103 protein-coding genes, 3 tRNA genes, 3 pseudogenes and 1 riboswitch are annotated in these 115,088 nt (G+C 62.3%); of the genes and pseudogenes, 72 read left to right on the plus strand and 37 right to left on the minus strand.

The features are described from left to right. The first annotated feature begins 303 nt into the window (after window positions 1-303). The 15 genes from QRM57_RS02875 (at window position 304) to hisF (ending at window position 12,197) form a co-directional block, all read left to right on the plus strand. A tRNA-Val gene (locus QRM57_RS02875) sits at window positions 304-378 on the plus strand. A 283-nt stretch (window positions 379-661) separates the two neighbouring features. Then, the gene (locus QRM57_RS02880) at window positions 662-1,543 is read left to right on the plus strand and encodes a cytochrome (protein WP_284985540.1); all 882 of its coding nucleotides are present in this window, start codon (window positions 662-664) and stop codon (window positions 1,541-1,543) included. Between the two features lie 70 nt (window positions 1,544-1,613). Beyond that, window positions 1,614-2,186, plus strand: coding sequence for a peptide deformylase (gene def, locus QRM57_RS02885; protein ID WP_257368343.1), 573 nt, complete (start codon window positions 1,614-1,616; stop codon window positions 2,184-2,186). After that, window positions 2,183-3,103 carry a methionyl-tRNA formyltransferase gene (gene fmt / locus QRM57_RS02890; protein ID WP_284985541.1) on the plus strand — a complete coding sequence of 307 codons (921 nt, stop codon included), beginning with the start codon at window positions 2,183-2,185 and terminating at the stop codon, window positions 3,101-3,103. The genes def and fmt overlap by 4 nt, the downstream gene beginning before the upstream one ends. Further along, window positions 3,100-4,665 (plus strand): RsmB/NOP family class I SAM-dependent RNA methyltransferase, encoded by a 1,566-nt coding sequence (locus QRM57_RS02895; RefSeq protein ID WP_257368340.1) that lies wholly within the window; start codon window positions 3,100-3,102, stop codon window positions 4,663-4,665. Before fmt ends, QRM57_RS02895 begins: the two co-directional genes overlap by 4 nt. A 74-nt stretch (window positions 4,666-4,739) precedes the next feature. Beyond that, window positions 4,740-5,411 carry a ribulose-phosphate 3-epimerase gene (gene rpe / locus QRM57_RS02900; RefSeq protein ID WP_257368339.1) on the plus strand — a complete coding sequence of 224 codons (672 nt, stop codon included), beginning with the start codon at window positions 4,740-4,742 and terminating at the stop codon, window positions 5,409-5,411. 76 nt (window positions 5,412-5,487) lie between these two features. Then, a riboswitch (FMN riboswitch) is annotated at window positions 5,488-5,642 on the plus strand. Between the two features lie 90 nt (window positions 5,643-5,732). Continuing rightward, on the plus strand, window positions 5,733-6,425 hold the full coding sequence (pnuC, locus tag QRM57_RS02905) for a nicotinamide riboside transporter PnuC (protein ID WP_257368338.1): 693 nt from the start codon (window positions 5,733-5,735) through the stop codon (window positions 6,423-6,425). Next, a complete protein-coding gene (gene ribD, locus QRM57_RS02910) occupies window positions 6,422-7,537 on the plus strand; it encodes a bifunctional diaminohydroxyphosphoribosylaminopyrimidine deaminase/5-amino-6-(5-phosphoribosylamino)uracil reductase RibD (RefSeq protein ID WP_284985542.1) in 1,116 nt (371 codons plus the stop codon). The genes pnuC and ribD overlap by 4 nt, the downstream gene beginning before the upstream one ends. After that, complete coding sequence (locus QRM57_RS02915; protein WP_235520529.1) at window positions 7,537-8,166, plus strand: riboflavin synthase; 630 nt, start codon at window positions 7,537-7,539, stop codon at window positions 8,164-8,166. Before ribD ends, QRM57_RS02915 begins: the two co-directional genes overlap by 1 nt. Then, window positions 8,163-8,858, plus strand: a complete 696-nt coding sequence (gene ribB / locus QRM57_RS02920; RefSeq protein ID WP_284985543.1) for a 3,4-dihydroxy-2-butanone-4-phosphate synthase — start codon at window positions 8,163-8,165, stop codon at window positions 8,856-8,858. Before QRM57_RS02915 ends, ribB begins: the two co-directional genes overlap by 4 nt. Then, window positions 8,855-9,559: a GTP cyclohydrolase II gene (gene ribA / locus QRM57_RS02925; protein ID WP_211714119.1), complete on the plus strand. Its 705-nt coding sequence runs from the start codon at window positions 8,855-8,857 to the stop codon at window positions 9,557-9,559. The genes ribB and ribA overlap by 4 nt, the downstream gene beginning before the upstream one ends. 18 nt (window positions 9,560-9,577) lie before the next feature. Further along, window positions 9,578-10,063, plus strand: a complete 486-nt coding sequence (gene ribH, locus QRM57_RS02930; protein WP_257368336.1) for a 6,7-dimethyl-8-ribityllumazine synthase — start codon at window positions 9,578-9,580, stop codon at window positions 10,061-10,063. 104 nt (window positions 10,064-10,167) lie between these two features. Then, window positions 10,168-10,431 (plus strand): phosphoribosyl-ATP diphosphatase, encoded by a 264-nt coding sequence (locus QRM57_RS02935; protein ID WP_018778638.1) that lies wholly within the window; start codon window positions 10,168-10,170, stop codon window positions 10,429-10,431. An 83-nt stretch (window positions 10,432-10,514) separates the two neighbouring features. Then, window positions 10,515-11,375, plus strand: coding sequence for an ATP phosphoribosyltransferase (gene hisG, locus QRM57_RS02940; protein WP_235520531.1), 861 nt, complete (start codon window positions 10,515-10,517; stop codon window positions 11,373-11,375). A 45-nt stretch (window positions 11,376-11,420) separates the two neighbouring features. Continuing rightward, the gene (gene hisF / locus QRM57_RS02945; protein WP_235520532.1) at window positions 11,421-12,197 is read left to right on the plus strand and encodes an imidazole glycerol phosphate synthase subunit HisF; all 777 of its coding nucleotides are present in this window, start codon (window positions 11,421-11,423) and stop codon (window positions 12,195-12,197) included. An 80-nt stretch (window positions 12,198-12,277) separates the two neighbouring features. On the opposite strand, the gene QRM57_RS02950 is transcribed toward hisF, so the two are convergent. Next, window positions 12,278-12,922, minus strand: a complete 645-nt coding sequence (locus QRM57_RS02950) for a TIGR03085 family metal-binding protein (protein WP_235520533.1) — start codon at window positions 12,920-12,922, stop codon at window positions 12,278-12,280. Window positions 12,923-13,011: 89 nt separating this feature from the next. Here QRM57_RS02950 and hisI point away from each other — a divergent pair, with 89 nt between their 5' ends. The 11 genes from hisI to pyk all read left to right on the plus strand — a co-directional run bounded on the left by hisI (window position 13,012) and on the right by pyk (window position 28,251). Further along, complete coding sequence (gene hisI / locus QRM57_RS02955; RefSeq protein WP_284985544.1) at window positions 13,012-13,428, plus strand: phosphoribosyl-AMP cyclohydrolase; 417 nt, start codon at window positions 13,012-13,014, stop codon at window positions 13,426-13,428. Window positions 13,429-13,486: 58 nt separating this feature from the next. Then, the gene (locus tag QRM57_RS02960; RefSeq protein WP_284985545.1) at window positions 13,487-15,070 is read left to right on the plus strand and encodes an anthranilate synthase component I; all 1,584 of its coding nucleotides are present in this window, start codon (window positions 13,487-13,489) and stop codon (window positions 15,068-15,070) included. Beyond that, window positions 15,067-15,672 carry a Trp biosynthesis-associated membrane protein gene (locus QRM57_RS02965; protein ID WP_284985546.1) on the plus strand — a complete coding sequence of 202 codons (606 nt, stop codon included), beginning with the start codon at window positions 15,067-15,069 and terminating at the stop codon, window positions 15,670-15,672. The genes QRM57_RS02960 and QRM57_RS02965 overlap by 4 nt, the downstream gene beginning before the upstream one ends. A gap of 134 nt (window positions 15,673-15,806) precedes the next feature. Beyond that, a complete protein-coding gene (locus tag QRM57_RS02970; RefSeq protein WP_284985547.1) occupies window positions 15,807-16,079 on the plus strand; it encodes an HGxxPAAW family protein in 273 nt (90 codons plus the stop codon). Window positions 16,080-16,081: 2 nt separating this feature from the next. After that, window positions 16,082-16,900 carry an indole-3-glycerol phosphate synthase TrpC gene (trpC, locus tag QRM57_RS02975; protein ID WP_257368330.1) on the plus strand — a complete coding sequence of 273 codons (819 nt, stop codon included), beginning with the start codon at window positions 16,082-16,084 and terminating at the stop codon, window positions 16,898-16,900. A gap of 114 nt (window positions 16,901-17,014) precedes the next feature. Next, complete coding sequence (trpB, locus tag QRM57_RS02980; protein WP_235520538.1) at window positions 17,015-18,391, plus strand: tryptophan synthase subunit beta; 1,377 nt, start codon at window positions 17,015-17,017, stop codon at window positions 18,389-18,391. Further along, window positions 18,391-19,203: a tryptophan synthase subunit alpha gene (trpA, locus tag QRM57_RS02985; protein WP_235520539.1), complete on the plus strand. Its 813-nt coding sequence runs from the start codon at window positions 18,391-18,393 to the stop codon at window positions 19,201-19,203. The genes trpB and trpA overlap by 1 nt, the downstream gene beginning before the upstream one ends. Before the next feature lie 21 nt (window positions 19,204-19,224). Then, window positions 19,225-20,379, plus strand: coding sequence for a prolipoprotein diacylglyceryl transferase (gene lgt / locus QRM57_RS02990; RefSeq protein ID WP_284985548.1), 1,155 nt, complete (start codon window positions 19,225-19,227; stop codon window positions 20,377-20,379). Between the two features lie 259 nt (window positions 20,380-20,638). Continuing rightward, window positions 20,639-25,252 (plus strand): glutamate synthase large subunit, encoded by a 4,614-nt coding sequence (gltB, locus tag QRM57_RS02995; protein ID WP_284985549.1) that lies wholly within the window; start codon window positions 20,639-20,641, stop codon window positions 25,250-25,252. After that, window positions 25,245-26,702, plus strand: coding sequence for a glutamate synthase subunit beta (locus QRM57_RS03000; protein ID WP_257368327.1), 1,458 nt, complete (start codon window positions 25,245-25,247; stop codon window positions 26,700-26,702). The genes gltB and QRM57_RS03000 overlap by 8 nt, the downstream gene beginning before the upstream one ends. Window positions 26,703-26,757: 55 nt before the next feature. Further along, complete coding sequence (gene pyk, locus QRM57_RS03005; RefSeq protein ID WP_284985550.1) at window positions 26,758-28,251, plus strand: pyruvate kinase; 1,494 nt, start codon at window positions 26,758-26,760, stop codon at window positions 28,249-28,251. 133 nt (window positions 28,252-28,384) lie between these two features. On the opposite strand, the gene QRM57_RS03010 is transcribed toward pyk, so the two are convergent. Further along, a complete protein-coding gene (locus tag QRM57_RS03010; protein ID WP_141282080.1) occupies window positions 28,385-28,990 on the minus strand; it encodes an ANTAR domain-containing response regulator in 606 nt (201 codons plus the stop codon). A 198-nt stretch (window positions 28,991-29,188) separates the two neighbouring features. On the opposite strand from QRM57_RS03010, the gene QRM57_RS03015 reads away from it, so the two are divergent. Continuing rightward, window positions 29,189-29,270, plus strand: a tRNA-Leu gene (locus tag QRM57_RS03015). A gap of 427 nt (window positions 29,271-29,697) precedes the next feature. Here QRM57_RS03015 and QRM57_RS03020 read toward each other — a convergent pair. Further along, on the minus strand, window positions 29,698-30,216 hold the full coding sequence (locus tag QRM57_RS03020; protein WP_284985551.1) for a PaaI family thioesterase: 519 nt from the start codon (window positions 30,214-30,216) through the stop codon (window positions 29,698-29,700). Between the two features lie 43 nt (window positions 30,217-30,259). Continuing rightward, on the minus strand, window positions 30,260-30,976 hold the full coding sequence (locus QRM57_RS03025; protein ID WP_284985552.1) for an SDR family oxidoreductase: 717 nt from the start codon (window positions 30,974-30,976) through the stop codon (window positions 30,260-30,262). Window positions 30,977-31,102: 126 nt separating this feature from the next. On the opposite strand from QRM57_RS03025, the gene QRM57_RS03030 reads away from it, so the two are divergent. After that, complete coding sequence (locus QRM57_RS03030; RefSeq protein ID WP_284985553.1) at window positions 31,103-31,585, plus strand: winged helix-turn-helix transcriptional regulator; 483 nt, start codon at window positions 31,103-31,105, stop codon at window positions 31,583-31,585. 1,069 nt (window positions 31,586-32,654) lie between these two features. On the opposite strand, the gene QRM57_RS03035 is transcribed toward QRM57_RS03030, so the two are convergent. From QRM57_RS03035 to QRM57_RS03055, 5 genes are all read right to left on the minus strand, one after another. Next, window positions 32,655-33,332: an SDR family NAD(P)-dependent oxidoreductase gene (locus tag QRM57_RS03035; protein WP_284985554.1), complete on the minus strand. Its 678-nt coding sequence runs from the start codon at window positions 33,330-33,332 to the stop codon at window positions 32,655-32,657. Window positions 33,333-33,445: 113 nt separating this feature from the next. Then, on the minus strand, window positions 33,446-34,258 hold the full coding sequence (locus QRM57_RS03040) for a sugar phosphate isomerase/epimerase family protein (protein WP_284985844.1): 813 nt from the start codon (window positions 34,256-34,258) through the stop codon (window positions 33,446-33,448). Between the two features lie 127 nt (window positions 34,259-34,385). Then, a complete protein-coding gene (locus QRM57_RS03045) occupies window positions 34,386-35,804 on the minus strand; it encodes an MFS transporter (RefSeq protein ID WP_284985555.1) in 1,419 nt (472 codons plus the stop codon). 309 nt (window positions 35,805-36,113) lie between these two features. Further along, complete coding sequence (locus QRM57_RS03050) at window positions 36,114-36,656, minus strand: P-loop nucleotide/nucleoside kinase family protein (RefSeq protein WP_284985556.1); 543 nt, start codon at window positions 36,654-36,656, stop codon at window positions 36,114-36,116. After that, on the minus strand, window positions 36,656-37,303 hold the full coding sequence (locus QRM57_RS03055) for a bifunctional 4-hydroxy-2-oxoglutarate aldolase/2-dehydro-3-deoxy-phosphogluconate aldolase (protein ID WP_018778619.1): 648 nt from the start codon (window positions 37,301-37,303) through the stop codon (window positions 36,656-36,658). The genes QRM57_RS03050 and QRM57_RS03055 overlap by 1 nt, the downstream gene beginning before the upstream one ends. 207 nt (window positions 37,304-37,510) lie before the next feature. On the opposite strand from QRM57_RS03055, the gene QRM57_RS03060 reads away from it, so the two are divergent. The 9 genes from QRM57_RS03060 (at window position 37,511) to QRM57_RS20950 (ending at window position 45,698) form a co-directional block, all read left to right on the plus strand. After that, window positions 37,511-38,431, plus strand: coding sequence for a Gfo/Idh/MocA family protein (locus QRM57_RS03060; RefSeq protein ID WP_284985557.1), 921 nt, complete (start codon window positions 37,511-37,513; stop codon window positions 38,429-38,431). Then, window positions 38,424-39,419 (plus strand): LacI family DNA-binding transcriptional regulator, encoded by a 996-nt coding sequence (locus QRM57_RS03065; RefSeq protein WP_018778617.1) that lies wholly within the window; start codon window positions 38,424-38,426, stop codon window positions 39,417-39,419. Before QRM57_RS03060 ends, QRM57_RS03065 begins: the two co-directional genes overlap by 8 nt. Further along, on the plus strand, window positions 39,416-39,982 hold the full coding sequence (locus QRM57_RS03070; RefSeq protein ID WP_223942463.1) for a VOC family protein: 567 nt from the start codon (window positions 39,416-39,418) through the stop codon (window positions 39,980-39,982). The genes QRM57_RS03065 and QRM57_RS03070 overlap by 4 nt, the downstream gene beginning before the upstream one ends. A gap of 4 nt (window positions 39,983-39,986) precedes the next feature. Beyond that, a complete protein-coding gene (locus tag QRM57_RS03075) occupies window positions 39,987-40,886 on the plus strand; it encodes a sugar phosphate isomerase/epimerase family protein (RefSeq protein ID WP_284985558.1) in 900 nt (299 codons plus the stop codon). Then, window positions 40,886-41,878 carry a Gfo/Idh/MocA family protein gene (locus tag QRM57_RS03080; RefSeq protein WP_223942465.1) on the plus strand — a complete coding sequence of 331 codons (993 nt, stop codon included), beginning with the start codon at window positions 40,886-40,888 and terminating at the stop codon, window positions 41,876-41,878. The genes QRM57_RS03075 and QRM57_RS03080 overlap by 1 nt, the downstream gene beginning before the upstream one ends. A gap of 124 nt (window positions 41,879-42,002) precedes the next feature. Then, on the plus strand, window positions 42,003-43,205 hold the full coding sequence (locus QRM57_RS03085) for an MFS transporter (RefSeq protein ID WP_284985559.1): 1,203 nt from the start codon (window positions 42,003-42,005) through the stop codon (window positions 43,203-43,205). Between the two features lie 74 nt (window positions 43,206-43,279). Further along, complete coding sequence (locus tag QRM57_RS03090) at window positions 43,280-44,314, plus strand: Gfo/Idh/MocA family protein (protein WP_284985560.1); 1,035 nt, start codon at window positions 43,280-43,282, stop codon at window positions 44,312-44,314. A 136-nt stretch (window positions 44,315-44,450) separates the two neighbouring features. Further along, on the plus strand, window positions 44,451-45,200 hold the full coding sequence (locus QRM57_RS03095; RefSeq protein ID WP_284985561.1) for an SDR family NAD(P)-dependent oxidoreductase: 750 nt from the start codon (window positions 44,451-44,453) through the stop codon (window positions 45,198-45,200). Window positions 45,201-45,245: 45 nt separating this feature from the next. After that, window positions 45,246-45,698: a VOC family protein gene (locus tag QRM57_RS20950; RefSeq protein ID WP_350309822.1), complete on the plus strand. Its 453-nt coding sequence runs from the start codon at window positions 45,246-45,248 to the stop codon at window positions 45,696-45,698. A gap of 101 nt (window positions 45,699-45,799) precedes the next feature. Here QRM57_RS20950 and QRM57_RS03100 read toward each other — a convergent pair whose 3' ends face one another. The 3 genes from QRM57_RS03100 to QRM57_RS03110 are packed head-to-tail and all read right to left on the minus strand — an operon-like array spanning window position 45,800 to window position 48,901. Then, complete coding sequence (locus tag QRM57_RS03100; RefSeq protein WP_284985562.1) at window positions 45,800-46,660, minus strand: carbohydrate ABC transporter permease; 861 nt, start codon at window positions 46,658-46,660, stop codon at window positions 45,800-45,802. Further along, window positions 46,657-47,589: a carbohydrate ABC transporter permease gene (locus QRM57_RS03105; RefSeq protein ID WP_284985563.1), complete on the minus strand. Its 933-nt coding sequence runs from the start codon at window positions 47,587-47,589 to the stop codon at window positions 46,657-46,659. Before QRM57_RS03105 ends, QRM57_RS03100 begins: the two co-directional genes overlap by 4 nt. A gap of 55 nt (window positions 47,590-47,644) precedes the next feature. Next, window positions 47,645-48,901, minus strand: coding sequence for an ABC transporter substrate-binding protein (locus tag QRM57_RS03110; protein WP_284985564.1), 1,257 nt, complete (start codon window positions 48,899-48,901; stop codon window positions 47,645-47,647). Window positions 48,902-50,045: 1,144 nt separating this feature from the next. On the opposite strand from QRM57_RS03110, the gene QRM57_RS03115 reads away from it, so the two are divergent. Continuing rightward, entirely contained in the window at window positions 50,046-50,495 is a 450-nt protein-coding gene (locus QRM57_RS03115) for an SdpI family protein (protein WP_284985565.1), read from the plus strand. Window positions 50,496-50,786: 291 nt separating this feature from the next. Beyond that, window positions 50,787-50,834: pseudogene (locus tag QRM57_RS20955) on the plus strand (hypothetical protein); the annotation flags it as partial. A gap of 13 nt (window positions 50,835-50,847) precedes the next feature. Here QRM57_RS20955 and QRM57_RS03120 read toward each other — a convergent pair. After that, window positions 50,848-51,381 carry a putative glycolipid-binding domain-containing protein gene (locus QRM57_RS03120; protein WP_284985566.1) on the minus strand — a complete coding sequence of 178 codons (534 nt, stop codon included), beginning with the start codon at window positions 51,379-51,381 and terminating at the stop codon, window positions 50,848-50,850. A gap of 173 nt (window positions 51,382-51,554) precedes the next feature. On the opposite strand from QRM57_RS03120, the gene QRM57_RS03125 reads away from it, so the two are divergent. Next, a complete protein-coding gene (locus QRM57_RS03125; RefSeq protein ID WP_284985567.1) occupies window positions 51,555-51,947 on the plus strand; it encodes a DUF7793 family protein in 393 nt (130 codons plus the stop codon). Between the two features lie 186 nt (window positions 51,948-52,133). Here QRM57_RS03125 and QRM57_RS03130 read toward each other — a convergent pair whose 3' ends face one another. Continuing rightward, entirely contained in the window at window positions 52,134-53,135 is a 1,002-nt protein-coding gene (locus tag QRM57_RS03130; RefSeq protein ID WP_284985568.1) for a LacI family DNA-binding transcriptional regulator, read from the minus strand. Window positions 53,136-53,246: 111 nt separating this feature from the next. Between QRM57_RS03130 and QRM57_RS03135 the strand changes: the two genes are divergently transcribed. Further along, window positions 53,247-54,446: a Gfo/Idh/MocA family protein gene (locus QRM57_RS03135; protein ID WP_284985569.1), complete on the plus strand. Its 1,200-nt coding sequence runs from the start codon at window positions 53,247-53,249 to the stop codon at window positions 54,444-54,446. A 1-nt stretch (window position 54,447) separates the two neighbouring features. Continuing rightward, window positions 54,448-55,443: a Gfo/Idh/MocA family protein gene (locus tag QRM57_RS03140; RefSeq protein WP_284985570.1), complete on the plus strand. Its 996-nt coding sequence runs from the start codon at window positions 54,448-54,450 to the stop codon at window positions 55,441-55,443. A 57-nt stretch (window positions 55,444-55,500) separates the two neighbouring features. Here the strand turns inward: QRM57_RS03140 and QRM57_RS03145 are convergent, their stop codons facing one another. Continuing rightward, a complete protein-coding gene (locus tag QRM57_RS03145; RefSeq protein ID WP_257368263.1) occupies window positions 55,501-55,620 on the minus strand; it encodes a carbohydrate-binding domain-containing protein in 120 nt (39 codons plus the stop codon). A 343-nt stretch (window positions 55,621-55,963) separates the two neighbouring features. Between QRM57_RS03145 and ppsA the strand changes: the two genes are divergently transcribed. Then, on the plus strand, window positions 55,964-58,363 hold the full coding sequence (gene ppsA, locus QRM57_RS03150) for a phosphoenolpyruvate synthase (protein ID WP_284985571.1): 2,400 nt from the start codon (window positions 55,964-55,966) through the stop codon (window positions 58,361-58,363). Continuing rightward, complete coding sequence (locus tag QRM57_RS03155) at window positions 58,364-59,206, plus strand: pyruvate, water dikinase regulatory protein (RefSeq protein ID WP_284985572.1); 843 nt, start codon at window positions 58,364-58,366, stop codon at window positions 59,204-59,206. A gap of 164 nt (window positions 59,207-59,370) precedes the next feature. Here the strand turns inward: QRM57_RS03155 and QRM57_RS03160 are convergent, their stop codons facing one another. Then, complete coding sequence (locus QRM57_RS03160) at window positions 59,371-59,577, minus strand: DUF4177 domain-containing protein (RefSeq protein WP_257368260.1); 207 nt, start codon at window positions 59,575-59,577, stop codon at window positions 59,371-59,373. A 273-nt stretch (window positions 59,578-59,850) separates the two neighbouring features. Between QRM57_RS03160 and QRM57_RS03165 the strand changes: the two genes are divergently transcribed. Both QRM57_RS03165 and QRM57_RS03170 read left to right on the plus strand, forming a co-directional pair. Continuing rightward, entirely contained in the window at window positions 59,851-59,976 is a 126-nt protein-coding gene (locus tag QRM57_RS03165) for a hypothetical protein (RefSeq protein ID WP_284985573.1), read from the plus strand. After that, a complete protein-coding gene (locus QRM57_RS03170; protein ID WP_257368258.1) occupies window positions 59,973-60,230 on the plus strand; it encodes a hypothetical protein in 258 nt (85 codons plus the stop codon). Before QRM57_RS03165 ends, QRM57_RS03170 begins: the two co-directional genes overlap by 4 nt. 143 nt (window positions 60,231-60,373) lie before the next feature. Here QRM57_RS03170 and QRM57_RS03175 read toward each other — a convergent pair whose 3' ends face one another. The 3 genes from QRM57_RS03175 to QRM57_RS03185 are packed head-to-tail and all read right to left on the minus strand — an operon-like array spanning window position 60,374 to window position 62,999. Further along, complete coding sequence (locus QRM57_RS03175) at window positions 60,374-60,946, minus strand: flavin reductase family protein (protein ID WP_284985574.1); 573 nt, start codon at window positions 60,944-60,946, stop codon at window positions 60,374-60,376. Between the two features lie 2 nt (window positions 60,947-60,948). Then, entirely contained in the window at window positions 60,949-61,986 is a 1,038-nt protein-coding gene (locus QRM57_RS03180; protein WP_284985575.1) for a methionine synthase, read from the minus strand. Between the two features lie 20 nt (window positions 61,987-62,006). Then, window positions 62,007-62,999, minus strand: coding sequence for a DUF1852 domain-containing protein (locus QRM57_RS03185; protein ID WP_284985576.1), 993 nt, complete (start codon window positions 62,997-62,999; stop codon window positions 62,007-62,009). Between the two features lie 120 nt (window positions 63,000-63,119). On the opposite strand from QRM57_RS03185, the gene QRM57_RS03190 reads away from it, so the two are divergent. Both QRM57_RS03190 and QRM57_RS03200 read left to right on the plus strand, forming a co-directional pair. Beyond that, on the plus strand, window positions 63,120-64,061 hold the full coding sequence (locus QRM57_RS03190; protein ID WP_257368254.1) for a LysR family transcriptional regulator: 942 nt from the start codon (window positions 63,120-63,122) through the stop codon (window positions 64,059-64,061). Window positions 64,062-64,226: 165 nt separating this feature from the next. Then, window positions 64,227-65,231, plus strand: a pseudogene (locus QRM57_RS03200) (intradiol ring-cleavage dioxygenase). A 9-nt stretch (window positions 65,232-65,240) separates the two neighbouring features. Here the strand turns inward: QRM57_RS03200 and QRM57_RS03205 are convergent. Then, window positions 65,241-65,840: a DUF1345 domain-containing protein gene (locus QRM57_RS03205; protein WP_284985579.1), complete on the minus strand. Its 600-nt coding sequence runs from the start codon at window positions 65,838-65,840 to the stop codon at window positions 65,241-65,243. 159 nt (window positions 65,841-65,999) lie between these two features. After that, window positions 66,000-67,034 (minus strand): flagellar motor switch protein FliG, encoded by a 1,035-nt coding sequence (fliG, locus tag QRM57_RS03210; protein ID WP_284985580.1) that lies wholly within the window; start codon window positions 67,032-67,034, stop codon window positions 66,000-66,002. A 555-nt stretch (window positions 67,035-67,589) separates the two neighbouring features. On the opposite strand from fliG, the gene QRM57_RS03215 reads away from it, so the two are divergent. The 3 genes from QRM57_RS03215 to QRM57_RS03225 all read left to right on the plus strand — a co-directional run bounded on the left by QRM57_RS03215 (window position 67,590) and on the right by QRM57_RS03225 (window position 70,198). Then, window positions 67,590-68,315 carry an EAL domain-containing protein gene (locus QRM57_RS03215; RefSeq protein ID WP_284985581.1) on the plus strand — a complete coding sequence of 242 codons (726 nt, stop codon included), beginning with the start codon at window positions 67,590-67,592 and terminating at the stop codon, window positions 68,313-68,315. A 532-nt stretch (window positions 68,316-68,847) separates the two neighbouring features. Then, window positions 68,848-69,432: a helix-turn-helix domain-containing protein gene (locus tag QRM57_RS03220; protein WP_284985582.1), complete on the plus strand. Its 585-nt coding sequence runs from the start codon at window positions 68,848-68,850 to the stop codon at window positions 69,430-69,432. A gap of 91 nt (window positions 69,433-69,523) precedes the next feature. Then, window positions 69,524-70,198 (plus strand): DUF1345 domain-containing protein, encoded by a 675-nt coding sequence (locus QRM57_RS03225; RefSeq protein WP_284985583.1) that lies wholly within the window; start codon window positions 69,524-69,526, stop codon window positions 70,196-70,198. Between the two features lie 284 nt (window positions 70,199-70,482). Here QRM57_RS03225 and QRM57_RS03230 read toward each other — a convergent pair whose 3' ends face one another. Continuing rightward, a complete protein-coding gene (locus QRM57_RS03230; protein ID WP_284985584.1) occupies window positions 70,483-71,424 on the minus strand; it encodes a proline dehydrogenase family protein in 942 nt (313 codons plus the stop codon). Window positions 71,425-71,512: 88 nt separating this feature from the next. Between QRM57_RS03230 and QRM57_RS03235 the strand changes: the two genes are divergently transcribed. The 5 genes from QRM57_RS03235 (at window position 71,513) to QRM57_RS03255 (ending at window position 79,573) form a co-directional block, all read left to right on the plus strand. Next, the gene (locus tag QRM57_RS03235; RefSeq protein WP_284985585.1) at window positions 71,513-72,094 is read left to right on the plus strand and encodes a TetR/AcrR family transcriptional regulator; all 582 of its coding nucleotides are present in this window, start codon (window positions 71,513-71,515) and stop codon (window positions 72,092-72,094) included. Between the two features lie 117 nt (window positions 72,095-72,211). Further along, window positions 72,212-72,478, plus strand: a complete 267-nt coding sequence (locus QRM57_RS03240) for a hypothetical protein (protein WP_284985586.1) — start codon at window positions 72,212-72,214, stop codon at window positions 72,476-72,478. 99 nt (window positions 72,479-72,577) lie between these two features. Next, complete coding sequence (locus QRM57_RS03245) at window positions 72,578-75,160, plus strand: bifunctional lysylphosphatidylglycerol flippase/synthetase MprF (protein WP_284985587.1); 2,583 nt, start codon at window positions 72,578-72,580, stop codon at window positions 75,158-75,160. 86 nt (window positions 75,161-75,246) lie between these two features. Next, window positions 75,247-75,996, plus strand: coding sequence for an ABC transporter permease (locus tag QRM57_RS03250; RefSeq protein WP_257368234.1), 750 nt, complete (start codon window positions 75,247-75,249; stop codon window positions 75,994-75,996). A 232-nt stretch (window positions 75,997-76,228) separates the two neighbouring features. Beyond that, window positions 76,229-79,573 carry a galactose oxidase-like domain-containing protein gene (locus tag QRM57_RS03255; RefSeq protein ID WP_284985588.1) on the plus strand — a complete coding sequence of 1,115 codons (3,345 nt, stop codon included), beginning with the start codon at window positions 76,229-76,231 and terminating at the stop codon, window positions 79,571-79,573. A gap of 21 nt (window positions 79,574-79,594) precedes the next feature. Here the strand turns inward: QRM57_RS03255 and QRM57_RS03260 are convergent, their stop codons facing one another. After that, complete coding sequence (locus tag QRM57_RS03260; protein WP_284985589.1) at window positions 79,595-80,047, minus strand: rhodanese-like domain-containing protein; 453 nt, start codon at window positions 80,045-80,047, stop codon at window positions 79,595-79,597. A gap of 127 nt (window positions 80,048-80,174) precedes the next feature. Here QRM57_RS03260 and fdh point away from each other — a divergent pair, with 127 nt between their 5' ends. Genes fdh through nrfD form a run of 3 tightly spaced genes read left to right on the plus strand, consistent with a single transcriptional unit; the run spans window position 80,175 to window position 85,582 of the window. Further along, a complete protein-coding gene (gene fdh, locus QRM57_RS03265) occupies window positions 80,175-83,483 on the plus strand; it encodes a formate dehydrogenase (protein WP_284985590.1) in 3,309 nt (1,102 codons plus the stop codon). Continuing rightward, window positions 83,484-84,494, plus strand: a complete 1,011-nt coding sequence (locus QRM57_RS03270) for a 4Fe-4S dicluster domain-containing protein (protein WP_257368230.1) — start codon at window positions 83,484-83,486, stop codon at window positions 84,492-84,494. It begins immediately after the preceding gene. After that, window positions 84,491-85,582 carry an NrfD/PsrC family molybdoenzyme membrane anchor subunit gene (nrfD, locus tag QRM57_RS03275; protein WP_257368229.1) on the plus strand — a complete coding sequence of 364 codons (1,092 nt, stop codon included), beginning with the start codon at window positions 84,491-84,493 and terminating at the stop codon, window positions 85,580-85,582. The genes QRM57_RS03270 and nrfD overlap by 4 nt, the downstream gene beginning before the upstream one ends. Window positions 85,583-85,597: 15 nt before the next feature. On the opposite strand, the gene selD is transcribed toward nrfD, so the two are convergent. Beyond that, window positions 85,598-86,623, minus strand: coding sequence for a selenide, water dikinase SelD (selD, locus tag QRM57_RS03280; protein ID WP_284985591.1), 1,026 nt, complete (start codon window positions 86,621-86,623; stop codon window positions 85,598-85,600). Window positions 86,624-86,666: 43 nt separating this feature from the next. Between selD and QRM57_RS03285 the strand changes: the two genes are divergently transcribed. The 4 genes from QRM57_RS03285 (at window position 86,667) to QRM57_RS03300 (ending at window position 91,090) form a co-directional block, all read left to right on the plus strand. Next, window positions 86,667-86,761: transfer RNA gene (locus QRM57_RS03285), tRNA-Sec, on the plus strand. Between the two features lie 39 nt (window positions 86,762-86,800). Continuing rightward, the gene (selA, locus tag QRM57_RS03290) at window positions 86,801-88,129 is read left to right on the plus strand and encodes an L-seryl-tRNA(Sec) selenium transferase (protein ID WP_257368227.1); all 1,329 of its coding nucleotides are present in this window, start codon (window positions 86,801-86,803) and stop codon (window positions 88,127-88,129) included. A 3-nt stretch (window positions 88,130-88,132) separates the two neighbouring features. Next, a complete protein-coding gene (gene selB / locus QRM57_RS03295; protein WP_257368226.1) occupies window positions 88,133-89,929 on the plus strand; it encodes a selenocysteine-specific translation elongation factor in 1,797 nt (598 codons plus the stop codon). A 129-nt stretch (window positions 89,930-90,058) separates the two neighbouring features. Next, window positions 90,059-91,090, plus strand: coding sequence for an aldo/keto reductase (locus tag QRM57_RS03300; protein ID WP_257368225.1), 1,032 nt, complete (start codon window positions 90,059-90,061; stop codon window positions 91,088-91,090). Between the two features lie 66 nt (window positions 91,091-91,156). On the opposite strand, the gene QRM57_RS03305 is transcribed toward QRM57_RS03300, so the two are convergent. Both QRM57_RS03305 and QRM57_RS03310 read right to left on the minus strand, forming a co-directional pair. Then, the gene (locus tag QRM57_RS03305; protein ID WP_257368224.1) at window positions 91,157-92,749 is read right to left on the minus strand and encodes a long-chain-fatty-acid--CoA ligase; all 1,593 of its coding nucleotides are present in this window, start codon (window positions 92,747-92,749) and stop codon (window positions 91,157-91,159) included. 105 nt (window positions 92,750-92,854) lie between these two features. Then, window positions 92,855-93,463 carry a TetR/AcrR family transcriptional regulator gene (locus QRM57_RS03310; protein ID WP_257368223.1) on the minus strand — a complete coding sequence of 203 codons (609 nt, stop codon included), beginning with the start codon at window positions 93,461-93,463 and terminating at the stop codon, window positions 92,855-92,857. 193 nt (window positions 93,464-93,656) lie between these two features. On the opposite strand from QRM57_RS03310, the gene QRM57_RS03315 reads away from it, so the two are divergent. The 3 genes from QRM57_RS03315 (at window position 93,657) to QRM57_RS03325 (ending at window position 97,128) form a co-directional block, all read left to right on the plus strand. Continuing rightward, window positions 93,657-94,700 (plus strand): NAD(P)-dependent alcohol dehydrogenase, encoded by a 1,044-nt coding sequence (locus QRM57_RS03315; protein ID WP_257368222.1) that lies wholly within the window; start codon window positions 93,657-93,659, stop codon window positions 94,698-94,700. 189 nt (window positions 94,701-94,889) lie between these two features. Further along, on the plus strand, window positions 94,890-95,954 hold the full coding sequence (locus QRM57_RS03320) for a ferredoxin reductase (RefSeq protein WP_257368221.1): 1,065 nt from the start codon (window positions 94,890-94,892) through the stop codon (window positions 95,952-95,954). Window positions 95,955-95,967: 13 nt separating this feature from the next. Next, complete coding sequence (locus QRM57_RS03325) at window positions 95,968-97,128, plus strand: fatty acid desaturase family protein (RefSeq protein ID WP_257368220.1); 1,161 nt, start codon at window positions 95,968-95,970, stop codon at window positions 97,126-97,128. 184 nt (window positions 97,129-97,312) lie between these two features. Here the strand turns inward: QRM57_RS03325 and QRM57_RS03330 are convergent, their stop codons facing one another. Beyond that, a complete protein-coding gene (locus QRM57_RS03330) occupies window positions 97,313-98,299 on the minus strand; it encodes an aldo/keto reductase (protein ID WP_284985592.1) in 987 nt (328 codons plus the stop codon). A 101-nt stretch (window positions 98,300-98,400) separates the two neighbouring features. After that, window positions 98,401-99,309, minus strand: coding sequence for a helix-turn-helix transcriptional regulator (locus tag QRM57_RS03335; RefSeq protein ID WP_284985593.1), 909 nt, complete (start codon window positions 99,307-99,309; stop codon window positions 98,401-98,403). A gap of 180 nt (window positions 99,310-99,489) precedes the next feature. Here QRM57_RS03335 and QRM57_RS03340 point away from each other — a divergent pair, with 180 nt between their 5' ends. After that, entirely contained in the window at window positions 99,490-99,825 is a 336-nt protein-coding gene (locus QRM57_RS03340; protein WP_235521639.1) for a carboxymuconolactone decarboxylase family protein, read from the plus strand. 163 nt (window positions 99,826-99,988) lie between these two features. Here QRM57_RS03340 and QRM57_RS21025 read toward each other — a convergent pair. Continuing rightward, window positions 99,989-100,450 (minus strand): annotated as a pseudogene (locus QRM57_RS21025) (amino acid permease); the annotation flags it as partial. A gap of 142 nt (window positions 100,451-100,592) precedes the next feature. On the opposite strand from QRM57_RS21025, the gene QRM57_RS03350 reads away from it, so the two are divergent. The 5 genes from QRM57_RS03350 to QRM57_RS03370 all read left to right on the plus strand — a co-directional run bounded on the left by QRM57_RS03350 (window position 100,593) and on the right by QRM57_RS03370 (window position 107,132). Continuing rightward, entirely contained in the window at window positions 100,593-102,824 is a 2,232-nt protein-coding gene (locus QRM57_RS03350) for a catalase (protein WP_284985594.1), read from the plus strand. A gap of 170 nt (window positions 102,825-102,994) precedes the next feature. Continuing rightward, window positions 102,995-103,120 (plus strand): hypothetical protein, encoded by a 126-nt coding sequence (locus QRM57_RS03355; protein ID WP_255774361.1) that lies wholly within the window; start codon window positions 102,995-102,997, stop codon window positions 103,118-103,120. A gap of 42 nt (window positions 103,121-103,162) precedes the next feature. Continuing rightward, on the plus strand, window positions 103,163-103,936 hold the full coding sequence (locus tag QRM57_RS03360; protein ID WP_257368215.1) for a phosphatase PAP2 family protein: 774 nt from the start codon (window positions 103,163-103,165) through the stop codon (window positions 103,934-103,936). Between the two features lie 84 nt (window positions 103,937-104,020). Continuing rightward, a complete protein-coding gene (locus QRM57_RS03365) occupies window positions 104,021-105,055 on the plus strand; it encodes an AAA family ATPase (RefSeq protein WP_284985595.1) in 1,035 nt (344 codons plus the stop codon). Between the two features lie 100 nt (window positions 105,056-105,155). Then, complete coding sequence (locus QRM57_RS03370; protein WP_284985596.1) at window positions 105,156-107,132, plus strand: APC family permease; 1,977 nt, start codon at window positions 105,156-105,158, stop codon at window positions 107,130-107,132. A 7-nt stretch (window positions 107,133-107,139) separates the two neighbouring features. Here the strand turns inward: QRM57_RS03370 and QRM57_RS03375 are convergent, their stop codons facing one another. The 8 genes from QRM57_RS03375 to QRM57_RS03410 all read right to left on the minus strand — a co-directional run bounded on the left by QRM57_RS03375 (window position 107,140) and on the right by QRM57_RS03410 (window position 115,010). Then, window positions 107,140-107,469 carry a putative quinol monooxygenase gene (locus QRM57_RS03375; RefSeq protein WP_257368212.1) on the minus strand — a complete coding sequence of 110 codons (330 nt, stop codon included), beginning with the start codon at window positions 107,467-107,469 and terminating at the stop codon, window positions 107,140-107,142. A 79-nt stretch (window positions 107,470-107,548) separates the two neighbouring features. Beyond that, window positions 107,549-108,721, minus strand: coding sequence for a levoglucosan dehydrogenase (locus QRM57_RS03380; RefSeq protein ID WP_284985597.1), 1,173 nt, complete (start codon window positions 108,719-108,721; stop codon window positions 107,549-107,551). A 70-nt stretch (window positions 108,722-108,791) separates the two neighbouring features. Further along, the gene (locus QRM57_RS03385) at window positions 108,792-109,607 is read right to left on the minus strand and encodes a sugar phosphate isomerase/epimerase family protein (RefSeq protein WP_284985598.1); all 816 of its coding nucleotides are present in this window, start codon (window positions 109,605-109,607) and stop codon (window positions 108,792-108,794) included. Further along, complete coding sequence (locus tag QRM57_RS03390; protein ID WP_284985599.1) at window positions 109,604-110,758, minus strand: Gfo/Idh/MocA family protein; 1,155 nt, start codon at window positions 110,756-110,758, stop codon at window positions 109,604-109,606. Before QRM57_RS03390 ends, QRM57_RS03385 begins: the two co-directional genes overlap by 4 nt. A 7-nt stretch (window positions 110,759-110,765) precedes the next feature. Further along, window positions 110,766-111,752: an ABC transporter permease gene (locus tag QRM57_RS03395; protein ID WP_284985600.1), complete on the minus strand. Its 987-nt coding sequence runs from the start codon at window positions 111,750-111,752 to the stop codon at window positions 110,766-110,768. A gap of 3 nt (window positions 111,753-111,755) precedes the next feature. Continuing rightward, the gene (locus QRM57_RS03400) at window positions 111,756-113,264 is read right to left on the minus strand and encodes a sugar ABC transporter ATP-binding protein (RefSeq protein ID WP_284985601.1); all 1,509 of its coding nucleotides are present in this window, start codon (window positions 113,262-113,264) and stop codon (window positions 111,756-111,758) included. A gap of 58 nt (window positions 113,265-113,322) precedes the next feature. Then, window positions 113,323-114,483 (minus strand): substrate-binding domain-containing protein, encoded by a 1,161-nt coding sequence (locus QRM57_RS03405; protein ID WP_284985602.1) that lies wholly within the window; start codon window positions 114,481-114,483, stop codon window positions 113,323-113,325. 44 nt (window positions 114,484-114,527) lie between these two features. Next, a complete protein-coding gene (locus QRM57_RS03410; RefSeq protein WP_284985603.1) occupies window positions 114,528-115,010 on the minus strand; it encodes a hypothetical protein in 483 nt (160 codons plus the stop codon). Window positions 115,011-115,088 lie beyond the last annotated feature (78 nt).

Consider the following 115,088-nt stretch of genomic DNA (forward strand, 5'->3'; position numbering starts at 1 on the left):
ACTCGCGACATCCACCTTGGCAAGGTGGTGCTCTACCAGCTGAGCTACGTCCGCAGTGTCGTTTCGGCGGGCAGCCCTTCAGGCATTCCGTCGCTTTCCGACGAGTAAAAACTCTATAGGAGGTTCCTGCAAACTCCAAATCGGTTGCTTGCTTTCGGGTTCGGAGGCGGCCGGATCCCTGCAACTACGCGGATCCCGGCGAGTTTCACTGCTGTAATTCCACGGCTGTAGTTAGGGTGGGGCGGCGAATGCCGGACCCGTTTTGCATTCCGGCGCTGGTCCGTTAGTGTTTTCTATGCACCCGGGCGATTGGCGCAGTGGTAGCGCGCTTCGTTCACACCGAAGAGGTCACTGGTTCGAACCCAGTATCGCCCACCAAGAGAAACCCCCTGGACTTTTGTCCGGGGGGTTTCTTTCTGCCTTGGGTCTCTTTGTAGTCCGGACAGCTGCGTCACGAAATACGCGCCGGAAGCACTTCCCCAACGTGCGCATACAAGAAGTACCCGATGAGTCCCACCCAGATCCAGAGTCTTCCCTATGCCTGGGCGACCTGGCCCTGACTGCCCCGATCCTTGCCGCAAAGCTGCGGCGACTGCCGCCGGAGCAGCTCGCCATTCTCTTCCCCTCGGAGAATGTCGGTCCTTTATGACACAGTCTTTATATGACTGCTCCACTGCTTGCCCACGCTACTGACTATGGCCGGATGTACGCCCGCTCAACCACCGCGCAATTCTCCGTGCCATCCATCACGACAGTGATCGGCCAACAGGCCCACACCTTGGACGGATGGTTCAGTTACATGGGCGCAAGCAGCCTGGCTGCCGACCCTGAGCTTCCCGCCATACTCGGAAGTCCGGCCAAAATCCGACAAGCGATCAACAAAGCATCGAAGTCTGCAGAGCTTTACCGCGACCAGGCCGCTGCCCGCGGTGACAGGGTGCATACATACTGCGAGCAGGTGGCGTTGAGGGCGATGGGGCGGCCGCATCGCATGGAGGAATGCCGGGAAGACCTGGCAGCACACGGCGAGCAGGCCTTCGCGGCCCGGTTCGACGAGTGGTGGGATCTCTACCAGGTTGAGCCGCTGGCTCCCGAGATTACGGTATGGAACTCGACCGTGGGCTACGCGGGGACTTTGGACCTTGTTGCCCGGATCAATGGGCGCATTTGCCTCATCGACTACAAGACCAAGGGGACAACCCGTGATGGGACTGTCAAAGCCCTTGACGACAAGGTGGTCATGCAGCTCACGGCCGGAATGAAGGCCGAAGAAAGCCTGGTGGACCCCGTGACCGGACAATGGGAGCCCTGGAAGTATGGTGACAATCCCATGTTGCTCGCTGTCGCAGTGGGCGAAACTGAAGTGCGGCCGCAACGGGCCAACCCTGAGATTCTCAAGCACCACTGGTGGAAGTTCTGCGCTTTGCGCCGGGTGTGGGAGATGTCGGCGGAAGTTGCTGCCGCCGGACAGGCATTGCTGCCCGTCGCCCCGCCTGTGTTCGCGACGGCCGGAGCAGGGCAGGAAACATCAGCGGCACGGTGACCTCAACTAAACTGGCTTAGGCTCCGCATCACCCGGAGCCGGGTTTGACGAACGTGAGGACTGACAGCACATGGCAATTATGAGTATCCGAATCATTGGGGATCCGGTGTTGCGCACCGTAGCTGATCCCGTTACTGAATTCGGTCCGGAGCTCGCCAAGCTGGTAGCAGACATGACCGAAACCATGGAGGATGTTGAGGGCGCAGGCCTGGCCGCACCCCAGGTTGGCGTTAGTCAGCGGGTTTTCACGTACCGCATCGGTGGCGTGGAGGGCCACATCATCAACCCCGTCCTGGAAAACAGCGAGGATTTCCAGCCCGACGAAGTTGAAGGGTGCCTCTCCATCCCCGGTTTGGGCTTCCCGGTGCGTCGGTACCGGACCACCCGGGCAACCGGCGTGGACCTGAATGGCAACCCCGTTTCGGTGGAAGCCGAAGGTATGTTGGCCCGGTGCTTCCAGCATGAAACCGATCACCTGGACGGTATCTTGTACACCGACCGGCTGGAGGGCGAAGACCGGAAAGCGGCCCTCAGGGCCATCCGTAACGCCAACTACCACGCCATCACGGAGCAAACCACGTCCAAGCGTGCCAACTCGGTTGGTTCCAGTTTTGGTGGCGGCAGCTTCGGGGTTTCCGAGTGAGGGTTCTTTTCGCGGGCACGCCCGCTGTAGCCGTCCCGTCATTGGATTCACTTATCAAAGCCGGGTTCGATGTCGTGGCAGTCCTGACGCGACCCGACGCGCCGGTGGGCCGCAAACGCATACTGACTCCATCACCGGTGGCGGCCCGTGCTGCGGAACTGGGACTGGACGTCATCAAGGCGGCGAAGGTAGACGCAGATACAACGGCCCGCATCGCGGAATTTTCTCCCGATGTGGCCGCCATTGTGGCCTACGGGGGAATCGTCCCGCGCGCAGCGTTGGGCGTACCCACCCACGGTTGGATAAACCTGCATTTCTCCTTGCTGCCTGCGTGGCGCGGTGCTGCACCTGTCCAGCGTTCCATCATTGCCGGCGACGACATCACCGGGGCGGCGACATTCCAACTCGAGGAAGGGCTGGATACCGGCCCCGTCTTCGGGACGCTCACTGAAACCGTCCGCCCGGAAGACACCGCCGGCGACCTTTTGGACCGGCTCTCCGTGAACGGTGCCGTATTGCTCAGCCAGACGCTTTCCGCGATTGAAGCCGGGCAGGCCGTGGCCCAACCGCAGTCCGGTGAAGTGTCGTTGGCTCCCAAATTGACATTGGATGATGGGCGTCTGGACTGGAGCCAGCCCGCCCTTGCCCTCAATCGAAGGGCCAGGGGTGTCACACCGGAACCGGGGGCCTGGACCACCTTGGACGGCCAGCGGGTCAAACTTGAACCGGTGCTGCCAAGGCCCGACGTGAAGGACCTTGCGCCGGGAACCATCCGCGTGGAGGCCCAATCCGTACTGGTGGGAACCGGATCCCACGCCGTCCAGCTTGGCCGCATTCAGCCGGCCGGTAAGAAAATGATGTCGCCGGCCGATTGGGCCCGCGGCTTGGCAGCACCTGAGAGAGTGGTATTCGAATGAGCGAGTCCGGCCGGCGAGGCCCCAACAACAGCGGGAGCCGGGACGGTGGCGGACAAAGCGACCGTGGAGGGCAAGGCAACCGGGGTGGGCAGGGGAGTAAGCGCAATGCCCAGGGCAGGGAGCGGAACAGGGGCCCGCAGCGCGGGTTCTCCACCAGTGCTCCTGCGCAGCGCACGCGCCGCGCTGATCCCGCCCGCCTGGTGGCATTCGAAGTCCTTCGAGCTGTTGCTTCCGAGGACGCCTATGCGAATCTTGTCCTCCCTGCCCGTATCCGCGAGCACCGCCTGGATCGGCGTGATGCCGGTTTCGCTACCGAGCTAAGCTACGGGGCGCTACGAGGCCAGGGTACGTATGACGCCATCCTGGCCCGCTGCGTGGACCGGCCACTCGAACAGCTTGATCCGGCCATCCTGGACGCGTTGCGAATTGGCGCGCACCAACTGTTGTCCATGCGGGTGCCTGCCCACGCAGCACTGGACCAGACAGTCGGTTTGGCCCGTGCGGTCATCGGTGCCGGTCCGTCGGCGCTTATCAATGCCGTGCTCCGCAAGGTCACGGCACACACTTGGGATGAGTGGCTGGATACGCTCCTCGACCAGGAAACGGATGAGACGCGGATCGCCGCCCTGCGCCATGCACACCCGGAGTGGATTGTGCGTGCGCTGCGCCAGTCCTTGGTGAACCATGGACGTCCAAAGTCCGAGATTGACGCACTCCTTGAGGCCGACAATGCGGCGCCCGTGGTCAATTTGGTGGCGCTGCCCGGACTGGGAGACCTGGACGAAGCATTTGAAAACGGTGCCACTGCAGGCGAGCTGGTGGAAGGTTCTGCCCTCTCGGCCGGTGGCGACCTGGGCCGCTTCGAGTCTGTCCGCCGCGGCACCACCCGTGTCCAGGACGTCGGCTCGCAGTTGGTTGCCCGCGCCTTGGCCGGCGTAGACCTCGACGGTGCTCCGCAGGGCGGGGAACGGTGGCTGGACTTGTGTGCCGGCCCCGGAGGCAAGGCTGCGCTGCTTGCCGCCTTGGCCCACCGTGACGGCGCCACCCTTCTGGCTAATGAACCCGCACCGCACCGCGCGAAGCTTGTCCAACAAGCGCTCTCAGCCGTCCCCGGTGAGAGCTGGACTGTGCGGACCGGCGATGGGCGGGAGGTCGGTACGGAGCAGCCCGAGGCCTTCGACCGTGTCCTGGTGGACGTTCCCTGCAGTGGATTGGGAGCATTGCGACGGCGGCCGGAATCGCGCTGGCGCCGTTCACCGAAGGACATCGGCGACCTCGGCCCGCTGCAGCGCGACCTCTTAAAGTCGGCAATTGACGCGGTCAGGCCCGGCGGTGTGGTGGCTTATGTGACATGCTCGCCGCACCCGGCGGAAACAACCGCTGTTGTGGGCGATGTGCTGGGCAAGCGGGAGGATCTTGAACTGCTCGACGCCGGACTGGCACTCGACCATGTCAGCCTCACCGGCAGCCTCGGTGCCGGCCACGAGCAGACGGCCCAACTGTGGCCGCATATCCACCAGACGGACGCGATGTTCATGGCGGTTATCCGCAAGAAAGCCTAGTCGCATACATGCAGCCGCGACGGACGATGTCTCCGTTGCGGCAGCCCGTTCACCATCTACCCGAAGGGCCTGCCTTGTCCCAGTGCTGTATCAACCCGAGCATCCTGTCCGCGGACTTCGTCAACCTTGAGTCGGAGCTGAAGCGCATCAGCAACGCCGACGCCGTTCACGTCGACGTCATGGACAACCATTTCGTGCCCAACCTGACTCTGGGTTTGCCCGTGGTTGAGAGGATCCAGGCAGTCAGCCCGGTTCCGCTGGATGCCCACCTCATGATCTCCGACGCCGACCGCTGGGCCCCTGCCTACGCTGATGCAGGCGTCGCCTCAGTGACTTTCCACGCAGAAGCGGCGATGGCACCGGTCAAGCTGGCGCGCGAGCTGCGCGCCCGTGGGGCGAAGGCGGGGATGGCGTTGCGCCCGGCCACCCCGGTGGAGCCTTATCTGGACATGCTCAGTGAGCTGGACATGCTGTTGATCATGACGGTGGAGCCGGGATTTGGGGGTCAGTCGTTCCTCGACATCACGTTGCCCAAGATCCGGCGCGCCCGGGCGGCGATTGAGGGATCGGGCATTGGCGTGGCCATCCAGGTGGATGGCGGAATCACCGAAGAGACCATCGTCCGCGCGGCTGAGGCCGGCGCGAACGTCTTCGTAGCGGGATCCGCCGTCTACGGACACCAGGATCCGGCGGAAGCCATTGACCGTCTCCGGGCTGCCGGCCAGGCCGCTGCAGTGAGCATCTGACACCTGTCACGGATGTTACGAAGATGGCTGGGAATAGCCTGGGCTTCTTCGTAGTTGTGGCAGAATAACAACACACATACGTGCTCCGGGGTCGGTGTAAGTCCGAACCGGCGGTTATAGTCCGCGACCCGCAAGCCGTCACGGCCCAGATTGTTGGGCCTTGGAGGCGAACGGTTGAATCGGTGAAATTCCGGTACCGACAGTTAAAGTCTGGATGGGAGAAGCACGTACAGTCATGCCTTGGGCGTTCCATCAGTGAACGCCCGGCATTGCGCTGTCGTACACCCCCGGAGTCATCGCGGCTTACTGGGAAGGAACGGCATGGACTTACTGCGATGGCTCTTCGAAGCTCAGATCCCCGTTGGAGGATCTGCTCTTGTCTTACGCGAAGTGCTTGGAAACATCTTTGGGCTGCTCAGCGCCCTCGGCGGAATGCGCCGGAAAGTCTGGGCCTGGCCGATCGGCATTATCGGCAACCTTCTTTTGCTGACGGTCTTCCTGGGCAATGTCTTTGGTGCCGCTGCGCCCGCGACCTTGTGGGGACAGGCGGGGCGTCAAATCATGTTCATTGCCGTGGCCATCTACGGCTGGCAGCGGTGGAGGCAGGGTCGGCAGTCCAGCAGCATGGGGCGTGCCGTAGTTCCCGGGTGGGCCAGCAACAAGGTCCGCCTCTCTCTGGTGGCCGCGATGATCGCCGGAACCGCGGCCCTGACACCGCTGTTCGATTCCCTGGGTTCCTACCCGCCGGTGTGGGCCGACGCCTGGACCTTCATGGGCTCGCTGCTGGCTACCTACGGCATGGCCAAGGGGTGGACCGAATTCTGGCTTATCTGGGTGGCCGTGGACATCGTGGGCGTACCGCTTCTGTTTAGTGCCGGTTACTACGCCAGCGCGGTCATGTACCTCTTTTACGGATTCTTCACCCTTACCGGATTCTTCGTGTGGTGGCGTGCCGAGAAGCGCGAACGTACACTCCTTCAACCCGGGGCTGCCCCGGTGGGAGCGGCCCGATGAACCACGCGGACATGCTCAAAAACGCCGCCGGGCAGGAGGCCATGGAGGCCGCACTGGCCGCCGCGCTTCGCGGCCCAAGGGGAGCGAACCCGCTGGTGGGTGCAGTGATCCTCAGCCCGGAAGGCGAGCACCTGGCTACCGGCTACCATCGTGGCGCCGGGACGGCGCATGCCGAAGCCGACGCCATCTCCGAAGCCCGCCGGCAGGGCATCGACACGGCCGGGACCACCATGGTGGTGACCCTCGAGCCGTGCAACCACGAAGGCCGCACCGGCCCCTGCGCGCAGGCCATCATCGCCGCCGGAATCGCCAAGGTGATTTACGCCGTCGACGATCCCCACGACCCCGCCGCGGGCGGCGCCCGGACGTTGCGCGCCGCCGGCGTTGAGGTCCACTCAGGTCTGGCGGCCGAGCGGGCACGGGACCTGAACCGCGAATGGTTCGACGCCGTTGCCGCCAAGCGTCCCTTCGTCACCTTGCATATTGCGCAGACCCTGGACAGCCGGATCGCCGCCGTGGACGGCACCAGCCAATGGATCTCCAGCCCCGAATCACTGGCGGACAACCACGGCCTCCGGGAGTTGATTGACGCGATCCTGGTGGGCACCGGAACGGTGCTGATTGATAACCCGCGGCTCACGGCGCGCACACCGGACGGGGAGTTGTCGCAGCACCAGCCTTTGCGGGCAGTCATGGGACTGAGGGATGTTCCCGAAGACGCCGCAGTACGGGGAAGCGACGGACGATTCGTGCACCTTCCTACCAGGGATCCAGCCGAGGCCCTTGACCGGCTCTTCGCTGAAGGCGCCCGGCACGTGATGGTGGAGGGTGGCTCAAGCATCCTCAGCACCTTCCTGGCTGAAGGCCTGGTGGATGAATTGATCATCTACCTTGCGCCGACACTGCTGGGTTCCGGAACGGCCGCGCTGAATGACCTGGGGATCACCACCTTGGCCGACGCCCAGCAGTGGTCGTGGGACGACGCCGGCGGCGGAGCCGTCCGAACCCTGGGCAATGATCTTCGCCTTCACCTGCGGCCCACCCGGGCCGTCACCACCAAGAATTCAGTTCCGCGCAGGGAAGCTGCGGAATATGTCACAGGAGGACACTGATGTTTACCGGAATCGTTGCCGAACAAGGCACTGTGCTGGGCATTGAGCATGAAGGCGATGCCAGCGCGACCCTTCGCTTGAAGGCACCCACCACCACCGACGGCCTCGCCTTGGGCGGTTCCATTGCCGTCAACGGGGTGTGCCTGACCGCCACCCGGATCGACGGCCAGGATTTCAGCGTCGACGTCATGGGCGAGACCCTCGTCCGCACCACCATTGGTGAGCTGGCACCGGGAGACACGGTCAACCTGGAACGCTGCGTTCCCGCCGGCGGCCGCCTCGACGGCCATGTGGTGCAAGGCCACGTCGATGGGGTGGGCGAGCTCGTCGAACGTGAAGCACTGGGCAACTGGGACCGTCTCCGCTTCGGCGTACCTGCCCCGCTGGCACGGTACATCGCGGAGAAGGGGTCGATCGCCGTCGACGGTGTTTCACTGACGGTGACCGCCGTCAGCGCGGCGGCAGAGACCGCGCCATGGTTCGAGGTGGGACTCATCCCCACCACGTTGGAGGAGACCGGACTGGGGGCCAAGCCCGTGGGTGGCCGCGTCAACCTGGAAGTGGACGTGCTCGCCAAGTACACCGAACGCCTGTTGTCTTTCGCGCCCCAGCAGGGGAGTGCGCGATGAGCGTCCCCACGCACTCCGAAACCCCGGCGAACCGTCGTACCGGCCTCGATCCGGTGGAGGCCGCTGTCGCTGCCATGGCCGCAGGCAAGGCGGTCATTGTGGTGGACAACGAAGACCGCGAGAACGAGGGCGACATCATCTTCGCTGCCCAACACGCCACGCCAGCGCTGATGGGCTGGACCATCAGGTATTCGTCGGGCGTCATTTGCGTCCCCTTGGAAGGCGAACGGGCTGATGCCTTGATCCTGCCGCCCATGGTGGAAATCAACGAAGACGCCAAAGGCACCGCCTACACCGTTTCGTGTGACGCCGCCATCGGTGTCAGCACGGGCATTTCGGCGACCGACCGCGCCCTTACCGCCAGGATCCTGGCTGACCCGGGCAGTTCCCCGGCCTCCATCACCCGGCCCGGGCATATTTTCCCACTGCGGGCCGTTAAGGGAGGAGTGCGTGAACGTCCGGGACATACGGAAGCTGCCGTGGACTTATGTCGTCTCGCCGGGCTTGCCCCGGTGGGTGTGATCGCAGAGTTGGTACATGACGACGGTGAAATGATGCGCTTGGACAGCTTGCGCGACTTCGCCTCCGAACATGGATGCCCCCTCATCTCCATTGAGGACCTGGTGTCATATGTTGGGAAGGCGGAGTCCGGCACGGCACATTATTCACAGGCAGACGAGGAGAAGCGATGACCGCATCGACAACACGCAGCAGCGACCACACGGACCCCGTTCCGCCTTCTGTAAGCGGCGGGCCAATCGTGCAGCTGCCTACGGCTTTCGGCGAGTTCATCGCCCAGGCCTGGACCGATCATGAGACGGGTCATGAACACCTGGCCGTGAGCTCACCGAACCCGCCCAAGGGCGGCAAGGCACCCCTGGTGCGCCTTCATTCCGAGTGCCTCACCGGAGACGTGTTCGGATCCTACCGTTGCGACTGCGGTGAGCAACTCGCCTTCGCTTTGGAGCTCATCCACGCCGAGGGCGGAACCCTGCTGTACCTGCGCGGGCAGGAAGGCCGCGGGATTGGGCTGGCCAACAAGATCAAGGCCTATGCCCTTCAGGAAGCCGGTTTCGATACCGTCGAGGCCAACGAGCAGCTCGGCCTCCCGGTGGATGCACGCTCCTACAGTGCGGCAGGCCAGATCCTGGCCGAGATGGGCCTGCACGAGGTCCGCTTGCTGAGCAACAACCCCGACAAGCAAAACCGCCTTGCCCAGGCCGGAGTGTCAGTTGTGGAGATGGTTCCCACCGAGGTTCCATCCCGCGAACAGAACCTGCGGTACCTGCAGACCAAGAAAGACCGGATGGACCACCTGCTGGCCCTTGATGTAGAGCCCGTCAGCAACGGCAAAACCCCGGCAGCACGCCCCATTGACAAGAACCACGACTGAACGGACCCACAGAACACCATGAGCGGACACGGCGCGCCCACTATCGACCTCACCACCCTCAACCCCGAGGAAACCTCGCAGCTCAGGCTCGCCATTGTCGCGGCCAGCTGGCACACCCAGATCATGGACGGCCTGGTGGATGGTGCCCTCCGCGCCGCCAAGGAAGCCGGCATCGCAGAGCCCACCCTGGTGCGCGTTCCGGGCAGTTTCGAGCTTCCCGTCGCAGCGGCCAGGCTCGCTCCGCACTTTGACGCTGTAGTGGCGCTGGGCGTGGTCATCCGCGGCGGAACCCCGCACTTCGACTACGTCTGCCAGGCAGCGACGTCGGGACTTACCGACGTCAGTGTCCGCACCGGAGTGCCTGTGGGCTTCGGCGTCCTCACCTGTGACACCGAGCAGCAGGGCCTGGACCGGGCCGGCCTGCCGGGTTCGCAGGAGGACAAGGGGCACGAAGCAGTAACTGCTGCCCTCGCAACGGCAGTGACGCTGAAGCAGTTCAGCTAGAACCGCGGACTGGAGGGGATGTGGGTGTGTCTTCACTCACATCCCCTTCGTCATGCAACGCCCCAACAAGCGGTGGCCGCCTCAGAGCAAGTAGTCTGGAGGGCGTGAAGAATTTCGAGACGCTGTTCGCAGAACTGAGTGAGAAAGCAGCGACCCGCCCGGCAGGTTCGCGCACGGTTGCCGAACTGGACTCCGGAATCCACGGAATCGGCAAGAAAGTGGTCGAAGAGGCCGCCGAAGTGTGGATGGCCGCGGAGTACGAATCGGACGAAGCCGCCGCTGAGGAAATCTCCCAGTTGCTGTACCACCTGCAGGTCCTCATGCTCGCCAAGGGCCTCAGCCTGGAAGACGTTTACAAGCATCTCTAGCCACGCCACTCCGCGACCCAGTCGCGGAGTCAGCTGCGTGGCCGATGTGCCTGAAACCTCCATTCCAAAAGAAAGTCTCCCCAATGCTCCGTGTAGCAGTCCCCAACAAGGGATCCCTGTCCGAAGCCGCCTCGGCAATGCTGTCCGAGGCCGGTTACCGCCAGCGCCGCGACTCCCGCGAACTGGTCATGGTGGACCCCGACAATGACATCGAGTTCTTCTTCCTCCGTCCCCGCGACATTGCTGTTTACGTCGGCCAGGGAACCTTGGACGTTGGCATCACCGGCAGGGACCTCCTGCTCGACGCCAAGGTCGAAGCCGAAGAATTGCTTCCCCTGGGCTTCGCACCGTCCACTTTCCGGTTCGCCGGCCCCGTCGGTGACTTCACCGGCGTCGAACAGCTTGAAGGCAAACGCCTGGCCACCAGCTACGACGGCCTCCTGCGCGACTACCTCGCCGAGCGCGGCGTGAACGCCACGGTTGTCCGCCTCGATGGTGCCGTGGAATCGTCGGTGCGCCTCGGCGTCGCCGACGCCATTGCCGACGTCGTTGAAACGGGCAACACCCTCAAAGCTGCCGGCATGGAGATCTTCGGGGACCCTATCCTGAAGTCCGAAGCCGTCCTGATCCGCCGCTCCGGTTCGGGTGGTGCCGCCAACGGGACCGCCAAGGAAATCGACATCCTCATCCGCCGCCTGCAGGGTGTCCTCGTGGCACGCCAGTACGTGCTGATGGACTACGACATCCGCAAGGACCTGGTGGAAGACGCTGCCGCGCTGACCCCGGGGCTTGAATCGCCCACGGTATCGCCGTTGCGTGACTCCGAGTGGGTTGCGGTGCGGTCCATGGTTCCCAAGAAGGAAACCAACCGCATCATGGACGAGCTCTACGACCTCGGGGCCCGCGCCATCCTGGTCAGCAGCATCCACGCCTGCCGGATCTGATCACCGCATTCATCGAGCAGACCCAGCAGAATTGAGGAGCAGCACATGGCTGTAGCCGTACGCGTCATTCCCTGCCTGGACGTCGACGCCGGTCGCGTCGTGAAGGGCGTCAACTTCGAAGGCCTCCGGGATGCCGGTGATCCCGTGGAACTGGCACACCGCTATGACAATGGCGGAGCAGACGAACTCACGTTCCTCGACGTCACGGCCTCATCGGGCAACCGCGAGACCACCTTTGACGTGGTCCGCCGGACCGCCGAGGAAGTCTTCATTCCCCTCACCGTGGGCGGCGGGGTCCGTGGCGTTGCGGAGGTGGACAAGCTCCTGCGCTTTGGTGCGGATAAAGCCTCCATCAACACCGCTGCCGTTGCGCGGCCCGACGTCATCGATGAGATCACCCGGCACTTCGGTTCGCAGGTCCTGGTGCTCTCCGTGGACGCCCGCCGGACCCGGGAAGGCGACGTCCCGACGTCGTCCGGTTTTGAAGTCACCACCCACGGTGGCCGCACGGGGACCGGCATCGACGCGATTGCCTGGGCAAAGGAAGCGGCCGACCGGGGCGTCGGGGAGATCCTGCTCAACTCCATCGATGCTGACGGCACCAAGGACGGATTCGATCTCGAACTGATCCGCTTGGTCCGCTCAGCGGTGAACATTCCGATCATCGCTTCCGGCGGCGCGGGAAAACCTGCACACTTCCCGCCTGCGGTGGAAGCAGGCGCGGACGCTGTCCTGGCGGCTTCGGTCTTCCACTTTGGTCCGGACGACATGATTGCCCAGGTGAAAGCCGCCATCCGCGAGGCCGGTTTCGAGGTCCGCTAGCTTCTCCAGACACGAACGCGGGGTCACTTCCGGCCCATGATCCCCTTGAGGATGGGCCGGAAGTGACCCCGCGTTGTTGATTAAAGGCCGATGTCCGCTGACTGCAAAAGCGCGACGGCGTCCGGCTGGCCCTCGTAGGTGACCAGGGCCTGGCTGGTGCGTCCGTGGGCGTGCATCAGGAGTTCGCCGGGGTCGCCAACAATGGCAACGGAAACAGGCGCGCGCTTGGCCACGTGTCGGGGTCCGGTGGGCCGGACCAGGACGATTCCAAGGTCCACGCCGCGATAAAGGAAGGCGGCGCGTTTGATCAGCTCGTCCCAAAGTGCGTCAGAGTAGGCTTCGTCGAGTGCGCGGGGAGCCCAGCGGTCACCGGCGCGGCGGATGTCCTCGGTGTGGACGAAGTATTCGATGAGGTTTGACGTCTCATCCAGCGCCTTGATCCTCAAAGGGGAGAGGGCCGGCGGACCCGCCCGAAACGTCTTCACAAGTTCCGCGTACGCGTCGGAGTCCTTCAGCTTGGCGGCCAAAGTGGATGTTGCCTTCTCGGAGGCCTTGCCAAGGCTGGGGATCAACAGCCCCAGTCCTACGGCGATCTTCCGCTCGCGCAGATACAAATGCGCAGCAAGATCCCGTGTCTGCCACCCTTCGCAGAGCGTGGGGGAGTCAGGGCCGGCCGCAAGCAGGGTCTCGGCCAGTACTTCTCGGGAAGGATCGACGAAATGCATCACTTGTGAAACTAGCACGATCAGGGCGCTCTTGCGCAGTGGAACCGCCGCAGAATCCGGGTCCCGCCAAAGGCACTAGACTTGATCTGATGTCAGAGCAGTCCGCCCCCAGCCCCTCTCCCGCCGCGGAGCTTTCCAGCGACCCCACGGGCCCCTTGCCCCAGGAGATAGCACGCGCCCTCAAGCGCGATCCCGCTGGCCTGGTAGCCGCCATCATCCAGCAGCACGACACCCACGAGGTCCTCATGCTCGGTTGGATGGATGACGAAGCGCTGCACCGCACCATGACCTCCGGACGCGTCACCTTCTACTCCCGTTCCCGGCAGGAGTACTGGCGCAAGGGCGACACTTCCGGACACGTTCAGTTCGTGAAGTCAGTCGCCCTTGACTGCGACGGCGATGCCCTCCTGATTCGCGTGGACCAGATCGGCGCAGCCTGCCACACCGGTACCCGGACGTGCTTCGACGGCCGCGACCTCAGCGTCGTTACGGGCCACCGCGACTAAGGCACCCACCACTTTCCACTGACGCACTATCTCAGACCAAAAGGCGGAGAAAATAGCCATGCAGGACCTTGGAATCATCAGCCCGGGCCTGGAAGAGTTCCGCGAACTCGCCGTCCACAGCCGTGTCATACCCGTCCGACTCAAAGTCCTGGCCGACGCCGAGACCCCTATTGGTTTGTACCGAAAGCTTGCCAAGGGGCAGCCCGGAACATTCCTTTTGGAATCGGCAGCAGTAGGCGGGGCATGGTCCCGTTACTCCTTTATTGGGTCCAAGTCCCGGGCCACGCTGACCACCAAGGACGGCCAGGCCCACTGGATCGGCGAACCACCCGTCGGCGTGCCGGTCACCGGTAACCCGGTTGAAGCCGTCCGGGACACCATCGCTGCGCTCCAGACGGACCGTTTTGATGGCTTGCCTCCGTTCACGTCCGGCCTGGTTGGTTTCCTGGGCTGGGAGGCCGTGCGCCACTGGGAGCGGCTGACCTCCCCGCCGGAGGACGACCTGCAGCTGCCCGAGATGGCCCTGAACCTCGTTACCGACATGGCAGTCCACGACAACGTGGATGGGACAGTCCTCCTGATCGCCAACGCCATCAACTTTGATGACAGCTCCGAGCGCGTGGACGACGCATGGCACGACGCCGTAGCGCGGGTGAAGGGGCTGCTTGACCAGATCAGCACTCCGGTGGCCCAGCCCGTCTCAGTGCTGGAAAAAGCAGCCTTGGACTTCGGCTCGAGCGTGCAGGAACGGTGGGACGAAGCCCGGTACCTTGAAGCGATTGATCGCGGCAAGGAAGCGATCGTCGACGGTGAAGTTTTCCAGGTGGTGATCTCGCGGCGCTTCGAAATGGAGTGCGCGGCCGACCCCCTGGACGTCTACCGGGTCCTGCGCAATACCAACCCCAGCCCGTACATGTACCTCTTCAGCCTTGAGGATGCCGACGGCCGTGAGTACTCGATTGTGGGTTCTTCGCCCGAGGCCCTGGTGACGGTAACCGGTGAGGAAGTCATCACCCACCCGATCGCCGGCTCACGCCCCCGTGGCAAGACAGTTGAGGCCGACAAGGCCCTGGCTGCTGAACTATTCGCCGACGAGAAGGAACGCTCCGAGCACCTGATGCTGGTCGACCTTTCGCGGAACGACCTCTCGAAGGTGTGCGTCGCAGGCACAGTGGACGTCACGCAGTTCATGGAAGTGGAGCGGTTCAGCCACATCATGCACCTGGTGTCCACGGTGGTGGGTGAGCTTGCTCCGCACGCCAAGGCATACGACGTCCTCAAGGCCACGTTCCCGGCGGGTACGCTCTCCGGCGCCCCCAAGCCGCGTGCATTGCGCCTCCTGGACGAGCTCGAACCACACCGGCGCGGCATCTACGGTGGCGTCGTAGGCTACCTGGACTTTGCCGGTGACATGGATATGGCCATCGCCATCCGTTCCGCCCTGCTGCGCGAAGGACGCGCCTACGTGCAGGCCGGCGGCGGGATCGTGGCGGATTCGCACAAACCCTCAGAAGCGCTGGAAACAGTGAACAAGGCGGCGGCGCCCCTGCGGGCCGTCCACACGGCCGGATCGCTGCAGAACATCTCGGGCGACTCTGTGCGGGACACTGAAAACGCCGACGGCGGGACTCCGGCACCATGAGCACTGAATCGGCAGCGTCGTCCGCGGCGACAACACCCCGCTGGGCGCGTAAATCGACTTTGGTCCTGGCCATGACGGTCCTTGCCCTCCTGGTTTTTGGCGCCACGACGCAGACCTGGATCGAGGTCCAACTGGACCCGAACGGAGCTTCCAACAGCAACCTCCACGTCCAAGGAAACAAGGCGGCTACTGCCGTGACCGCCTTGGCCCTTGTTGCTTTGGCAGGCGGCTTGGCTGCTTCCATCGCCGGGAAGATCGCGCGCTGGGTCATCGCCGCCATTATTGGACTGTCCGCGGTGGGCATTATCCTGGCCGCCATCACCGTGGTGGTGGATCCGCTTGGCGCCGCCCAGGGTTCCATCGCTGCCGCCACGGGCATCTCAGGTGGGCAGGCCAGCGTCACCGCCACGGCATTCCCCATCCTGGCTATCGTGGCGGGCGCGCTCCTGGGGGTCTGCGCTGCGGTATTGCCGGCAGCCGGACGCCACTGGAAGTCCAGGACCAAGTACGATGCCCGAGCTGGCGGTCCGCAGGGCGGCAACGGGCCGGTGGACGAGATCGACAGCTGGGACAGCCTCTCACGGGGTGAAGATCCCACGTAGTCGGCCATCAAACAGTCTTTCGGGCCGGCGCGGCGCAACATAGGCGCCGTGGCCGGTCCTGGCGTCGGACGATGTCCCGGCCGCCGTCAATAAATGGCAGAATGTAAGCAGTATTCATCCTGAGGAGATTTCACATGAGCAAAACCACAGTGTCCGCACACCAAGCTGAATCCAAGATGGCGAGCCACGCTGACGCCATCGGCCACGGTAATAGCCCGGCTGCCTGGACCTGCGTGATTGTGATGCTGGTTGGTGCCCTGGTTTCCTCCATCGCTTTCGTGATTGCCAGCACCCCGATCTTCCTCGGCGGCCTGGTCGTCATGGTCATTGGCCTCATCGTGGGCCTGGTAATGCGCCGCGCGGGCTATGGAGTTGGTGGCAGCAAGCTGCAGAACAACGGCCACTAACCGTGACCGTTCTTGATGACATCATTGTTGGCGTCAAGGAGGACATGGACGGCCGTCGCCGTCACGTATCCCTTGTGGAGCTGAAGGAACGTGCTGCCGACGCAGCTCCGGCACGTGACGCGTGGGCTGCCCTCGGCGGTACCTCATCTGTTCGCAACGACCTCAAAGTCATCGCTGAAATCAAGCGCCGCAGCCCTTCAAAAGGCGATCTTGCGCCCATTGCGGACCCGGCGTCCCTCGCGGTCCAGTATGCCGACGGCGGAGCTTCCGTTATCAGCGTCCTGACCGAACAGCGCCGCTTCGGCGGTTCGCTGGCCGACCTCGATTCCGTGCGTGCCGCCGTCGGGACACCCTTGCTGCGCAAGGACTTTACCGTTGACGAGTACCAGATTTGGGAAGCCCGTGCCCATGGCGCCGACCTCATCCTGCTCATCGTTGCAGCCCTGTCCGACTCCGAACTCGCAGAGTTCAGTGCGTTGAGCCACGAGCTTGGCATGAACGTGCTGGTGGAAACGCACACCGAGGAAGAAATTGAGCGTGCTGTTGCGGCACAGGCCAGGATTATTGGCATCAACGTCCGCAACCTTAAGACGCTCGACGTCGACCGCTCGGTTTTCGGATCGCTGGCCGGTCTGATTCCGGCTGAGTCCGTCATTGTCGCCGAGTCAGGTGTCAGAGGCGCCGATGACGTATCGCACTACGCAGCGGGTGGAGCCAACGCCATCCTGGTGGGGGAGGCGCTGGTCAGCGACTCCACGCCGCGCGAACGCATTACTGAATTCAAGGCAGCGGGAGCTGCCGCCATCGCCGTCAGGAACTGAGGCAGTCACTGAATCACGGCGAACAGTCATAGGGCAGCCCGGGCATGTGCCTGCGGCTGCCTTGTGGCAAGTAGAACTACCCAATGAACTAACTGGAACAGGACGGTGAGACTGATGGTCGACGCGCCAACAGCCGGCTCAGAAGAGAATGTGGCTGACGCATTCCTGCAAGGTGGCCCTTCGCTGCGCAACGCATCGGGGCCCTACTTTGGCAGCTACGGCGGACGCTGGATGCCCGAGTCTCTCATCGCCGCCCTCGATGAAGTCCAGGACACCTTTGAGAAGGCCAAGGCTGATCCCGACTTCATCGCGGAGCTGAAGGACCTCAACAAGAACTACTCCGGCCGCCCGTCGCTGCTGACCGAGGCCAAGCGCTTCTCCGAGCATGCAGGCGGCGCGCGGATCTTCCTGAAGCGCGAGGACCTCAACCACACGGGCTCCCACAAGATCAACAACGTCCTGGGCCAGGCCCTGCTTGCCAAGCGCATGGGCAAGACCCGTGTCATCGCAGAGACGGGTGCCGGACAGCACGGCGTAGCCAGCGCTACAGCCGCGGCCCTGCTGGGACTTGAATGCGTTGTGTACATGGGGGCTGAGGACTGCCGCCGCCAGGCACTCAATGTGGCCCGCATGCAGTTGCTCGGAGCCACTGTGGTGCCCGTGACCAACGGATCCCAGACGCTGAAGGACGCCATCAATGACGCCCTCCGTGACTGGGTTTCGAACGTGGAACACACCCACTACTTGCTGGGTACCGCTGCCGGTGCGCACCCTTTCCCTGCCATGGTCCGCTATTTCCATGAAGTCATCGGTGAAGAGGCCCGCAGCCAGATCCTTGAGCAGACCGGCAAGCTGCCGGATGCCATTGCTGCCTGTATCGGCGGCGGCTCCAATGCGATCGGCTTGTTCCACGCTTTCCTGGATGACTCATCCGTGAAGATCTATGGCTTTGAAGCAGGCGGAGAAGGTGTCGAAACCGGCCGTCACGCGGCTGCCATCTCCCTGGGACGTCCCGGCGTGCTGCACGGTGCCCGGTCCTACCTCATGCAGGACGAGGACGGCCAGACCATCGAGTCCCACTCCATCTCGGCGGGCCTGGATTACCCCAGCGTGGGTCCGGAGCACTCTTACCTTGCTGACATCGGGCGTGTTACCTACGAAGCCATCACCGACACCGAAGCCATGGACGCGTTCAGCCTTCTGTGCCGGACCGAAGGCATCATCCCTGCCATTGAGTCCTCGCATGCCTTGGCTGGCGCCATCAAGATTGGGCACCGGCTCACCGAGGGCAAGGACAACCCGTCCGAGGTGACCGTGATCGTCAACCTTTCCGGCCGTGGTGACAAGGACGTGGAGACCGCCGCTGCCTGGTTCAACATGTTGGACGAGGAAGGGCATGTCAAGGGCACCACCCTGTCCACACGTAAGCCGAAGGGGCCCAGCGAACGGGCCGCCGAAGCTGATGCGGACGGAAACGAGGACCAGAAGTAATGACTGAACAATTCGCCAGCAAATCGGCTGAAGCCATTGACCGCGCCAAAGCTGAGGGCCGTGCGGCCTTGGTAGGCTACCTCCCGGCGGGCTACCCGACCGTGCAGGAGAGCATTGAGGCCGGCATCGCCCTGGCCCGCAACGGCGCCGACCTGATCGAAATCGGCATCCCTTACTCTGATCCCGTGATGGACGGCCCGGTCATCCAGGCCGCCACCACCGAGGCGATTTCCAACGGATTCCGTGTAGCCAACGTCTTCGACGTCGTGGCCGGCATTACCGCTGCCACCGATGCGGCCGTCCTGGTGATGACGTACTGGAACCCCGTCATGCGCATGGGCGTAGATGAATTCTCGCGTCGCCTGGCGGAAGCCGGGGGAGCGGGGCTTATCACGCCGGACCTCGTCCCGGACGAGGCTCATGAGTGGTTCGAAGCCTCCGACAAGTACGGCCTCGACCGGGTGTTCCTTGTGGCACCTTCATCCACGCCGGAACGCCTGGACATGACTGTCAAGGCAAGCCGGGGCTTTGTCTACGCTGTCTCGATCATGGGTGTCACCGGAACGCGCACCTCGGTCAGCAGCAGTGCCGAGGACGTGGTGGCCCGGGCCCACGCCGCCGGAGCCGAGCGGGTCTGCGTTGGTCTCGGAGTCTCCAATCCGGATCACGTACGCGAGATCGCCGCCTACGCGGACGGTGTGATCGTCGGTACCGCGTTGGTGGCGGCACTGCGCGACGGCGGAGTTGACGCCGTCGGGCAACTTACCAAGAACCTCAGCGCCGGCCTGGGCCGCGCGGCTGCAGAAGCCTAGGAAAAGGAAACAGCGAACCGAATGCAGACCGTCCTCCACGCAGCGGCAATGGTCCCCCTGAGTATCCCGAGCCCTTCGTGGTCCGGATTCGACATTCCGCTGCCGTGGGGGACGCTGCGTATCCACGCGTACGCCCTGTGCATCCTTGCGGGCATCATCGTTGGCCTCTGGCTGACGTCGGTGCGCTGGAAGCGGCGGGGTGCTCCGGAGGGAAGCCTGTGGGATATTGCCATCTGGGCGATCCCCTTCGGTATCATCGGTGGCCGCCTCTACCATGTGTTCTCGTCGCCGGATGCGTACTTCGGCCCTGGTTTTGACGGCACGGGCGACCTTTCCTTGATTCCGCAGATCCAACGGGGCGGTTTGGGGATCTGGGGTGCCGTGATTCTCGGTGTTGTGGGTGCTTGGATCGGCTGCCGTCGCGCCGGGGTGAAACTCACGGCCTTCCTGGACGCTGCAGCTCCCGGTCTCCTCCTGGCCCAGGCCATCGGCCGCCTGGGCAACTGGTTTAACCAGGAGCTCTTCGGGGCCCCGACCACGCTCCCGTGGGGTCTCCAGATTGATCCCGCAAACGCCAACTTCCCGGCTGGCATGCCTGCGGACACCCTGTTCCACCCAACATTCCTCTACGAACTGCTGTGGAACCTCGCCGGCGTCGGCATCCTGCTGCTCCTCGACAAGAAGTTCCAATTCCGCTGGGGCCGCCTGTTCTGGCTATACGCCGTCTACTACACCCTCGGCCGGGTGTGGATCGAAGCCCTCCGGATTGACGATGCCGAACAGATCACCCTCTTTGGCATTACCACCAGGCTCAATGTCTGGACCAGTATTTTTGTCTTCATCGCGGCGCTGCTGATCTTCGTCGCCCTCGGACGACGGGGTCGTCCGGTGCCGGACTCGCCGTATTTGAAGGGCCGGGAGCCGGAAAAAAGCGTCGAAAAGGAACCGGCCGCGGTGACGAGCGTCACCAGTCATGATGTGGACGCATCTGTCTCAGATACTGGTTCGCGTGATAATCTCCGTGATAACCAAAGCGATCCGGGCCACGTTGACGAGCCGCAGGATGCTGCAGGGCACGCCGCTAAGGACACCACGTCCGCCGCGGATGCGACACCTGCCGCAACTGCCGTAAGGAAGGCCCCCGGATCCTCGCCGAAGGCAGACGACACCAAGTAGTCGCCGTCGGCACAGGGGCAACAGAGTCACCGCTCGTAGGGCCCAGTCCACAGCGTCGTGGCACCCCGGAAACCGGACCGCAGCATACCGATGTTCGCTGGTCAAGCCGGGGCCAGTGGTCTGCGTAACTGTTCGTTGCGCTGGATCGGCTGGCCTACAATTCCAAGTACTAGCGCTTTGTTATGCCCGTCACAGGGTAGGCAAGGTGGGGCCAACGTTGTCCCTTCCATACGCACGATCTCGAGGAAGGACGTCTCCCATGACCCATCTTCATAACCCCGGTTGGTCCGAAAATATCGAACCTCAGGGTGCCATGTCTCCGTTCAAGCGCTTTGCTGCGCTCCCGGAGGCCCAGGGTCTTTACAACCCTGACAAGGAGAAGGACGCCTGCGGCCTGGCAATTATTGCCACGCTCCGCGGGGAACCGGGATACGACATCGTGGAAGCGGCACTGACCGCCCTCCGCAATCTCGAACACCGCGGCGCTGTTGGCGCCGATGAAGGCACCGGAGACGGCGCCGGACTGCTCATGCAGGTCCCGGACGAGTTCTTCCGGGCAGTTGCAGAATTCGAGCTGCCCGCCTCCGGCCAATACGTGGTGGGCACCGCTTTCCTCCCCGCTGAATCACGCGAAGCCGACAACGCGAAGGCCGGAATCGAAGCACTTGCCGCTGACGAGGGCCTGACGGTTCTCGGCTGGCGCGAGGTTCCCGTGGTCGCCGACCTCGTCGGTGCCATGGCTCGTGCGTGCATGCCGTACTTCTCACAACCGTTCTTCGCCTCTGCCAACGGTGAACAGCTCGATCACAATGAGCTGGACTCCCGTGCCTGGCGTATCCGTAAGCGGGCGCAGAACAAGTTCGGCGTCTACTTCCCCTCGCTGTCCTCGCGCACCATCGTTTACAAGGGCATGCTCACCACCGCGCAACTTGAGCCGTTCTACCCGGACCTTTCGGACAAGCGCTTCAAGACCAAGCTTGCGATCGTGCACTCGCGCTTCTCCACCAACACGTTCCCTTCGTGGCCTTTGGCGCAGCCGTTCCGCACCATCGCCCACAACGGCGAAATCAACACGGTCAAGGGCAACCGCAACTGGATGCGTGCCCGCCAGTCACAGCTGGCCAGCCCCCTGTTGGGCTCCGTGCCTGAAGAGCTGTACCCGATCTGTACCCCGGGCGCCTCGGACTCGGCCTCCTTCGACGAAGTGGCTGAGCTCCTTTGGCTTTCCGGCCGCCCCATCACGCACTCGATCATGATGATGATCCCGGAGGCCTGGGAGAACCACGCCACCATGGATCCGGCCCGCCGTGCTTTCTACGAGTACCACTCCCTGCTCATGGAGCCGTGGGACGGTCCGGCAGCTGTGTCGTTCACCGACGGCAGCCTGGTCGGCGCCACTCTGGACCGCAACGGGCTGCGCCCGGGACGTTACTGGATCACCGAAGATGGCTTGGTCATCTTCGCTTCCGAGGTTGGCGTGATCGAGGTTGAGCCTTCCAACGTGGTCAAGAAGGGCCGCGTTGCTCCCGGCAAGATGTTCCTGGTGGACACCGAGGCCGGCCGCATCATCGACGACGCCGAGGTCAAGGCGGAAGTTGCTGCGGCCAATCCGTGGGCCGAGTGGCTCAAGGACAACTTGATCGACATCAACGAGCTCCCCGAGCGCGAGCACGTGCTCCACACTGCAGCGTCGGTGAACATCCGCCAGCGCACGTTCGGCTACACCACCGAAGAGCTCAAGATCCTGCTTGGTCCGATGGCCCGCACTGGTGCCGAGCCGCTTGGCGCCATGGGTTCGGACACGCCCGTCGCCGTGCTCTCCAAGCGACCGCGGCTGTTGTTCGACTACTTTGTGCAGTCGTTCGCCCAGGTCACCAACCCGCCGCTGGACGCCATCCGCGAGGAACTGGTCACCTCACTGAAGTGTGCCATCGGCCCGAACGGCAACCTGTTGGATGGCAAGCAGGTCCGCCAGCCGCAGATTTCGCTGCCGTTCCCGGTGATCAATAACGATCAGCTCGCCAAGATCGCCAACATTGAAACGCCCGACGGCGACCGCATCGCCATGAAGGTCCGCGGCCTGTACCGCCCCGAGGGCGGGGAAGCGGCCCTGCGTGCCCGCCTGACCGAAATCTGCGAGCAGGTTTCCGGTGCGATCAACCGCGGCGTGCAGTACGTCGTGCTGTCCGACCGTGACTCGAACGCCCAGTGGGCGCCGATTCCGTCGCTGCTCCTTGTCAGCGCTGTCCACCACCACCTGCTTCGCAGCGCCAACCGCACCAAGACCGCCCTGGTGGTCGAGGCCGGCGACGTCCGCGAGACGCACCACGTGGCTGTGCTGATCGGCTACGGCGCGTCGGCTGTGAACCCGTACCTGGCCATGGAATCGGTGGAACAGCTGATCTCCAACGGCGACGTCGTTGGCGTCACGCCTGAAGACGGCGTCTACAACCTCATCAAGGGCCTCGGCAAGGGTGTCCTGAAGATCATGTCCAAGATGGGCATCTCCACCGTGGCGTCCTACACGGGTGCACAAACCTTTGAGGCCCTGGGCTTGTCCCAGGAACTGGTGGATGAGTTCTTCTCCGGCACGCACTCCCAGCTCGGTGGTGTTGGCCTGGACGTTATCGCCGCCGAAGTTTCGGCACGCCACCAGATGGCGTACCCGGAGGGCGGCATCGAGCACCCGCACCAGCCGCTGCTTGGTGGTGGCGAGTACCAGTGGCGCCGCGACGGCGAACCGCACCTCTTCAACCCGGAGACGGTGTTCCGCCTGCAGCACGCAACCCGCGAACGCCGCTACGACATTTTCAAGTCCTACACCAAGGGCATCGATGACCAATCCGAGAACCTGATGACCCTGCGCGGTCTCCTCAAGTTCAAGGACGGTGTCCGCCCGGCTGTTCCGCTCGAGGAAGTCGAGCCCGTCTCCAGCATCGTCAAGCGTTTCTCCACCGGGGCCATGAGCTACGGCTCCATCTCCAAGGAAGCGCACGAGACCCTGGCCATCGCCATGAACCGTCTGGGCGGTAAGTCCAACACGGGTGAAGGCGGCGAGGACGTTGACCGCCTGCTCGATCCGGAACGTCGTTCGGCGATCAAGCAGATCGCATCCGGCCGTTTCGGCGTGACCAGCCTCTACCTGACCAACGCCGAGGACATCCAGATCAAGATGGCCCAAGGCGCCAAGCCCGGCGAAGGTGGCCAGCTGATGGCACAGAAGGTCTACCCCTGGGTAGCCCGGACCCGTCACTCCACGCCCGGCGTGGGGCTCATTTCCCCGCCCCCGCACCACGACATCTACTCGATCGAAGACCTCGCGCAGCTCATCTACGATGCCAAGCGCGCGAATCCTTCGGCCCGTGTACACGTGAAGCTTGTCTCGGAAGTCGGGATCGGCACGGTGGCGTCCGGCGTCACCAAGGCGAAGGCCGACGTCGTGCTTGTTTCAGGTCACGACGGCGGTACGGGCGCCTCACCGCTGAACTCGCTCAAGCACGCGGGTGTGCCGTGGGAACTCGGCCTGGCCGAGACCCAGCAGACCCTCATGCTCAACGGTCTCCGTGATCGCGTAGTGGTCCAGGTCGATGGCCAGCTCAAGACCGGGCGCGACGTCGTCATTGCTGCCCTTCTGGGTGGCGAGGAGTACGGCTTCGCAACCGCTCCGCTGGTGGTTTCGGGCTGCATCATGATGCGCGTCTGCCACCTCGATACCTGCCCGGTGGGCGTTGCCACGCAGAACCCCGAGCTTCGCTCCAGGTTCAACGGCAAGCCCGAGTTCGTAGTCAACTTCTTCGAGTTCCTCGCAGAAGAAGTCCGCGAAATCCTCGCCGAGCTCGGTTTCCGCAGCCTTGAAGAGGCAATCGGCCACGCCGAGGTCCTGGATACCCGGGAAGCGATCAACCACTGGAAGGCCGAAGGACTGGACCTGGATCCGATCCTGCACGGCCTCGAGTTCGACGACGACGTGCCGCTGCGCAACATGACCGGCCAGAACCATGAGCTGGACAAGCACTTTGACCAGCGACTGATCACCATGGCCCAGGAGGCGCTCAGCGACCGCATGCCCGTCAAGATCACCTTGGACGTCATCAACACGGACCGTTCCGTGGGTACGATGCTCGGCCACGTAGTGACCAAGACCTTCGGCGTCGATGTGCTGGCAACGGACACGATCGACATCACGCTCAACGGCACCGCGGGCCAGTCCCTCGGCGCGTTCCTGCCCGCCGGAATCACGCTGCGCATGTTCGGCGATTCCAATGACTACGTTGGCAAGGGCCTTTCGGGTGGACGCATCATCGTCCGTCCGGACCGCACCAACGTGTTCCAGGCTGAGCGCAACGTCATTGCCGGCAACGTCATCGGCTACGGTGCCACCAGCGGCGAAATGTTCCTGCGTGGCCAGGTGGGCGAACGCTTCCTGGTCCGCAACTCCGGCGCGACCGCCGTCGTCGAGGGTATTGGCGACCACGGTTGCGAGTACATGACCGGTGGCCAGACGCTGATCATAGGCCGCACCGGCCGTAACTTCGGTGCCGGCATGTCCGGTGGTACCGCCTACGTGCTGGACCTCCAGCCCGAGCGCGTCAACAAGTTGGCCCTCGACACCGGCGAACTCCAACTCCTGGAGCTCGACGCCGAGGACCGCGACATTGTCCACGGCCTGCTCACCAAGCACGTCGAGGAAACTGAATCCGTCCTGGCCGGCCGTCTGCTCGAGAACTTCGACGACACCGCCGCCCGCATCACCAAAGTACTGCCGCGCGACTACGCCGCAGTCCTGCAGACCCGTCTCGACGCCATTGAAGAGGGCCTTGACCCCGATGGCGAAGAAGTATGGTCCCGAATCCTGGAGGTAACCGGTGGCTGATCCACGCGGATTTCTGAAAGTCCGGCAGCGCGAAACGCAGCCACGCCGTCCCGTTCCCGTCCGCATCATGGACTGGAAAGAAGTGTACGAGGCCCAGGAAAAGGGTGTCCTGAAGAGCCAGGCCGGCCGTTGCATGGATTGCGGCGTTCCGTTCTGCCACCAGGGCTGCCCCTTGGGTAACCTCATTCCCGAGTGGAACGACCTCGTGTGGCGTGACAAGGGTGAAGAAGCGATTGAGCGCCTCCACGCCACGAACAACTTCCCGGAGTTCACGGGCCGCCTGTGTCCGGCGCCCTGCGAGGCCTCGTGCGTGCTGGGGATCAACCAGCCCGCCGTCACCATCAAGCAGGTTGAGGTCTCGATCATCGACCAGGCCTTTGAGAACGACTGGGTCCAGCCGCTTCCGCCGACACGCCTCACCGGCAAGACGGTGGCCGTTGTTGGTTCCGGTCCCGCGGGCCTGGCAGTCGCGCAGCAGCTGACGCGGGTGGGCCACACCGTTGCCGTTTACGAGCGCGATGACAAAATCGGTGGCCTGCTCCGCTACGGAATTCCCGACTTCAAGATGGAGAAGGAACAGGTTGACCGCCGCCTGGAGCAGATGAAGGCAGAGGGAACCCGTTTCCGTACCGGAGTCGCAGTTGGCACCGATGTCACCTGGGAGCAGCTGCGCCGCCGTTACGACGCGGTGGTTGTTGCGACCGGCGCGACCGTTCCTCGGGATCTTCCCATCCCCGGCCGTGACCTTGACGGCGTGCACTTCGCCATGGACTACCTCGTCCCGTCGAACCGTGCGGTTGCGGGGGAGACCCCCGAGAACCACATTGACGCACGCGGCAAGCACGTGGTGATCCTCGGTGGTGGCGACACTGGTGCTGACTGCATCGGTACCGCCCACCGCCACCAGGCGGCATCGGTGACCACGCTCGCGATCGGCAAGCAGCCGCCGTCGGAACGTGCCAGCCACCAGCCTTGGCCAACATTCCCCACCCTTTTCGAGGTCGCCAGCGCCCACGAAGAGGGCGGCGAACGTACTTACCTTGCATCCACCGTTGAATTTGTCGGAGAAAACGGCAAACTCACCGGCGTCAAGGTTGCAGAAACCGAGTTCGTGGACGGCAAACGCCTGCCCAAGGCCGGTACTGAGCGGGTTATTCCTGCTGATCTTGTTTTCTTGAGCCTTGGCTTTACCGGTGCTGAGCCGGCAGGGATCACGGAACAGGTCAGCGCAGAGTTCGACGGTCGGGGCAACGTTGCCCGCGACGGCTACTACATGACGAACACAGAAGGTGTGTTCGTCGCCGGCGATGCCGGACGTGGCCAGTCACTGATTGTGTGGGCCATTGCGGAAGGCCGTGCATGCGCGGCCGCTGTGGACAAGTTCCTGATGGGAAGCACCATTCTCCCGGCACCGGTCGCCCCCACCGACCGGGCGATAGCGGTCTTATAGCGCCGGCAGGAACGTTTCTTTTACTCAATCAGCATGAACTACTTAGGGTAGGTATATGAGACGCGCGAAAATTGTGGCAACTTTCGGCCCGGCTATCTCCAGCTTCGACAACACCCTCGCGGTGCTGGAAGCCGGCGTTGACGTTGCCCGCATGAACATGAGCCACGGCGACTACTCCGTTCACGACAACACCTACGAAAACGTCCGCAAGGCTGCGGCGCAGCTGCACAAGCCCGTGGCCATCATGGCCGACCTCCAGGGACCCAAGATCCGTCTGGGTCGCTTTGTTGATGGCCCCCACGAGCTGGCCGTCGGTGACACCTTCACCATCACCACCGAAGATGTTCCCGGCACCAAGGACATCTGCTCCACCACGCTCAAGAGCCTCACCGAGGACGTCAACGTAGGCGACGCCCTCCTCATCGACGACGGCAAGGTGGCGCTGCGCGCCATCGAGGTTGACGACGTCAAGGTCGTCACCACCGTTACCGTTGGCGGCAAGGTCTCCAACAACAAGGGCATCAACCTTCCCGGTGTTGCGGTCAACGTTCCCGCGCTGAGCGAAAAGGACGAGGATGACCTCCGTTGGGCACTCAAGCGCGGCGCGGACCTGATCGCACTCTCGTTCGTGCGTGATGCTTCGGACATCACCCGCGTCCACGAGATCATGGACGAAGAAGGCCGCCGCGTGCCGGTGATCGCCAAGATCGAAAAGCCGCAGGCCGTGGACCAGCTCCACGAAATCATCGACGCCTTCGATGCCATCATGGTTGCCCGCGGAGACCTCGGCGTCGAGCTGCCGCTCGAAGAGGTGCCGATCGTCCAGAAGCGCGCCATCGAACTGGCACGCCGTTGGGCCAAGCCGGTCATCGTGGCCACCCAGGTCCTCGAATCAATGATCGACAACCCGCGCCCGACGCGCGCCGAGGCTTCCGACTGCGCCAACGCAGTTCTCGACGGCGCCGACGCAGTGATGCTCTCCGGTGAAACTTCCGTGGGCCAGTACCCCATCGAAACCGTCAAGGTCATGGCCCGGATCATCGAGTCCACCGAAGTTCACGGCCTCGAGCGCGTCCCCCCGCTGGGCACCAAGCCCAAGACCCGCGGTGGCGCCATCACCCGTGCCGCCGTCGAAATCGCCGACCAGCTGGACGCAAAGTACATCTGTACTTTCACCCAGTCCGGTGACTCGGCACGCCGCCTCTCGCGCCTTCGCCCGGTCAAGCCGGTCTTCGCGTTCACACCCGTTGAGCACGTCTGGAACCAGCTCGCCCTCACGTGGGGCATCCAGCCGGTGTTGGTCCCGTCCGTGGGGCACACCGACGAGATGACCGCACAGGTGGACAAGAGCCTGCTGGAAATGGAGCTCGTTGACGAAGGCGACCTGGTTGTCATCGCGGCAGGTTCCCCTCCAGGACAGGCCGGTTCCACCAACTCGTTGAAGGTCCACAAGGTAGGCGACCTCGCTGACACGTCCAAGACCGACGAAGGTTCACGCAAGGAACCCGTTGGCCCGTGGCCCGAAAAGAAGTCCAAAGCCAAGGCATAGTTCCTCGGTTGTGAAAGTGGGCCCCGCCGTTTGGCGGGGCCCACTTTTGTTTTGCTTTTGGCGAATACGACGGCGGCCGCCCACCTCGCGTGAGGTGAGCGGCCGACGTCGTTGTTTTGCTGCTGGTGTGGCGCTAGTTGACCTGGTTGATGATGGTTTCGGCAACCTCACGCATGCTGAGGCGACGGTCCATGGAGGTCTTCTGGATCCAACGGAAAGCTTCCGGCTCCGTCAGGCCCATCTTGGTGGTCAAGAGGCTCTTGGCGCGCTCTACAAGCTTGCGCGTGGCGAACTGCTCCTGGAGGTCGGATACCTCGTTCTCAAGCGCCTTGATCTCCTCATGGCGGCTCAAGGCAATCTCGATGGCGGGGATGAGGTCCGCGGGGGAGAACGGCTTCACGACGTACGCCATGGCACCGGCGTCGCGTGCACGCTCCACCAGTTCCTTCTGGCTGAAAGCCGTCAGCAACACCACAGGGGCGATGCGTGCCTTGACGATCTTCTCGGCAGCCGAGATGCCGTCCATCACGGGCATCTTGACGTCCATGAGGACCAAGTCAGGCTTGAGCTCCTCAGCCAACTGCACGGCCTTCTCGCCGTTGTCTGCCTCGCCGACGACGTCGTACCCTTCGCCCTTCAGGATCTCGATAATGTCCAAGCGGATGAGGGTCTCATCCTCGGCTACGACAACGCGGCGGGCCGGCTGGCTTGTGGACGTGGACTCCGTCTGTTCGGTCACGGGATCTCCTTGAAAAGGTTCGGCGGGTTCATGTCCATCTTAGTGTGGACTCTTTGATGGCTGGTTTTTGTTGCATCAGCGCGCCCGGTTCTTTGAATCAGCCTATCTGCATGTATAGTAATTTCGCGTGCTGGGAAAGGATCGCGTTGCTCACAGAGATGGGAGCGGTCAGCGAGATTTAACTTCCCGGTAATCCGCGCCCGAGTGGCGGAATTGGCAGACGCGCTGCACTCAAAATGCAGTATCGAAAGGTGTGTGGGTTCGAGTCCCACCTCGGGCACGGCATACCCCCTCGTCAGAGGGGGTTCTGCTTTAGCGTGTGTACATTCTGGTGGTCAGGTCCAGGGCCGTGGCTGGTTGGCCCTCCGCTTGCTCTGAACTGGAGGTAGGGTCCTCTCTTGGTGCGTTCGGTAGGACGTGGTTGGCCTTACACCTCTTCATGGATGTGAGGGCTGAGTGCGACATGACTTCGAGGAACTGCGCAGATCCCGCCTGGATCCGGCTCTCTTTTGGCGTGAGCAGACCGGGGCTGCATTGTCAGGGTAAAGCGGGTGGGGACAAGGCCCGATAGAGCCCGGCTACGCAGCAGACCTGAAGGTCCCGTCTCAAACCGAAGACACTCGGCGGAAGCACCACATAGCCGAGTGTCTTCGGGCCCCGGCGTCTTGGCCGGCGGGAAAGGCCGGCCCTCTGAGGAGCAGCTGTATCTACTTCCCGCCCGGTTGGTGCGGGAAGACCAGCAGCGTGCTTGTGGCAGTGGCGAGGAGTTTTCCGTCGGCGGTGCTGAGGCGTCCTTCGGTGAAGATTGCCCGCGGGCCTGCTTTGACAACTGACCCCTCCGCGCGCAGCGCACCCTTTTGAAGCGTGATGGGCCGCAGGTACTTGACCGCCAGATCGATAGAGGTGTACCCGATCCCTGCATCCAAGGTGGTGTGTGCCGCGCAGCCGAGCACCGTGTCCAGGAGCGTGCATGCCAGGCCGCCGTGCACCATTCCGAGCGGGTTGTAATGCGCTTCGCCCGGCCAGCACTGGAACTCGACGTGTCCGAAGCTCGCGTCGACGAGATCGAATTTCATGAGTGAAGCGATCGGCGGCGGCGCAATGCTGCCGTCGCGGAGACCGGAAAAGTAGTCCATACCCGACAGCCGTGGCAGCTTTTCGAGCGCGATTGCCGGATCAATCCACGTGAATGTTTCAGAGCGTTGTGCCGAGGCGTCGGTTGTCACAGGTTTCTCCTTTGGGCTCTCATGACTTCCCGTTTTGCTGCGGTCATACTGGGGTGCTGGCTGCCAATGCGGGGTACAGATCCGAGATCGGCCCAGATAGGCCGAGCTTCACCCCTGCGCTGATTTCGTCCACGATGACCTCGTAGTCACCCTGTTCAAGCCCATCGAAGGACTTCCGTGCGGCTTCCTCGGCCGAGGTCTTCGGGGCATTGACGCCCTTGGCCAGGGCTGTGTCCATGTAGCCGACGTGAACACCCGTGACCTGCGTGCCTTGGGGCGCCAATTCCTGGCGGAAGGAGTTAGTCGCGGACCACAGCCCGGCCTTTGACGCACTGTAGGCGCCAGTGAGGGCGATCCAGCTGAGCACCGAGTGAATGTTGAGTACCGCTGAAGTCCCGCTGGCAGCGAGGACCGGTGCGAATGCCCTGGTCAAGGCAACCGGCCCGAAGAAGTTTGTCTCCATGATTTCGCGGAACTTCTCGTCGGAGAGAGTCAGGAACGTGTCCGATTCGACGCTGATGCCGGCGTTGTTGATCAGAACGGTGACGTCCTGGGCCTGAGTGACTGCGGTCCGGATCGAGTCAGGGTTGGTGACATCGAGGGCGAGGGGGACGACTCGGGAGTCGCTCCACTCCTGCGGTCGGCGGGCCGTTGCATAAACCTTCGCGGCACCCCGGGCGAGGGCCTGTTCCACGAGCTCGCGGCCCAAACCTCCATTCGCGCCGGTAACGAGGACGACGGCGCCAGCTAGCAATGACATGGATTCTCCTGAACTCAGATTGGAGGCGACGCGGTCGTCGCGACCTCAGGACATCAGAGTAACGGAGTAAGTTGGATTTTCCAACCTACTTGTATACTTGAGGAAGATAACGAAAGCAGGTGACATGTGAACCGTTCGATCGACAAGGAACTTGATGGGCCCAGGGCGTGTTTTATCGCGGCGGGGCTCGACGTTCTGGGGGAGCGGTGGGCGCTCCTGGCGCTCCGCGAAATGTCCCTGGGCGTACACCGGTTCGATCAGATCGCGCGGAATACCGGGGCGTCCCGTGACATACTTACGGGCCGGCTGCGCACTCTCGAAAGCCGCGGCGTGATTGAGCGCGTCCAGTACTCCGAACACCCCCCGCGCTACGAATACCACCTCACAACTTCCGGGGCCGAAGTAGCCCCCATCCTCATCGCACTCGCAGCATGGAGCAGTGCGTGGATGCGCGACGAGACTCCCCGTGCTTCCTACCAGCACAGTTGCGGTGCCGACCTGCAACCAGTGGTGTCATGTGCGGTGTGCGGTGAGGAATTCGCCCAAGGAAGCCTGATGCTCGGGCCGCTTGTGTCAGCGGCCGGTGCGGAGTCGGCGTCCGAGGACTAAAAACAGACAGGCAAGAGGACGACGGCGGTACCTCCCGCCGTCGTCCTCTTGCCCTTTTGAGCCTGAACCAACTATCTAGCCTGCTGCCTTTGCAGCGCCCGCCCCAGTCGTGCAGCCGCTTCCTCAAGCTTTGCGGCGGGAACGTCACCGTACGCCGGGCTCAGATGCCGATCAGCGTCAGTGCACACATGCAATGAGCGCCTATGCAAGGTCAGCAGCTGGCTGCATGGACAGTGAAAAACTGCGAGTGCAGCCCCCTGTGAAGGGCGGACGCGCAGGCGGTAGGGACCGAAGTCCGGGACAACCCGCTTGGCAGCCCCCGAGCTGTTGGCGCCGCCAAACAACGAAGCTGAATTGATCTAACCGAACAGGGTTTGCTCGAGCTCAGGCTCGAACTCGTCATGGTGTCCGTGACAAGCCGTCAGTGCTCGAGACGGACGACGAAGTGTGGTGATCAATCCTCGGAACCATGCGTACGGCACGCTAAGTGCCTCGTCCTGCTTCTGTAAGGAATTTAAAGGCGCTCCACGGCCTCGAAACCAATCGGCAGTCCTGTCGATGCCGGGCTGCGAACGATGGCTGACGCTGCTGTCCCGCACGGAACACAGCCTGTCCGTCACAAGAAAGGCATGCCAATTCCTGACGGGTTGCTCTCTGCTCTTCCGGAAGTAGCCCGGCAAATTCTGTTGCGGTCCATTCCTTGCCATCCAATATGCTTTTTGCCATATACAAGGTGCCTCCTCGTGTATTGCTGACTGAAGTTCGAACGGCCATCAAGAAGCTCCGCCGCCGGCCACCTTGCGACCGCCGGTATGCAGCGAGCCCGTGTCAGTCACCAGCCTGGGCGGGATAAGTTTCGGTACCTCATTGCGTGCAATCTTTGATATGGAGACGATTCGGCCGTCTGAATGTCAGGGCCGCAGGTAGCCCCTGCGGCCCTGACTGGCCTTCAGGTCTGTTATTTCGAGCTGGGTCGTCCGGGGATATGGCTAAGAATGGACTTGGAGAAGCCGCCATCGACGCAGATATCTTGACCGGTGACATAGCCGGATAGTGGGCTTACGAGAAATTAGATCACGTTGGCGATATCCGTCGGATCTCCTATTCTTGCGAGCGGGATAATTTCCTCCCGTGCCTTCTTGATTTTGGGAACTTCATACATTTTTTCGGTCATCCGGGTATGGGTCATGCCGGGGGAGACCACGTTGACGCGGATGCCGTCGGGTGCCCATTCCAATGCCAGTGTCTGGGCCAACATTGTCAGCGCGGCCTTGCTTGGGCTGTAAGCGCCGGATCCCGCGTGCGGTTGTTGACCGGACATGGACGAGGTGAAGCAGGCGGCGCCGTGGCTGTCCTTCAGGTGCTGGTAGCTTGCTTTGGCGAGAAGCCATGGGCCGCGCAGGTTGACGGAGAACATGGCGTCCCAGTCTTCAAGGGAGACGTCGCATATGGGTCCGGGGTTGGCGATCCCGGCGTTGGCTACCAACGCGTCCAGGCCACCGAATTCTGCAACTGCAGCTTTGACCAGCTGGCTGGGCACATTGGGGTCGCCGAGATCACCTGCCAGTGCGATGGCAGTGCCTCCCATAGCCTGGATTGAACGAACGACCTGCTCTTGGCTGCTGTTTGGTTCGTGTCCGCAGACAGCAATCATTGGCTGCTCACCGCGCGCAAGGGCTGCCTCCGCGAGTCTCATGGATGCTGCTGCGCCGATTCCGCTGCTTCCGCCACTGACCAAAGCCCTCATTACACAAACTCCTCTTTCAAGGTTGTTTCGCATTGAAAATTAGACCTCAACAATGCTGGTTTCTTCCATGCTCGAATAAATTCTTGGTGGGTCCCGGTTGCCGGCGTGAGGGACTAACTCTCCAGTTCCCATCCGTGGTTCTTGAGGTCCTGCATTGCTTTCGCAAATTCGTGGACAGGATTGTCTTCACGGATGATCTCCAGCACGACATTCCCGACGCCGCACGTGTCCTTGACGGCGTCGCCCAGCCCATCCCAGTCGATGACCCCCGTGCCGATGGGGTCGTGACCCCAAGTGTCCACACCGGTGTCGGAAATGTGCACCAGTCCGATGGCCTGGTGATGCTCCCGCAGACTAGCGACGGGATCTTCTCCGATGTAAGCGGCGTTGGCGACGTCGTAGACGATCTTGACAGAATCGTCGTTGATCGTGTTGACGATACCTGCCAAGTCCTGAATCGTGGGAGTGAAGCAGTACGGGGTGTTTTCGAAGAGCAATCGTGTGCCAGCCTGCTTGGCCACCGGGATGAGACTTTCCAGGCTTTCATACATCCATCCGTGGACGCTTTCGAGCGAGGGCGAGATCATCGGACGGCGGGTGCCGGGGGAGATTACAACCTCGTTTACGTCCCAAGCGGCCGCCAAGTCAATGACCGAGTTGATGTGATCAATACTCTTGCGGCGCATGCTGGCCCCGGGGCTGGCCAGGTTGATGTCGTATCCGCCAGCGTTCAGGGAACGTATTTTCGCACCGTTCTGGCTGAGCCTGTCTTGGATTGCCGTGCGTTCGGAGGTTGGTAACTCATCCGGCCAGCAGTGCGGAGAACTGACTGGAACCTCGAACGTTTTGAAGCCGTTGTCGACAAGCTCGGCTATCGCGTCGATCGCCGTAGCTGACCAAAGGTATGAAAACGTATTGACAATCATGCTGTTCACGTACGAGAAGTCCTCTCAGTTCCGCGCCATGGAGAGAGAAGCTTCCCTTCATAACGCACCATAAATTTTGAGCTGCCGCGGAGCTGCGGCCTGGCTGCCGCAGCTCCGCGCCGACCGTCTATTTGGAGTGCCGGGAGACGTCGACCATCGAGGTCGTGTCCGAAACCAACTTTTCGCCTGCGAGTACCTCAGGGTCTGCGAGTGCCACGGTGGAACGGTCACCGCGGTTGCCGGTCTCCGGCAGCGTGAAGTACACGGCGAGGCACAATGCGACGACGACGATCATGTAGACCGCGACGAGCATCGGCTGGCCAGCTCCGACAAATGCTGCAGCGATCAGAGGTGCGGTTCCACCAAAGACAGCAATCACGATCTGATGCGCGAATCCGATGCCTGATACCCGGACGGAGGCCGGGAACAGTTCGGCCTGGATGGTCGGGTAGACCGACTGCCAGATGCCGAGAACTACCCACCCGGAGGCCGATACCAGGACGTATACCCAGAAGCCCGGCTGGTTGAGGAGCAATAGCAAGGGGTAGAACAGAACGATCATGCCGATGGCGCCGATGATGGGGAAGATTTTGCGCCGGCCGAGTCGATCAGAGAGCGCGCCGCACGTCGGCACGATAATCACCAGGAGGACGAGCCCGATAACGCTTCCGGCAAGTGTGGACGAGAGGTCCCGGCCGCTGGTGATTTTGGCGTACGTGGGAAGGAAGGTGGCCCAGGTGTAGTAGGCGACAGCCGGCGCCGACAGTGCAGCTGCCTGAAGCAGTGCCTTCGGGTGTTCACGAAGCAGGTCCATGAGTCGCGCTGCAGCGGACTTCTGGTCCACAAGTGCTTCTGCCTCGAATTCGGGCGTTTCTTCAGACCGGGCCCTCAGGATCAGGCCGACAATGCCGAGGATGCCGCCCACAACGAAGGGGATGCGCCATCCCCATGCGGCGAGATCGGCGGTGGAGAATGCTGACGTCACCATTGCTGCGGCGCCCGTAGCTGCCAGGGTTGCAAGGCCGCTTGCCATGTTGGTGAAGGAACCGAACAGGCCTCGCCTGTTCGCTGGAGCGTGTTCGACCATGAATGCGATGGCACTTTGGCCCTCGCTGCCGGCCGAAATACCCTGGATGATGCGGGCCACCAGGAAGAGGACGGGTGCCGCGTAGCCGATGCTCGCGAATGATGGTGTGAGGCCGATGATGAGTGAGCCGAGCGCCATCCCGGTGACGGAAAGAGTCAGGATGAGCCGCCGTCCAAAACGATCAGCCAGTGGCGAGATGATGACGCCACTGAGAGGCCTTACCACAAAGCCAACGGCATATGTCAGGAGCGCTGCGATCAAGGAGGCGAACGCGGAGTCGCTGGGGAATATCTGCGACGAGAATACCGCTGCGAGCAGGCCGTAGATGTACCAGTCGTACCACTCGACGAAGTGGCCGATCGTGCCAGCGACCAAGTTCAGGGTGCGGCGAGGATGTTTGGACGTTTCGGGACGCCCCGAAGTGTCGGGACTGCCGACTGCTTCTTTTGAGGTCTTCATTGAACTCTCCATGTTTTCACGTATAGCGCTGTGGTTATAGTGCTGGATCTGGGCACCTGGTGTGTGGGGCGGGCCGCCTTTAGATGCGTCCGACCGTTGACGAGCTGCCAGGGGAGGCGGCCGGTGCGGGGCGGGCGGCGCTGCTTGCCAATAAGCGAAGAAAGCTTTCACAAACCTCCAGGCCCGAATGAGATCGGTTGCTGAGATCGGTTGCATTCAACAATACGGATGGAATGTGATCTTTGTCAATGCACAATAGCGACGTTTCGTCCCACGCCAACGCCACTCAAGGCCCGTCGCGAGGCTGCATCAGTCGAGGGAAAGTGGTGCCTCGTTGTCGACGTCTTGAAACTGCACACCTGACCAGGTGCATTCGAGGCGGCCGTACGTGGCCCAGTAGTCATCCCAGTGTGCGAGCTTCCAGTTGTCGCGCTCCAATGCGCGCCGGGTGAGTCGCGAACGCAGGACGTCTTGGGGCACCCGAACTCGTATCACGGTGATCTCGGGAGAGGGCCAGTGGAAGTCATTTACCGCACGGGTCAGGTAGCCCGGATCGTCAAAATAGGCCCCGAAGGGGGCGTCGAGGACTACGGAGCGGCCGAGGCGCAGGTTTACTCCTGCCACATCCATGAGGGTCTCGTACTCAAGGGGCAGCAGATTGGCACGATAGTAATCGTTTGACTCGCGGTCGGTCGGGTCATGACCCGTGGCGGTCAGCGCGAATTCGACGAAGCGGCCGCTCACCCGGTCCTTGTCCAGGTAAGCCGCTTGATGCTTCTCGGCCGTTTGTTGAGCGATGGTTGTTTTCCCTGAGCCGGCTGGCCCAATGACGATGAAGACCTGGGGAGACATTATCCGCGGGCCTCTGCTACTGCTGCGAGGAAGGCCCGGGCTGCTTCGGTGACGCGGGTGAAGTCCCCGTCAGGCTGCCATGCCTTGGTAACGTAACTGCCCACGCCGACGCCCGCCACGCCTGCGGCGAACCACTCGCCAACATTTTCCAGTGTGACGCCACCTGCAGGCATGATCGGCAGGTGCGCCAGAGGTGCCAGCACTGCCTTTGCGTAGGCCACTCCGCCGGCCTCGGTGGGGAAGAGCTTGAGGATGTCAGCGCCTGCCTCGGCGGACTCAACGAATTCCGTGGGTGTGAAGGCTCCGCTGATGGTTGGCACCTGATAGCGGTTCGCGGTCCGGATCATCGCAGGGTTCAACTGGGGACTGACGAGGAACTCGGCGCCAGCGCGGATGCACTCGTATGCGGAGTGCTCGTCAAGAACCGTTCCCGCACCAACCGCCACTCCACTTGGTCCATGCTTTGCGGCCAGGCGCCGGATCACCTCAACGGCCCCGGGAATCGACAGGGTAATCTCCAGTGCCCGGAAGCCCCCCTCGATGGCAGCCTCCGCGACCTTCTCGGCAACCTCGGCGCTCTCAAGTCGCACGATGAGGACAGCCCCGGACTCGTCGATGGTCTGCAGGGTACGAAGTTTCTTATTCATGATGGCCTCTCTCTGGCCGGGTGACTCTTTTGCTCCAGCCATACCCGGCTCTACTGATGTTTCGTTGACAAACTCTCCCACCATCCATAGTGTTATTGCAACCGATCTCAGCAACCGATCTCATACAAGGGGGTATTGCGGTTGACTAAAGTACGAACAATTATTCTTGGTGCATCCCATTGGCATGTTCCACTCTGCGCACAGGCCATGGGCGAAGAACACGACATGATCGCAGTAGGCGACGATGATGTCTCCCGTGTGCAGGTGCAGAAACTGGCAAACGGCTGGGGAGCGCCGGTTGAAGCTGACTGGCAGAAACTGGTGGAGTTGCCCGACGTCGGACTCGCCTATGTGTTTGGTCCCCACGAGGGTATGGCAGAAAAGTGCATGGCCCTGATCGAGCGGAAAATTCCGTTCGTCGTGGAAAAGCCATTGGGCACCTCCCTTGGCGAGCTGGCCACCGTGCGTCAGGCCGCCGAAGCAGCTGGCGTACCGGCCACGGTGCCCCTGGTGCAGCGTGGCGGCCCGACGGACCAATGGCTCGCCAAGGCAGGCCGGCCAAGTTATCAACGGTCCTCGTTCATTGCTGGTCCGCCATCCCGGTACCTCCACAATGCCAATCCCTGGATGCTCGATCCTTCCAAGGCTGGGGGAGGCTGCCTCGCCAACCTGGCCCCTCATTTTGTTGACCTGTTTCTACGGGGCACCGGCGAATCAGAGCTGCAGGTGCAATCCCGGCTCTCATCGGTTCTTCACGGCCAAGATATTGAGGATCACGCGAGCCTTATACTCACTACGCCCGAGGGCCGCGAAACCATCGTGGAAGTCGGCTACGCATTCCCGGGCTCGCCGCTGAAGCGGTACTGCAGCTTCACATCGGTCGGCGAAGCGGGATTTGCCGCCGTTGATTCCGACGGCACAGCTACTTTCACGTCGACGGACGGCACCACGGTAGTCGACAAGATTAATGTCGACAGCGACCCACTCTACGATCCTTTTGTCAGAAGTGTCGCCCGGACGCTGGAAGATGGATTCCAGGGCCTGACAACGCTGGCCCAGCTCGAAGATGTCATGCGCCCCATTTGGCAGGCCTATGACGATCAGCACGGAGGAAGAGAACATGCCTGACTTGAGTATCGACGTCGTCGCTAAAGCCGCCGGGGTTCACCGGTCAACGGTCTCCCGGGCGTTCTCACGCCCTGAGGCTGTGAAGAGTGAAACGCGCGAGCATATCCTTCGGGTCGCCGAGGGACTTGGCTACACCATGAGTCCGCTGGCACAGGCGCTTCGTCGCAAGACCAGCAACATCATCCCTTTGATCGTTCCTGACATTACGAACCCGTTCTTCGCGGAACTTGCCAAGACGATGACACAAGCAGCTGACGAGCGCGGCTACCAGCTGATGCTCTGCGTCACCAACGGCGACCCTGCCAAATCCGACGGCTACTTCACGGCCATGCAGGCGATGTACGCCCCGTTCGGGATTGTGGCACCTTCCACGAAGGTCGATACCGAGGCTCTGAAGCGATTTGCCTTCGGCCACAAGGTCGTGGTGATTGACCGCGTAGAAGGCGACGACTCCGTTCCAACGGTTACCGTCGACAGCCGCAAAGGGATCATGCTGGCGTTGGATCATCTGCATTCCCTGGGGCATACCTCGATTGGATACGTATCCGGTATCGCCGGGACACACACGGCCCAGGACCGGATGGACGCCTATCTGGAGCTCACCGCCCAAAGCGGCAGCACACCTGTGGTGCTCGACAGCGGGTCAGACCTCGATGCGGGCACGCGCGGTGCGGAGCATTTCCTGGCTATGGACAATCCACCCACAGCGATCATTGCAGCCAACGACATGGTGGCTTTCGCGGTGATTTCGGCGCTCGGCCGAAGTGGCCTTCGGGTACCGGAAGACGTGTCGGTCATCGGGTTTGATGGACTCGCCCTAGGTGCCCGCTTCAACCCACCACTGACAACTGTGCGGCAGCCGATCGCTGACATGGGACACATCGCCATCGAACTGGCTGAAAAACAAAATGTTGACGGTTCCGTGGACCATATCGTCCTCGAACCCGAACTTCTGGTCCGCGGCTCAACCTCGGAGCTCCGCAAATGAGCGGGGCGCAGGAGCAGCGGCTTCGGCGTCTGCCGGGGCTCCAGCACACGGACCACGTCGGTTTGACGGTTCCCAACCTTGAAGAAGGCATTCGCTTCTTCGTAGACGTTCTTGGAGCAGAAGAGTTATACCGCTCCGAACGCGGGCCGGACGAAGAGTTCATGCCCACGAACTTTGAAGTCCCGGCAGATGCCAAGCTCACGCTCGCCATGTTGCGGCTGCCACCGAATCTCAATATCGAGCTTTTCGAGTGGAGCAGTGCTGAGCGGCGGGAGACGCCACCGAGGCATTGCGACGCCGGGGGGCACCACCTGTGCTTCGTTGTGGATGACGTCGATGAAGCCATTGCCGTGCTGCAGGAGACGCCTGGAGTACGTGTGCTCGGCGAGCGCAAGGAAGTTGCCGGCGATAGCCCGCGCGTAGCCGGCAACCGCTGGACCTATTTCGTAACCCCTTGGGGCCTGCTGATGGAAATCGTGGATCGATCCCGCGTCCCGGCCCCTCCCCGGCTGGTCGGTCCCACGGACTGGACAGCACCTCCAAACACTTCAGAAAGGACATAGAACAATGCGGCTAGCGGGTCACACACTCGGCACCCCGAACCACACGGTTCCCCAAGCACTTAGTCTCTTCCGGGCCGCAGGGCTCGATGCGGCCGAAGTCATCTACCAGGACGACTACAAGTCCGGCTTGCCCTTAGGGGACCGGCACTCCGCGACGGAGGCACTCAAAGCGTCCGAAGGCGAAGGCATACCCATCGTGGGACTAACGCCGTACACCACCGCCATCAACTCACTGGACGATGCCGAATGGCACAAAGCCGTCGACGAATTCCGTGGAGCCATAGATACCGCACAACTCCTCGGGGCTGACAGGGTCCGCGTCTACGCCGGCTCCTGGCACCCCGGAGACACCGACCACGCTGCGCGGTGGGGGCAATTGCGCAAAGCCTTGGAGACCCTCGCACCCGAAGCCCATCAAGCTGGCGTCCGCCTTTGCGTAGAGAACCACTTCGGCACGATGACCCAGACCGCAGCTGACACCGCGGCACTCGTCCGGGAAATTGCCCAGCCGTCCGTCCGCGTGCTCTACGACCAGGCCAACCTGACCTTCACGCACGACGAAAGCTACGAAGAAGCCTTCGCCGTCCAAGGTGACCTGATCGGCCACGTTCACGTCAAAGACCTTGTCTTCACCGACCCGACGGCGACCTTCCGAGCCTCGGAGACGGCCAGGGTCAACGCCTCAGAGCGTGCAGTCCGGTCACGTGTGGTCGGAAGCGGCGTTGTACCGTGGTCCCCGATTCTCGCCGCACTGCTGAAGCACGGCTACGACGATGTACTGAGCATCGAACTCGAATACCGCTGGCACCCGCAAGATCTCCCCACCCCCGAGGACGGATTCCGGGAATCCGCCGCAGTCCTGCGCTCCATGCTCACTGATTTGGCCCAAGTAAGGAACGCCTGATGAACACCAACCGCCTCCGCGTCGGAGTTATCGGCGCCGGCAACATCGCCACCATCGCGCAACTGCCCACCCTCGTCCAACGGGACGACGTCGAGTTGGCCGCCTTGGTCTCCCGGCGCGAAGATCCCAGCAGCCTGGTGCGGCGCTGGGGCTTCAACGCCGCCTACAAGACAGTGGAGGAGATGCTGGCCGCGCAGGAACTGGATGCAGTGTTCGTGCTGACCCCGCGCTCCGAGCACGCCCACGCCGTCGAGCTTTGCCTCAACCGCGACGTGGACGTGTTCTGCGAGAAACCGCTTGCCCCAGCGACAGATGAGGCAGAACATCTGGCAGACCTCGCCGACGAGCGGGGACGGATACTCATGGTTGACTTCAATCGGCGCTATGCACCCGTCTACACGGCCGGCCGGGAGGCTTTTGGCGACAAAGGCGCCACCTTCTGCGTCGCTCAGAAGAACCGCCCTGGATCCGAATACCGTGCAACGTTCGAGAACGCCATCCACATGGTCGATCTCCTGCGCTGGTACTGCGGGGGCGAACCTGAGCACGTGGCCGCCCACGCTGCTGGAGAAGATCCTTGGGAAGAAGACGGAATCGCAGCGACTATCCGCTTCAGCACCGGTAACACCGGCGTCCTGATGGCAGCCCGGACAGCGGGAGCATGGAACGAGAAACTGGACGCCTACGGTGACGGGAAGACCGTCGAAGTCAGGGCGCCCGAGACAGTTTCCACCACCATCAACGGCGTCACTACCTCACGGGAACTCAGCGCCGAAGCGTACGGCTGGGCTACTGCGACAGACACTCTCGGATTCTCGGCCGCCGTTCACCACTTCCTGGACCGGGTGGCCGACAGGGCCCAGCCGCTGACTTCAGGCCGCGAAGCAGTACGCACCCAGCGCCTACTGGACCAGATCCTCGCCGCTGCCGGCCTGCCCACAGAGGAGCAAACCGGGCGCGAATGGGCGAGCCACGCAGTCAACGCAAGCTGAGTCTTTACTCACGTAAGGAGGTGTCACCATCGCTCTCCTTCGTGCACGTAGGGATGCCCCGGAAGTCTTCGGAGCGGGCAAGCGGCCACTTCGTGGGCGTGTCACCGCCCTTGCCGGCATCCTGTTGGTTGCCTTTAGCGCTCGCGAAGCGGTTTCGGCGGCGTCTCCGCTCTTGGGCCGAATTGGGACGGAGCTTCCCTTTGACGCCCTGACCACAGGAATTCTCGGAATGCTTCCGACCGCCAGCTTCGCAGTGGTGGGCTTCGCTGCGCTTCCGCTCCTGCGGCGTCTCCAGCTGGAGCACCTCCTGGTGATTGCGATCCTGCTAACAACATTGGGTCAGCTAGGCCGCGCAGTGGGCTGGAATGTCTTGGCATTCTTGGTGTTCACCTGTGTCGCCATGCTCGGGATTGGTCTGGTCAATGTCGTGGCTCCACCTCTCCTGGCGAAGTACTTCCCAGACAGAATCGGGCTTCTCGCAGCGATCCACGTCACACTCCTGGGTGTCAGCACGGCAGTGGCCGCCCAATTCGCCATTCCCTTGGGGGCTCTTTATGGCTGGCGTTTCTCCATCGGTATTTGGGCTGCCCTCAGCGCGTTGGCTGCGGTCCCGTGGCTGATTCTTCTTGTGGCCAGACGGACCGTTGCCCGCTCCGGGGACCATGCAGCGGAGGGTAGGCAGTTGCCTTCTGCGAAGGGAGTCAGACCGTGGCGATCAGCAATCGGCTGGGGCACAGCATTGGTTTTTGCTGGTTGTTCCAGCAACACTTTTGCGGCGCTCACTTGGCTCCCGGCTGTCCTCGTTGACAGAGGAATGAGCCAGGAAACTGCCGGATCCATGCTGGCGCTCTATTCAATTCTTGCTCTGCCGGTCGCTTTGATTGTGCCCATGGTTGTTGTAAGGATGCCCCGGCCACTACCTGTTGCCGTCGTGTTTGTCGTAGCTTTCGCCTTAGGCTACGGCGGAATCATGGTGGCGCCGCCAGCTTCGGCAGCATTGTGGGTCGTCACTGCCGGACTGGGCCAGGGCGCCTATTCCTTTGCATTCGTCATGATCAATAAGCGAACACGAACGCAGTCCGGTTCAGGAAGTCTGTCCGCGTTTTCCCAAGGAACCGGTTATGCCCTCGCAAGCGTCGGCCCGTTCCTTTTCGCGCTCCTGCACACTCCCGGGGATGGATGGCTGCCCTCGTTCGGCATGCTCGGTGTCTGGCTCCTGGTGCTTGTGGCAGGGGCCATCATGGTCAACAAACCACGCATGCTCGAAGACCAAGGCCGGTTCCAGGCAGGGACCGAACAAAACACCTTCCTTGACACCCCTTCTTAAGACACCACAGTTTGGTGCCGCCGTTCCAAGCAACCGATTCATTGATTTCCGAACCAACTCAAAGGAGAGATTACATGAGCACCGATTTTGACCCCAGGCCTGATCTTGGCGCGTCCGACATCATGACGACGGCGACACAGCCCCCGCGCGTCGCCGTGGTGGGCGCGGCCGGGTGGGCAGGATCCCGTCATGCCCGGGCTTTCGCCCAGGTGGGCGCCAACGTCACCCACCTTGTGGAGAAGGACGAACGGGCGGTTTCATTGGCTGAAGAGCTGGGCGCGCGAGTGGTGCCCAGCATCAAGGACCTTCATTCTGATCAACTGGACTTGGTCGTCGTAGCGCTACCCACCACTCTGCAACCGGAAATCTGTGCAGATTTGCTGAACAGGGGATTCCGGGTGCTGACGGAAAAGCCCGTGGCGGCAGATACAGCAGGTGCCGCCGTCGTGTCCGCCGCTGCAGGAGTGAACGAACGACTCATGGTGGGGTATACACTCCATCAGCATCCCGCCGTCGAAGTCCTCTCCGAGTGGATCCGAGACAACGAGGTGATCGCTGTCAACGTTCGATCGGTCGCCCACAAGGAGACCATCGACTCATGGCGCGCTGATCCGGGTGAGGGCGGCGTTGCGGTGGTAAACGGCATTCATGCCATCGAACTGGTCTCTTCGTGGTTCGAGGGTGACCCAAAAGTCCTTGCCACAAGCGTCAGCAGCAGCCTGTACGGGTCTCCTGTACCGCAACACGTCGTTTCCACGCTCGAATTCCCGTCTGGCGTGGTGTTCACTCTTCAGACTTACTGGTCTCCCTGGCAGGAACCCCAAGGGCTCAACCAGGGGGATTGGAGCCTCACCATGGATGTTCTGGCCACTGGCGGCCGTATGTTGTGGTCGAACGATTCCCTTCACGTGTGGAACCGTGACGGCGGACACCAGGAGAAAAACTTCGAGCCCTCGGACCTCTTCCTGCGCCAGGCAGCAGCAGCCGTGAGGTTCTGCGGGGGTGACGCGCCTGCCGTTACTTTTGGCCAGGCGCTCCGCGCCACGGAAATCGCCGACGCCGTTCAGGCGGCCTCGGCCTCCGGCGCTCGGAAGGTGCCAGCCCCCTAGGCATCAATCAAACCGAACAAGGTTCGACCCGCCGAACCGAGCATCATCGAGTAAGGAAAATGAACATGAAACCAGCACCTCACACTCCGACCGCACGAGCACTGCGCTCGAGCTGCACCCAGAACGGAGAGAACCGATGAGCCTCAAAGACCAAGTGGTCCTGGTCACCGGATCAAGCGGCGGAATCGGCGACGCCGCGGTCACCGCACTCATAGCCGCCGGAGCCAGGGTCATCGGCGCCGACCGTTCCCCCAAAGAGGACCAGTCCTTGGAGGCGTTTTACCCTCTCGACATCACCTCGGAACAACAATGCGCTACGGTCATACAGGACATCCAAGCCCAACACGGCCGTGTTGATGTCCTCGTCCATGCAGCAGGAGTGCTCGGCCCCACCCCGGACATCATGGAAACAACCACCGAAGAGTTCGACTCCATCCTGAGGATCAACGCCACCGCGACCTTCACCATGGTCCGGGAGACCGCAAAATCCATGCTTGCGACCGGCACAGCCGGCGCCATCGTGGTCCTGTCCTCAGTTGCGGCCAAAGAATCACGCCTCAACTACCTGCCCTACAACGCGAGCAAGCTCGCCGTCCTGCACATCATGTGGTCCTTTGCCGAACTGCTCGGACCCAATGGAATCTCTGTGAACGCGATCGCACCAGGACCGGTGAACACACCAATGTGGGCGCAATTTGCAAGGGACTCCGGCCCGGACGCAGCAGCAAACCGAGCGAAGAGGGCAGCGCAGCTGCCGATGCGTCGGTTTGCCGAACCCGAAGAAGTCGCCAGGGCCATCTTGTTCCTTTCTGATCCCGACAACCGCTACATCACGGGAGTGTCGCTCGATGTGGCCGGCGGGGCACATCTGGGAATAGGAACCTGAAACACCCGACAGAGACGGGTTCCTGACCTACGAATGAGAAACTTAATGCGACATCACCACACTGCCCTGCACGTCACGGATATGGAGCGGAGCGAGCGATTCTACGTGGAAGGCCTCGGACTGGCCCGTTTGGATACCTGGACGTCGGGACCATATATCGGAGAACTTTACGGCCGTCCTGACGTGACCGTCAGAGCCATGCTTCTCGCTACCAGCGACGGATCCTTCCGGCTGGAACTGGCACATGCCGAGCCGCTATTGCCAGCAGTCGATCCATCACGGGCGCAACCGGGCACAGCTCACCTGGCCTTTACAGACATTGACGTTCGAGAGGTTTACGCCAGGATGACGGCGCTTGGTTACAGCGCGGTATCCGAACCCGTTGCCCCGACCTCGGGCCCCATTGCCGGCGGGTGGTTGGTTTACCTCCTCGATCCTGACGGAAATCGCGTTGAGTTGATTCAGCCGCCAGACTGGCGCCCAAGCCAGGACACGTAAGTCGCTCGCTGGCAGAGAAGCAGGCCCCGTGAGCCGTCGGTGACGGTCACAGGGCCTGCTTTTTGTATGTTGCGGGAGAGTGCGGCGGATTGGTGCGTCGGTTACCCCTTGACACCACCGGAGGTCATGCCGGCCACAAACCAGCGCTGGAATGCCAGGAAGATTGAGAGAACAGGGATGAAGGCAACGACGATGAATGCGGCGAAGAGTCCCCAGAAGCTCCCGAAGCCTGTGGTTATGTAGCGCACTATGCCGTTCTGGACTGTTTTCATGTCTTCTGTGGTGGCCAGTACAGTGCCGACAAGGAAGTCGTTCCAGACGAAGACGAAGATGAAGATGGCCACGGCGGCGATACCGGGGCGGATGAGCGGGAGAATGATCCGCCACAGGATCTGCATGCGGGAGCAGCCATCAATGGCCGCCGCTTCCTCTATTTCGACGGGTATGTTCTCGATGAAATTACGCAAGAACAGGATGGTCTGTCCACAGATAATTGCCGTGTAGACGATGATCATCATGGGGTAAGTGTTGATCAACGCGGTTTTGACGAACATCGAGTACAGTGCAATAAAGACTACGATGGCCGGGACCATGGACAGGACCAGAATCCCCGTCATTAGAGTTTCCATGCGGCGGCTCCGATACCTCGTGGCCACATATGCTGCAGGGATACAGATGGCAAGAGCGAGGACGATAGAGCCGCCGGCATAGATGAGGGAGTTCACGAAGAATCTGATGTTGGTCGAGGTCAGAAGACCGACATAGCCCTCGGATGAGAATGGGGCCGGTATCCATCTTGGCGGGAATTCCAGCGTGCCTGAACCGGTCTTGAGTGACGTGGACACAATCCATGCGACCGGGGGGAGTACCACCGCTGCGGAGAGGATGATGTACGCCCAAGCCGGAACGGCCTTAATGAAACTGGCCAGGCGACGTTGGCGGCGCGGAGTTGTGATGCTCACAAGCTTTCCTTCCGTCGGAAGCGAATGGCGACGAGGGTCAGGGCGATATTGACGGCGAATAGCAGGATTGCCGTTGCTGAGGCTCCCGAGAGGTCAAACTTGTCGAACATCTGGTTGTAGACCCGCATGGACAAGGTTTCTGTAGACCCGATGGGGCCTCCTCGTGTGGTGACGAGGATGATGGTGACCATCTGCACATAGAGCATGAGAAGGACGATCACGACTGAGACGATGGTGTTGCGCAAGTAGGGCAGCGTGATGTTCACGAACTGGTGCCAGATGCCGCCGCCGTCCATTTTGAGGCTTTCCCGGAGCTCCTCCGGAATCGTTTGAAGGGCGCCCAGGAAGAGGAGCATGGCTTGCGGATAGGACCACCAGGCTGTCATCAGAGTTACTGCAACCAACGCACTGGTCGGAGATGAGAACACGTCAGTGGGACCGAACCCGAGGGACTTGGTGATCGCTGATGCCGGACCATAGTTGGGGTTGAGGAACCAGAGCCAGATTGTTCCTGCAGTGGCCTGTGACATCAACCAAGGCAGGAGGAAGAGGCTCCGGACCGAACGCTTGAAGCGGTGGAGGTTGTTGAGCACGATCGCAGAAAGCAGCCCCGCCGGGAGTGCGATAACCAAGGCGCCGAGCGAGAACACCAAGGTTGTCCAGATGCGGCTTGGCAGATCGGAGTCTGAGAACAATCGGACAAAGGAATTCAGTCCCGAGAATTTGCCAATCTGGTAATACGACGTCTCGTGTAGGGCCGTCCACGCTGTGTAGATGAGCGGCCCCACAAACACAAAGAGGAAGACGGCGCTGACTGGCAGGACGTAGAGCCATACCATTCGATCCCGACGGACCCGGCGAAAACTTGGGGCGCCCAAGGGAGACGTTGCGGTATTGCGTGGGCTGCGGGTGGGGCTTTTGGTTGACATTATCTGTCCCTTCCAGGGGGAGCCTGATTTCCCAGACTCCCCCTATTTCGGGCGGCTACTTCTTGTTGGCCGCGTCCTGGGCGGAACGAATAAAGTCGCTGCCTGATGAGCCGTTGAGAGTCAGCTTCTGCCCGGCTTGGGAGAGGCCAGTGGCAAGCGCGGTCCATGTGTTGGAATACGTGCGTGGTTCACTGTTGGTCTTGACGTAGGCCGCGATGTCGTTGACGGTCTTGGCCTCTGGAGTGGAGAAGAACGGTTGCTGGTAGGTGGCGGCACGGGTGGGTACCTCACCGCCGGTTGCCATCAGCGCACCGGCTTCCGGCCCGGTCATGTACTCGATAAACTTCCAGGCAGCCTCGGTGTTTTTACTGCCGTTTCCGATGCCCAAGGTCCATCCAATGGTTGTCCCTGTCGTGTCGCCGGTACTCGCCTTCGGCAGGGCCGTCCACTTGAGGTCCTTGTTCTGCGAGCCGAAGGAAACCGCTCGTTCTGTGCCCAGGACCGCCATCGCGACAGTGCCGCTCGCCATGCCGTCAGCTACCGTGCCGTACGTGTCAGAAACGACGTTGCTACCAAGAGCCTTTGCGTCCCTGAGCTTGGCCAGGAAGTCACCGAACTCGTTGCCTTTGGCTGTCGCGAAATCAGCTTGACCATCCTTGTTCCAGATTTCCTGATCCACCTGGGACATGAAGCAGTTAAAGAAGGTACTGATGATGGCCGAGTTATCTGTGTCCGAAAAGCCCGTCCCGAATCCGGTAAAGCCAGCGGCAGCAGCCTTCTTGGCAACGTCAACAACCTCGTTGTATGTGGTCGGGACGGTCGCGCCGATCTGGCTAAGGATCTTTTGGTTGTAGTACAGGGCACAGGTTCGGTATTCGTACGGCACGGCAACCGGCTTGCCGTCGGGCCCCGCAAGAGTGTCGGTGGGACGAAGCCAATCAGTTACCTTCGAGGCGGCTTCAGGCAGAGGGGAGTAGACGCCGGCAGATGCCATCTGCGGAACGACGGGGGTGAACATCTTGAAGACATCAGGGGCCTGACCTGCTGCCGCTGCCTGAGGCAGTCTGTTCAACATGTCGCCCAACGAAACGACGGAGAGGTTGATCTTGATGTCCGGGTTGGCCGCCTCAAACTTGGCAATGTTTTCCTTCAGTGCCTTTGAACGCGGATTAGCCTGGCTGGGATCGAGGAAGTCCCAGTAGTTCAGAGTCACGGGACCTTTGGGTTCCGAAGCTGACGGTGAACAGCCACTGAGGGCAAGGCCGGCCACAACGGCTGTTACGAGCGCCAAGCCCCATCGCTTTTTGATCATGAATTTCTCCTGTGAATGGGTGTGCTGATGTGGGAGCATGCCGTGCTCAAGCGACGCGTGCTAAATGCGGGACTTCGACGGTGGGGAGAAGCCGATTGGTTCATCGAATCTCTCCTTTGAGATCGGTTGCATTTTCAGAAATTGAACTGAGATCGGTTGCTGAGATCGGTTGCACTAAATTTAGGGCCGCGGGATGGCTCTGTCAAGGAAAGATTCGATATGGATCTGGAACGGACTATCCCGGCTCGATCTGGGCTGCCGTTACCTACGGCACGGGACGACACCTTCCTGATCAACGCCGCCGGTATCAGGATCGAATCGGGCGCCTTGCGACGTGGCCTTCCAGGGAGCCGGGGCGTCAAAGTGGACTGGGACTCCGCTGTTGTGCTTAGCCTCTTGCCAAGCGTCGTCTTGGGGCCGCTTGTCGCCGGTGGCTGGACCGCGTCGGGACCACGAGAACCTGACAAACACGTTTAGCCTGCGCGGTTGCATCGGCATTGCCGTTGCCTTCACGTCCGACGTCACAGTGCTGTTGGTGCTGCTTGGGGTGGCCTCTGTGTGTCTGTAATCGATGGTCCACCGCTGACATTACTTGTGCTCAAGGTCCAGAAGCCAGGCTGGGGGCCCATTACTGCCATCGCCCGGATGTAAGCGTTCCGCGGCGTGGGTATCGTTCTGGGTCCGTTGTTGGCTGGTGTGCTCGCGGACCATCTCGGCAGCAGGATCGTACTGCTGATCGGCGCTGGTTTATTCTGGCTTGTCGCCCTGGTCATCGTGTTGTTGGGTGTGTGCCGGTACCCCCTGAGAACAAGGCGCCGACACAGCCCGCATGGTTCAAGCTGGTAGCCGCCGGCCCGCCGCCTTGTCTGTGGTGAAGACTGTGGGGTTTGGAAGTGAGCTAGCCGTGAGCGAGTTAGTACTCGGCCGCAGTTTCAGTGACGACGAAATAGACGGCGGCTTTGTCGGCGGAGCTTGCGGCCATGTCCAGGTTGGGTCCATTCCGACCCTTGCAAGACGAATGCAGCTCCGCCGACGAGTCTTCTCCTTATTTCGCATGTGATAAATCCTGACTAAAGGCGGGTAGCGGTCGGCGCCAAAGCGAATTAGCGGGTGTGATTTGCGACGGGCTACGGCCAATGTTAGCGTGGCATTTCAATCTGGAGTTTTCTCGGTCATCCGATTGCGTAACTGTGAAAGGATCGTTTTGGGGGCGGTTTTCAGCACGACAATGTTCATGATTGCGTTCTTGGTTGTAGCAGGCCTAATTCAAATGCTGGCATCGCAGGTTAAGTCCGGCGATTCGAAGCCAAACTATACGTTTGGCATCCGCTCGAAGGCTACTCTGTCGTCTGAGCGTGCATGGAACGCAGCACGCGCGTCAGCTCTAGGTGCTCTGAAAGCTATTCCGGTGATGCTCATCGGTTTTGTGGCAACATTGTGGGTCATATTTGCAGTACTACCCAAGGATGATTCAAGTGTTCCGTGGATCTTCTTCTCGGGCATGGGGTTCACGGCCATCATGGTGGCCCTGCTCATGCACATGTACTACAAAGCTGATTCGCTGGCTCGACGCATTACAGAGGGCGATGAATAATTCAAAGCGATGATCAGTCCATAACTAAATTTGTCTTCTTTAAGATTGGGGGATATTGTTTTTTATAGTTCTTCAAGTCGAACTTTAAGCAACAGCCTGGCTATGTTGCTATCTCTTCTGCTTGGCCCGGTTGGTATCTCGTCCGCTCAAGCATCTGTAGCTACCACTGTTTCAACGAAGAAGGCAGATTTCCGAGGAAACTACAGTGGCTTCCCCTATAGCAAGTCGGCACCGGCTGGAACGCCATGAACCTGGTCAGCACCCCCGGGCGACTTCAACGGGGACCGTAAGCCAGATGTCTTGGCCCGCGACAGTGCAGGTGACCTGTGGATTTTGTAGATGATCCGAGGGTCTATCTGCGGGGTAGGCGGCGTGAGTACAGGCCGGGGTAGTCGATGATGAAACCGTCAGGATCGACCGTGATGTTGCAGGTGAAGTCGCTGTCCAGGGATTCATAGAGATACAGATTGACGGCGGTTCTCGTGTACGCCTGCGGGTCTGGCAGCACCCGGAGCGAGGGGGCTTCGATATAGGCCGTGGTGATCTCGGCCCGGGATCCAATGGCGAGGTTGAGACGCCGGATCGGCAGGGTGTTGGTGAAGGGGCTGAATCCCAGGTCGATGTCGATGGCGCCCTCCAGGTCCGGGCGTCGCTCGCCATTGACGCCCCAGGTTCCGTCATTGCCTCGCTGGACCTCCAGCCTCCGACTGTCGTGACCGTGAAGCGTGAGCTTACAAAAGACCCATTGGTCATCAAGGGTGACCTCATACTCGGAGCGCCCCTCACAGGAGGTGATGATGGATCGAGCCCGGAGACTTTTGCCCATCGTAAATGTGAGCCGTTCGACGCTGCGCGCCTGCATGCCATACCAGGTGTAGTCCACCACCAGTTCCTCCCACCGCATCCGTAATAGCAACAGTTTCTGTGGAAGCTGCCTGAAGGGGAAGCTTCTGCCCAGCCACTGTTTGATAGCGCCGAATAACTTAAATAGGGCCGACGAACCTCCCTCAGCGGAACTTCCCGGGGTTACTGTTGGATACAACAATTGGGGGAGTAAGGATGAAGCCAATAACTGTCGGCAGCGGTAAGGGAATGGTCGAGCTCACCGATGGTGACGTCCTTCATCTGGTGTGGGGGCCACATACGGTCCTCCTGGCCGATGACGTCCACGATGCCATGGCCACGATCAACGAGCTCGCGGACGGTGCAGAGTTCCCGTTACTCATCGATATCACGAACACCAAGGAAGTTACCCGCGGGGCCAAAGCGGTGTTCAGCACCAAGTGTGCCGCCTCCCGGATTGCTTTATTGGGCACCAGCCCTGTGAGCCGCGTGATAGCGAATTTCGCCATGTCACGGCGGACACTGCCTTCTCCTACAAGGTTTTTCACGTCCAAAGATGACGCCATGTCTTGGCTCGTCCAAGCGCAACCGCCAGAAACCCTGGCTTGAGGGCTCACTAACTCTTGCTTCTCCTCCGATCCTCGGGGGACGAGAATGCTGATGCGATCCGGCGCCGGACCCTCGAATCGGCAACCGCTGACGACCTGCAGGGTCCACTCGGGGAGATCCTTCGGGTGTTGTTGGACGCGCCAAAAACCTAGCAAGCGGCTTTGTCCCTACGGGTCGGGGCGGGCGCTAGCCGGGTGCGTCCCCTGTGGACCCCCGTACCTGCAGCTGCGAGGGGACTTGGTGAACCCGGGCGGGCAGCTCCGGTGTGGTGAGGCGTTGCAGGATGAACTTGCCGGCCTCGACGCCTACTGCCAGGTTGCCGTTGTCCACGGAGGTCAGGGAGAGGTGCCTGATTTTTGCCAGGTACGTGTTGTCGTAGCCCACCAGGGACAGGTCTTCGGGTACGGATAGGCCTAGGTCGTCGGCGGCGGACAGCGCGCCGATGCAGGCGATGTCGTTGTAGGCGAAGATCGCGGTTGGCCTGTCGTTAGCGGACAATAGCCGGCTGGCCGCGGCGTAGGCGCTTTCCTCGCTCAGTCCGCCGGCGAGAACCACCGGCTCGAGCCCGGCGTCGCGCATGGTCCGCTCGAACGATTCCCGCCGGATTCGGCCTACTTCGGCCGGCCCCTGCAGGTGTGCGATCCTCCGGTGTCCCAGCGCGAGGAGGTGTTCGGTCGCTTGGCGAGCACCGGCGTCGTCGTCATTGACCACAATGTCGACGCCCGGCAATACCGGTTCGCGGGTCCCGGCAAGCACCACAGGGATAGTCTGCGCGGCCCTCTCGATCGCGGTGGATTCCGTGGTGGTGCCGACCACCACCAGGCCGTCAATCCGTTGCTCCAGCAGGGTCTCCACGGAACTGCGGCCAACGCGGGTGTCGGTGTAGGAGTCGGCGAGGACCGGGGAGACTCCGGCCGCGTGAAGGGACGCCGTAAGCCCTTCCAGCAGTTCCACGAACCACGGGTTGCGGATGTCATTGAGCATCACACCGATGGTTCCGCTTCGAGGGCCGGACAGGCGTTGGGCCAGTCTGTTGGGCCGGTAACCCAGTTGCTCCATGGCTTCCAAGACAGCACGACGGCGGCCCTCACTGACGTTGACCGACCCCTGGAGGACCAGTGAGACCAGGGACTTGGAGACCCCCGCGGCGCTTGCGACGTCGCGGATGGTGGGCTTGGTGGCCGGCATGCAGTATCTCCTCTCGCAGCTTCCATCAAGCTTAGGGGCTTGACTGGGCCTGCTCGTCACCTCCATTATGGACCGGTCCAAGTAATTCCAAAGAGTCAAAGAGGATCTTCAATGAGTGCACCCAATTCGAGGCAGTTGGTCGCCGGAATGGTTGGTGGCGGTCCGGGCGCCGACATCGGCAAGACCCACCGTTACGCCATGCGGCTGGATGGCCACTACGATCTCCGGGCAGGAATTTTCGGGCGCGATGAGAGCAGTTCCCACGCCACCGCCGTCGAACTCGGCGTCGAATCGGGACGCAACTACCGCGACATCCAGGAGATGGCCGAGGCTGAGGCCGCCCGTGAGGACGGTGTGGACGTGGTGGTTGTGGCGACGCCCAACGACAGCCACTTCGAGATCGCACGGACGTTCCTGCAAAGGGGCATCTCCGTGGTGTGCGAGAAGCCCCTGACCCGGGACTCTGCCACTGCGGCCGAGCTGGTCCGGGTCGCGGAGGAGAACGATGCCATCCTTGCTGTCCCCCACTGCTATTCGGCCTACGCCATGGTGCGGCAAGCCGCGCGGATGGTCCGCAACGGCGAGCTGGGCGCCATTCGTTTTGTCGACGTCGAGCATGCATCGGGCTGGGCAGCAACACCCCTCGAGAACGAAGGCCACAAACAAGCCAAATGGCGCACCAACCCTGACATTGCTGGGTTCCCGAGTGTCGTGGGAGACCTCGGCACCCACGCCCTCCATCTGCTCCGCTACATCACCGGGCTCGAAGCGAAACGCTTGTCCGGCCGCTTGCAGACGTTCGTGCCTGGGCGGCGCGTTTTCGACAACGCCACCGTGGAACTTGAACTGACCGGCTCAGTTCCCGCGCGGCTGTGGGCCAGCATGGCGGCTACTGGCCATAACCACGGGCTCCGCATCCGGGTCTACGGCGAAAAGGGCAGCCTGGAATGGCAGCACGAGGACCCGCACCACCTCAAGGTCCAGGACCTCGCAGGGGCCACCACCATCCTCACGCACGGGCTCAGCACCTTGCACGACGACGCGTCCCGGCTCACGCGCGTGGGCCTCGGCCACCCGGAGGGCTTCCTTGAGGCCTTCGCCAATTTCTACTCGGACCTGGCTCAGGTGCTGCGCGCCCGCCGCAATGGAACGCCGATCCCCCGGCGTGAACTGTCCTTCCCGACGGGCGTTGACGGCTTGATCGGCGTTCAGTTCGTCGAAGCCGTCGCGGCATCGCATCACGATGACTCCGCCTGGAAAATCCCCGCCTCTGCCCTGAAGAATTTTGACCTGGAGAAAGCAGCACTCTGACATGCCCCGTTTCGCCCTCCTCGGAGCCGGTTTCATCGGCTCCGTCCACGCAGCCAACCTCGCAGCCCACCCCGGGATCGACTTCCGACTGGTGTACGACGTCGACCAACAACGGGCACAGACCCTCGCCGCCGCGCATGGCGCTTCGGCTGCCACCACCCTTGAGGAGGTCTTCGACCCTCAGGCGATCGACGCCGTCTTCATCGCGTCCTCCACCGATACGCACGCCGGGCACCTCCGCCGGGCCGCCGCCGTCGGAATCGCCGCGCTCTGCGAGAAGCCCATTGACCTGGACCTGGACCGGGCACGCGAGACCGCCACCTTCGCACAGGAGAGCGGCGTGCCCGTCATGGTGGACTTCAACCGCCGCTTCGACCGCGACTATGCCGAGCTCAAACGCGTAGTGGACTCGGGGGAGATCGGCGCAGTGGAGCTCATCCAGCTCACCTCCCGAGGCCCGTCCATGCCGCCTTTGTCCTACATCGCCGTATCCGGCGGCCAGATGCGCGACCAGACCGTCCACTTCTTCGACCTCGCTCGCTGGCTTTCCGGCCTGGACCCGGTGGAGGTTTTCGCCATGGGTTCGGCCCTGGCGGAGCCCGGCATCGCGGAGTACGACGACGTCGACACCTCCGCGGTCACGTTGCGGCTCCCCGGCGGGGCATTGGTCCAGATCGATTCCGCGCGTCGCACTGGCTACGGCTATGACGAACGGATCGAGATCATGGGCTCCAAAGGGATGGTGGAAGCCCGCCGGCACCGAAACGGCGCAGTGTCCAGATACTCTGGCAGCACTGTGGTGGACGACGGGCTTCACCCCGGTTGGTTTGAGCGCGTGCAACCGACGTATGCCGCGGCCCTCGCTGCGTTCGTGTCCTCCTTGAAAGGCGACGTGGCTTCCATTCCTTCCCTTGAGGACGGCCTGAAAGCCCAAGCGATTGCCGAAGCTGCCGTGTTCTCCCTGCGCTCAGGCCGAATGGAGCCGATCAAGTACTGAGGCCAAGGTCGCACCAGGTAGGGAGTCAGCGTCAACTCCCGCGCCTGCTGCCCGCAGCTACCGGGTGCTCAGCACGAGGATGATCCGGAGGGTGTCCGAGTCACCGGCGGCCACCACGATCCTGCCGTCGGTCAGGGAGCCGCTCAACCGGTATGTGCCGGTGGCGCTGATGGTCACGGTGTTGCCATCGACCGCTATGCCCGTGGAGGCTGGCGACGGGAGGCTGGCGACGAGACTCTGCTGCCGCCGTCGGAAAGGCTGGCTGCCACCTCCGAGGCGGCGTCCCAGGTCAGGTCGTTGCTGTCGAAGTGGGCCCGTAGCGATCCCGGTGCCGCGTGGCAGCCGGGATTTGATTTATGCCATGAGGTTGGTCTGAAAAGCCAGTCCAGTGACTTTCCGTTACCTGTTGAGGCTGTTGCATGGGTCACTTTCATTTGCTTCCAGCCGCAAGGACCCTGATCCTTGCAAGACCTAGTTTTTTCAGCGCTTGTCAGAGCGTGCCCAATGGAGGACACAATTTATGACTAACGTTCTTTGGTTTTCTGAGCTTGGCTTGACCGACCTTGACCAGGTTGGCGGCAAAAATGCATCACTCGGGGAAATGGTTCGGAATCTCGCCTCGGCTGGGGTGAAGGTTCCGGACGGATTCGCGACGACGGCGGACGCTTACCGGCGTTTCCTGGCGGAGTCGGGGCTTGATACACGGATTGAAGCCATCCTGGAGGGCTTGGACAGCGGCGACGTGGCCGCTTTGGCCAAGGTCGGCGGGCAGATCCGGGACCTGATCCGTCAGACGCCGTTCCCTGCCGGTTTCGAAGAGGAAATCCGCGCGGCCTACCAGCGCCTGACCGAGGAGCATGGCGGGGATGTGTCATGGGCGGTGCGTTCCAGCGCAACAGCCGAAGACCTTCCTGACGCCTCCTTTGCCGGCCAGCAAGAGACGTTCCTGAACATCCGCGGGATCGACAACATCCTGCTGGCTATCAAGGACGTTTTCGCATCCCTGTACAACGACCGCGCGATTGCTTACCGCGTTCATCACGGCTTCACGCATTCGGAAGTGGCACTTTCGGCCGGTGTGCAGCGGATGGTGCGTTCCGACGTCGGCTCTTCCGGTGTGATGTTCACGATGGACACAGAGACCGGTTTTCAGGATGCGGTCTTCATCACCTCCTCTTACGGCCTCGGCGAGGCCGTGGTCCAGGGGGCCGTGAACCCTGACGAGTTCTATGTTTACAAGCCGGCATTGGCGGCTGGCAGGCCGGCAGTTCTCAAGCGCGGGCTGGGGGAGAAGGCCGTGCAGATGGTGTACACGGATTCGGACGAAGTTGGCAGGACCATTGACTTCACTCCCGTGCCCCAAGATTCCAGGAGCCGTTTTAGCCTTACGGATGCTGAAGTCGAGCAGCTTGCACGCCACGCCGTAGCGATCGAGCAGCACTACGGCCGTCCCATGGATATCGAGTGGGGTAAGGACGGGGTGGATGGGGAGCTCTACATCCTGCAGGCGCGGCCCGAAACCGTGGAGTCCCGCAAAGCAGCGGGCGTCACGTCCCGCTACACGCTCGCTGAGCGTTCAACGGTTTTGGTCGAAGGCCGCGCGATCGGTCAGAGGATCGGCGCCGGGCAGGTCCGGGTGCTGTCCTCCATTGAGCAGATGGCCTCCTTCCAGGAGGGTGATGTCCTGGTGGCGAACATGACGGACCCGGACTGGGAACCGATCATGAAGAAGGCCGCCGCGATTGTCACGGACCGTGGCGGGCGGACCTGCCACGCTGCGATCATCGCCCGCGAACTGGGGATTCCCGCCGTCGTCGGAACCGGCTACGCCTCCCAGATCCTCAAGGACGGCACTCCCGTGACAGTCTCCTGCGCCGAAGGCGAAGCCGGGCTGGTCTACGAAGGGCTGCTGGAGTACACGCTCCAGGAAACCAGCTTGGAGACTATGCCCGAGGCCCCGGTGAAGATCATGATGAACGTCGGGACCCCGGAGCAGGCGTTCAGTTTCGCCAAGCTCCCCAACCACGGCGTTGGTCTGGCCCGCCTTGAGTTCATCATCAACCGGCAGATAGGGGTCCACCCCAACGCCTTGCTGGCCGTCGCCGGCGAGATCGAGCGACCGGCAAGCCTGGATGACTACACCGTCCGGTTGATCCAGGAAAAGACTGCGGCCTATCAGGGCCCGCGCGACTACTATGTCCGCCGTCTGGCTGAAGGTATCGCGACCATCGCCGCCGCGTTTGCCCCTGAACCGGTGATCATCAGACTCTCTGACTTCAAGTCCAACGAGTACGCCAACCTGATCGGCGGTCCTGCGTTCGAACCAGAGGAAGAGAATCCGATGATCGGGTACCGTGGCGCGTCCCGCTACCTGTCCGCGGCCTTCCGGCAGGCGTTCGAGCTCGAGTGCGAAGCGCTCAAGTACGTGCGAAACGAGATGGGGCTGAGCAACATCAAGCTCATGGTCCCGTTCGTACGGACTCTGGAGGAGGCCAGTGGCGTGATCGACCTCCTCGCCGCCAACGGACTGCGGCGCGGCGAGGACGGGCTGGAGATCGTGATGATGTGCGAGCTGCCTGCCAACGCGCTCCTTGCGGACCAATTCCTGGAGTACTTCGATGGGTTCTCCATCGGTTCCAACGACCTCACCCAGCTCACCCTGGGCCTGGACCGGGACTCTGCCTTGGTGGCTGACGGCTTCGATGAGCGGAACCCGGCAGTGACCAAGCTGCTGGAGATGGCCATCAGTGCTTGTCGCGCCAAAGGCCGGTACGTCGGAATCTGCGGCCAGGGACCCAGCGACCACCCGGACTTCGCGGAGTGGCTCCTTGCCCAGGGCATCAGCTCCATCTCGCTGAACCCGGACGCAGTCACCGAGACCTGGTTGCGCCTGGCTAAGACCACCAGCACCACGGTCTAAGTGGCAGACAACCAAACCGTGGGGGCGGGCGCAGCGTCCGCCCCTACGGTGTTCTTCCTCTCTGACAGCACCGGTATCACTGCCGAAACGCTGGGCAACACCTTGTTGACCCAGTTTCCCGGGCAGCGGCTTGAACGGCGCACCATCCCTTTCATCACCACCATTGAGCAAGCCCGCGAGGTGGTAGCGGTCATCGACAAGGTGGCAGCCTCCGGTCCTGTCCCGATCATTTTCTCCACTGCGGTGGGACAGGACATTCGTGCCGTGCTGTCGGAAAGCCGGGGTCAGTTCTTCGACTTGTTCGGGTCCCACATCGGGAAGCTCGAACAAACGCTTGGCGCGGCCGCCAACGGAAAACCGGGCCAGGCACACGGCGTCGGCGACGCCGTCCGGTACCAGTCCCGCATGGCCGCCGTCGAATATGCCATTGAACACGACGACGGCCAGTCGCTCCGTGCGCTCGAACGCGCCGAACTGATCCTGATCGCGCCCTCCCGCTGCGGGAAGACACCCACCACGATGTATCTTGCCCTGCAGCACGGCATCCTGGCAGCGAACTTCCCGTTGGTCGAAGAGGACTTTGATGTCATGGCGCTGCCTAAACCCTTGCTGCCGTTCGCGGACAAATGCTTTGGCCTTACGTCCCAGCCCGTCCGGCTGAGCCAAATCCGCCAGGAACGCCGGCCGGGCAGCAACTACGCTTCGCTGAACCAATGCACCTTTGAACTTCGCAACGCGGAGGACATGTACCGGGCCAACAACATCCCCTACGTGAACTCCGCCTCCATGTCCGTGGAAGAAATTTCCGCCACGGTCCTTCAACGCATGCAACTGCACCACTGACAATCGGAGGCTTCGGGAGCGTGTGGTCGGTGAGTCGCTTACGGCTTGATCCGGAAGTAGCCGTAGTCAAGGTTCTGGTGAACGGCGTTTGTGCCAGCGACCTCGTTGCGAAGGGTCGACCCTGGGACTTTCACCTGATCATTGCAGGTTCGCGATGCTGTCCGCTATGTCAAGCTTTCGAACACCATGGTGGCCTGGATACGGTCGCCGCCGCCAAGCCCCTTGCTCCCGCTGCTGGAGGTGGTAATCGTATGCAGCCGGTAACCCTTGGACGCCTGAGCGTTGATGGTCCTCTCCAGTTCGGTCAAGTTACCCGAGCCAGTTCCCCATAGCTTTTCTTTGAGAATGACCTGCAAGACGACGTAGTGCATAGACCGTTTCCTCCCTATCTGGCCAGTTGTCGGCAATCCTACTGGATGGCCACCGGGCTGCTGGGATGACACCGCTGTCTCCGTTGTGGCTTCAAACGGGGGGATACCGGAGGGAACGGACCTGATCGGATCCAATTTCTTCAAAGCTCATTCAGCGGTTTCATCGAGGCCGAAGGTCGCGTGCCCGTCCTGCCGCGCTGGTAGGTGACTCTCCCTACTTATTTTGATCAACTCAAAATAAGGAGGTAAGCTGGGTATAGGCCAGAGCCGCCCTTGAGTACCGCACCGGTGAACATTCCCGGGCCGGCAGGGCGCGCCACAACCGCAAACACCCTTCCGCTTGAGCGGTACTGGAATCCCGGACTGGCCATGATCCTGAACCCCAAGGAGAACCCATGACTTTACTGACTGAACGTCCCGCAACGCCCGCACCCGCCTCCGACGCAGCTGCGGCAGTCACCGTGTCCAAAACCGCATTGATCGGCGGCAGCTACGTAACCCTGCCGACTGCCCTTTCCCGGACGCATAGTGAAGGTGCCTACGTCACCGCCCCCGGCAACCGAAACGTTTCCCGTGGCAGTTACGTCACAGTTCTCGGCGTCCACAAAGACCCAGTCGGTGGCAGCTACGTCACGTTTTGCAAGGCAGCCTAAACGCGGCGTCTGTGCTTGATGGCAATACGCGGCTTTGAAAGGAGGCCGACGACGACACTTTGTGCCGCCGTCGGCCTCCTTTTGTGCAAACGTTTGTTGGCGAAGCCTGTTCGGGTTTCCGCCTCACGTTGATGCTGTGCCGCTCAGCCTTCGAGCCTCGAATGCTCGCCCAGACGGTGCCATGAACGGTTGTGGTAGACCAGAGCATCGGCGGGCTCGCCGGCTTGGACGTCACGCATCACGTGTGACTCCAAAGCGTGGACGGCGATGATGGTGGAGGTCCCCACTTCCATACGATTGATGACGGCGCAGCGCACCCAGGCGCGGACATCGTCATACACGGCCTCGCCGGTCGGAAGGGCCGACCAGCGGTGCGTCTGGTCAAAGCGGTCGGCGCCTGGCGTCGCTCCAAACTTCGCCAGGTCGACGTCGTGGGCGTCCAGCAGGTGAACGACGACGGTTTCCGCTCGCGAAAGCACCTTCGACGCTGAGGACAGTGCCGAGACCGAGAAAATCAACAGCGGAGGCTCCGCACTCACTGACACCACGGATGAGACCGTCAGTGCCACCGGTCCTTCGCCGGCATCCGCCGTGATGACGGCGACACCTCCTGGGTGGCCACGGAACAGTGCTTTGAATTCGTCAGCCGAAAGGGAGGACGGGAAGCTTTGCTTCGGAGCCTCGAGCCAGGTGTCTGTGGGGTAGGCGTGAAACATCGTTATGAGACCCTGCGGGAGAGTTCCTCGCGAACGATGTTCGTGCCTGCGCTGAGAGCACTCAGCTTGGCCAAGGCGACATCCCGGGGGAACGGTGCCATGCCGCAGTTGGAGCTGGGGATGAGCTTGTCCGCATCGACGAACTGCAGTGCTTTGCGGAGGGTGTCGGCGACCTCTTCCGGGGTCTCGATCGTCTCGCTTGCGACGTCGATTGCCCCGAGCATGACTTTCTTGCCGCGGAGGAGCTCGATGAGGTCCATGGGCACGTGGGAGTTCTGGGATTCCAGCGAGATGATGTCTATGCTGGAGCTCTGAAGCAGCGGGAAGGTTTCCTCGTACTGCCGCCACTGTGAGCCGAGCGTCGCTTTCCAGTCATTATTGGCCTTGATCCCGTAGCCGTAGCAGATATGCACGGCGGTCTCCGCGCGCAGGCCTTCTGCCGCTCTCTCAAGCGCAGCCACGCCCCAGTCCTTGACCTCATCGAGGAAGACATTGAACGCGGGCTCGTCGAACTGGATGATGTCCACGCCGGCCGCCTCCAGTTCCTTCGCCTCCTGGTTCAGGATCGCGGCGAACTCCCAGGCCAGCTTCTCGCGGCTCTTGTAGTGGTCATCGTAGAGCGTGTCCACCATGGTCATTGGACCGGGAAGAGTCCATTTGATCGGCTGGTCGGTGGTTGCGCGGAGGAACTTTGCGTCTTCGACGAATACCGGCCGCTCGCGGCGCACCGGTCCGACGACGGTGGGCACGCTCGCGTCGTAGCGGTCGCGGATGCGCACGGTCTTGCGCTGTTCAAAGTCGACCCCGCTGAGGTGCTCGATGAAGGTGGTGACGAAGTGCTGGCGGGTTTGCTCGCCGTCGCTGACGATGTCGATGCCGCGTCGGCTCTGCTCGTGGATTGCGATGCGCAGCGCATCCTGCTTGCCCTCGAGCAGCGCATCTCCCTCCAGCTTCCAGGGGGACCAGAGGGTCTCCGGCTGTGCGAGCCAGGACGGTTTGGGCAGGCTTCCGACAACGGTGGTGGGCAAAAGTGTGTTCATGATTGACGATTCTCCGTGGGTCAGTTGACGAGAGCGGGGTGTTTGGCGGTCCACTGGTCCAATAGATCCTTGTGGGGCGTGATGAAGTGTTCCTCCGTGTACTTCGCCTGAGTGATCGCGAGCTGACTGCGCTCGACGCGGTCGTAAGCGATCTGGGTCCGTGAGTAGTCCTGCTCTCCCAGGCTCGGTTGGTAGACGACGGCGGCGGCGGAGTTCGCGTTGTAGACCTCCGGGCGGTAGATCTTCTGGAAGGTCTCCATGGTGCTGATCGTGCCGATGAGTTGCAGGTTGGAGTAGTCGTTGAGCAGGTCGCCGCGGAAGTAGAAGGCGAGCGGCGCCACGCTGCCTCGCGGCATGAAGTAGCGGACCTGAAGCCCCATCTTCGCGAAGTACGCGTCCGTCAGCGAGAACTCGTCCTGCTGGTACTCGACGCCCAGGATGGGGTGGCGGTTTTCCGTTCGCCGGTAGGTCTTGCTCGTGGAGACGCTGATGCACACCACTGGCGACTGCGGGAAGCGTTCCTGGCATGCCGGGGAATCGAGGAACTGCTGGAACAGTTTGCCGTGAAGATCGCCGAAGTCCTCGGGAACAACGGGCTTGCCGGCTTCTGCTGCTGCAGCCGGCAGGACGACGCTGAAGTCGAAGTCACGGACGTAGGAGGAGAAATTGTTTCCCACGATTCCTTGGTGGCGGACGCCGTTCAGCTGGTCGACGATCTGGATGTCGAGAACCTCGAACAGCGGGAACCGCTGATCCGTACCTTCCGCAGTGAACTCTATGTGCACGGAAACGATCTCAAGCTCGAGCGTGTAACGGTCCCGGTCCGGGTTGTCCCAGTCTGCGAGATCGTTGAAGCGGCGCCGAATCATGGTCAAGGCGTTGCGGAGGTTCTCCTGGCGGTGCTCGCCACGTGCCAGGTTGGCGAAATTCGTCGTGATCCTCGAGCCTTCCGACGGGGAGTAGTCCTCGTTGAAGGGGGTCGTGGTGATGCTGAAGCTGAAGTCGTCTGCCATGTTGCCAATCCGTTGTTGATGGCCGGAGACGGCCTTTCAGAAGGTGGTGTATCCATGGTGCAACCTTCCGAGGGCTATCAGGTAACTAGTGGTTGCTATGCGTGCATATAGAATCTCCCTATGGCCCAAATTTCGAGCGGATTGACCTTGCAGCAGCTCCGTTACTTCATAGAAGTTGCCGCTGAGGGATCGATCTCCGCGGCCGCCGATCTTCTCTACGTAGCGCAGCCGACAATGTCCGCCGCGATGAAGGACCTTGAGGCCCGGGTTGGCCGTTCGCTCCTGGTTCGCTCCGCCCGCGGAGTCACCCTCACCGCCGACGGCGTAGAGTTCCTCGGCTACGCGAGGCAGGTCGTGGAGCAGTTCGCCCTCCTCGAGCAGCGCTACCTTGGCAGGCCGCCGCGGCGTCGTCTGCTTGGGGTGTCAACGCAGCATTACTCGTTCGCGGTGGACGCCTTCGTCCGGATGGTCAAGGCCTCTGATGTAGCCGAATACGAGTTCTCACTGCGTGAGTCCCGCACCTGGGACATCATCGAGGATGTCCGGACACTCCGCAGCGAGATCGGCATCCTTTATCGGAACGACTTCAACCGGAAAGTCATCGACAAGCTGCTCAGGGAGTCCGGGCTCGCGTTCACTCCGCTTTTCCTCGCCGATCCGCACATATTCATTTCACGGAAGAACCCGCTGGCTGCAAAGGAGCGTGCGAACCTCGATGATCTCGCCGGCTTGCCGCGGTTGACCTTCGATCAAGGCGCGAACAATTCTTTCTACTTCGCCGAGGAAATACTCTCCACCTTGTCCAGTAAGCAGGAGATCCGGGTCTCTGACCGCGCCACGATCTTCAACCTCATGATCGGGCTCCACGGATACACGATTTCGACGGGCATCATCAGCGGGCAGCTCGACCCGGAGATCGTCGCCATCCCGCTCGACGTTGACGAACGCATCGAGATCGGCTGGATCGGCCACGCCGCAATTCCGCTAACCGACCAGGCGCAGCGCTACCTCGGGGAACTGCGGGCTGTCGTCGCAGAGTTTGGCGTAGCGCTGCTCGACTGACGGCGATTGAGCGAGCGGGGCAGGGAGGACATCTATGCTCTGATGTGGCTTGCAATGTTTATAACCCGGCCACGCTTCAAAGGCGCAACACAGCTTCACCACAGTCCGACCCTTGATTGCCAATGAAGGCTGTAAGCATTGATACCAGCAGTCGAGTGAGGAACCATGAGCAGCAGAATCCCTGAACCCGAGTACAGCGTCAACGGTCCCATGTATGAGGGACGGGCGCTCCACCGAGTCGACGACGAGGTCGTCGACCAAGGCATTGCCTTCGACATTGGGACTTGAGTAAGCCGCCGGTCGATGTTAGGGATATTCGGAGCCGGCATGGGCGCAGTCGCCCTTGCTGCTTGCTCACCCGGCAGCACGGGTAGCACCAGTGCCCAGACCCCGGCCGCCAGCTCCACGGCCAACGCTTCCACTGGGTCCGCCACGGGCGCTTCCGGTTTGACTGAGATTCCTGACGAGACTGCCGGGCCTTATCCTGGCGATGGTTCCAACGGTGCGGACGTTCTTGAACAGTCAGGCATCGTGCGAAGTGACATCCGCTCCAGCGTCGGCGGCGGGACCACGGCAGCCGGCGTGCCCATGACGCTCACCCTCACAATCCTTGACATGGCAAACGGTGGCGTCCCCCTTAAGAACGCAGCTGTCTATGTGTGGCATTGCAATGCCGAGGGCGGGTATTCGATGTACTCCCAAGGCATCCAGAACGAAATCTACCTCCGCGGAGTACAGGTCGCCGACAGCGATGGGAAAGTCACCTACTCCTCGATTTACCCCGCCTGCTACACAGGGCGTTGGCCGCATATCCACTTCGAGGTGTACCCCACCGTGGACGACATCACTGATTCGACCAAGGCCATTGCAACTTCCCAGGTCGCGTTGCCCCAGGACATCAGCGAAAAGGTGTACGCGTTGTCTGAATACAAGGGTTCAAGCTCTAACCTTTCCCGGGTAAGCCTGACCTCGGACAACGTCTTTGGCGACGATGGGGGTGAGTTCCAACTCGCGCAGGTTACCGGCGACACCACTTCCGGCTACCAGGTGGCCCTTACCGCCGCCGTCGACACCACCACCACTCCAAGTGCCGGCAGCGTCCCGGGCGGCGGAATGCCACCCGGAGGCGGCCCTGGCGGAACCCCACCCACCGGGGCCCCGCTTGCCTAAGCGGACCGTTTAACCGGACTGTCCCAGGCTGACGACAAGGTTGATGGCGACTGCGACGACGAAGGTGGCGAAGAAGTAAGAAAGCAGCGCGTGTCCCAAGGCGATCTTGCGGGATGCGGTCGATGACTCCTTCACGTTGCTCGCGCTGTAAGACATGCCAATTGAGAATGCTGCGTAGGCGAAGTCGCTGTACGACGGTTCCTCGTCCTGGTTGAAGCGGAAGCGATGATGGTCGTCGTGGTAGTACATCCGGGCGTACTTGAACGCGTAGACGGTGTTGACGAGGGCCCATGCGAGCACCACGTTGAGGGCCGCCAGTAGCGCGGCGGCCACGCCTATTGGATCTTTTTGCTGGCTGCGGATCAAGGCAAAGACAACCGCCACAAGACTGAGGAACGTCGCGCCGGTGATAAGGGAGTCAACAAGTTGTCGAGAGCGATCTTCCTGGCGGGCGAGTTCACCTGTGGCCTCCGGGCCGGCGGGCCACGCCTTGATCCAGGCCCAGGTCAGGAAGACGCAGCCTGCGACAGACCACCCGATCAAGGGCGCAAGTTCGGGAGCACCCAGCGGTGCCGGAGCGAGCGCGACAACCAGTCCGGTGGGCGGCAATCAGGGCCTTGCGATCAATGTGCGACATATAAGAGGCTGCCCTCTGGGTTTATGCATATATGAAGGACCCAGCCGGGAATTCTTGATCCCTGAGCTTGCTCACCAAACCGTGTGCTTACCCACGCAATGCTAAGCACACTTAGTATTCGATGTCGAGGGTCAGTCTATGTAGTCCTCATCCTCGGCGCGATGGATCACCATGGTGCCGGATGCGGTCTCGTCCCGTATGAGGCGGACGATTTGAGCCCGGGCCTCTTCAACCTGTGAAGCTCTTATTGGCCCGGAGTTTGCCATTTCGGAGAGCAGGATTTCCCGGTTGCGTTCGGAGATGTTGCGTTTCACGGATTCCAGAACGACGACGGGAGCTCCCTTCAGTGCAGTAGCCAGGCTCTCTGGACTTACCCTGCGCAGAATTTTTTGCAGGTCGCGTGGGTCCAGTCTGACCAGATCCTTGAACGTCAGCATTTGCGCCCGGACCTCACCCGCCAGTTCGACGTCGACCTGATCAAGGCCGTTAAGGATGGTGCGCTCGGTTCTTGAGTCTGTGCGCGTGATGATGTTCACAAGAGGTTGAACGCCGCCAAGGTTTTCGTTCGAACTTGCCAGCTTTGCTGCCGAACCGGCGCGCTCCCGAAGGACCTCCGCGACTGTTGCGATCACTTCCGGTGCTACTGGACCCATGGTGGCGATGCAGCATGAGACTTCAACGGCCAGGTTGTCATCCAGGCCCGTCAAAATGGCTGATGCTTTGCTTGGTCGTAGATGCGCGAGCACAAGGGCCGTGGTTTGTGCCAGTTCGCCGTCGAGTAGTGCGATTATCTGTTCGATCGCCATAGGTTCCAGGAACTCGAAGGACTTGCCTACCATCACACCGGTGAGCCTGTCCATGAGACCAGCGGCCTTGTCTGTACCGAAGGACGCTTCGAGTAGCCCTGCAGCGAAGTCACGACCTCCACGGGCGGAGCGGCGGCCCTTCTTGACGTAGTCGTGGAATTCATTGACGACTGAGGTTGCCACAGCAGACGGGACACGCTGGAGGCGGACAATTTCGGCCGCAATTTCTTCAGCCTCAGACTCGGAGAAGCGGGCGAACACAGAGGCGGCACCGGCAGGACTTAGCTGCATCAACACCACTGCGACTTTTTGCGCGCCAGTCAGGGTTGAAGCCGGGGCCGCAGCTTCTACAGAATTCATGCAACCGGCCGATCTGTCAGGGTGCGAAAGGGAGATTTGCAACGAACACGGTGCGGCATTGCACAGACCCGCCCGTCCTGTCTGGGGGAGACCGGACGGTCGGGAATACTCATCAGACTAGCCCCGGGCCAAGGGCTGCCCCGCAGTTCTGATGACGAACAGTGCAGAAAACCTCCTTGTAGGACTCAACGAGTGCAATGAGCGGCGATATCTTGTCTGCCGTGCACGAATCGATACCGCCAGGCAGCACTTACTGCACGATGTGAAGCTGATGCCGATCCGCTGGCCGGCGAAGGAACCATAGTGTTTTGCAATGCTGATCTTTAGGGCCAACAAGAAGTCTGGGGGCGGGGCATGCGCCGGAGAACAATAGGATCCAGCGAGGAAACAGCGAGCTGTCCTCGCTTGGCGCCCGGCAAGCGATGGGAGCGCGCTGGATCATTGCTGTCATGGCTGACGCGCTGGAGGCGGTCAGGCACATCGGAGTCCAGCGGGTTGGCTGGGCAAGGTGGTGGGGGCCGGCCTGGGATAGCCGCCGAACTTCGAGTTCGGGATTTGATCGCAAGCCGGACGCTGTCAACGGCTTTCCAGCCGATCCGTGACCTTAGCAACGGCCACGTGGTGGGCGTTGAAGCGTTGACTCGCTTTTCCGGGGAACCCGACAGGTCACCAGAGGAGTGGTTCGCTGACGCTGCCTCGTCAGGATGCGCGGCTGAGCTCGAGTTCCTGGCCATGAAAACGGCGCTCAACGCCGCTGCGGAATTGCCGAATCATCTCTTTGTTTCCGTCAATCTCTCCCCAACAGCCTGTCTTGACCGGCGGATGGTCGCTCTGCTGGAAGAGTCGCGGGTTACGCCGACAAGGATCGTCTTGGAGCTGACGGAGCACTGCGCAGTGACAGATTATGAGAGTCTCAAGGCTTCCCTGGCATGGGCGCGAGAAGCCGGCTTGCGTATCGCCGTCGATGACACGGGAGCGGGGTTCGCTTCGATGCGGCATGTACTTCAACTCAGGCCCGACTTTATTAAACTCGACAGGACAATCGTCGCCGGACTCGACGCGGACGATGCGAAGAAGGCATTTGGATCCGCGATGGTCAAGTTCGCCGAAGGTATTAGTGCAACCCTGGTCACTGAAGGTCTCGAAACGGTGGGAGAACTCGCCGCAGTGATGGAGCTCGGAGTCCCTGTGGGGCAGGGATATTTGCTCGGGGAGCCCACCGTCCATCCCGAGGAGTGGAGCAAATGGCGGAACCACGACCCACAGGCCGCCAGCACCTAGACTTATAAGTCCTCATTGCACTCGCTTGCTTCGTTGCCTTGAGTTTCCCTCGAACCACGGTTGTCCAGCAGCCAAAAGGCGTCACTTCATGAAATCCTCACCCTCGACCAGCGACATCGACCCATCCCCGGAAGGACTCACGCATTACAGCGTGCCGATGGACTTGAACCTGGAGGAGAAGTTTGAACACTGGAGGTGTTGGTACGGCAACGCGATAGATACGCCAGCACGGCTTGAAAAGACCGAAACACTGGTCCGGCCAGGCTTTAACCCCACTGCCCTGAGCCTTGGTGGGCCCGGTTTCAGTCTCGTGGATGTCAGCAACGAACCCGCCAACTGCCGTTGGAGGGCTCCCGCCCGTTCCCAGAACTGGTTACTGTATTTCCGAAGTTCATGCACGGGTTTCAGTTTTTCCGGTCGCTCTGAGGAGATCGCCCCTGGCACCGTCCGGTTCATGGACCACTCTTACCCAGGGAGCTTCCATGCCCCATCAGGTCTTAGCGCCGTAAGAATCCAATTCGACCGTCAACTGATGGGCTTGGACGATCAGTCGATGAAAAGGTTGGAGGGTCTCGGCGATATCCGGACGCATCCCATGGTCCGCGGACTGATTTTGCCAGCGTTGTGCAGTTGGCAGGAGCCGGATCTGGGACGGGACCTACCGCGGTTGCAGCCGGTCTTCCGGTCCATGATGACAGCTTTGATCGGTTCACTCCTGGAAGCACCGGCCGGCGATTCCGACATGAAGCCGGCCCGCATCGCAGCGGTCAAGAAGTTCATTCGGATGAACTACAGGAACCCGGCATTGGACGTTGATGAAGTTGTGGCCTACTCCTTTCTGTCCCGTCGGGCCCTCTATTATCTTTTCGAGGACGAAGCCCTCCCGGTCAACAAATACATCCGGACACTGAGAACCGTGGAGGCTCTGGAACTCTTTGCGGAGCCCGGTTCGTGGCGACGTTCATTGGCAAATATTGCCGAGGCCAGTGGATTTGCGAACTTACAGGCGATGCGCCGCGCAATCAAAGAAACTGGACTTACGCTCAGCGAGCTTCAGGACAACCCGGAACTTGCACGGATCATTTCGTTTGGCCTCAGAAGGGTGATCGGCTTGTGACGTCGCTGGACCCAGTGCTGTCGGGGGCCCAAAACTCATATCGTTCAGGGGAACAACGCGGGAATTGACGTTCCCGGTGAGATGATCGGATATGACCGAAAGCAACGGCTCCACCAAGCCCGAACGGGACTTTGATGCAACAGCGCATCACTCGAGACTGCGGGTCGCGGTGATGATCGCCGTGGGTCTGGTAACTGCCTTGATGGTCGGTCTGCTGAAGTCTTGGGCCTATGCCCCGGCGATCGGATGGGCCGCGGCGTCCGTAACGTATCTGGTTTGGGTCTGGACGGTCATAGGCAGGCTCCAGTCATCTGCGACAGCCGCACACGCCCGGCGCGAAGACCCTGGACGGGCAGGGGCGGATGCGCTGGTGCTGAGTGCAACGATTGCCAGTTTCGCCGGCGTTGCCTTGATTCTGCTGGACGCTGCCGACGCCGAGGGAGGCAAAAAGGCCGCGATCATCGCCATGGCCGTTGGCAGCGTGGCACTCTCTTGGTTTCTTGTCCATACCCTTTTCACCTTGCGCTACGCATCCATTTACTACCGGGACAAAACCGGTGTGGACTTCAACGAAAGCAAACAACCGCGCTACATGGATTTCGCCTACCTTGCCTTCACGGTTGGTATGACCTTCCAGGTCTCGGACACCGACCTTAAGACGGACGCGATCCGCACCACAGTTCTGCGCCAAGCGTTGCTGTCCTACCTCCTTGGCACCATCGTCCTCGCTACCACGATCAACCTCGTCGCCGGGCTGATTCGCTAGGGACCCCAGCGCTGAAGCTCCAGGATCCTCCCGACTGGCCCGGCTACTTGCGGTCCAAGTCACTGCCGGAGGAGGCCCCGAGCGCCATGGAGAATTCTCGGGCGACTTTAGCGGCCAGCACTCCGGCCAGGTCCACACCGTGGTTCCTCACGCTTTCGGGCACTGTTCATCGGCCGTTCGCGCGACCGTGTCCAGATATTTTTCCCCTATGGCGTAACCCCTGTGGCCGCGGATTGTATGGCACTGATTTGTTGCGCGCGGGTTGTCGGCAGGAGGGGCCCCGTCTATTGAGCGGCAGCTACGAGTGCCGTGAACACCCGTTCGGGTTCTTCTGCGATGCGGTTCAGGACGTACAACCACCACTGATCGCCAAAGATCGAATATTCCCGCGTGGTGTAGCCGTCCTTGCGCAATTGGTCCAAGGTGGCGGTGCCCAGCCCGAGCAGCATTTCGAATTCCACGTCCGGCCGACTGATCAGGTCCGGGTGCTCTGTAGTGAGTTCCCCGATCAGTGCTGCGTCGTGGGTTGCGATGGACAGCGGGTGCCCAGCCTCCAGGATGCGGCCCGCCAAACGGAGGTATGCGTCCTGTAGCTCGCTGCTCCCACGCGGGTAGGCCCGGTCGGCCGGTTCGAGGAATGCTCCCTTGACCAAGCGGATGACGCCCGGGTGTTCCAGCACTCGTTCCAGGTCGGCTGCACTGCGGTGCAGGCGCGCTTGGATGGTGATCCCCACTGGCTGTTCCTCCGCGGTGAGGGCGTCATAGGTGTCCAGGACCAGGTCGGTACGGTCCGAGCCCTCCGCAGAGATCATGAGCGATGTGCCCAACGGCGCGAGGGCTTTGGCCATCGCGCGGACGTTCTCCATTGCTGGATCCTGGCCCAGGAGCAGCCCGACGTGGGAGAGGTCGAAAGAAACGGTGCTTGCAATATTTGCTTCCCGAAGTGCGCTGATCAGCTCCAGGAAAACGGTTGTTTCATGACGGGCCAGGTCGGCATCGCGGACGCTTTCACCGGCGTATTCGATACTGACCCCGTGCCCGCGTGACATCGAGCGCTGAGCTGCCTCCACGGCGTCGGCCACGGTGTCGCCAGCCGAGTACTGGCGCGCGATCCTGGAGGCAACGGGTGCCAGCAGGGGCGAGGTCATCACCTTTTCCTTCAGATCTTCGTCCAGCGCCCAAGCTCGCAGCACATCCGCTGCTGCCTCACGATCACTCCCGTTCATTGCTCTCCCATTCTCTGCGGTTATTCCGTAGTCGGCACTACCGTATTGTGCGCTACGGTATCGTATTGCCTGTCGAAGGGGAAGTGACATGCCGAGAACACGTGACGTCGAGAAACAAAAACGCGCCCTGACAGAGGCCACATGGACGGTGCTGACCCGGACCGGACTGACTGGGCTCACAGCCAGTGCTGTGGCGAAGGAGGCTGGATGCACCACCGGGCTGGTGTTCCATACATTCCCCACGAAGCGTGACCTTCTTGTCCATGCGCGCAAGACACTGACCGAACGCGCCGTTGCCCGGCTTGAAGAGGTAGAGGCCAATGCACCGGACCCTCTCACCGCCCTCCAGGATGTCGTTCGCGCCCTGCCCGCAGGTCGCCGCGGCGCCAGCGACGAAGCGCGGGTCTGGGTCAGTTTCCTCGCTGCGGCCGTTGCCGATGAGGACATTGCGGAACATCACCGGCAGGGCAACCGGATGCTGCTGCGCCGCATTGAAAGGCTGGCTGCGGCAGCACGACCAGACTGGACCCACGACGACGTCACATCCTTTGCGGTGGACGTTTCGGCGTTGAGCGAGGGACTTAACGCAGTGTCGCTGCTTGACACCGAGAGCTATTCCACTGAGCAACAGGAGAGGTCCATCGACCGACTCTTGGAACGCACCAAATAGCTCTGGCCACCGGATGGCTCGCACCCGGCAGCCCCACACTAGACTTTGAGGTCAATCAGGCTGGGCAACGGAGGCCGGACAGCTTCCATTGTTGAACACTTCGAAAGGGAACCGCATTTGGCTTCTTCGACCACTATCAGCACGCAACGCAACGGTTCGTTTGCCATCCTCATCGGATTCGTCGTCATTGCAATCCAGTCCTTCCTGACCGGCTCATTTGTCCTTTGGCCGCTGGTTGTTGGCTCGCTTCTCGTGTTCATGGGTTGTTGCCTGAGGATTGAATCTGCCATCCTTCAGTCCCGGACGGAGGCTCCCGCTGCGGATGCGCAGCAGGCCAGAGAGCCCCGGACTTCGTCATCCTCCGAGGTTCCTGTGATGGAATAGCAAGGTGGCGCCGGATTGGTCCGCGCCGCTCGGCCGGGGCGTCCTGGCGCGGGACGGGTGCCACGGTCTGCATCCCCGTTCCCGGAGAGGAAGCCCGTAATGACGCACTTGGACGGTGCTGCAGTGGCGCCCCAAGAGCGCCGTCGTTTGGGCCAGCTCGTGGCCAGCGTCGCCGGTGCCCCGGTCAGCATTGGCTGCGTCCTTCTTATCGGGATTTTGGCAGCAGTTTTTGGTGGGTTCGGTGACGGTTCGCGGGTACCCCTGGGCGCGACAGCGCGGTCTTTCCCCGAGCATTGGTGGGTGCTGCTGAGTTCGGCTTTCTGGGCTCGCAACCCGACAAGTGCCGTGATCGGAATACTGCTGTTGTTGGGAGTAGGCGTCCCGGTGGAACGCCGCATCGGCAGCCGCCGGTTCGCCGTGGCTGCGGCCGCGGGCCATGTGGTGGGAGTTGCTGCCGCGATGGGGTTCGTGGCCGTGGCGGCTGGCGTGATGGGGGATTGGGTTGGCCAAATTGGTGGAAACGCTTTTGCCGGCCCCAGCGCGTTGGTTTGCGCCGTCCTGATGGCGTCCACCGCATCCATGACGACGCTATGGCGGCGCCGAATACGATTGGGCGTGTTTGCCCTGCTCCTGCTGCTGGCTTTGTACAACGGTGGTTTCGCCGACTTGGTACGGCTCTTCGCCGCTACCGTGGGAGCTCTTGTAGGACCAGTACTCTCGGGACGTAGACCGGTAACGCCGCATCCTGTAAGTTCCCGGCATGAACGCCGGGTGCTGATTGCGCTCCTCGTCGCTGTTACGGCCATCGGGCCGGTCGTAGCCGGTCTGGCGCCCCACGCGGTAGGTCCCTTGTCGGTTCTTCGCTTTCTCTTGACCAACCTCCAACCGGTGGACCCTGAGACATTGCAGACGCTTTGCGCGTACCCCGCCCTGGCCAGGGACTGTGCTGCCGCTGGTTTGCAATTGCGGGCCGGAGCGGGCGGCACTTTCATGGCGGTCCTTCCGTCGTTCCTGCTGCTCTTGTTTGCCGACGGGTTGCGTCGCGGACGCCGGTTCGCTTGGGCGGGAACCCTGCTCATTCAAGCAGCACTTTCCGCCATGGCTGTGGCTACCATCGTTGCGGTTTTGCAGCCCTCAGCTCCGGATACCGCTGCAGCAGAGAGTATGACTGCGGTGGATGCCGCCGGTTATGGGCATCCGTTTGCCCTTGTTCTGCCGTTGTTGCTGCCCCTGCTGCTCGCGGTGCTTCTGCTGACCCGACGGAAATTGTTTACAGTCCGCGCTCCGAGGGGGACCTACCGCCGTCTGGCTGTTTTCGTCGTGGGGCTGGCGGCGGTCCTGGCCTTGACATACGTGGCTGCGGCGTCGGCCATGGCCCAGGATTTCAATCCGCAGCCCGGGTTGGCCGGGATTCTGGCTGACATTCCTGACCGGTTCCTGCCTCTGGGTTATATGTTCGACCTGACTCCGGCGTTCGTACCACTGAGCCCCGGAGCGGTGGCTGTGTACGAGGGTGTGGGCATCGTTTTCTGGGCCGTGACGGGAGCCGCCCTGCTCCGGACCTTCCTCAGGCCGGCCCACAACCGGCACAGCCTGGACGAAGATCGGGCACGGGCCATCATCAAGACCCAGAGCGGGGGAACGTTGTCGTGGATGACCACCTGGCCGGGGAACAGGTACTGGTTCACTTCGGACGGCCACAGTTTCGTGGCCTATCGGGTGATCGGCGGTGTCGCCCTGACTCTGGGCCCACCGGTCGGCCCCAGGGCGGACCAGGAAAAAACGTTCGACGAATTCTCGGTCCACGCAACCGCGAACGGCTGGAGCCCGTGCTTCTATTCCGTGCCCCAGAATCTGAAAGACCATGCCACCGCCAGAGGTTGGGCGGGTGTCCCTGTCGCGCAGGAAACCATCCTCGACCTGGACCAGGTCACCTTCAAAGGAAAGAAGTTCCAGGACATCCGGACGGCAATGAACAACGCCGCGAAAGCCGGTGTCCAGGCTCAGTGGACTACGTACAAAGCCGCGCCACGAGGCGTTCAAGCACAAATCCAGGAAATCTCCGAAGAGTGGGTCGCGGACAAAAAAATCCCCGAAATGGGTTTCACACTCGGAAGCCTTGATGAGCTCGACGATCCCGAAGTTCGTTGTCTTGTGGCCATTGATAAGGACAAAAGAGTGCACGCAGTGACCTCATGGCTCCCTGTCTACAGTGACGGCGTCGTCGTCGGCTGGACGTTGGATGTGATCCGCAGGCGAAGCACGGCCATGCGCGCCAGCGCCGAGTTCCTCATAGCCTCCGCAGCCGTCACGTTGCGGGACGAAGGATACGCGTTCATCAGCCTGTCAGGAGCCCCGCTGGCGCCACCCCCACCCAGTGACGGCGGGACTGGACCGGGCCCCTCCCCGAACGCCATGGACAGGTTCCTTGAAGGACTCGGATCCACTCTTGAACCCATTTATGGATTCCGCTCATTGCTTGGCTTCAAGTCCAAATTCCAGCCCCGTTACGTTCCGCTGTACATGGTTTATCCCGATCCGGCCGCGTTGCCGACCATCGGCAGCGCCGTTACCCGCGCCTACCTGCCGGAGGTGGGCTTCGAACAGGGGCTCTCGCTCGCCCGGACCCTCCTGCAGTCGGTAGTTTCCCGGGTGCGACGGTCCCTGCGTTCGCGGCCATGAACAGGAGTGCACAGGAGGAGGTCCGGCGGCTTGATTGTCCCGCGCATTGCCCCGTGGCGATGGCCGTCCCTCTATAGGCTGGGCGGATGACAACTGTGGCCTTCTGGGGCACGATTCTCGGCGTCGTCCTCCTCGCAGCAGTGACGTGGGGAGTCCTTGGCGGGTACGGAGTGCCCCATCGGTGGGCTCCGGCGATGGCAATCCTGCGAGGGGCAGTCCAGCTCGCGGCCATCAGTGTCATTCTCAGCGGTGTGATCACCAACTCCACGTTCGTTGCTTTGGCGCTGTTGGTCATGTTCAGCGTCGCGGGGATAACTGCTGCCCGGCGTCTTGGCTGGAACTGGCGAAACCTTCGTCGTGTTGGGGCCTCCATGAGTTTGGGGATCGGGGTCAGCATGGGCATCATTTTCGCCTCTGGTGCGATTGAGTTGACCCCTCGCTATGCGCTGGCCATCGGTGGGATCATCATCGGCAATTCAATGACCACGGCGGTCTTGGCCGGTCGCCGATTCACCGGGGCGGTCAATGACCACTGGGAGGAAGTTGAGGGGTGGCTGGCGTTGGGTGCGACTCCCCGTCAAGCCACGTTGGACTTGGCCCGCAGCGCCGTATATTCCGCTTTGATACCTTCGATTGACCAGACCAAGACAACGGGTTTGGTGACTCTGCCGGGTGCTTTTGTCGGTGCCATATTCGGCGGTGTCTCGCCGCTGGAAGCAGGACGGTTCCAGATTGTGGTCCTGGCGGGGATCATGGCCACCGGCGCAATCACCGCAGTCTCGGTCGTCGCTTCCCGTGCGAACGTCCGTACACGTCCTGCTCCATTGGATCGATGAACAGATTGGGGAATGGTCTTACCAACTCTCATTGCTAAGACCGCTCTCACGCAGTTATTCTTCGACTGTGGAGCCGGCTCAGGAGGGTCTTTCCATCTGCCGCCTACCTGGCCCGGCGCTTCACGCGGCTAACTGCCGCCGTCAGGGTTTCACCCGTTCTGAACGCATGGTCTCCGCCCGATGGGTGATGCGTTTCCTTGCGAACCGTCAGGAGAGCAACGTGTGACCAACCATGCTACGCATCTTTTCCTCCCGGGCGCTCGTTCTGCTGGCGAGCCTCTCCCTTGCCGTCGCAGGCTCCGTCTTGGGTCTGCTCCCCGCTGCCGGCTCCGCAGCGGCAGCCGTTCCGCTGGCAACTGACCGGATTGTCAGCACGCACCAGAGCACACCTTCGACGCGGATTGTGTCGCCCGCCTTCACCACAAGCCAGCCGAATGAACTCCTCGTTGCATTCCTGATGTCCGATGGGCCGAAAACCACTGGGGGAGAGTCCTTCGTCTCCGTCGCCGGTGGCGGCCTCTCCTGGCGGCTACGCAAACGCACAAACACCCAGTGGGGCACGGCTGAGATCTGGCAAGCCGTCGCACCGAACCTGCTGACGAACGCAACGGTCACCGCCACCAACGCAGGCGCGTTCCAGTCCTCAATGACGGTGGTCACCTTCGCCGGCGCCGATGTGGCGACCGACGGCGCCGTCGGAACAGGGAATGCCACCACAGGGGCTCCAAGCGCTTCCCTGACCACAACCCGCGCGGGCTCGTGGGTGTGGGGAGTGGGAAACGACTGGGACAAAGCCGTGGCCCGCACTGTCGGCGCCGGCCAGACCAAGGTCGATGAGTACCTCTCAAACCAAGGCGATTCCTTCTGGGTCCAGCGCCAAACCGCTGTGACGGCCCAAGCGCCCCCTACCGTCGTGGCAATCAATGACACGGCACCGACGACTGACCGGTGGAACCTCTCCGTCATCGAAATTCTTCCGGCCGCGCCAGCAACAGGGGACACCACTCCGCCCGTGATTTCGGGTGTGTCAGCCGGCACACCCAGTACGAGTGGCGCAACCATCACCTGGACTACGGACGAGGCTTCCAGCACGCAGGTGGAATACGGCACGACTGCGGCTTACGGCCAAAACACAGTTCAGGATCCCACGCTTCAGACCACCCACTCGGCGGCATTGTCCGGGCTGTCGGCGGGCACCCTCTACCACTACAGGGTGAAATCCGCGGACGCTGCGGGCAACCTCGCCGTCTCGGGCGATGCGGCCTTCACCACGGCCGGCTCCGGCACGGACCCATCCGTGGTTGGCTCGTGGGGACCTGTCGTGGCTTGGCCTGAGGTGTCCATCCACGCAGCGCTGACGCCCACGGGCAAGGTCCTTACCTGGCAGGGCGACTTCTCCCAAGGCGGCCAGCAATACCTCCTCGATCCCGTAACAGGTAACTACACCCAGGTGCCCAGCGCAGCAGTTGACCTCTTCTGCGCAGGGCAGGCGGTCCTGCCTGACGGACGTATCCTCGTCGTCGGTGGGACGGCGACAAGCGGCGGGCTGGGGATCCGCGATGTCACGGCGTTCGACCCCACCACGGAAACCTGGCAAAGCCTGGCTCCCATGAACCACCCACGGTGGTATCCGACGGCGACGACGTTGGCTGACGGCCGGGTCCTTGTGACCTCGGGTGCGAACACGAACTCGACAGACATCGTGACCATCCCGGAGGTCTATTCACCCACCACGAACTCCTGGACCGACCTGCCGGGAGCGAACCGGAATATTCCGTACTACCCCTTCATCTATCAGTTGCCCGACGGCCGCATCCTCCAGGCCGGAGCCTCTGAACAAGCTACATCGAGCCTTGCCCTCAACATCTCCACGCAGCAATGGGCCACCGTTGACGCCCGCGTCCTGGATGCCGCTTCGATCGCGAACTACGCGCCGGGCAAGTTCATCAAGGCCGGATCTGCCGCAGACGGTGGATTCACGGGCCAGTCCAGCAATACCGCCTACACCTTGGACATGAACGCGCAAAGCCCAGCCTGGCAGGCGACAGCGTCGATGGCTTTCCCGCGCAGCTTCGTGAATTTGACGAACCTGCCCGATGGCACGGTCCTTGCGACAGGAGGGGGGACCGACAAATCGGGCCAGGACATCAGCAAGGCCGTGATGCCGGCCGAGATCTGGCAACCGACCGCCGGAACGTGGAGCACCGTGGCACCGATGTCCGTTCCCCGCCTCTACCACTCGGTGGCCGTCCTGCTTCCGGACGGCAGGGTGTTCGTATCAGGCAGCGGCGGCGATACAGGCGTTGCGGACCAGAAGAGCTACCAGATCTACTCGCCGCCATACCTTTTCAAAGGTCCGCGGCCGAGCATATCCAGCGTACCGGGCAGTGCCCAGTACAGTTCGACGGCGTTCATCGGCACCCCTGATGGGGCGCGGATCCAATCCGTGTCACTGATCAAGACGGGATCCGTGACCCATGCCTTCGACCAGAACGCGGTAGCCATGAACCTGGGCTTCTCGCAGGCCGCCGGTGGCCTCAACGTCCAAATGCCGGCCAACGGCAACTACGCCCCTCCGGGGTATTACCTGCTCTCGATCGTTGACGGCAATGGCGTTCCGTCCACGGCCGGAATGATCCGATTGTCAGCGCCGAGCCAGGACACCACCCCTCCAACGGCTCCGACGAACCTGTCTGCGTCAGCGTCTGCGGGACAGATCGCCTTGACGTGGACGGCCGGCACGGACAACGTAGGGGTCACCTCGTACCGGGTTTCGCGCGACGGAACATTAGTCGGGAGCTCGGCGTCCACCAGTTACAGCGACACTTCGGTGCTCGCCGGGACGACGTACACCTATACGGTTGCCGCCGTCGACGCGGCAGGCAACGTCAGCCCGCCGTCGAACACTGCGACGGCGCAGGCCGTTGCTGCGGGCAGTGGAATCACGGTCGACAAAATCGTCTCCGTCCACCAAGGAACCAGTACGTCGACCATCAGCGCTCCGGGTGTAACAACCACGGGCTCCAATGAACTCCTCCTTGCCTTCGTCAGTTCGGACGGTCCGAACTCCGCGAATTCGGCAAGCATCAGTTCCGTCTCCGGCGGAGGGCTCAGTTGGACACTCCGACAAAGGTCCAATACACAGCCTGGAACCGCAGAAATCTGGCAAGCCGTCGCCCCCGGACCGCTCTCGAATGCGACCGTCACCGCCACGCAGGCCTCGGGAAGCTGGCAGGCCGCCATGTCGGTTGTCGCCTTCCGGGGAGCCGATATCGCAACGGGCGCAACACTGGGCGCAAACGCCGCCTCCGGCGCGCCAACTGCCACCCTGACCACCACGAGGGCCGGCTCCTGGGTCTGGGGCGTCGGTACGGACTGGTCCAACCCGATAGCCCGCACGGCAGGGCCCAATCAGACCCTCGTCGACCAGTACCTGGCGCCAGCGGGCGACACCTACTGGGTTCAGCGCCAGAACTCCGCCACCCCAACCAATGGCACGGCTGTGACGATCAATGACACCTCACCGACAACGGACCGCTGGAACCTCGCAGTCATTGAGATTCGTGCCGCACCATAACCGCCGGACTGCGGTGCTCGATCACGTGGATTCGGTGCGCTTCAGTGCCGCCCAGGCTTGGAAACCGCCGATAAGGTCTGTCGCCTGGGCCAGCCCCAACCGTTGCAGGGTGTGCGCGGCAAGGCTGGAACTGTAGCCCTCATTGCAGACGACGACGATCCGCCGGGCGGCATCCCCGGCGCCCGGGATACGGTGCGGGCTGGATGGATCGAGTCGCCATTCGAGAACGTTCCGGTCTATGACCACCGCTCCCGGGAGCTCACCGTCGCGGTCCCTTTGATCGACCGGCCGTGTATCAACAACCAGGGCGCCCTCCTCGATCTCCCGCTCGAGATCCCCAGGGTGAACCCGGTCCAATCCAAGGCGGCTCTCAGCGAGTAGCTGGTCAATCGTCAGAGGCCCGGGGACGTCGGTTGGGGCCAAACCCCCCGGGCCCGATGCATGTTCGTCGTCGGGAATATCCCGCTGCGTCATGGTCTTCCTCCAATTGCTGCCGTCCGGTGCGCCTTCCACCATTAAACGAAACACAGCGGAAAAAGGGTTAGCGGCGCCGGGGTGTTGGTCCTGTTGCTGCCGCAGTGGTTTGGGCTATGCTCCAGAAATGGCGCCGAGAAGTTTTCTTCAATGGCCGGTCGTCCGTCAACTGAGTACGGGCGACCTGTTTGGCCGTGGGCCTGCGGTCACATCGGCCAAGACCAAAGCAATAACTGCGCGAACAACCACTGCTGACCGGGTGGTCCAAAGCATCTGCCCGTACTGCGCGGTAGGGTGTGGCCAGCGCGTCTATGTCAAGGACGAGAAAGTTGTCCAGATCGAGGGCGACCCGGATTCGCCCATCTCCCGCGGCCGTTTGTGCCCCAAGGGTTCCGCCAGTGAACAGCTGGTCAACTCGCCCGGCCGCCAGACCAAAGTACTTTACCGGGCACCCCGGTCCACCGAGTGGGAACGCCTGGACTTGGGTACCGCCGTCGAGATGATCGCGGACAGGTTCATCGAGACACGCCGCAGGACATGGCAGCAGAACGACAGTGAGGGCCGACTGCTGCGCCGCACCATGGGCATAGCTTCACTGGGCGGCGCTACCTTGGACAACGAAGAAAACTACCTCATCAAGAAGCTGTTCACGGCTGCGGGGGCGGTGCAGGTCGAGAACCAGGCCCGCATATGACACTCCGCCACGGTTCCCAGTTTGGGAGCCTCATTTGGACGCGGTGGTGCTACGCAATCACTGCAGGACATGGCCAACGCCGACTGTATTGTCATCCAGGGGTCCAACATGGCCGAGTGTCATCCCGTGGGTTATCAGTGGGTAGCGGAGGCGAAGGCCCGGGGAGCCAAAGTTATCCACGTTGACCCGCGGTTCACGCGGACCTCGGCGGTCTCCGATAAGCACATTCCCATCCGGGCAGGCTCTGATGTTGTGCTCTTGGGTGCCCTGATCAACTACGTCATCTCCAACGACCTTTGGTTTAAGGAGTACGTGGGCGCATACACCAATGCGGCAACACTGGTGCATGACGATTACCGTGATGCCGAAGACCTCGGCGGGTTGTTCTCCGGCTTCGATGCCGGGAAGGGCGCCTACGATACCTCGTCGTGGGGGTATGCCGAACGGGGGGAGGGAGCCATTGACGAACCCGGTCCCGGTTCCGAACACGGAGCCGACGCGACCGCCCGGGCCGCCGGCCACAGCTATGGCAGTGGTGGACCGCCCTTGGAGCATGCAGAGGTTCAGCGTGACGACACCCTGCAGGATCCCCGGACCGTCTTCCAGATTGTGAAGCGGCATTATGCCCGCTACACCGCTGAGATGGTGCAGGACATGTGCGGCATCAGCGTGGCGGACTTCGAGTTTTTGGCGCGCGCCATCACGGAAAACTCGGGACGCGACCGGACCACGTGTTTCGCCTACGCCGTGGGTTGGACCCAGCACTCCTTGGGCGCACAGTTCATCCGGGCCGCCGCCATCCTGCAACTCCTGCTTGGAAATATGGGGCGCCCGGGCGGCGGGATCATGGCCTTGCGGGGCCATGCCAGCATCCAGGGCTCCACGGACATTCCCACCCTGTTCAACCTGCTTCCCGGGTATCTGCCGATGCCCAGCGCGGGTCGCCACGACAGCCTTGACGAGTATCTGGCAACGATTGGGTCCAAACAACAGAAGGGCTACTGGGCGAACGCCGATGCATACACCATCAGCCTGCTTAAAGCGTGGTGGGGCGAGGCAGCGAACGCGGATAATGACTGGGCCTATGACTATCTTCCCCGGCTGACGGGAGCACACGGCACCTACGAAACAGTCATGGGCATGCTGGACGACGAGGTGGAAGGCTACTTCCTTCTCGGACAAAATCCCGCAGTAGGTTCGGCCCATGGCCGAATGCAACGCCTGGCAATGGCCCACTTGAAGTGGATGGTGGTGCGCGACCTGAACCTCATCGAGTCGGCGACCTGGTGGAAGGACGGTCCGGAGATCGAATCGGGGGAGTTGCGCACCGAGGACATTGAGACGGAGGTGTTCTTCCTTCCGGCCGCAACGCATGTGGAGAAGGCGGGGTCGTTTACGCAGACCCAGAGGCTGCTCCAGTGGCGGCACAAGGCTGTGGCGCCGCCGGGTGAATGCCAGAGCGAGCTGCAGTTCTTCTTTGAACTCGGCCAACGGATCCGGGAAAAGCTCGCCGATTCCGACGACGAACGGGACCGGCCGCTGCTCGACCTGACGTGGGACTATCCCACGGACAAGCACGGTGATCCGGACCCCGAAGCGGTACTTGCGGAGATTAACGGCCGTCACCTTGATGGCCCCGACGCGGGCGCACCACTCTCCGCCTACACCGAACTTCGTGCCGACGGTTCCACGGCGGCAGGCTGCTGGATCTACACCGGTGTCTATGCCGACGGCGTCAACCACGCCGCCAACCGCAAACCGGGCCAGGAACAAGGCCCGGCCGCCCCGGAATGGGGCTGGGCATGGCCGGCCAACCGCAGGATCCTCTATAACCGGGCATCTGCGGACCCCGCTGGTAAACCGTGGAGCGAGCGCAAAAAATACATCTGGTGGGATCAGGACCAGGGCAAATGGATCGGAGACGATGTGCCCGACTTCCCGGTTGACCGTGCGCCAGGGAGCCATCCCGACCCCTCCGTCGGCGGCCCTGAGGCACTGAGCGGAGACGATCCCTTCATCATGCAGGCCGACGGCAAGGGCTGGCTTTTCGCCCCCAAAGGACTCTTGGACGGGCCCCTGCCTACCCACTACGAGGCACAGGAATCGCCGGTGGCCAACGCGCTCTACCCGCAGCAGCAAAGCCCCGCCCGGTTGGTGTTCCCCCGCGCGGACAACCCGAGTGCGCCGAGCGCCGGGACCAAGGGCGCCGACATCTACCCTTACGTGTTCACGACATACCGCCTCACTGAGCACCACACGGCAGGCGGGATGAGCCGGTGGCTGCCCTACCTGTCCGAACTGCAACCGGAGATGTTCTGCGAGGTCTCGCCTGAACTTGCGGCTGAACGGGGACTGGAACCTTACGGCTGGGCCACGATCATTTCGCCGCGCTCCGCCATCGAGGCGAAGGTGCTGGTTACCGATCGGATGGTGCCCCTCAAGGTCGGTGGCCACACGGTGCATCAGATCGGGCTGCCCTACCACTGGGGCGTCGGAAACAACGCCGTCGTCAGCGGTGATGCGGCCAATGATCTGCTGGGCGTAACCCTGGATCCGAATGTCCAGATCCAGGAATCAAAGGTTGCCTCGTGCGACATCCGCCCCGGGCGCCGGCCCCGCGGCGAGGAACTCCTCGCCCTGGTTGCCGAATACCGGGAGCGGGCAGGAGTGACCATGGAGACCGGCAACGCCGCCGTGACAAACCCGTCGGCCGAAGGCGTCGACCCGACATTGGAGGACTAGATGGGCCAGTTGTCCGGACCGACCGACCCCACCACCGATGCCCATTGGGAGCACAACCATCCACGCAAGGGGTTCTTCACCGACACCTCCATTTGTATCGGTTGCAAGGCCTGCGAAGTCGCCTGCAAGGAGTGGAACCACAACCCGCAGGACGGGAACCTGGAACTCCTCGGGTCCTCTTACGACAACACCGGATCACTGGGTGCCAGCACATGGCGACATGTCGCCTTCATCGAGCAGGGCCAGGAACGCATCACCCAAGCAAGAGAGTCCGGCCGCGCCCTGGTCAACCTGGGCATGCCGCGCATCGGTCCTCCCGCCCCGGCTGCGCCGGATTCCAGTGATCCCGCTGAAGCGGACACCACACCGCCTGACACTGCTGACTTCCGGTGGCTGATGTCTTCGGATGTCTGCAAGCACTGCACGCACGCCGGTTGCCTTGACGTCTGCCCCACCGGAGCCCTGTTCCGCACCGAGTTCGGGACCGTGGTGGTACAGGACGACGTCTGCAACGGCTGCGGAACCTGCGTGGCCGGCTGCCCGTTCGGGGTTATCGAGCGCCGCAGCAACGGTACGGTCAAAGTGGCAACCAGCAGGGAAGACCAGCACGACGAACATCCCGCGGTTCCCAATGCAGGCATCGCCCAGAAATGCACGCTGTGCTACGACCGGCTGGTGGATGACCAGACACCCGCCTGCGCCAAAGCCTGCCCGACGACGTCCATCAAGTTTGGTGACCACGACGCCATGGTGGAGACCGCCAAGGAACGCGTGGCCGACCTCCACGCCAAGGGCCTAACGGAAGCCAGGCTGTACGGTGCCAACGAAAACGACGGCGTCGGCGGAACCGGATCGGTCTTCCTCTTGCTGGACGAACCTGAAGTTTATGGACTTCCGCCGGATCCCCGCGTGCCGACTGCAGATCTGCCCACGATGTATCGCCGGGCCGGGCTTGCGGTCGCTGGTATGGCCGCGGCGGCTGCCCTGGCTTTCCTTGGAGGACGCGCGTGACCCTGTCTGAGTTCGACAACCTCCGCCCCTCCGGGCCTGCCCGACGCCGAGGGGCGGACGGCAAACCCGGCACCCGCCGTCGTCGGGAGAACGGTGACGGCTCCCGGGAAATGCCCATGGTTCCGGAAGCTGAATTCACCTCCTACTATGGCCGTCCAGTGGTCAAACCGGCGCCGTGGGGCGAGGACGTCGCTCTTTACTTGTTCCTTGGTGGCGTCGCAGGGGGTTCGGCCCTCCTTGGCCTGGGTGGACAGCTCACCGGGCGGCCGATTCTGCGCCGCAATGCCCGGCTGGGTGCCTTGGCAGCACTGAGCCTGGGTGCCGGCGCGTTGGTGAAGGACCTCGGCAGGCCCGAGCGTTTCCTTAATATGCTGCGTACCTTCAAGGTAACTTCGCCGATGAGCGTGGGTTCGTGGATCCTGAGCGCTTTCGGTGCGGGGACCGCCGTCGTGGCGGCCGCCGAGATTGATCGGATGACTGGCTGCCGGATCCCCCTGGGTCCGTTGCGGAAGGCACTACAGGCTGTTGAGGGGCCCGCAGGGTTTGAGGCGGCGGTGTTCGCGGGTCCGCTTGCGGCGTACACGGCTGTCCTGCTGGGGGACACCGCGACCCCGACGTGGAACGCTGCGCACGAGGAATTGCCGTTTGTTTTCGTGAGTTCTGCCTGTCTGGCATCGGCGGGGCTGGCCATGGTCACCACACCGGTCCACGAGGCCGGTCCTGCCCGGAAGCTCGCAGTGCTGGGCGTCCTGGGCGATCTGGCAGCAATGAAGGTGATGGAACACCGGATGGATCCTGTGGCCGCGGAGCCGCTGCACCTGGGCAAGGCCGGGACCATGCTCACATGGAGCGAGCGGCTGGCACTCGGTGGTGGCCTGGGAGCCTTACTGGCCGGCCGCAACCGTGCGGTTGCCGCGGCGTCGGGGCTTGCGTTGCTTGCCGCCTCAGCGCTCACACGGTTCGGGGTGTTCGAGGCAGGTCTGGCCTCGGCCCGGGATCCGCGCTACACGATTGAGCCGCAGAAGAACCGACTGGCGGCGCGCCGTGCTGCCGGCGTGACCGATGACGCGATCACCACAGCCAGGTAGTGCTTCCCCGGCACGTTAGCGGATCTCGATGCCCCGACCCGCCGTGGTGTGGCCAATCACCGGGTACCCGGGCAATTCGCCGATTACCAACAGTCCGCCGGAGGTTTGGGCGTCGGCCAGAAGCAGGAGATCGTCTTCAGTGACGGTTCCCGCCGAACCTAGATGTGGCCGCACCCATTCGAGGTTGCGACGGGTTCCGCCGGACACAAAACCGTCCCGCAGGGCTTCCAGCGAACCATCGAGCAGGGGCACCGCCTTGACGTCGATCACCGCCCCAATGCCCGAGGCCCGGACCATCTTGTGCAGGTGGCCCAGCAAGCCAAAACCGGTCACGTCGGTTGCCGCGCGAAGGCCTGCCGCCACTGCGGCCTCGGACGCTTCACGGTTAAGGGCCGCCATCATCTCCACAGCTTCAGGGAACACCTCGCCAGTCTTCTTATGACGGTTGTTGAGAAGTCCGACGCCGAGCGGCTTGGTCAGCGTGATGGGCAGCCCGGGCCGGGCGGCATCGTTGCGGAGCAGCTGCTCGGGATGGGCGACGCCGGTCACGGCCATGCCGTACTTCGGCTCCGGATCGTCGATTGAGTGTCCGCCCAGGACGGGACACCCTGCCTGGGATGCGACACTCAGGCCTCCGCGGAGGACTTCGGTCATGACTTCGATCGGCAAAACCCCGCGGGGCCAGCCGATCAGGTTGATGGCCGTGATCGGGCGACCTCCCATGGCGTAGATGTCCGAGAGGGCGTTGGCGGCTGCGATCCGGCCCCAGTCAAAAGCGTCGTTGACCACAGGGGTGAAGAAGTCGGCGGTGGAGAGGACTGCAAGGTCCTCGCGCACCAAGACCGCAGCCGCGTCGTCCCCGCTGTCCAAGCCGACCAAAACGTCCGCGCCCGGTTGGCCGATCAGGCCGCGGACAGCATCTTCGAGTTCCCCTGGCGGAATTTTGCATGCGCAACCCCCGCCGTGGGCGTAGTCGGTGAGCCGGAGCCCTCCATCGGTTCCCTGCTCGACGTCGTTTGTTGTGGCCTGGGTCTCATTCACCCGTTCAGCGTACCCTCGTAAGCAACCTGCTATATTGAGGCGCGGTGGCGTCCGGGTCCTGGTGGGCCCCCCGGTCTTCAAAACCGGTGAGGCTGAGTATCTCGGCTTGGCGGGTTCGATTCCCGTCCGCCACCGCCAAAGCACCGCCGTGCAGTTGCCGTGAAGCGAGGAGCCGCCGTGGACCACGTAGATCCCCGCAGAATGATTCCACGTACGAATGACCTGCTTGCGCTGCCGGCCGTCGTCGAAGCCCGCCACCGCTTGAGCGAACACGTTATCCGCCGAATCGTTCGCAACGTCCAGGACCGGGCCCGGCGCGGCGAGCTCCCGCCGTCGGACGTGGAGCCGACCCTGCTGGCCGCCGTCGCTGGACACAAGGTGACCAGCGTTCGCCCCGTCCTGAATGCCACCGGAGTGATCGTCCATACGAACCTCGGGCGCGCGCCCCTTTCCGCTGATGCGGTCGAAGCCGTGGTCACCGCCAGTGGCTATGTCGACGTGGAGCTGGACCTGACGGACGGCAGCCGGTCGCGCCGTGGAGCCGGTGCCAGGAACGCTCTGCTGTCGGCCTGTCCGGCCGCCGAGGATGCACTGGTAGTGAACAACGGAGCGGCGGCGTTGGTACTGGCCACCACGGCGCTCGCCGCCGGCCGCGAAGTGGTGGTCAGTCGTGGGGAATTTGTCGAGATCGGTGCCGGTTTCCGGTTGTCCGACCTGATTGAGTCAACGGGTGCAAGGCTTCGCGAAGTAGGCACCACGAACAGGACCCACCTGCGCGATTATGAGGGTGCCCTCAGCCCGGACACCGGTTGCGTGCTAAAGGTGCACCCGAGCAACTTCCGGGTGGAGGGATTCACCTCGACAGTAGCGCTGGAGGACCTGGGCACGGTGACAAGGGCAAACGCAGTCCCGCTTGTGGCCGACCTCGGCAGCGGGCTGTTGGCCCCCGATTCCCAACTGCCCGATGAACCCGATGTTGCTTCGGCTTTGGCGGCCGGGGCCGACGTCGTCATCGCCAGCGGTGACAAACTTTTGGGCGGCCCCCAGGCAGGATTGCTGCTGGGCCGCAGGGAGATCATTGAACGGTTGGCACGCCATCCGCTGGCGCGCGCCGTTCGTGCGGACAAGCTCGCTCTCGCCGCCCTCGAGGCGACTCTTGCGGGCGGACCACCACCGGTTGTCCAGGCACTGCACGCCGACGTCAAGCAACTGCGGCGCCGAACTGACAAGCTGGCACAATCCCTCGGCGTGCCAGTCGTGGCCCATGACGGCCGGGTGGGGGGTGGCGGCGCTCCCGGAGTTCCCTTGCCGGGATGGGCGCTGCAGCTCCCTGCCGACCTCGCAGTCCTTTTGCGGACCGGAAATCCGGCCGTCCTGCCGCGTGTCCACGACGGTGCCTGCCTTGTTGACCTACGCTGCATTCCCGCTGCCGATGACCACCGGATTCTCGCCGCGGCACGGCAGGCCTTGTCGGTCCGGGCGGGTCAGTCCGCTGGGCAGGGCTGAGAAATGCACGTCATTGCCACCGCTGGCCACGTCGATTCCGGCAAAAGCACCCTGGTCCGCGCCCTCACCGGCATGGAACCGGACCGCTGGGAAGAGGAGCGCCGCCGTGGGCTGACCATCGACCTGGGTTATGCATGGACCACCCTGCCGTCCGGACAGGAAGTGGCATTCGTGGACGTACCCGGCCACGAGCGCTTCCTCGGGAACATGCTCGCGGGAATCGGGCCGGCGCCGGTGGTCTGCTTCGTCGTTGCTGCTGACGAAGGCTGGCAAGCGCAATCCAGCGACCACCGCGATGCAGTTGCTGCCCTCGGCATCCACAACGGGGTCGTGGTCCTCAGCCGCGCGGACAGGGCATCCGCCGCGCGGATCTCAGAAGTCCTCTCCAAAACCCGTATCGAGTTGGCTGCAACAGGTCTGCAGGATGCGCCCGCAGTAGCAGTTTCCGCCATTGACGGGACTGGCCTGGATGATTTGCGTGCCGCGCTGGACGAAGTCCTGGCGCGGGTGCCTGCTCCTCCAGTGACTGGGCGGGTTCGGTTGTGGGTGGACCGCTCGTTCACCATCACCGGTTCCGGAACAGTGGTGACCGGTACCCTGGCAGCCGGAACAGTGACCCAGGGAGACGTGCTGGACCTGGTCGGCCACGCCGGTTCCCGGCCCGTCGTCGTCCGTGGCTTGCAGAGCCGTGACACGGCCCGCCCGTCCGTGGAGCCGGTCAGCCGGGTGGCGTTGAATCTTCGCGACGTCGCCGCCACGGACATTCGTCGTGGCGACGCACTGCTTACTCCCGACGCCTGGCCCACCACTTCGGTTATCGGCATCCAACGCACCACCGGAGTGGAGTACACAGCGACTCCGGAGCAGCTCACTGTGCACGTCGGCACCGCGTCGGTGCCGGCACGGTTGCGTCCCTTTGGGGCTGACCACGCCCGACTCGTCCTCGACAGGGAACTGCCCCTTGTGCTCGGCGACCGCCTCGTATTGCGGGACCCCGGGAGCCGTTCGGTGCTGGGCGGTGCGCGTATCCTCGATGCAAACCCGCCTGCCCTGCGGCGACGCGGCGATGGCGCCCGCTGGGCTGAGCGCCTCGCAGGCATGGATCCCGCCGGAGACGTGTTGGGTGAGGTGGCAGCCCGCGGAGCTGTCCAGGTGCAGCAGTTGCACAAGCTTGGGCTCGTGGCCGGCCCCGACTCGGAAGCCCCGCAGGGAGTCAAAGTTTTGAATGGCTGGTGGGTGCATGTCCCGGTTTTCGAGGCATGGCAGCGTCGCCTGCGCGCGTCCGTCGAGCTGTTGCAGGAACGCGATCCCCTGGCCCCGGGTCTTTCCATGGGAGCAGCGCGGGACTTGCTCATGCTGCCGGACGGAAGGCTGCTTTCCGATGTCATCCACGGTGCCGCTTTGGAACAGGATGGCGGACACATCCACCTGCCCGGCAGCGGGGACAATCTTGGCCCCATCGAGGAGGCCGTCGCCACGCTGGAGGCCAGGATGGGGGCGGACGCATTCCGCGCACCCGAATCCGATGAACTGGCCGCGTTGGGTCTCGGCGCACGCGAACTCGCTGCTGCGGAACGCAAGGGTCGCCTCCTGAGGTTGGGCGACGGTGTCGTGCTGCTCCCGACGGCGCCGGCCCTTGCGATGCGAACGCTTGCCCGCCTTGACCAGCCCTTCACCACGAGCCAGGCACGCCAAGCACTGGACACGACACGCCGGATCGCGGTCCCGCTGCTGGAATATCTGGATTCACGCGGCTGGACAGAGCGCCTGGACGCAGGCCATCGCAAAGTGGTGCGCTGACCCGCTGCTCCCAAGGTAGGACTCAGCGTCCTAGGAAGAACAGGGACAGGAAAACCTGCTGACCAGGCCGTGCGAAGTGGGTATCGTCGACTCCAGCCGGAACACTCCGCCCGAGAGCAGAGGAGAGTTATGCAGTATCGCACACTAGGTAACAGCGGGGCAGTGGTATCGAACTACGCGCTCGGAACAATGACGTTTGGAGCCGAAGCCACGGAGGAAACGTCACACGCCATCCTGGACAACTATGTTGCCGCGGGCGGCAACTTCATCGACACAGCCGACGTTTACAGTGCCGGCACGTCGGAGGAAATCATCGGACGATGGCTTTCGCGCCGGCCGGAGCAACGCGACCTGGTTGTTTTGGCCACCAAGGGACGCTTCCCCATGGGCAAGGCGCCGAACGACGTGGGCACATCCCGCCGCCACCTGACCAAGGCCTTGGACGATTCCCTCCGCCGCCTCGGAGTGGAGCAGATTGATCTCTATCAAATGCATGCGTGGGACCCCCTCACCCCACTGGAAGAGACCCTTCGTTTCCTGCATGACGCTGTCAGTAGCGGCAAGATCGCCTACTACGGATTCTCGAACTTCCTCGGATGGCAATTGACCAAGGCTGTCCACGTGGCCAGGGCCCATGGCTGGAACGCGCCCGTAACCCTCCAACCGCAGTACAGCCTGCTGGTTCGCGGGATCGAGAGTGAGATCGTGCCGGCGTCCCTCGATGCGAAGATAGGCCTGCTTCCGTGGTCTCCGCTTGGTGGCGGCTGGCTGTCCGGGAAGTACAAGCGCGATGAGCCGCCTGTTGGCGCGACCCGGTTGGGGGAGAACCCCACACGGGGCATGGAAGCATGGCAGGCCCGCAACGATGACCCGCGCACGTGGGACATTGTTGGAGTCGTAGGACAGATTGCCGCTGACCACGGCGTGAGCGCCTCGCAGGTCGCGCTGGCTTGGTTGGTGGATAGGCCAGCCGTGACGTCCGTGATCCTGGGTGCCCGTACTGTTGACCAATTGATGGACAACCTTGCCGCTGCTGACCTTGAACTCACGTCCGACGAAACTGAGCGTCTGACCCATGCCAGCCAGCCGCGCGTCGGGGTTTATCCCTACGGGCCCATGGCCGATGAACAGCGCAGCCGGAAGATCGAAGGCGGCAGGTAACGGCGGGGTCGGGAGTGATCGCACCGACCAGGACGTCATATTCGATGTAGCTCAGAGTGTCGTTGTTTATTCCGCATCAGCTCCTGCGGCGGATGTGTTCCCCTTATATGTGGCGGCCAGTTCCCGCTTGAGGATCTTGCCGCTGGGGCCAAGAGGCAGTTCCGGCAGAAGTTCGATAATGCGCGGGTATTTGTAGGCAGCCAGTCGATCCTTGGCGAAGCTGATCAGTTCTTCTGCAGTGGTGGTGCTGTTGGGGGTCCGCACAATTGCGGCGGCTATTTCCTGCCCCTGCATCTCATGCGGAACACCGAAGACAGCGGCGCTGACGACATCGGGATGTTGGCTCAGGATCTCTTCAATCTCGCGTGGGTAGACGTTGTAGCCATTGCGGATGATCATGTCCTTGGTGCGGTCCAGTATCCGCAGGTAACCGTCGTCGTCCTTGATGCCAAGGTCTCCAGTGCGGAACCAGCCATCCACCACCGCTTCAGCCGTAGCGTCTGGCCGGTTCAGGTAACCCTTGAAAAGATTGTGCCCGCGGACCACGAGTTCTCCGAGTTCGCCCCGGGGCAGGAATTCGATGCTGTCGATGATCTCGGGGCGGGCGATCTCGATTTCCACGCCCCATATGGGAGTGCCGATGGTCCCTGGTCGCGGACTTACGCCCACGTGGTTAAAGCTGGCCACAGGAGAGGTTTCGGTCAAGCCGTAGCCCTCGTAGATTTGGGCCCCGAACGCTTCACGGAATTTCTCCAGTACGGCGACCGGAAGTGACGAACCGCCCGAGATTCCGTAGCGCAGCGCTTCAGGGCGTCCCGGGTTGGCCTTGGCCGCCTCCAGCAGGGCAACGTACATGGTTGGCACGCCAAAGAAGACCGTGATCTCGTGTTTGTGCACCAGATCCAACGCAGCGGGCCCGGTGAACCTCGGGCACATGATGATCGTGGCACCGGCACGCAGGCCGGCGTTGAGCACGCAGGTCTGGCCGAAGGTGTGGAAGAGGGGAAGGCCACCGAAGATCTTGTCGCCCGCCCGGAGGTCGAAGGTGTCCGACAGTAGCACGTTGACCTGTTCCATCAGGGCGAAGTGCGTGCCGAGGGCACCTTTCGGTTTCCCTGTGGTTCCGGAGGTATAAAGGATGGTCGCGGTGTCCTGTGGCCTACGCGGAACGTACCCTCGTATCGGCTCCGCGGCGGCGGCTTCGGCTTCCAGCCGCGGGGTGCCGTCGGCGGCGTCTGTCGCCATCACCGTCAGCACGTCGACGTCGGCTCCCGCCGCCCCCGGGACGCCCTCGGTCATCAGCGGTGCAGCACAGATCAGCAGCTTGGCTCCGCTGTCACGCAAGGCGTACTCAATTTCACGCGCCTTAAGAAGCGCATGGACGGGAACCACGATTCCGCCAAGGGCCAGGACCGCATAATAGGCGCGGGCGAAGTCGGCAACGTTGGGGATGAGGAGCGCAACGGGGTCTCCCGGTCCTATGCCCCGGGCACGCAGGGCCCCGGCATAGGACAGTGTTTCTTTCCAGAGTTGTCCGTAGGTTGTTTCCTCGTCTTCCACGATAATCGCGACGGACTCAGGGTGGCGGGCGGCGGACTCGGCCAGTATGGCTGCAACAGTAATGGTGCCGAAGCCGTCATTGGCTGGCGTGTTTGTCATGGTCGTGTCCTTGCTTGATGAAGGTGGCCGCTGGTTATGCCTTGAGGATCAGGGGAGGAATCGTTGGGCATGCCCGTGAATCTAACACGTGAGGAGCTGGGTTGCTCAGCCGATGGGCCACCAGTCCGGAAGAAGCTCGCGCAGGTCGTCGAGGAATTCGTCCACGGGCCGCGGCGGGGTTTCCAGGAGGCGCGACTCCAAGGCGCCCACCACGCCGTAGGCGATGTACCGGGCAACCATGGATGGTGGGACTTCGCGGCCGCCCGGTGCCGGTATTTCGATGGCACGACGGGCGAGCAGCAGGCGGACAGATGCCTCAAAGTGGGATCCCAGCATCGCGTGCAGCGCTCCGGTGCCCGAGTCGGTAACCAGGCCCCGGCGGTAGACGTCGCGGTGCCGGTCCACGTGCCTGGCAACATCGGCGGTGACTGCGACGATGGCCGGGCCAATGTCTCCCGGCCCGCTGAGGTGGGTTTCGCGGAGGGTGTCCAGCTCTTCGGACAGAACCTGCCGGAGAAGCGCTGCGGGAGAGGCGGCGTGCTGGTAGAACGTTGATCTGTTGACCCCGGCGGTGGCGGCGACCTGCCCCGCGGACAGTGTTCCGGCGTCGTGCCCGGCCGCGAGGTCAAGGATGGCCGAAGAAAGCTTTTCCCGGCTACGCAGGGCCCGGGGGTCACTGGAAGCTGTCTCGGCGGACTGTTTCGGTTCCAGCATTATTCAGGTCACACTCCTCCGTGATCTTGCCCTCCGGCGGTGGAAATTCGGACGACTCAAGCGTACCGTTCTAACTATCCAACAGATGTCGGATAGTTGCGCCGATTCATCGCACCGAAGGCCGTCGGCGGCGGATTTGCAGTCCCTTGATAGACGCAACAAAGAGACGCGACACAGACAAGAAGGACATTAGATGCGTGCGATCGTATTCAAAGAATGGAAGCAGTTCCCCGTTCTGGAGGACGTGGCCCGGCCCGTACCAGGGCCAGGCGAAGTGCTGTTGAAGGTAGCGGGCGCAGGTGCTTGCCATTCGGACGTCAGTATTTTCCAGGACTTCACCGCCGAGGTCCCGGGGAATATCACCAAGGGCTTTGTGCTGGGGCACGAGAACTCGGGCTGGGTCGAGGAGTTGGGTGCCGGTGTTGAGGGTATCGAGGTAGGTGACGCGTATCTGGTCTACGGGCCCATCGGTTGTGGGCATTGCAAGGCGTGCTCCCGCGGGCAGGACACTTACTGCGAGAACGCTGCGACCAACCCATACCTTGGCATAGGTTTGGGTCGCGATGGCGGAATGGCGGAATACGTCACGGTTCCCGTCCGCAACCTGATCCCGCTTGGAGATGCAGACCCCATCGCTGCGGCACCGCTTGCAGATGCAGCGCTGACCCCGTACCACGCCATTAAGAAGGCGCTGCCACACCTGAATGGAGGTGGCCGGTTCGCGCTGGTGGTGGGGCTGGGAGGCTTGGGTCAGATCGCCGTCCAGATCCTCCGGGCACTGACTGGCGCAACCATCATTGCCACCGATATGAAGCCCGAAGCGATGACCAAGGCCGAGGCGGCGGGGGCCTTGACGGTTCCAGGCGGTCCCGACCAGATTTCCCGGATCCGTGAAATCACCGGCGGACGCGGCGTGGACGCTGCGTTCGACTTTGTCGGGGTGACCCCGACGATCGCCACAGCCACCGGTTCCATGGCCCAGGGTGGCCGGTTGACCGTCGTCGGAATTGCCGGCGGCCTGCATGAGTGGACTTTCTTCAACACGCCTTATGAATCCACCATCACCAACACGTATTGGGGCACCATCGAGGAACTCCATGAAGTAGTGGATATGTACCGTGCGGGGCAGATCGTCCCCGAAGTAGAAACCTTCAGCCTCGAGGACGGTCTCTCGGCCTACCGCAAACTCGCCGACGGGCAGCTGAGCGCCCGGGCGGTAGTAGTCCCGCACCAGTAGTAGTCCCGAGCCGGCACGGTTGGGGACCCCGCTCCTTCTTGGTAATGTTGAAAGACCCTTCCGGGGGGCTTTCCGCACATTCCAGCGCGGCTTTGGGGGACTTATCATAAGTATGCTTATGATATTGAGTAGGAGGGATCCTGACCGGCATGGTCGGGATTCTTATTTCCCTGTTGCGGAGAGTAGTCCATGTTCAACTTCCGGTCACTGGCCCGCATCGCCTCGGTTTTGACCACGCCGCTGGCCCCGGAAGACGTCCTGGCGTTGTTCAACCCGGTCTACTCATCGCGCCAGTTGCGCGGGGTCGTCACCAGAGTGGTTCAGGAAACTGCGCAGTCAGTCACCATTTTCTTCCGTCCCGGCCGTGGCTGGCACGCCCACCTCGCGGGCCAGTGGGCGAGGATCGGCGTAGAGCTCAATGGGGTGCGGCACTGGCGATCATATTCCCTGAGCGCGCCGGCCGGTCAGGACCCAGCCATCACTGTCACGGACGTGGGGTCGGTGTCCCGTGTTCTGGTTCGTGAGACCAAGGTTGGTGACATCCTTTTCCTGGCCCCGCCACAAGGCGACTTCGTCTTGCCTGAGCATCCGCGTTCCCTGCTCATGCTTACTGCCGGAAGCGGCATCACTCCCGTCATGTCGATGATTCGGACCCTCGTCCCCGGACGACCCGACGCCGACGTTGTCCTGATTCATTCCTCCCGCGGGGAGGATGACAGTATTTTTCGAGAGGAACTGTTCGAGCTCGCTGATCAGTTTCCCAGTTTCCGCGTGGTGCAGTGGCAAACGGGTGGCCGTGGACGCCTGAGCTTGGCGACTCCGGCTGAACTTGAGCGCATTTGCCCTGACTGGCAGGACAGAACCGCCTACGCCTGCGGCCCTGAGAGCTTTCTGGACGATGCCGAAGCCCTCTGGAACCAGGCAGCACAGGAAGCTACAGCGGGCTCGCTGACCATTGAGCGGTTCCATGTCGAGCTCAAAGGGCGGGACGGAAGTGAGGGCGGCTTGGTCATCTTTGAAACATCGGACCGCGAGGTCATGGCCGACGGCGGCGTGCCCCTCCTTGACGTCGGGGAGGATGCGGGCATCCTCATGCCCAGTGGCTGCCGCATGGGGATTTGCCATAGCTGTCTCACTCCGCTGCTTTCCGGCAGCGTCCGCGACCTGCGTACCGGTGAGGTGCGTGGCGAACCGGGTGAACTCATCCAAACCTGTGTCTCGGCTGCCGCCGGGCCCGTCAATCTCAAGCTCTGAGGAGTACCACCGCATGTCAGTAGCTTCGGCCAAAAACCCCGCCACCGCCGTCGGGCTCAAAACGCGGCCCGGCGCCCTTGCCGAGGCGGGTCGACCCACGATGCGTCCTCCGGCGGCTGCGCACTTGAGTGACGAGCAAGTGGCCGAATTGGGACGCGAGCTCGACGCTATCCGCGACGGGATCCTGGCCAAGCGCGGCTCCAGCGATTCGGCCTACATCAGGCGCATGATCAAGATCCAGCGGGGTCTGGAAGTTTCCGGTCGGGCGGCGCTGCTCGTCAGCAGGAACAAGGGCGCGTGGGTCACTGGAACAGCCCTCCTAAGCGCGGCCAAGATCCTTGAAAACATGGAGCTGGGGCACAACATCCTCCATGGACAGTGGGACTGGATGCGCGATCCGGACATCCACTCCACCACCTGGGAATGGGACTTCGTCACCCCATCGCGCTCGTGGCAGCACACGCACAACGATCTTCACCACCGCTGGACCAACGTGATAGGCAAAGACCGCGACGTCGGGTACAACCTTCTGCGGATGGACCCTGATCAGGAATGGAAGCCCTTCAACCTGGGCAACCCCCTCTATAACGCCCTGCTGGCGCCCGTCTTCGAATGGGGTATCGCCATCTACGACCTGGAAATCCCCGAGTACAAGGAGGGCCTGAAGTCCAAAGAGGCGATGGTCAAGGACCTCAAGGCACTGGGTCGTAAGGCCGCCAAGCAGTTCGCGAAGGACTATGCGGCCACCCCCGCTTTGGCCATGCTCACGGGCTCCGGGAAGCAAGCCCTCTACGGCACCCTCGTGGCCAACGCCGTACGCAACGTCTGGGCCCACGCAGTCATTTTTTGTGGCCACTTCCCCGAAGGTACGGATACTTTTACCGAGGAAATGGTCGAAGGCGAAACCCGGGGCGACTGGTATGTACGTCAGATGATCGGATCCGCGAACATCTCAGGCCCGCGGTTTATGCATCTCATGACCGGAAACCTTTCACATCAGATCGAGCACCACCTCTTCCCGGACCTTCCCTCGAACAGGTACTCAGAGATTGCACCGAAGGTCCGCGAAATCTGCGATCGTTACGGCCTGAAGTACACCACGGGGCCGCTGTTGAAGCAGGTTGGCTCAGCGTGGGCCAAAGTCTTCAAGCTCGCTCTTCCGCCACAGCGTTAGAGCAGAATCGCTAGCTGCCCTGCATCCCTTCCATTGCCCAGGCGATGAGGGTTAGTTCGAATTCGTGAGGCTCTAGCGCGTCGTGCACGTAGGCATCCAATTCCACGGGGGTGGCATTGCCGCCTTCCGCCCAGTATTTGATCCATAACTGAGACGGGCAAATGCCACTGGCTATTTCGGTGCTTCAGCCGTTGACGTAGCCCATATGCGTGGCGTTGTAGCGATCGCCATGCACTCCTACATTGCGGGCTAGGGCATTGAGGGCGGCAACCTCGTCGGCAGTGAGCGCCACGCGGGTAGCTTGGGCGTTCTCCTTAATGCGTGCGGTACGTCGAGTGCCCGGAATGGGGACGATCCATGGCTGCTGGGCGAGAAGCCATGCAAGCGCGATTTGGGCAGGAACCGCATCCTTCGCCGCAGCGAGTTCGATGACGTGTGCAACAAGAGCCTGATTGGCGGTCAGATTTTCGTCATTGAAACGCGGGACAAGGTTGCGGATGTCGCCCTCGGCGAAGGTGGTGTCCGCGGTAACCGTACCGGTGAGGAAGCCCTTACCCAAGGGGCTGAAGGGAACAAGGCCTATACCGAGTTCGGCAAGGGTTGGAAGTATTTCGGCCTCGGGGTCGCGCGTCCACAGCGAGTACTCACTTTGTAGGGCAGCGACGGGCTGCACGGCGTGGGCCCGTCGGATTGTGGCGGCGGAAGCCTCGGATAGTCCGAAGTGTCGTACTTTGCCCTCCGAGATCAGATCCCGGACGGTGCCGGCGACATCCTCGATGGGCACTTCGGGGTCGACCCGGTGCTGATAGAACAGGTCGATGGCGTCGGTACGGAGCCGCTTGAGGGATTCTTCGGCGACTCGGCGGATCTGTTCCGGGCGGCTGTTCAGCCCGATGCTTTCGCCGTTTTGGATGTCCCAGCCAAACTTGGTGGCGATCACCACCTGGTCGCGGATCGGTTCCAGTGCCTCGCCGACAAGTTCCTCATTCACATAGGGGCCGTATACCTCGGCCGTATCGAAAAAGGTGACGCCATGGTCGACGGCTGAACGGAGCACGCTGACCATTTCATCGCGGTTGCCGGGGTTGGGCCCGTAACTTTGGGACATGCCCATGGCACCTAGGCCGATGGCCGATACCTCAAGTCCCTGTCCGAGAGTTCTTGTATGCATGCTGGTGCCTCCATTGTGCTGTTGAATGCGGTGGTGTCTTCGTTTGGAACGTGTTCGTGCCGACCAGGGAGATCCAAGGTGCGGGACGACGGAAGTTGCCCTTACGGTTGCGTCCCCCTGGGCGAGTCGACGTGCGGCACTATCGGCCCGGCGTCGTTCTGTTGTTGGAGCGTGGCGGCCCAACTGGCGAGGAGCCGTAGGCGTTCCTCGCTGGCAGAGCCAGGTTCGGCTGTGTAGATGAGCATTGACAGGCCCGGCTCTGCGGTTAGCTCCAGGCCTTCATATGTCAGCGTGAGTTCGCCTACCTCATGGTGGTGGAAGCTCTTGGTGCCGGATCCATGCCGCCTGACATTGTGAGACCCCCACCGGATCCCAAACTCTGCACTTCGGGTGGAAAGCTGCCCAACCAGGTCGTGAAGCCGTTTGTCCTCCGGGTCGCGTCCCGCCTCAGTTCGCAGGATTGAGACGGTGACGTTTGCGGCTGCGTCCCAGCCCGGATAGAAATCCTTGGCCCGTTCGTCGAGGAAACAGAACCGCGCCAGGTTGCCCTGCCCTGGACCGTCGAACACGTGATCGTAGAACGCCCGTCCCAGCGCGTTGGTGGCGAGGATGTCCATCCGGCCGTTACGCACGAATGCCGGCCCTTCCGTTATCACGGCGAGGACGCGTGTCAGGCTTTCCCTCGCCACCCAATTCTGCGACTTGCGCTTGCGCACGGCGCGGACAGCGCCGTTGGCGATACGTGAAAGGTCGAAGAGGTGTTCGCGTTCAGCGTCGTCCAGTTGGAGGGCCACCGCAAGTGCATCGAGAACAGCATCCGAGACCCCGGAGAGATTCCCGCGCTCAATCTTGGCGTAGTACTCGACGCTTACAGCGGCGAGGGCTGCTACCTCGTTTCTTCTGAGACCCGTGACGCGGCGGTTCCCGGAAACTGCCAGCCCGGCCTGCTGGGGGGTTACCCTCGCACGGCGGGACATGAGAAATTCTCGAACTTCATTCGGGTTGTCCACGTTCCCAAGGCTACGACGTCCACGCGTTGCGAGGGATGCCCTGTTGGTACGCCCCTCAGCGGTGACTCCCATAACTGGCGTCGTTGAGGTCCTATGGAATCTCAACACCCGCAGGGCATGCGGCCGCTGGCCGGTACACGCCCAACTGGCGAGGGAACCTATACACGAAAGGAAAAAGACATGGCGAAGGACCCACGTGCAGGATGGACCGGCGGGCAAAACGCGTTCGGTGACTTTGCGCCCGGAATGGTCCACTACACCGACAAGGTGCTGTTCGACGAAGTATGGGAACGCGCGGGCTTGTCCAAGAGAGACCGTAGCCTGATCACCGTCGCTGCATTAACGGCTACGGGAAAAGCCGATCAACTGACGTTTCACCTCGACTATGCACGCCAAAACGGGGTAACCGAAGAAGAATTGAAGGAAGTCATCCTCCACCTCGCCTTCTACACGGGCTGGCCCAACGGAATGAGCGCGATGACCGTGGCCAAGAAGGTCTTCACCAAGGAGAAGTAGGGTGGATCTCCATTTCCCGCTGCCCGTCCGGTTGCGTTCCGTTGGGCGGCGCCCCCCTGGGAGTCCAAGCGCTTCCGCTCCGAAGCCGCTGCTGAAGCCGAAGCCGTTGCCGGCGTCGCTGCGCTGTTGCGGCTGACTCTGCTTGACAGGGCCAGGTTGGGGACCACGAAGGGCCCGGAATGCCGAAACCGGTGGCCTCAACCACCTGCAGCAGCGGGCCTGAGGAACTGTTGAGTTCGGCTGCCGGCAACGCAATGGAAGATGCCATTCCGATAAGGACATAAACGACGCCGGCAGTCAGCAGGGTGCCGAAAAGGGCTTTCGGGTACACGCGGTTGACGCCTCGAACCTCTTCGGCGACGTGGGCTGAAGTCTCGAATCCAACGAAGGATCAATAGGCAGCGGAGATGCGGCCAGGATTCCAGCCCCCGGCGAGACTTCCGGATTGATAGCTGTCATGACCACGTTGGCGCGAACGGACTCTTTGACGCCGCGGGCGTTCAGCAAACCGACCCGTAGCAGGAAAGCCAAAAGTTGTCGGCGCCGGCGGTGGGTCCAGGAAGGGTTTGAGGTAATCGCCGGCGAAAGCCAAGCTCAGCCCCGCGGCGCTGGTCACGCCGGCGCCCACGAGCGCATATATTCCTGCTTCCCAGGACGTCGCCCAGTATCGAAGCAAGGCCGCTTTGTGATGTAGTGAACATCACCCTAGGATTAGTAAGCAAGCTTAGCTTCCGGGTTAAGGCAGCGAATCAAAAGGAGAACAAATCGTGCCAGTTGAGGACAATACCGTGATTCCCGGCGCTCCCTCCAGTGAGCCTCCCACAGACGACGAGCCGACGACCCCACGTGAGCCTTTGCCTCCCAAGCCCGATCAGCAAGCACCGGAGGCGGTTTCCCCGACGGGAAGCCCCACCGGTGCGCCGGTGAACTCCCGGGCGCAATCGGGCCAGTACCTGACAACCGCCCAAGGGCTCCGGCTGGGGGACACTGATCATTCCCTGCGGGCGGGCACCCGCGGACCTGTTCTGCTTCAGGACCACCACTTGCGGGAAAAGATCACCCACTTTGATCACGAGCGCATCCCGGAGCGCGTTGTCCACGCCCGGGGCGCGGGCGCACACGGCGTGTTCCGTTCCTACGGAACGGCATCGAAGATCACGAAGGCAGGGTTCCTGGCGGCCGACGTCGAAACTCCGGTTTTCGTCCGCTTCTCCACCGTTTTGGGCTCCCGGGGTTCGGCGGATGCGGTACGGGACACCCGTGGCTTTTCCACCAAGTTCTACACTGATGAAGGCAGCTACGACCTTGTCGGGAACAACATTCCCGTTTTCTTCATCCAGGATGGCATCAAGTTCCCTGACGTCATCCACGCTGCCAAGCCACACCCTGATCGGGAAATACCCCAGGCCCAGAGCGCCCATGACACGTTCTGGGACTTCGTCTCACTGCATACCGAGGCCCAGGCGCACACGATGTGGAACATGTCCGACCGCGGCATTCCCCGCTCGTACCGGACCATGGAAGGCTTCGGCGTGCATACCTTCCGGCTGGTGGCCGCGGACGGGAGCACCACATTGGTGAAATTCCACTGGAAGCCCAAACAGGGCGTGCACTCGCTTGTCTGGGAGGAAGCCCAGATCATCAACGGCATGGACCCGGATTTCCACCGCCGTGACCTTGCCGACGCCATTGAGTCGGGCGCCTACCCGCAATGGGAGCTTGGCATCCAGACCTTCCCGGACACTGAGGACCAGATGTTCGAGGGCATCGATCTGCTGGATCCGACCAAGTTCATTCCCGAAGAACTTGCGCCTGTCCAGCCGATTGGGCTGATGACGTTGAACGCAAATCCGACGAACTTCTTCGCAGAGACCGAACAGGTAGCCTTCCACCCGGGACATCTGGTCCCTGGCATTGACGTCACCAATGACCCGCTCCTTCAGGTCCGGCTGTTCTCCTACCTCGATACCCAGATTTCTCGGCTGGGCGGCCCGAACTTCGCGCAGATTCCCATCAACCGGCCGCATGCACCCGTCAACGACATGCTTCGCGACGGGATGCACCAGACGGCGGTACACAGTGGGGTCGCCCCGTACCATCCAAACTCCCTCGACGGCGGTTGCCCCTTTATGGCCGGACAGGACGTTGGAGCGTTCGTGGATGTTCCCGAGGCCCTTGCGGAGTCCATTAAGGAACGGCGCAACCCGGCTTCGTTCGACGACCACTTCAGCCAGGCCCGACTGTTCTTCCGGAGCATGACCCCGGTGGAGCAGGACCACATTGTGCAGGCGTACACGTTCGAGCTCGGCAAGTGCTACGAATCCAACGTCAGGGAACGGCAACTCATGGCCCTGGCCAACATCGACGCCGGGCTTTGCGCCGCCGTCGCCCGTGGACTGGGTATGCCGGTTCCCGGGGCCACGGTCCAGGTCCCCGATTCCGAACCGAGCGCGGCCTTGTCGCAGATCGGCGGGACGTGGCCGGCTGCGGGCCGCGTAGTGGGGATTATTGCTGACGACAGCAGCGACCTGTCCCAGGTTGCCGCTGCACGCGAAGCCCTGGATGCCGAAGGCATCACGCCCTTGGTTGTTGCACCGGTTGGCGGGTTCCTGGGCGCGGAGCACGGCGCCGCCGTCGCCGTCCAGCGGACCTACCTCACCGCCCGATCCACAGAGTTCGACGCCGTTATCGTCGCGGGAAGCGGGGCTCCGGCGCCGGACGCAGCAGCGGGAAGGGACGCCAAGGCCGGCGCACCCTCACCCGGTCTTGATCCCCGGGTAGTCCTTCTGCTCACGGAAGCGTTCCGCCATGCCAAGGCCATCGCGGCGTGGGGAACCGGTGCGACGGCTCTGGAGGCGGCCGGTATCCCTGCAGACGGTACCGGGGTCGTGGTCGGCGACGCGCCGGACGCCGTGCTTACTCCAGTCCAGGAACTGCTGGCCGCCCACCGGGTGTGGGAACGATTCCCTGCAGCAGGACCGAGCAGCAGCGAGGCCTGACAGGGACGCGGGATCAGGGCAACCGCATGACATGATCTGCACGGCGGGCCGGCATCAATTCCGATACCGGACCGCCGTGCAGTGTGCCCGCGGCGGCCGCCGAATAGTGCTTCGCGAGGGCACGCGGGTTTCCTGACCGGCGTGCTTTACGCGGCCTTTATGCTTGGGTCATGTCTACTGATGAAGAAAAAGACCCACCTGTACCCGCCGACGTGGAGGGCAAGATTCCGAAAAAAATACATGACGGCCCAAACGATGACAAAGCACCGGACCACAAGCCCAAGGAGGAGGACTAGCGTTCTCGTCAGGAACGGTTTCCAGGGGGTCGAAGGAGATTGATGGCGGCGGCAGAAGCTTCGCAAACGCCCGGCAAGTGGGAAGTGTTCCACCAGAAATTCGTGGTCGAGGAGCGTTACATGGAGCCCCGCGCCAGAAAGGCGCTCTACTCAACAGCCGCGATGTTGGCACTCCTTGGCGTGACGCTCTTTGTGGTGACACTCATGGGCGTGCTGCAGAAGAATGGGCTCGCACTGGACGACGCAGCGGCTGAAAGTTGGCTCCTCGGGATTCGTTCAGAGCCGCTGACGGTGGTGATGATTGTTGTCGCAGTCATTTTCGGGCCAATAGGGTTGCCGGTCATTGTCTTGGTTGTCACAGTTGTTTGGGGATTGCTCGCCAAGCACGCATGGCGGCCCATGCTCCTTGCCGCCGCTATGCTCACCGGGGTGGGTTTGGCGCAGATCATCGGGCGCGTGGTCGGCCGGCAGCGGCCACCTGTGGACCTCATGCTTTTCGGCGCTGACACGACGTTCTCCTTTCCGTCCGGGCACGTCCTTGGCGCGTCGGACTTCCTGCTTGTCCTGACGTTCCTTGTCTTCTCCCGGCATCGAAACCCAAAAATCGCCGTCGTCAGCTTTCTCTGTGCCGTCTTTGGTGTTGTCTTTGCGGCCGTCAGCCGGATATACCTCGGTTATCACTGGCTCACCGACGCGGTTGCGTCGGTGTCACTGTCGCTGGTGGTGCTCGGGGCGGTCATCGCCGTGGATACTTGGCGCACGGCCCGCATCCCGGGAGAAGTAGTGACAGGGGAATTAGCAAGCCAGGATCCCTAGTGTCACCGGTCATGAGGCCGTTGCGGATTAATGCGGGTGGACCAGCGCCACCGTATTTGGGGAACCGGGAGCTACAGTGGATGTATGGCTGCCAGCCGCAATCCGCTCGATGACCTCCGGGAGTCCATAGGCCATCTGGCCAATCAGCTCAAGCTGCCCGGTTCGGAGCGCGTAGACGATCTGGTCGGGGACCTCATCGGTCCCAGGCCCGGTCCAGCCCGGCCGCTGTCCGAGGTGCAGGCTGAGCTCGACGCCTTGGTCGGGCTCGAGACCGTGAAAGAACAAGTCCGCGCACTTGTGGCACTGCTCCAGGTTCAGGCCCGTCGGAAAGCCCACGGTCTGCCGGAAGTAGCCACCTCGCAGCACCTGGTGTTTCTCGGAAACCCAGGCACGGGCAAGACGACGGTCGCACGGCTTCTCGCCGAGATGTACCGCGCTGTCGGCTTGCTGCAGAAGGGCCATCTGGTGGAGGTCGATCGTTCCGGGCTGGTTGGGCAATACGTGGGGGCTACAGCCATCAAGACAGACCGGGTGATCCGGCGGGCGCTGGACGGCGTCCTGTTCATCGATGAGGCGTACTCCTTGGCCCCGGAAGACGGTCGTACAGACTTCGGTCCGGAGGCAATCGAGGTCCTGCTTAAAAGGATGGAGGACCATCGGCACAGGCTGGTCGTGATCGTGGCCGGGTACCCGCGGCTGATGGAGTCATTCCTGCTTTCAAACCCTGGACTGCGTTCCCGGTTTGCCCGCGAGATCACGTTTCCGGACTACTCCGTGGCCGAACTCCTGACGATCTTCCAGCGGATGTTGGTCCAACATGAGTACACGTTGGAGCCGGGCGCGGACCACATGCTGCGCCGGATACTCAGCGGGCTCCATGCGGGAGAGGACTCCGGTAATGCCCGGTTCGCCCGCACACTGTTTGAGCAGGCGCTTAATCGGCAGGCGTTGCGGCTCTCGCTCAACGAGGAACAAAGCCTCGATTCCCTTGACCGCGAGGCCGTCATGACCCTCACCGCAGCGGACATCGTCGAGGCCGCCTTGGCGCTGGGCGAGGAGCCGGAACCGGAACCAACGCCGGAACCGGAACAACCGCGTTGGTGGCGCTGGCTGGCCTGACACCGGCCGTTAAGGATTCATCAAGACCGGCCACCGCAGGGGAGTGGCGGTGCTATGTTCAGCAGAGAACAGGCCAGGAACGCCCGCGGAAGAGGCCGGAATGACAACTATGAGCCGGCCACCGGCGGATCCGTCAGCATTGCATCCCGACGCGCGGAGCCGTTTCCGGAGCTGGCTTCTCTTCGGGCTTCAGGACAGCAAAGGCACGCATCAGGGACCCGGCGCGGTCAGCGACGCCCACGCAAGGAAGCACTCCTGGTGGCAGGTCATGTGCCTGACCGGCGTCGATTACTTCTCCACTCTCGGCTACCAACCAGCCATTGCTGCCTTGGCCGCTGGCGTCATCTCGCCCTTGGCAACACTGGTGTTGGTAGCCGTAACGTTGCTCGGTGCCTTGCCCGTCTACAGAAGGGTGGCCGGCGAAAGCCATCGCGGTGAGGGGTCGATCGCCATGCTGGAGCGTCTGCTGCCCCGGTGGGGCGGAAAATTGATCGTGCTAGTCCTGCTGGGGTTTGCGGCCACGGACTTCATGATCACCATGACGCTCTCGGCCGCCGACGCCACCGCGCACCTGATCCAAAACCCCTTAGTGCCCGATTGGTTGCATAACCAAAATGTGCCCGTGACGCTGTTCCTTTTGGCGCTGCTGGGGGCAGTTTTCCTTCGGGGGTTCAAGGAAGCCGTGAATATCGCCGTCATTCTGGTGGCGCTCTACCTCAGCCTAAACGTCGTCGTGGTAGCCGTATCCATGTTCGAAGCGGTCATGCACCCCGTAGCCATCAATGACTGGTGGCTCGAGCTCACCACCTCCCACGGGAACCCGCTGCTCGCTGTGGGAATCGCCCTGCTCGTCTTCCCTAAGCTGGCGCTGGGACTTTCAGGTTTCGAAACTGGTGTGGCGGTGATGCCGCAGGTCCGGGGGAAGGCCGGCGACACTGAGGAACAGCCAGTAGGCCGCATTCAAGGAACGCGTCGGCTGCTGACGACTGCCGCTGTGATCATGAGCAGTTTCCTGATCACGACGAGTTTCACCACCGTCGTACTGATTCCCCAACAGGAATTCCAGGCCGGAGGCGAAGCCAACGGGCGTGCGTTGGCATTTATGGCCCATGAGTACCTTGGGGTCGGCTTCGGCACGGCCTATGACATCAGCACGATTGCCATTCTGTGGTTTGCTGGTGCGTCCGCCATGGCCGGGTTGCTCAACCTGGTGCCCCGCTACCTGCCGCGCTACGGCATGGCTCCGGAATGGGCCAAAGCTGTGCGGCCACTCGTGCTCGTTTTCACGTTGGTCGGTTTCCTGATCACCGTCATCTTCAACGCCGACGTCGATGCACAAGGTGGCGCGTACGCCACCGGCGTGCTGGTGCTGATGATGTCGGCGGCGACGGCCGTGACCCTCTCCGCCCGCCGTCGTCACCAAGGGAAGCGGACAGTGGCATTCGGAATCATTGCAGTGGTCTTTATCTATACCACCGTGGCCAATATCTTCGAGAGGCCCGAGGGTCTTCGAATCGCAGCAGTGTTCATCGCCGGCATCATCGTCGTCTCATTCCTGTCACGCGTCCGCCGTTCCTTCGAGCTCCACGCCACGAGGGTCCACCTGGACGAGCAGGCCCTCGGCTTCATCTCAGAGACCTGGGAAGGACCAATCCGCCTTATCGCCCACGAACCACTCCGGCTGACCCCGCAGGCCTACAGGGAAAAATTCGAGTCCGCCGTAGAAGTAAGCCACATTCCTGTCGGTGAACAGCCCCTGTTCCTGGAAGTGGTCGTGGACGACTCATCGGACTTTGAGACTGAGTTGGCGGTTCACGGCATCACCCGGCACGGCTACAGGATCCTGGAAGTCCACGGTCCCGTGGTGCCCAACACGATCGCTTCCGTGCTGCTCCACATCCGTGATGTGACCGGGCTGATGCCACACGTCTACTTCCGCTGGACTGAGGGGAATCCCGTGATCAACCTCCTGAAGTTCCTGTTCCTGGGGGAAGGCGAAATTGCGCCGGTGACACGGGAGGTGCTGCGTGAGGCCGAACCCGAGGTCAGCCGGCGCCCGTGGGTCCATGTAGGTTGACTCGACGTTACGGGGTCCGGGGTGAAATCACGAGGGGAACAAGAGGCGTAACGGTGAACGGCTTGGCCAACAAAGGCTCCACGGCTTCCACAAAGGCCGTCACATGGACTTCCTGGTTGTGCGCTTCAAGGTCCTCCCTACTGACCCACCCCTCAAACAGCACGAAGGTGCCCGGTCGCTCTCCATCAGAGAAAACGGTGTACTCCAGGCATCCGGGATCGTTGCGGCTTAGGGTTTGCAGGGAGCGGAGGGCTTCCTGAAGTTCGGCTTCACGCCCTGCTTTGGCGATGAAAACCGGCTTGAGCCACACTTCTGTGGCCCTTCCGTGGGTTGGCATGGGACGGGACATCCTGTCTTCCTAAATTTGTTCAAGGAGTGGGAAGGACGGGGGATTCCCCCGTCCCTCCCAGAGTGGATCACGCGTTGATCTGTGGAACTTCCACCCAAGATTCTTTTGCCGCTGATTCGACGATGGCGTCGTCGATGAGGGCCACTTGATAGCCGTCAGCGAAGTTGGGGTTCACAGTCCCGCCTTCGGCGATTGCCTTGAAGAAGTCGTAGGCTTCGATAATTTTCGTTTCCCCGTAGCCGATGCCCAGGGCCGGAATGGGCCAGAGGGCGTCGCCGTACGGGTGGGCCGGGCCTGTGTATACGGTCCGGAATCCACGACGGTCGGCCTGGTCCGACGCGAAGCACACCTGCAACTCGTCGCGGCGCTCGTAGTTGAAGACAATGCTGCCTTCCGTGCCGTGGATCTCGAAAGTGATGTAGTTGTTCCTTCCGTGCGCGTTTCGTGTCGCTTCGACGGATCCGACCGCTCCGTTGGCAAAACGGATCATGGTCATTACTTCGTCGTCGACATCAACCTGGCCGCGTGGACCTTCCCCACCCCGAACCGTGCCGAGTGCGTCGGCGCCGCCGGACTGCAGCGGACGCTCAGGGATCCACGTCGAGAGGACGGCGTTGACGGCGCTGAACTCCCCAACGAGATAGCGGGCCATGTCTATGACGTGGGTTGCAATGTCGCCAAGGGCACCGGAACCGGCGATGGATTTCTGGAAGCGCCATGAAAGAGGGGAGTTCGGGTCGGCACTCCAGTCCTGCAGGTACGTTCCGCGGAAACTGAGGATTTGGCCGATGGACCCTTCTTCGATGTACTTCTTCGCCAGCGCCACTGCGGGGGTGCGCCGGTAGTTGAAGGCGACCATGTGGACAATGTCCTTGTCCTTGACGGCCTCGTACATGGCTTTGGACTCTTCGCCGGTGCGGGCGAGCGGTTTTTCGCAGATGATATGTTTGCCTGCCTCGGCGGCCGCGATGGCGATTTCCGCGTGGAGGTGGTTGGGTGTGGCGATGTCGACGACGTGGATATCCGGATCGTCGATGATGCTGCGCCAGTCTGAAGTGGAGGTTTCGAAGCCGAATCGACGGGCCGCCTCGTCGGCGAGCTCTGGAGTGGCCTCCGCGATGACTTTGCGAACCGGCAGAGCCGGGGCGGGCCAAAAGAACATGGGCATAGCGGCGTAGGCGAGGGAGTGGGCTTTGCCCATGAACCCTCCGCCGATGAGGCCGACATTGAGGTTCTGCATGTGGATCCTGTTCGTTCCGGAAGTTTGGGGGTAGCGCCGATGAAGGCTTCCCCACTGGTCATGAGGTTGGTTAGAGGAGCTTCTCGAGGTACTTTTTGCTGAGTTCGGCCGCTACCCGGGGGTCGCCGTCGTAGTTGTCCAGTTCGACCATGAGCCAGCTGTCGTATCCGCTTTCCCGGATAGCGGCGATGATGTCCGGGAAATCGAGTTCGCCTTCGCCGAGTGGCAGGAAAGTGAACGGGTCCCGCTGGAAGTCCTTGAGGTGAACGTGCTGGATTCTGTCGGCATATTTCCGGATGACCGCGGCCGGGTCCGCACCACCAGCTGCGAGATGTGCGGTGTCCGGGCAGAAGCCGATCCTGGTGAGGGGCATGAGCCGGTCCAACTCGTCGGGGCTCTCCACGATCGTGCTCAAATGGGGGTGGTAGCTTGCCGATAGGCCAAAGCTTTCGGCAATGTCGGCAACCCAGTCCAGCGCGTGGCCCAAGCGGTGGTAATCCTGGTCCGTGGTCCCGGCCGCACGCCGCGCTCCGCCCCCAACGACCAGCCGTTCAGCCCCAAAGTTCGCAGCCAATTCCGCTGCAGTGTAGAGCCGGTGCATCTCATCAGGGAGGATATCTGTGTAGATGAAATTCGCCCCAGTGTAGACGCTGGTCAATGCCACACCGTTACTGCTGAGGATCTCCTTCAGCTCCTCAGGCTTGTCGGCGTACTCTGCGAGGTTGCCGTCGAACATCTCAACACCCTGGTATCCGACCGAAGCGATGTCCTTGACGGCATCCCGCATTGATCCATGGGTCAGGTAAAAGAGGTCTTTGACGCTCGTCACGCCTTGGGCGTGACCGACGACGCCGCCCCAAGTGATGGAACAATATCCGAGCTTCATTGCATGGTCCTTTCGAGTGCAGGGGAAGGCATGGGAGATTCGAGCGTGTACTCGGGGACGCGAACGTCGACCCACGATTCTTCCCTGGCGGAGGTGACGACGGCCTCTGTCAGGTGTGCCGCCCTGAGGCCGTCGTGGAAGGTGGGGAGGCCCTCGGGTTTGTGGCCCCGGACGGCGGCATAGGTGTCTGCGACGAAAGCGTTGAAGCTGTCCTGGTATCCCTGGGGATGACCTGGCGGAAGCTTGGCGTAGCGCCGGCCGCCGCGGGTGGTCAGCGTCTGCGGCCCCACGGGGACGGCGGAGGTGGAATCAACGCGACCTATGTGCAGGGTGTCCGGTGATTCCTGGTTGAAACTGAACGATGCATCAGTTCCGTCGAAGGAGAACCACAGGCGGTTTTTCCTCCCAGGGCTGACCTGGCTGACCACCAGCGAACCCGTGGCACCCTTGTCGGTATCGAACAGGAGGGTTGCGCCGTCCTCGGTGGCCACGGCGGACAGTTGTCCCCGGGTTTCGCGCTTGTCATAGGCGCGGCCCGTCCTTGCCATGATCCTGGTGATGCGATGTCCCGTGGTGAACTCCATCAGGTCGCACCAGTGCACGCCGATGTCGCCAAATGCCCTTGACCCTCCTCCCAGCTTGGGGTCAACCCGCCAGTTCGTCGCGTCGGCACCTGCCAGCCAGTCCTGGAGGTAGGAGCCGTGCAACAGCCAAAGGCGGCCTGCCTCGCCGTCGAGTATGCGGTCGCGTGCCTCGCGGACGGCCGGATAAAACCTGTAGACGAAGGGCACTGCCGTGACGACGCCTGCCTGGTCTGCGAGGCGGGTCAGTTCGCTGGCATCCTCGACGCTGGTAGCCAGAGGTTTCTCGCAGATAACGGCTTTGCCTGCCGCAATGGCCTTGCGTGCCAGGTCCGCGTGGGTGGAATTCGGAGTGCAGATATGGACGACGTCGACGTCATCCCGTGCGATCAGCGCTTCAGGGCTTTCGGCCGCGGCCAGAGCGCCGAACCGTCCTGTTGCCGCCTCGGCTGCGGCCTGGCTGCGTGCGGCCACTGCACTGATGCTGCTCCCCGCGGCGCGCACCGCGTGGGAGTGGACAGCGCCCATGAATCCGGTGCCGATGATCCCGGCGCGTGGAGTGGAAGGCATGGGAGCGTTACTTCTTCCGGGCAAGGGCGACGGCGAGGATAATGATTGCGCCGCGGACAACCTGCTGCTGGCTGCTGTCGAGTCCCGCCAGGATCAGGCCGTTGTTGATCAAGCCAATCAGCAACGCGCCAAAGAGTGTCCCGACGATCGAGCCGAAACCGCCGAACAGGCTGGTCCCGCCGAGGATGACTGCCGCGATGGCCGAGAGTTCATCGCCGGCTCCCCACTGGAACCGGCCTGACTGAAGGCGGCCGGCGTAGAGCATGCCGGCAACACTCGCGACCATCCCGGAAATCAGCAGCACCTGGAACTTGATGCGCTTGGTGTTGATTCCGGTGAAGTCAGCGGCGTTCCGGTTGCCGCCTGTGGCCAGGACCTGCCGGCCGAACCTGGTGCGGTTGAGGACGACGGCGCCAATGGCCACGAAGATGGCGCTCCAGACAACAAGGCCCGGAACAGGGCCAAAGTTGCCCGATCCGAAGACCGTGTTGAACGTATCGTTCAGGATGGGCTGCGGGGCTGAGGCGGTGATCCACTGAGCGACCCCGACTGCTATTCCTAGCATGCCAAGCGTCACCAGGAAGGAAGGGATGCCGAGGAGGCTGACGAGGGCACCGTTGATGGAGCCGACCACGAGACCGACAGCGAGGCCAGCAAGGATGCCGGGAACCAGGCCCCACTGGGAGAGTGCCATCGCAGTGCAGACACTGGAAAGGCCGGCGACGGATCCCACGCTCAGGTCGATCTCGGCGCACGCGATAACGTATGTCATGCCTACGGCGATGACAGTAATGGTGGCTGTCTGGCGGAAAATGTTCAGAAGGTTGTTTGGCGACAGGAAGCCTTGGTCGCGCAACAGGACGGCGAAGAAAAGGAAGACGACGACGAAGCCGATGTAAATGACGTAGCGTCGCCAGTCAAGTTCCTTCAGAAACGTGCCTAAAGTGCGGGTAGCCCCGGTATCCCGGGATGCGATGGTGTTTGTCTTGCTCACTGTTCATACTCCCTGGACTGCAAGTTGGAGATATTCCTCGTCAGCGATGGCGCTGCGGGGGATGTCACGGATGATTGAGCCGTCCTTGAGGACGAGGACGCGGTCGCTGACCGCGAGTAGTTCCGGATATTCGGAGGAGATGACGATGACGGCTTTCCCAGCGCTGGCAAGCTCACGGATCATGTCCAGAATTTCGCTTTTGGTGCCGATGTCGACTCCAGCCGTCGGCTCGTCGAGAATCAAAATATCCGGGTCCGTACCCAGCCACTTTGCGATGACGACCTTTTGCTGGTTGCCTCCGGAGAGCAGCCGTACCGGGCGATGGGGGTGAGCAACTTTTACTGCGAAGCGCTTGATCAGTGAGGCGGACAGCGCTTTGGCCTTGGCACCGTCCAGCAGCCCGCCACTTCGTATCTGCCCCAACAACGGCAGAAGCAGGTTGTCCTGGACCGAGTGCTCCAGGACAAGGCCTTGAGCCCTGCGATCCTCCGGGATGAGTGCGACGCCTGCGTTGATGGCCTGCTGCGGCGAGGATAGAGTCACCTCTTTGCCGCGGATGAGGACCTGTCCGCTGTCCAGTTTGTCAATGCCAAAGAGTGCGCGTGCGAGCTCGGTGCGTCCACTGCCCATGAGCCCTGCAAGGCCAAGGATCTCGCCGGGCCGGAGTGCGAAGGATACGTTCCCCACCCGCGGGCCCGCGTTCAGGTCCCGCACTTCAAGCAAGGGCTCTACCTCGTGGGACACCGCATTCCGCGCACGATAGCTGAGCTCGCCCTCGACCTTCTTTCCCACGATCCCTTCCACGATCTGTTCTGGAGTAACGTCGGTGAGCGCCTTGGTGAGGAGGTGTTGACCGTCCCGGAGTATGGTGATCCGGTCCGCGAGCCTGTACACCTCATCCATGCGATGGGAGATATAGATGATTGAGATGCCCCGCCGCTTCAGCCGGTCGATCAGTTCGAAGAGTGCTTCACACTCATGCCGGGCCAGGCTGGCCGTGGGTTCATCCATGATCAGCACCTGGGCGTTCTGCGAGAGGGCCTTGGCGATTTCAGTCAGCTGCCAATAGGCCGTGCCCAGCCGGGAGACCTCCGCGCTGGCGTCAACTTCGACCTCCATCTCCGCAAAGACCTCATTGGCCCGCCTTACCGCGGCACGGTCATCGATGAGGCCGCCCCGGCTGAGTGGTTCAGCGGCCAGGAAGATGTTCTGCGCGACAGTCAGGCTCGGCACGAGGCTGAATTCCTGGAAGACCATTCCGATTCCCGCGGCCTTGGCGTCCTGGATCGACGTGATGGCGGCTGGCTCGCCTCCGATGAGGATCTCTCCGGCGTCCGGCTGGTATACGCCTTGGAGGATCTTCATGAGCGTGGACTTGCCGGCCCCGTTGCCGCCTGCCAGTGCGTGCACCTCTCCTTTGCGTACGTCGAAGCCGACATCCTTCAGGACGGAGACGCCGTTGAAGCCCTTGGAGATGGAGCGCATCTGGACGACATTGTCTGCGGTGTTCATATTCTGCCCTTTCGGTGCCGGTGCGGGGGTAAAGGGCCCCCGCACCGGTCGGGTCTGGCTATTGCTTGTAGGACTCTTGGATGTCCTTGGGAGCGTCCTCGTGGTAGACCTGCTTCCATGCTTCGAGGACGTTGGAGTGGTCCACGGGGAGGGCGCTCAGTGCAACGTATGCCGGAGCTTCCTTACCGATCAGTGCCCCTGCTGCAAGCCGCGCTTCCGTAACACCCTGGTCGAACGGGACCTGGGCGCCGAGGCCGACGACGAGTTCGTTCTTGGCCAGGGCGATGGCCACGTTCTTTCCGAGGTCCTCAGTGGCGATCTTCAAATCCTGGCGGCCTGCGGCGCGCGCTGCGGCCATGACGCCTTCCGCGGGGACGTCCCATACGGCCCAGATTCCGGCCAAGTCGGGATACTTGCTGATCATTGCGTTGGCAGCCGCCTGGGCGTCTCCTGCAAAGTCCGGGCCAGCGATACCCTTCTCTTCCACGATCTGGATCTCCGGGTACTCCTTGGTGATCGTGTCCTTGAATCCTTCATGGCGTTGTTTGGTGACGAAGAAGTCGGCCTGGTGGTAGACAAGCCCCACCTTTCCCTTGCCACCGAGCGCCTTCGCCATTTGGTGGGCTGACACGACTCCGTTGCCGTAGTTGTCAGCCGAGACCACCGAAATGTAATCCTTGCCGGCTGTCAGTCCCTGCGGGACGTTGTCCATGAAGACGAGCTTCGTGCCGGCGGCCGCTGCCTTCTTGTATGCGGAAGCTGTGGCCACGGGGTCTGTGGGGATGGAGATGATCACGTCCGGGTTTTGGGTCATGACTGTTTCGATGTCCGAAACCTGCTTGTCCGGCTTGAAGTTCGCGTCCGTCGTGGCGATGACCTTGATACCGAGCTTGTCGAGTTCGCTCTTGAGTCCATTGACTTGGGCCGTGGCCCAGTCATTACCGCCGTAGTGCATCACGATCGCTGCTTTGGCCTTCAGGCCTTTGATCTTTTCGATTTCTTCGGGCGTCAGGTCGGCCACGGAGGCCGGGGACGGCGTCTCGCCGTTAGGGCCTTTGCTCAACACTTGGCCCTTGATCTTCTCGAGGGCCAGTTGGGCTTTCTCGGACACGCCGGAGTCGGGGGCGTTTGAGGTTCCAGCTGCCGAACTGCTGCACGAGGCGACGGAAAGTGACAGGACTGCTGCCACGGCCAGGATGGGAAGCCTGCGGATCATCATTGTTCTCCAGTGCTTTTGAGTGGGTTGATGGATGGTTTGGATTGTCAGGCGAGAGCCAGGGCCAGTGCCGTTGGAACGGGCGACAGGACCAGTCCGCCTGTTGCCGCCGCGGTCCGGACAGCGGCTGCTTTGTCCGAAGCCCTCAGGAGGGCTTCGGCATGCGCTTTCTCGACAAAGAAGCCGACTGAACAGGGCCCGTGGTTGGACTGGACCCATGTCACCGCTTCGCTTGCAGCGGTGGCGATTTCCTTGGCCTCTTTTGCGACGGGGCCGCCGATGGTGGAGACCGTTTCGGCTGAGCCAAAGTCGTCGACCGTGATGACCAGGCTGGCCCATAGGCCGAGGCCGTCGAAGACGCCCAGTACTGCGGAGGAACCGGGGGAGACGAAGGTGCTTACTGCCCCGCCAAGGTCGTTGCGGGCAGCGTCCGTCAGGAGCACTTCCAGATTCGTCCACTGGTCGTGGTCGATATCCCGAAACCCAGCGGTGGGGTGGAGCGCGAGTACGTCTGCGACACTGCCAGGCATTCCGCTCCTTCCTCATTGAATATCGGGGGTCGTAAACGTTGACGAGATCGGGTCGTAAACGTTTACGGAAGTGATCGT

Source organism: Arthrobacter sp. fls2-241-R2A-172 (genome assembly GCF_030208885.1).
Taxonomy (GTDB): Bacteria; Actinomycetota; Actinomycetes; order Actinomycetales; family Micrococcaceae; genus Arthrobacter.

Bases quoted from the DNA above. Each gene is read 5' to 3' on its own strand.
- QRM57_RS03055 (WP_018778619.1), bottom strand. From the start codon at position 37,303: ATGAATAAGAAACTTCGTACCCTGCAGACCATCGACGAGTCCGGGGCT.
- QRM57_RS02950 (WP_235520533.1), bottom strand. From the start codon at position 12,922: ATGCATTTCGTCGATCCTTCCCGAGAAGTACTGGCCGAGACCCTGCTT.
- QRM57_RS03270 (WP_257368230.1), top strand. From the start codon at position 83,484: ATGGGCCAGTTGTCCGGACCGACCGACCCCACCACCGATGCCCATTGG.
- ribD (WP_284985542.1), top strand. From the start codon at position 6,422: ATGAACCACGCGGACATGCTCAAAAACGCCGCCGGGCAGGAGGCCATG.
- QRM57_RS02970 (WP_284985547.1), top strand. From the start codon at position 15,807: ATGAGCAAAACCACAGTGTCCGCACACCAAGCTGAATCCAAGATGGCG.
- QRM57_RS03185 (WP_284985576.1), bottom strand. From the start codon at position 62,999: ATGGCAGACGACTTCAGCTTCAGCATCACCACGACCCCCTTCAACGAG.
- ribH (WP_257368336.1), top strand. From the start codon at position 9,578: ATGAGCGGACACGGCGCGCCCACTATCGACCTCACCACCCTCAACCCC.
- QRM57_RS03380 (WP_284985597.1), bottom strand. From the start codon at position 108,721: ATGCAGAACCTCAATGTCGGCCTCATCGGCGGAGGGTTCATGGGCAAA.
- QRM57_RS03220 (WP_284985582.1), top strand. From the start codon at position 68,848: ATGGGCTTGGACGATCAGTCGATGAAAAGGTTGGAGGGTCTCGGCGAT.
- hisF (WP_235520532.1), top strand. From the start codon at position 11,421: ATGGCTGTAGCCGTACGCGTCATTCCCTGCCTGGACGTCGACGCCGGT.
- QRM57_RS03390 (WP_284985599.1), bottom strand. From the start codon at position 110,758: ATGCCTTCCACTCCACGCGCCGGGATCATCGGCACCGGATTCATGGGC.
- hisI (WP_284985544.1), top strand. From the start codon at position 13,012: ATGTCAGAGCAGTCCGCCCCCAGCCCCTCTCCCGCCGCGGAGCTTTCC.
- QRM57_RS03365 (WP_284985595.1), top strand. From the start codon at position 104,021: ATGGCTGCCAGCCGCAATCCGCTCGATGACCTCCGGGAGTCCATAGGC.
- QRM57_RS03080 (WP_223942465.1), top strand. From the start codon at position 40,886: ATGAACACCAACCGCCTCCGCGTCGGAGTTATCGGCGCCGGCAACATC.
- QRM57_RS03060 (WP_284985557.1), top strand. From the start codon at position 37,511: ATGGGCGAAGAACACGACATGATCGCAGTAGGCGACGATGATGTCTCC.
- QRM57_RS03375 (WP_257368212.1), bottom strand. From the start codon at position 107,469: ATGCCAACCCACGGAAGGGCCACAGAAGTGTGGCTCAAGCCGGTTTTC.
- QRM57_RS03230 (WP_284985584.1), bottom strand. From the start codon at position 71,424: ATGAACGGGAGTGATCGTGAGGCAGCAGCGGATGTGCTGCGAGCTTGG.
- trpB (WP_235520538.1), top strand. From the start codon at position 17,015: ATGGTCGACGCGCCAACAGCCGGCTCAGAAGAGAATGTGGCTGACGCA.
- QRM57_RS03225 (WP_284985583.1), top strand. From the start codon at position 69,524: ATGACCGAAAGCAACGGCTCCACCAAGCCCGAACGGGACTTTGATGCA.
- def (WP_257368343.1), top strand. From the start codon at position 1,614: ATGGCAATTATGAGTATCCGAATCATTGGGGATCCGGTGTTGCGCACC.
- QRM57_RS03190 (WP_257368254.1), top strand. From the start codon at position 63,120: ATGGCCCAAATTTCGAGCGGATTGACCTTGCAGCAGCTCCGTTACTTC.
- QRM57_RS03410 (WP_284985603.1), bottom strand. From the start codon at position 115,010: ATGCCTGGCAGTGTCGCAGACGTACTCGCGCTCCACCCCACCGCTGGG.
- QRM57_RS03095 (WP_284985561.1), top strand. From the start codon at position 44,451: ATGAGCCTCAAAGACCAAGTGGTCCTGGTCACCGGATCAAGCGGCGGA.
- QRM57_RS03090 (WP_284985560.1), top strand. From the start codon at position 43,280: ATGAGCACCGATTTTGACCCCAGGCCTGATCTTGGCGCGTCCGACATC.
- QRM57_RS03300 (WP_257368225.1), top strand. From the start codon at position 90,059: ATGCAGTATCGCACACTAGGTAACAGCGGGGCAGTGGTATCGAACTAC.
- fliG (WP_284985580.1), bottom strand. From the start codon at position 67,034: ATGAATTCTGTAGAAGCTGCGGCCCCGGCTTCAACCCTGACTGGCGCG.
- QRM57_RS02880 (WP_284985540.1), top strand. From the start codon at position 662: ATGACTGCTCCACTGCTTGCCCACGCTACTGACTATGGCCGGATGTAC.
- QRM57_RS03250 (WP_257368234.1), top strand. From the start codon at position 75,247: ATGACAACTGTGGCCTTCTGGGGCACGATTCTCGGCGTCGTCCTCCTC.
- QRM57_RS03075 (WP_284985558.1), top strand. From the start codon at position 39,987: ATGCGGCTAGCGGGTCACACACTCGGCACCCCGAACCACACGGTTCCC.
- QRM57_RS03400 (WP_284985601.1), bottom strand. From the start codon at position 113,264: ATGAACACCGCAGACAATGTCGTCCAGATGCGCTCCATCTCCAAGGGC.
- QRM57_RS03255 (WP_284985588.1), top strand. From the start codon at position 76,229: ATGCTACGCATCTTTTCCTCCCGGGCGCTCGTTCTGCTGGCGAGCCTC.
- QRM57_RS03405 (WP_284985602.1), bottom strand. From the start codon at position 114,483: ATGATGATCCGCAGGCTTCCCATCCTGGCCGTGGCAGCAGTCCTGTCA.
- QRM57_RS03025 (WP_284985552.1), bottom strand. From the start codon at position 30,976: ATGTCATTGCTAGCTGGCGCCGTCGTCCTCGTTACCGGCGCGAATGGA.
- selB (WP_257368226.1), top strand. From the start codon at position 88,133: ATGCACGTCATTGCCACCGCTGGCCACGTCGATTCCGGCAAAAGCACC.
- hisG (WP_235520531.1), top strand. From the start codon at position 10,515: ATGCTCCGTGTAGCAGTCCCCAACAAGGGATCCCTGTCCGAAGCCGCC.
- QRM57_RS20950 (WP_350309822.1), top strand. From the start codon at position 45,246: ATGCGACATCACCACACTGCCCTGCACGTCACGGATATGGAGCGGAGC.
- pnuC (WP_257368338.1), top strand. From the start codon at position 5,733: ATGGACTTACTGCGATGGCTCTTCGAAGCTCAGATCCCCGTTGGAGGA.
- QRM57_RS03310 (WP_257368223.1), bottom strand. From the start codon at position 93,463: ATGCTGGAACCGAAACAGTCCGCCGAGACAGCTTCCAGTGACCCCCGG.
- QRM57_RS03315 (WP_257368222.1), top strand. From the start codon at position 93,657: ATGCGTGCGATCGTATTCAAAGAATGGAAGCAGTTCCCCGTTCTGGAG.
- QRM57_RS03360 (WP_257368215.1), top strand. From the start codon at position 103,163: ATGGCGGCGGCAGAAGCTTCGCAAACGCCCGGCAAGTGGGAAGTGTTC.
- QRM57_RS03340 (WP_235521639.1), top strand. From the start codon at position 99,490: ATGGCGAAGGACCCACGTGCAGGATGGACCGGCGGGCAAAACGCGTTC.
- QRM57_RS03040 (WP_284985844.1), bottom strand. From the start codon at position 34,258: ATGATTGTCAATACGTTTTCATACCTTTGGTCAGCTACGGCGATCGAC.
- QRM57_RS03110 (WP_284985564.1), bottom strand. From the start codon at position 48,901: ATGATCAAAAAGCGATGGGGCTTGGCGCTCGTAACAGCCGTTGTGGCC.
- ribA (WP_211714119.1), top strand. From the start codon at position 8,855: ATGACCGCATCGACAACACGCAGCAGCGACCACACGGACCCCGTTCCG.
- QRM57_RS03125 (WP_284985567.1), top strand. From the start codon at position 51,555: ATGAAGCCAATAACTGTCGGCAGCGGTAAGGGAATGGTCGAGCTCACC.
- ppsA (WP_284985571.1), top strand. From the start codon at position 55,964: ATGACTAACGTTCTTTGGTTTTCTGAGCTTGGCTTGACCGACCTTGAC.
- gltB (WP_284985549.1), top strand. From the start codon at position 20,639: ATGACCCATCTTCATAACCCCGGTTGGTCCGAAAATATCGAACCTCAG.
- trpA (WP_235520539.1), top strand. From the start codon at position 18,391: ATGACTGAACAATTCGCCAGCAAATCGGCTGAAGCCATTGACCGCGCC.
- QRM57_RS03245 (WP_284985587.1), top strand. From the start codon at position 72,578: ATGACGCACTTGGACGGTGCTGCAGTGGCGCCCCAAGAGCGCCGTCGT.
- QRM57_RS03070 (WP_223942463.1), top strand. From the start codon at position 39,416: ATGAGCGGGGCGCAGGAGCAGCGGCTTCGGCGTCTGCCGGGGCTCCAG.
- QRM57_RS03130 (WP_284985568.1), bottom strand. From the start codon at position 53,135: ATGCCGGCCACCAAGCCCACCATCCGCGACGTCGCAAGCGCCGCGGGG.
- QRM57_RS03385 (WP_284985598.1), bottom strand. From the start codon at position 109,607: ATGAAGCTCGGATATTGTTCCATCACTTGGGGCGGCGTCGTCGGTCAC.
- QRM57_RS03175 (WP_284985574.1), bottom strand. From the start codon at position 60,946: ATGTTTCACGCCTACCCCACAGACACCTGGCTCGAGGCTCCGAAGCAA.
- QRM57_RS03355 (WP_255774361.1), top strand. From the start codon at position 102,995: ATGTCTACTGATGAAGAAAAAGACCCACCTGTACCCGCCGACGTGGAG.
- QRM57_RS02965 (WP_284985546.1), top strand. From the start codon at position 15,067: ATGAGCACTGAATCGGCAGCGTCGTCCGCGGCGACAACACCCCGCTGG.
- QRM57_RS03135 (WP_284985569.1), top strand. From the start codon at position 53,247: ATGAGTGCACCCAATTCGAGGCAGTTGGTCGCCGGAATGGTTGGTGGC.
- QRM57_RS03140 (WP_284985570.1), top strand. From the start codon at position 54,448: ATGCCCCGTTTCGCCCTCCTCGGAGCCGGTTTCATCGGCTCCGTCCAC.
- QRM57_RS03260 (WP_284985589.1), bottom strand. From the start codon at position 80,047: ATGACGCAGCGGGATATTCCCGACGACGAACATGCATCGGGCCCGGGG.
- QRM57_RS03305 (WP_257368224.1), bottom strand. From the start codon at position 92,749: ATGACAAACACGCCAGCCAATGACGGCTTCGGCACCATTACTGTTGCA.
- QRM57_RS03325 (WP_257368220.1), top strand. From the start codon at position 95,968: ATGTCAGTAGCTTCGGCCAAAAACCCCGCCACCGCCGTCGGGCTCAAA.
- QRM57_RS03180 (WP_284985575.1), bottom strand. From the start codon at position 61,986: ATGAACACACTTTTGCCCACCACCGTTGTCGGAAGCCTGCCCAAACCG.
- QRM57_RS03235 (WP_284985585.1), top strand. From the start codon at position 71,513: ATGCCGAGAACACGTGACGTCGAGAAACAAAAACGCGCCCTGACAGAG.
- QRM57_RS02960 (WP_284985545.1), top strand. From the start codon at position 13,487: ATGCAGGACCTTGGAATCATCAGCCCGGGCCTGGAAGAGTTCCGCGAA.
- QRM57_RS03105 (WP_284985563.1), bottom strand. From the start codon at position 47,589: ATGTCAACCAAAAGCCCCACCCGCAGCCCACGCAATACCGCAACGTCT.
- QRM57_RS03320 (WP_257368221.1), top strand. From the start codon at position 94,890: ATGTTCAACTTCCGGTCACTGGCCCGCATCGCCTCGGTTTTGACCACG.
- QRM57_RS03170 (WP_257368258.1), top strand. From the start codon at position 59,973: ATGACTTTACTGACTGAACGTCCCGCAACGCCCGCACCCGCCTCCGAC.
- QRM57_RS02895 (WP_257368340.1), top strand. From the start codon at position 3,100: ATGAGCGAGTCCGGCCGGCGAGGCCCCAACAACAGCGGGAGCCGGGAC.
- pyk (WP_284985550.1), top strand. From the start codon at position 26,758: ATGAGACGCGCGAAAATTGTGGCAACTTTCGGCCCGGCTATCTCCAGC.
- lgt (WP_284985548.1), top strand. From the start codon at position 19,225: ATGCAGACCGTCCTCCACGCAGCGGCAATGGTCCCCCTGAGTATCCCG.
- QRM57_RS03065 (WP_018778617.1), top strand. From the start codon at position 38,424: ATGCCTGACTTGAGTATCGACGTCGTCGCTAAAGCCGCCGGGGTTCAC.
- QRM57_RS03045 (WP_284985555.1), bottom strand. From the start codon at position 35,804: ATGAAGACCTCAAAAGAAGCAGTCGGCAGTCCCGACACTTCGGGGCGT.
- QRM57_RS03035 (WP_284985554.1), bottom strand. From the start codon at position 33,332: ATGAGGGCTTTGGTCAGTGGCGGAAGCAGCGGAATCGGCGCAGCAGCA.
- ribB (WP_284985543.1), top strand. From the start codon at position 8,163: ATGAGCGTCCCCACGCACTCCGAAACCCCGGCGAACCGTCGTACCGGC.
- QRM57_RS03160 (WP_257368260.1), bottom strand. From the start codon at position 59,577: ATGCACTACGTCGTCTTGCAGGTCATTCTCAAAGAAAAGCTATGGGGA.
- QRM57_RS03050 (WP_284985556.1), bottom strand. From the start codon at position 36,656: ATGTCTCCCCAGGTCTTCATCGTCATTGGGCCAGCCGGCTCAGGGAAA.
- QRM57_RS03370 (WP_284985596.1), top strand. From the start codon at position 105,156: ATGACAACTATGAGCCGGCCACCGGCGGATCCGTCAGCATTGCATCCC.
- QRM57_RS02915 (WP_235520529.1), top strand. From the start codon at position 7,537: ATGTTTACCGGAATCGTTGCCGAACAAGGCACTGTGCTGGGCATTGAG.
- QRM57_RS03330 (WP_284985592.1), bottom strand. From the start codon at position 98,299: ATGCATACAAGAACTCTCGGACAGGGACTTGAGGTATCGGCCATCGGC.